Origin of the sequence: Kitasatospora sp. NPDC057940 (assembly GCF_042887425.1) — a bacterium.
Lineage (GTDB): Bacteria > Actinomycetota > Actinomycetes > Streptomycetales > Streptomycetaceae > Kitasatospora.
The window spans coordinates 1-87,324 of the sequence record NZ_JBHVPH010000002.1; the positions used below are offsets into that span (position 1 = coordinate 1).

General features: G+C 71.4%; 85 protein-coding genes and 3 pseudogenes. 35 read left to right on the forward strand and 53 right to left on the reverse strand.

Going from position 1 to position 87,324, the window contains the following annotated elements; genetic code table 11:
• Window positions 1-841: 841 nt before the first annotated feature.
• The 5 genes from ACFVTF_RS03425 to ACFVTF_RS03445 all read right to left on the reverse strand — a co-directional run bounded on the left by ACFVTF_RS03425 (window position 842) and on the right by ACFVTF_RS03445 (window position 6,004).
• On the reverse strand, window positions 842-1,462 hold the full coding sequence (locus tag ACFVTF_RS03425) for a hypothetical protein (protein ID WP_387808349.1): 621 nt from the start codon (window positions 1,460-1,462) through the stop codon (window positions 842-844).
• Window positions 1,463-3,586, reverse strand: coding sequence for a hypothetical protein (locus ACFVTF_RS03430; RefSeq protein ID WP_387808352.1), 2,124 nt, complete (start codon window positions 3,584-3,586; stop codon window positions 1,463-1,465).
• Window positions 3,587-4,722: 1,136 nt separating this feature from the next.
• Window positions 4,723-5,316 carry an RICIN domain-containing protein gene (locus ACFVTF_RS03435; RefSeq protein WP_387808355.1) on the reverse strand — a complete coding sequence of 198 codons (594 nt, stop codon included), beginning with the start codon at window positions 5,314-5,316 and terminating at the stop codon, window positions 4,723-4,725.
• Between the two features lie 32 nt (window positions 5,317-5,348).
• Window positions 5,349-5,615 carry a hypothetical protein gene (locus tag ACFVTF_RS03440; RefSeq protein ID WP_387808358.1) on the reverse strand — a complete coding sequence of 89 codons (267 nt, stop codon included), beginning with the start codon at window positions 5,613-5,615 and terminating at the stop codon, window positions 5,349-5,351.
• Complete coding sequence (locus ACFVTF_RS03445) at window positions 5,612-6,004, reverse strand: hypothetical protein (RefSeq protein WP_387808361.1); 393 nt, start codon at window positions 6,002-6,004, stop codon at window positions 5,612-5,614. The genes ACFVTF_RS03440 and ACFVTF_RS03445 overlap by 4 nt, the downstream gene beginning before the upstream one ends.
• A 391-nt stretch (window positions 6,005-6,395) precedes the next feature.
• Here ACFVTF_RS03445 and ACFVTF_RS03450 point away from each other — a divergent pair, with 391 nt between their 5' ends.
• Both ACFVTF_RS03450 and ACFVTF_RS03455 read left to right on the forward strand, forming a co-directional pair.
• A complete protein-coding gene (locus tag ACFVTF_RS03450; RefSeq protein WP_387809566.1) occupies window positions 6,396-7,841 on the forward strand; it encodes a winged helix-turn-helix domain-containing protein in 1,446 nt (481 codons plus the stop codon).
• A gap of 299 nt (window positions 7,842-8,140) precedes the next feature.
• Window positions 8,141-8,896, forward strand: a complete 756-nt coding sequence (locus ACFVTF_RS03455) for a glycine-rich domain-containing protein (RefSeq protein ID WP_387808364.1) — start codon at window positions 8,141-8,143, stop codon at window positions 8,894-8,896.
• Between the two features lie 161 nt (window positions 8,897-9,057).
• Here the strand turns inward: ACFVTF_RS03455 and ACFVTF_RS03460 are convergent, their stop codons facing one another.
• A complete protein-coding gene (locus ACFVTF_RS03460; protein WP_387808367.1) occupies window positions 9,058-9,588 on the reverse strand; it encodes a hypothetical protein in 531 nt (176 codons plus the stop codon).
• 154 nt (window positions 9,589-9,742) lie between these two features.
• Between ACFVTF_RS03460 and ACFVTF_RS03465 the strand changes: the two genes are divergently transcribed.
• Window positions 9,743-10,237 carry a hypothetical protein gene (locus ACFVTF_RS03465; RefSeq protein WP_387808370.1) on the forward strand — a complete coding sequence of 165 codons (495 nt, stop codon included), beginning with the start codon at window positions 9,743-9,745 and terminating at the stop codon, window positions 10,235-10,237.
• A gap of 550 nt (window positions 10,238-10,787) precedes the next feature.
• Here the strand turns inward: ACFVTF_RS03465 and ACFVTF_RS03470 are convergent.
• Window positions 10,788-11,726 (reverse strand): aminoglycoside phosphotransferase family protein, encoded by a 939-nt coding sequence (locus tag ACFVTF_RS03470; RefSeq protein ID WP_387808373.1) that lies wholly within the window; start codon window positions 11,724-11,726, stop codon window positions 10,788-10,790.
• 488 nt (window positions 11,727-12,214) lie between these two features.
• On the opposite strand from ACFVTF_RS03470, the gene ACFVTF_RS03475 reads away from it, so the two are divergent.
• Complete coding sequence (locus ACFVTF_RS03475) at window positions 12,215-12,643, forward strand: hypothetical protein (RefSeq protein ID WP_387808376.1); 429 nt, start codon at window positions 12,215-12,217, stop codon at window positions 12,641-12,643.
• 621 nt (window positions 12,644-13,264) lie between these two features.
• Here the strand turns inward: ACFVTF_RS03475 and ACFVTF_RS03480 are convergent.
• Window positions 13,265-13,798: a hypothetical protein gene (locus tag ACFVTF_RS03480; RefSeq protein ID WP_387809610.1), complete on the reverse strand. Its 534-nt coding sequence runs from the start codon at window positions 13,796-13,798 to the stop codon at window positions 13,265-13,267.
• Here ACFVTF_RS03480 and ACFVTF_RS03485 point away from each other — a divergent pair.
• Window positions 13,682-14,314 (forward strand): barstar family protein, encoded by a 633-nt coding sequence (locus ACFVTF_RS03485; RefSeq protein WP_387809569.1) that lies wholly within the window; start codon window positions 13,682-13,684, stop codon window positions 14,312-14,314. The genes ACFVTF_RS03480 and ACFVTF_RS03485 overlap by 117 nt on opposite strands.
• Here the strand turns inward: ACFVTF_RS03485 and ACFVTF_RS03490 are convergent.
• From ACFVTF_RS03490 to ACFVTF_RS03500, 3 genes are all read right to left on the reverse strand, one after another.
• Window positions 14,226-14,645 carry a RidA family protein gene (locus ACFVTF_RS03490; RefSeq protein ID WP_387808379.1) on the reverse strand — a complete coding sequence of 140 codons (420 nt, stop codon included), beginning with the start codon at window positions 14,643-14,645 and terminating at the stop codon, window positions 14,226-14,228. The genes ACFVTF_RS03485 and ACFVTF_RS03490 overlap by 89 nt on opposite strands.
• Before the next feature lie 47 nt (window positions 14,646-14,692).
• The gene (locus tag ACFVTF_RS03495; RefSeq protein ID WP_387808382.1) at window positions 14,693-14,896 is read right to left on the reverse strand and encodes a hypothetical protein; all 204 of its coding nucleotides are present in this window, start codon (window positions 14,894-14,896) and stop codon (window positions 14,693-14,695) included.
• Between the two features lie 83 nt (window positions 14,897-14,979).
• Window positions 14,980-15,552 carry a TetR/AcrR family transcriptional regulator gene (locus ACFVTF_RS03500; RefSeq protein ID WP_387808385.1) on the reverse strand — a complete coding sequence of 191 codons (573 nt, stop codon included), beginning with the start codon at window positions 15,550-15,552 and terminating at the stop codon, window positions 14,980-14,982.
• A gap of 65 nt (window positions 15,553-15,617) precedes the next feature.
• Here ACFVTF_RS03500 and ACFVTF_RS03505 point away from each other — a divergent pair, with 65 nt between their 5' ends.
• Together ACFVTF_RS03505 and ACFVTF_RS03510 are read left to right on the forward strand one after the other, a co-directional pair.
• Window positions 15,618-16,589 carry an SDR family NAD(P)-dependent oxidoreductase gene (locus ACFVTF_RS03505; protein WP_387808388.1) on the forward strand — a complete coding sequence of 324 codons (972 nt, stop codon included), beginning with the start codon at window positions 15,618-15,620 and terminating at the stop codon, window positions 16,587-16,589.
• 261 nt (window positions 16,590-16,850) lie between these two features.
• Window positions 16,851-17,189: a cyclic-phosphate processing receiver domain-containing protein gene (locus ACFVTF_RS03510; protein WP_387808391.1), complete on the forward strand. Its 339-nt coding sequence runs from the start codon at window positions 16,851-16,853 to the stop codon at window positions 17,187-17,189.
• Window positions 17,190-17,355: 166 nt separating this feature from the next.
• Here ACFVTF_RS03510 and ACFVTF_RS03515 read toward each other — a convergent pair whose 3' ends face one another.
• Complete coding sequence (locus tag ACFVTF_RS03515) at window positions 17,356-18,510, reverse strand: IS701 family transposase (protein WP_387808393.1); 1,155 nt, start codon at window positions 18,508-18,510, stop codon at window positions 17,356-17,358.
• A gap of 344 nt (window positions 18,511-18,854) precedes the next feature.
• On the opposite strand from ACFVTF_RS03515, the gene ACFVTF_RS03520 reads away from it, so the two are divergent.
• The 4 genes from ACFVTF_RS03520 (at window position 18,855) to ACFVTF_RS03535 (ending at window position 21,145) form a co-directional block, all read left to right on the forward strand.
• On the forward strand, window positions 18,855-19,664 hold the full coding sequence (locus ACFVTF_RS03520) for an NAD(P)/FAD-dependent oxidoreductase (RefSeq protein WP_387808396.1): 810 nt from the start codon (window positions 18,855-18,857) through the stop codon (window positions 19,662-19,664).
• Between the two features lie 77 nt (window positions 19,665-19,741).
• On the forward strand, window positions 19,742-20,083 hold the full coding sequence (locus tag ACFVTF_RS03525; protein WP_387808399.1) for a thioredoxin family protein: 342 nt from the start codon (window positions 19,742-19,744) through the stop codon (window positions 20,081-20,083).
• A 273-nt stretch (window positions 20,084-20,356) separates the two neighbouring features.
• The gene (locus ACFVTF_RS03530; RefSeq protein ID WP_387808402.1) at window positions 20,357-20,497 is read left to right on the forward strand and encodes a hypothetical protein; all 141 of its coding nucleotides are present in this window, start codon (window positions 20,357-20,359) and stop codon (window positions 20,495-20,497) included.
• A gap of 9 nt (window positions 20,498-20,506) precedes the next feature.
• Window positions 20,507-21,145, forward strand: coding sequence for a class I SAM-dependent methyltransferase (locus ACFVTF_RS03535; RefSeq protein ID WP_387809571.1), 639 nt, complete (start codon window positions 20,507-20,509; stop codon window positions 21,143-21,145).
• A gap of 104 nt (window positions 21,146-21,249) precedes the next feature.
• Here the strand turns inward: ACFVTF_RS03535 and ACFVTF_RS03540 are convergent, their stop codons facing one another.
• The 4 genes from ACFVTF_RS03540 to ACFVTF_RS03555 all read right to left on the reverse strand — a co-directional run bounded on the left by ACFVTF_RS03540 (window position 21,250) and on the right by ACFVTF_RS03555 (window position 24,724).
• Window positions 21,250-22,461, reverse strand: a complete 1,212-nt coding sequence (locus tag ACFVTF_RS03540; RefSeq protein ID WP_387808405.1) for an MFS transporter — start codon at window positions 22,459-22,461, stop codon at window positions 21,250-21,252.
• A gap of 862 nt (window positions 22,462-23,323) precedes the next feature.
• Window positions 23,324-23,494, reverse strand: coding sequence for a transposase (locus tag ACFVTF_RS03545; RefSeq protein ID WP_387808408.1), 171 nt, complete (start codon window positions 23,492-23,494; stop codon window positions 23,324-23,326).
• A 96-nt stretch (window positions 23,495-23,590) separates the two neighbouring features.
• Window positions 23,591-24,325, reverse strand: a complete 735-nt coding sequence (locus ACFVTF_RS03550) for a Type 1 glutamine amidotransferase-like domain-containing protein (protein ID WP_387808411.1) — start codon at window positions 24,323-24,325, stop codon at window positions 23,591-23,593.
• A gap of 186 nt (window positions 24,326-24,511) precedes the next feature.
• Entirely contained in the window at window positions 24,512-24,724 is a 213-nt protein-coding gene (locus ACFVTF_RS03555; protein ID WP_387808414.1) for a hypothetical protein, read from the reverse strand.
• Between ACFVTF_RS03555 and ACFVTF_RS03560 the strand changes: the two are divergent.
• Window positions 24,702-24,974: pseudogene (locus ACFVTF_RS03560) on the forward strand (phosphopyruvate hydratase); the annotation flags it as partial. The gene ACFVTF_RS03555 and the pseudogene ACFVTF_RS03560 overlap by 23 nt on opposite strands.
• 27 nt (window positions 24,975-25,001) lie before the next feature.
• Here ACFVTF_RS03560 and ACFVTF_RS03565 read toward each other — a convergent pair.
• A pseudogene (locus ACFVTF_RS03565) lies at window positions 25,002-25,178 on the reverse strand (DUF6296 family protein); the annotation flags it as partial.
• A gap of 595 nt (window positions 25,179-25,773) precedes the next feature.
• Here ACFVTF_RS03565 and ACFVTF_RS03570 point away from each other — a divergent pair.
• Window positions 25,774-26,448 (forward strand): SMI1/KNR4 family protein, encoded by a 675-nt coding sequence (locus ACFVTF_RS03570; RefSeq protein ID WP_387808417.1) that lies wholly within the window; start codon window positions 25,774-25,776, stop codon window positions 26,446-26,448.
• A gap of 988 nt (window positions 26,449-27,436) precedes the next feature.
• Here the strand turns inward: ACFVTF_RS03570 and ACFVTF_RS03575 are convergent.
• The 3 genes from ACFVTF_RS03575 to ACFVTF_RS03585 form a co-directional block, all read right to left on the reverse strand.
• On the reverse strand, window positions 27,437-27,763 hold the full coding sequence (locus tag ACFVTF_RS03575) for a putative quinol monooxygenase (RefSeq protein WP_331745315.1): 327 nt from the start codon (window positions 27,761-27,763) through the stop codon (window positions 27,437-27,439).
• 627 nt (window positions 27,764-28,390) lie between these two features.
• Window positions 28,391-29,239, reverse strand: coding sequence for an NAD(P)H-binding protein (locus ACFVTF_RS03580; RefSeq protein ID WP_387808420.1), 849 nt, complete (start codon window positions 29,237-29,239; stop codon window positions 28,391-28,393).
• A complete protein-coding gene (locus ACFVTF_RS03585; RefSeq protein WP_331745309.1) occupies window positions 29,239-29,661 on the reverse strand; it encodes a nuclear transport factor 2 family protein in 423 nt (140 codons plus the stop codon). Before ACFVTF_RS03585 ends, ACFVTF_RS03580 begins: the two co-directional genes overlap by 1 nt.
• A gap of 87 nt (window positions 29,662-29,748) precedes the next feature.
• On the opposite strand from ACFVTF_RS03585, the gene ACFVTF_RS03590 reads away from it, so the two are divergent.
• Window positions 29,749-30,339 carry a TetR/AcrR family transcriptional regulator gene (locus ACFVTF_RS03590; RefSeq protein WP_387808423.1) on the forward strand — a complete coding sequence of 197 codons (591 nt, stop codon included), beginning with the start codon at window positions 29,749-29,751 and terminating at the stop codon, window positions 30,337-30,339.
• A gap of 79 nt (window positions 30,340-30,418) precedes the next feature.
• On the opposite strand, the gene ACFVTF_RS03595 is transcribed toward ACFVTF_RS03590, so the two are convergent.
• From ACFVTF_RS03595 to ACFVTF_RS03615, 5 genes are all read right to left on the reverse strand, one after another.
• Window positions 30,419-30,550: a hypothetical protein gene (locus ACFVTF_RS03595; RefSeq protein ID WP_387808426.1), complete on the reverse strand. Its 132-nt coding sequence runs from the start codon at window positions 30,548-30,550 to the stop codon at window positions 30,419-30,421.
• Between the two features lie 268 nt (window positions 30,551-30,818).
• Window positions 30,819-31,013, reverse strand: coding sequence for a hypothetical protein (locus ACFVTF_RS03600; RefSeq protein WP_387808428.1), 195 nt, complete (start codon window positions 31,011-31,013; stop codon window positions 30,819-30,821).
• A 109-nt stretch (window positions 31,014-31,122) separates the two neighbouring features.
• Window positions 31,123-31,620 carry a hypothetical protein gene (locus ACFVTF_RS03605; protein ID WP_387808430.1) on the reverse strand — a complete coding sequence of 166 codons (498 nt, stop codon included), beginning with the start codon at window positions 31,618-31,620 and terminating at the stop codon, window positions 31,123-31,125.
• Between the two features lie 212 nt (window positions 31,621-31,832).
• Entirely contained in the window at window positions 31,833-32,051 is a 219-nt protein-coding gene (locus ACFVTF_RS03610) for a serine protease inhibitor (protein ID WP_387808433.1), read from the reverse strand.
• A gap of 635 nt (window positions 32,052-32,686) precedes the next feature.
• Window positions 32,687-32,899 (reverse strand): hypothetical protein, encoded by a 213-nt coding sequence (locus tag ACFVTF_RS03615; RefSeq protein WP_387808436.1) that lies wholly within the window; start codon window positions 32,897-32,899, stop codon window positions 32,687-32,689.
• Between the two features lie 339 nt (window positions 32,900-33,238).
• On the opposite strand from ACFVTF_RS03615, the gene ACFVTF_RS03620 reads away from it, so the two are divergent.
• The 4 genes from ACFVTF_RS03620 to ACFVTF_RS03635 all read left to right on the forward strand — a co-directional run bounded on the left by ACFVTF_RS03620 (window position 33,239) and on the right by ACFVTF_RS03635 (window position 35,729).
• Window positions 33,239-33,439, forward strand: a complete 201-nt coding sequence (locus tag ACFVTF_RS03620) for a hypothetical protein (RefSeq protein WP_387808439.1) — start codon at window positions 33,239-33,241, stop codon at window positions 33,437-33,439.
• 79 nt (window positions 33,440-33,518) lie between these two features.
• On the forward strand, window positions 33,519-34,217 hold the full coding sequence (locus ACFVTF_RS03625; protein WP_387808442.1) for a restriction endonuclease: 699 nt from the start codon (window positions 33,519-33,521) through the stop codon (window positions 34,215-34,217).
• 56 nt (window positions 34,218-34,273) lie between these two features.
• Window positions 34,274-34,705: a hypothetical protein gene (locus tag ACFVTF_RS03630; RefSeq protein WP_387808444.1), complete on the forward strand. Its 432-nt coding sequence runs from the start codon at window positions 34,274-34,276 to the stop codon at window positions 34,703-34,705.
• Window positions 34,706-35,492: 787 nt separating this feature from the next.
• Entirely contained in the window at window positions 35,493-35,729 is a 237-nt protein-coding gene (locus ACFVTF_RS03635) for a hypothetical protein (RefSeq protein ID WP_331745293.1), read from the forward strand.
• A gap of 473 nt (window positions 35,730-36,202) precedes the next feature.
• On the opposite strand, the gene ACFVTF_RS03640 is transcribed toward ACFVTF_RS03635, so the two are convergent.
• The 8 genes from ACFVTF_RS03640 to ACFVTF_RS03675 form a co-directional block, all read right to left on the reverse strand.
• Window positions 36,203-36,349 (reverse strand): hypothetical protein, encoded by a 147-nt coding sequence (locus tag ACFVTF_RS03640; protein WP_387808447.1) that lies wholly within the window; start codon window positions 36,347-36,349, stop codon window positions 36,203-36,205.
• Between the two features lie 95 nt (window positions 36,350-36,444).
• On the reverse strand, window positions 36,445-36,576 hold the full coding sequence (locus ACFVTF_RS03645) for a hypothetical protein (protein ID WP_387808449.1): 132 nt from the start codon (window positions 36,574-36,576) through the stop codon (window positions 36,445-36,447).
• 189 nt (window positions 36,577-36,765) lie between these two features.
• Entirely contained in the window at window positions 36,766-38,277 is a 1,512-nt protein-coding gene (locus ACFVTF_RS03650) for an HNH endonuclease (RefSeq protein WP_387808452.1), read from the reverse strand.
• Between the two features lie 246 nt (window positions 38,278-38,523).
• Window positions 38,524-38,973, reverse strand: a complete 450-nt coding sequence (locus tag ACFVTF_RS03655; RefSeq protein ID WP_387808455.1) for a hypothetical protein — start codon at window positions 38,971-38,973, stop codon at window positions 38,524-38,526.
• 323 nt (window positions 38,974-39,296) lie between these two features.
• Window positions 39,297-39,608: a hypothetical protein gene (locus tag ACFVTF_RS03660; RefSeq protein ID WP_387809573.1), complete on the reverse strand. Its 312-nt coding sequence runs from the start codon at window positions 39,606-39,608 to the stop codon at window positions 39,297-39,299.
• Between the two features lie 239 nt (window positions 39,609-39,847).
• Window positions 39,848-40,420, reverse strand: a complete 573-nt coding sequence (locus ACFVTF_RS03665) for an alcohol dehydrogenase catalytic domain-containing protein (protein WP_387808458.1) — start codon at window positions 40,418-40,420, stop codon at window positions 39,848-39,850.
• Between the two features lie 106 nt (window positions 40,421-40,526).
• Entirely contained in the window at window positions 40,527-41,420 is an 894-nt protein-coding gene (locus ACFVTF_RS03670) for an aldo/keto reductase (RefSeq protein ID WP_387808461.1), read from the reverse strand.
• Window positions 41,417-41,974: a TetR/AcrR family transcriptional regulator gene (locus ACFVTF_RS03675; protein WP_387808464.1), complete on the reverse strand. Its 558-nt coding sequence runs from the start codon at window positions 41,972-41,974 to the stop codon at window positions 41,417-41,419. Before ACFVTF_RS03675 ends, ACFVTF_RS03670 begins: the two co-directional genes overlap by 4 nt.
• 411 nt (window positions 41,975-42,385) lie before the next feature.
• On the opposite strand from ACFVTF_RS03675, the gene ACFVTF_RS03680 reads away from it, so the two are divergent.
• From ACFVTF_RS03680 to ACFVTF_RS03710, 7 genes and pseudogenes are all read left to right on the forward strand, one after another.
• Window positions 42,386-43,369: a hypothetical protein gene (locus ACFVTF_RS03680; protein WP_387808467.1), complete on the forward strand. Its 984-nt coding sequence runs from the start codon at window positions 42,386-42,388 to the stop codon at window positions 43,367-43,369.
• A 175-nt stretch (window positions 43,370-43,544) separates the two neighbouring features.
• Window positions 43,545-43,748: pseudogene (locus tag ACFVTF_RS03685) on the forward strand (glycoside hydrolase family 19 protein); the annotation flags it as partial.
• A 21-nt stretch (window positions 43,749-43,769) separates the two neighbouring features.
• Window positions 43,770-44,612, forward strand: coding sequence for a thaumatin family protein (locus tag ACFVTF_RS03690; RefSeq protein ID WP_387808470.1), 843 nt, complete (start codon window positions 43,770-43,772; stop codon window positions 44,610-44,612).
• Between the two features lie 80 nt (window positions 44,613-44,692).
• Window positions 44,693-45,511, forward strand: coding sequence for a glycoside hydrolase family protein (locus tag ACFVTF_RS03695; RefSeq protein ID WP_387808473.1), 819 nt, complete (start codon window positions 44,693-44,695; stop codon window positions 45,509-45,511).
• Window positions 45,512-46,695: 1,184 nt separating this feature from the next.
• Window positions 46,696-47,058, forward strand: a complete 363-nt coding sequence (locus ACFVTF_RS03700) for a DUF4190 domain-containing protein (protein WP_387808476.1) — start codon at window positions 46,696-46,698, stop codon at window positions 47,056-47,058.
• Window positions 47,059-47,183: 125 nt separating this feature from the next.
• Complete coding sequence (locus tag ACFVTF_RS03705; protein ID WP_387808479.1) at window positions 47,184-48,278, forward strand: serine hydrolase domain-containing protein; 1,095 nt, start codon at window positions 47,184-47,186, stop codon at window positions 48,276-48,278.
• Window positions 48,279-48,834: 556 nt separating this feature from the next.
• A complete protein-coding gene (locus ACFVTF_RS03710) occupies window positions 48,835-49,884 on the forward strand; it encodes a hypothetical protein (RefSeq protein WP_387808482.1) in 1,050 nt (349 codons plus the stop codon).
• Between the two features lie 239 nt (window positions 49,885-50,123).
• Here the strand turns inward: ACFVTF_RS03710 and ACFVTF_RS03715 are convergent, their stop codons facing one another.
• Window positions 50,124-50,564: a hypothetical protein gene (locus ACFVTF_RS03715; RefSeq protein ID WP_387808485.1), complete on the reverse strand. Its 441-nt coding sequence runs from the start codon at window positions 50,562-50,564 to the stop codon at window positions 50,124-50,126.
• A gap of 230 nt (window positions 50,565-50,794) precedes the next feature.
• Window positions 50,795-51,400, reverse strand: a complete 606-nt coding sequence (locus ACFVTF_RS03720; protein ID WP_387808487.1) for a hypothetical protein — start codon at window positions 51,398-51,400, stop codon at window positions 50,795-50,797.
• Between the two features lie 1,074 nt (window positions 51,401-52,474).
• Here ACFVTF_RS03720 and ACFVTF_RS03725 point away from each other — a divergent pair.
• Entirely contained in the window at window positions 52,475-52,687 is a 213-nt protein-coding gene (locus tag ACFVTF_RS03725; RefSeq protein ID WP_387808490.1) for a hypothetical protein, read from the forward strand.
• A 146-nt stretch (window positions 52,688-52,833) separates the two neighbouring features.
• Complete coding sequence (locus tag ACFVTF_RS03730; RefSeq protein ID WP_387808493.1) at window positions 52,834-52,977, forward strand: hypothetical protein; 144 nt, start codon at window positions 52,834-52,836, stop codon at window positions 52,975-52,977.
• Between the two features lie 186 nt (window positions 52,978-53,163).
• Here the strand turns inward: ACFVTF_RS03730 and ACFVTF_RS03735 are convergent, their stop codons facing one another.
• The 8 genes from ACFVTF_RS03735 to ACFVTF_RS03770 all read right to left on the reverse strand — a co-directional run bounded on the left by ACFVTF_RS03735 (window position 53,164) and on the right by ACFVTF_RS03770 (window position 59,462).
• The gene (locus ACFVTF_RS03735; RefSeq protein ID WP_387808496.1) at window positions 53,164-53,412 is read right to left on the reverse strand and encodes a DUF5302 domain-containing protein; all 249 of its coding nucleotides are present in this window, start codon (window positions 53,410-53,412) and stop codon (window positions 53,164-53,166) included.
• A 483-nt stretch (window positions 53,413-53,895) separates the two neighbouring features.
• Window positions 53,896-54,315 carry an SRPBCC family protein gene (locus ACFVTF_RS03740; RefSeq protein ID WP_387808499.1) on the reverse strand — a complete coding sequence of 140 codons (420 nt, stop codon included), beginning with the start codon at window positions 54,313-54,315 and terminating at the stop codon, window positions 53,896-53,898.
• A 30-nt stretch (window positions 54,316-54,345) separates the two neighbouring features.
• Window positions 54,346-55,356, reverse strand: a complete 1,011-nt coding sequence (locus tag ACFVTF_RS03745) for an aldo/keto reductase (protein WP_387808502.1) — start codon at window positions 55,354-55,356, stop codon at window positions 54,346-54,348.
• A gap of 111 nt (window positions 55,357-55,467) precedes the next feature.
• Window positions 55,468-56,454 (reverse strand): TIGR03571 family LLM class oxidoreductase, encoded by a 987-nt coding sequence (locus tag ACFVTF_RS03750; RefSeq protein WP_387808505.1) that lies wholly within the window; start codon window positions 56,452-56,454, stop codon window positions 55,468-55,470.
• A 100-nt stretch (window positions 56,455-56,554) separates the two neighbouring features.
• The gene (locus ACFVTF_RS03755; RefSeq protein ID WP_387808507.1) at window positions 56,555-57,385 is read right to left on the reverse strand and encodes an aldo/keto reductase; all 831 of its coding nucleotides are present in this window, start codon (window positions 57,383-57,385) and stop codon (window positions 56,555-56,557) included.
• 15 nt (window positions 57,386-57,400) lie between these two features.
• Complete coding sequence (locus ACFVTF_RS03760) at window positions 57,401-57,748, reverse strand: nuclear transport factor 2 family protein (RefSeq protein ID WP_387808510.1); 348 nt, start codon at window positions 57,746-57,748, stop codon at window positions 57,401-57,403.
• The gene (locus ACFVTF_RS03765; protein ID WP_387808513.1) at window positions 57,745-58,164 is read right to left on the reverse strand and encodes a heme-binding protein; all 420 of its coding nucleotides are present in this window, start codon (window positions 58,162-58,164) and stop codon (window positions 57,745-57,747) included. The genes ACFVTF_RS03760 and ACFVTF_RS03765 overlap by 4 nt, the downstream gene beginning before the upstream one ends.
• 104 nt (window positions 58,165-58,268) lie before the next feature.
• Window positions 58,269-59,462: an MFS transporter gene (locus ACFVTF_RS03770; RefSeq protein WP_387808516.1), complete on the reverse strand. Its 1,194-nt coding sequence runs from the start codon at window positions 59,460-59,462 to the stop codon at window positions 58,269-58,271.
• A gap of 307 nt (window positions 59,463-59,769) precedes the next feature.
• Here ACFVTF_RS03770 and ACFVTF_RS03775 point away from each other — a divergent pair, with 307 nt between their 5' ends.
• From ACFVTF_RS03775 to ACFVTF_RS03795, 5 genes are all read left to right on the forward strand, one after another.
• Window positions 59,770-60,255 (forward strand): MarR family winged helix-turn-helix transcriptional regulator, encoded by a 486-nt coding sequence (locus ACFVTF_RS03775; protein ID WP_387808519.1) that lies wholly within the window; start codon window positions 59,770-59,772, stop codon window positions 60,253-60,255.
• Between the two features lie 307 nt (window positions 60,256-60,562).
• A complete protein-coding gene (locus tag ACFVTF_RS03780) occupies window positions 60,563-61,993 on the forward strand; it encodes an alkaline phosphatase family protein (protein ID WP_331745248.1) in 1,431 nt (476 codons plus the stop codon).
• Window positions 61,994-62,197: 204 nt separating this feature from the next.
• Window positions 62,198-62,707, forward strand: a complete 510-nt coding sequence (locus ACFVTF_RS03785) for a hypothetical protein (protein WP_387808522.1) — start codon at window positions 62,198-62,200, stop codon at window positions 62,705-62,707.
• Between the two features lie 473 nt (window positions 62,708-63,180).
• Window positions 63,181-64,320: an alpha/beta hydrolase family protein gene (locus ACFVTF_RS03790; RefSeq protein WP_387808525.1), complete on the forward strand. Its 1,140-nt coding sequence runs from the start codon at window positions 63,181-63,183 to the stop codon at window positions 64,318-64,320.
• Between the two features lie 195 nt (window positions 64,321-64,515).
• Window positions 64,516-65,838 carry an ALF repeat-containing protein gene (locus tag ACFVTF_RS03795; protein ID WP_387808528.1) on the forward strand — a complete coding sequence of 441 codons (1,323 nt, stop codon included), beginning with the start codon at window positions 64,516-64,518 and terminating at the stop codon, window positions 65,836-65,838.
• 235 nt (window positions 65,839-66,073) lie between these two features.
• Here ACFVTF_RS03795 and ACFVTF_RS03800 read toward each other — a convergent pair whose 3' ends face one another.
• The 5 genes from ACFVTF_RS03800 to ACFVTF_RS03820 all read right to left on the reverse strand — a co-directional run bounded on the left by ACFVTF_RS03800 (window position 66,074) and on the right by ACFVTF_RS03820 (window position 73,650).
• Complete coding sequence (locus tag ACFVTF_RS03800; RefSeq protein WP_387808531.1) at window positions 66,074-67,774, reverse strand: ABC transporter family substrate-binding protein; 1,701 nt, start codon at window positions 67,772-67,774, stop codon at window positions 66,074-66,076.
• Between the two features lie 51 nt (window positions 67,775-67,825).
• Window positions 67,826-69,982 (reverse strand): dipeptide ABC transporter ATP-binding protein, encoded by a 2,157-nt coding sequence (locus ACFVTF_RS03805; RefSeq protein WP_387808534.1) that lies wholly within the window; start codon window positions 69,980-69,982, stop codon window positions 67,826-67,828.
• A complete protein-coding gene (locus ACFVTF_RS03810; protein ID WP_387808536.1) occupies window positions 69,979-70,929 on the reverse strand; it encodes an ABC transporter permease in 951 nt (316 codons plus the stop codon). The genes ACFVTF_RS03805 and ACFVTF_RS03810 overlap by 4 nt, the downstream gene beginning before the upstream one ends.
• Window position 70,930: 1 nt before the next feature.
• Window positions 70,931-71,914, reverse strand: a complete 984-nt coding sequence (locus tag ACFVTF_RS03815; protein WP_331745233.1) for an ABC transporter permease — start codon at window positions 71,912-71,914, stop codon at window positions 70,931-70,933.
• A gap of 269 nt (window positions 71,915-72,183) precedes the next feature.
• Window positions 72,184-73,650: an MFS transporter gene (locus ACFVTF_RS03820; protein ID WP_387808540.1), complete on the reverse strand. Its 1,467-nt coding sequence runs from the start codon at window positions 73,648-73,650 to the stop codon at window positions 72,184-72,186.
• Between the two features lie 468 nt (window positions 73,651-74,118).
• Between ACFVTF_RS03820 and ACFVTF_RS03825 the strand changes: the two genes are divergently transcribed.
• Entirely contained in the window at window positions 74,119-74,433 is a 315-nt protein-coding gene (locus tag ACFVTF_RS03825; protein WP_387808543.1) for a hypothetical protein, read from the forward strand.
• Window positions 74,434-74,518: 85 nt separating this feature from the next.
• On the opposite strand, the gene ACFVTF_RS03830 is transcribed toward ACFVTF_RS03825, so the two are convergent.
• Window positions 74,519-75,676, reverse strand: coding sequence for a DUF6528 family protein (locus ACFVTF_RS03830; RefSeq protein ID WP_387808545.1), 1,158 nt, complete (start codon window positions 75,674-75,676; stop codon window positions 74,519-74,521).
• Window positions 75,677-75,913: 237 nt separating this feature from the next.
• Between ACFVTF_RS03830 and ACFVTF_RS03835 the strand changes: the two genes are divergently transcribed.
• Window positions 75,914-76,429 carry a hypothetical protein gene (locus tag ACFVTF_RS03835; RefSeq protein WP_387808548.1) on the forward strand — a complete coding sequence of 172 codons (516 nt, stop codon included), beginning with the start codon at window positions 75,914-75,916 and terminating at the stop codon, window positions 76,427-76,429.
• 114 nt (window positions 76,430-76,543) lie between these two features.
• On the opposite strand, the gene ACFVTF_RS03840 is transcribed toward ACFVTF_RS03835, so the two are convergent.
• Window positions 76,544-79,909 (reverse strand): hypothetical protein, encoded by a 3,366-nt coding sequence (locus tag ACFVTF_RS03840; RefSeq protein ID WP_387808551.1) that lies wholly within the window; start codon window positions 79,907-79,909, stop codon window positions 76,544-76,546.
• A 242-nt stretch (window positions 79,910-80,151) separates the two neighbouring features.
• A complete protein-coding gene (locus tag ACFVTF_RS03845) occupies window positions 80,152-81,468 on the reverse strand; it encodes a hypothetical protein (RefSeq protein ID WP_387808554.1) in 1,317 nt (438 codons plus the stop codon).
• A 349-nt stretch (window positions 81,469-81,817) separates the two neighbouring features.
• Here ACFVTF_RS03845 and ACFVTF_RS03850 point away from each other — a divergent pair, with 349 nt between their 5' ends.
• Window positions 81,818-83,545, forward strand: a complete 1,728-nt coding sequence (locus tag ACFVTF_RS03850; RefSeq protein WP_387808557.1) for a phospholipase — start codon at window positions 81,818-81,820, stop codon at window positions 83,543-83,545.
• A 306-nt stretch (window positions 83,546-83,851) separates the two neighbouring features.
• On the opposite strand, the gene ACFVTF_RS03855 is transcribed toward ACFVTF_RS03850, so the two are convergent.
• Both ACFVTF_RS03855 and ACFVTF_RS03860 read right to left on the reverse strand, forming a co-directional pair.
• Window positions 83,852-84,889: an NAD-dependent epimerase/dehydratase family protein gene (locus ACFVTF_RS03855; RefSeq protein ID WP_387808560.1), complete on the reverse strand. Its 1,038-nt coding sequence runs from the start codon at window positions 84,887-84,889 to the stop codon at window positions 83,852-83,854.
• Between the two features lie 161 nt (window positions 84,890-85,050).
• Entirely contained in the window at window positions 85,051-87,135 is a 2,085-nt protein-coding gene (locus ACFVTF_RS03860; RefSeq protein WP_387808563.1) for a tetratricopeptide repeat protein, read from the reverse strand.
• Window positions 87,136-87,324 lie beyond the last annotated feature (189 nt).

Consider the following 87,324-nt stretch of genomic DNA (forward strand, 5'->3'; position numbering starts at 1 on the left):
ACACGTCTGCTCCGCAGACATGACGCGCCGTCACTAGCGTGACGGAGTGTTGCGGCGCCCCTCCGGGGCGCGGTTACGGAGGGTGTTGTTGCGGCGCATCCGCGCCGCTGGCTGGCGGAGGCTCGGCTCGGTGGCAGAGCTGTTGTGGGTTGATGGTCGGCGCTCCGCGCCGGGCCTTTCGGGTGGGTGTGTGGCTGGGCTTGGTGGGTGTTTTTATCGGTCAGTTGGGGTTTTGGCGCACTCCGTGCGCCGGGCTGGCTGGGAGGAGGGGGTCCTGTGTCGTTTTCCCTGGTCGGTCCGGTGGGTGGCCGGCCGGCTTCCTCTCCGGTCGTTGCGTTCTGTTACTGCTGTGTCTGGCAGTGGCCCCTCTTCCGCTCTGATCCACGCAATTAGTGGGTGGTCCAGACCTTTCTGAGTGGTCTAGACCTGTTCTGTTGGTGGCCGGCCATGGATTATCTGAACGATGCACCCGACACTGTCTCGAAATGGCCCCGTCAGTGAATCCAGCTGCAACCACCACGCCCCCGCGGAGCTCCGACCGAGCGGACCCTCTGCACTGTTGACGATGTGCCGCAGAATTCCACTACACCCACCACCGGACTGCCAAGGCCTGTTGACGGTGTGACAGGAATTCCCGTTACAACCGCCCTCCCCGCCCCATGGAACTCCCCCATAAAACCCGCCATGGAAAACACCCATGAACACCGCCCCACCCACGGACGGCGACCCGGTCAGTGGGGCGGGCGGCGGGCCTGGTACCCCGGGGAACCCTCCACACGCAGCAGGCCGCACTCCGCCCGGGGCGTTCGGTCAGGGCGCGGTGCTGGGTGGTGGTGAGCGGTCAGGCACCGAGGCCGATATGGGAGACGTAGGTATAGGCACCGTAGTCACTGTCGAGGTCGGCGATGATGTCGTCCCAGATGTCCGCCAGGGTGTCGGCGTCGCCGTTGGTGAGGGCGTCGACGGCGTCGTCCCAGACGTAGCGGACCTGGATGGTGCGGACGCGAAGGTTGTCGCGGCGGCGGGGTTCGTCGACCACGTCCTGGTTGATGGGGTGGATCTCCACCTTCGTGCCGCGGCCGTTGTTGTTGAGGTGGGCCTTGAGGACGGCGGGTTTGGCCAGGACGTTGGCGGCGCGCAGGTTCCAGTAGGCGGTATCGATGGCTTCGAGGTTGACGGGGCGGGGTCGTTGAGTGCCCTTGGTCCAGGCACGGATGGTGGCAGGGGTGACGGTGACGCCGGCATCGGCAAGGGCGGCGGGCCCGCCCTTGTGGGTCATCAGGTAGCGCATACGGGCGGTCAGGCCACGGCGGGTGCTGGGCGGGGACTTGATGCCGCCTTCGATGATCATGCGCTCCAGGACGTCCTCCAGGGCACGGCCGAGCGCGATGTTCCCGTGGATGTTCCCGGGGTCGCGGTCCGCGCCGTAGCGGCCGAAGTTCTTCCATCCGTCGGTCGACACTTAGGCGCTCCGGGTGCGGGTGCGGGGCAGGGTGTACTGGTCCTTGAGTTTCAGCTGCGTGGTGAGGCGGCCCTCTTCGAAGACACCGCCCTTGTTCTTTCGCCATTCGCCGCCGGTGATGTGGAGTTCGTCCGTTCCGCGCAGCGCGACGACCGTCAGGCCGGCTTTGTGGGCGCGCTGCGACTTGTACCAGAGGTTGGCGAACGCCTGTGAGCGGATGATGTGCATCCAGTCGGGACGGCGGAGTTCGCGGTTGAAGGAGGATTCCCCGATGGTGGACGCGAATTTCGCGTAGATGGCCTTGACGTACTTTTCGGTGACGGTGTCGCCGTCACGGATCGCGTTCTCACGGGCCATGGTGAGGACGCGCCGGAACTTCTCCAGCAGGCCCTCGGAGGCGCCGGAGGTCCAGGCCTCGGTGATGTGCGGGGCGCCGGCCAGGCCGAGTTTGTGGCAGCGGATCAGCAGCCGCACGGTGGCCTCGTCCAGCAGCACCGGGCCGCTCTCGTGCCGGTTGCCGATCGGATCCGGCAGATGCGGGTGCTCCCAGGCAGGGCGGGCGGGGAGCAGGTAGATACCGGAGCGCTTCGGGTCCCACCCGCCGTCCGGACGGTGCTGCAAAGCGCCGATCGGCAGGTGCGTCTTCAGTGCCGAGCAGTACGCCGCGTTGGTGTCCAAGACATCCACCGTCACCGGGTCCGCGGAGCCGGCCTTCAGGGCCGACATCAGCGGGGCGTTCTCCCACTTGTGGCGACCCTCCCAGATATCATCGGACCCGTTCCGGGACTTCTTGGAAAGGAATTCCAGACGCTCCGGAAAAACCGTGTGCTCGTACACCGCGCCGACCCGGGTCTTGTCGAAGAGGTCCATTCCGTTCGGAATCGCCTTCTTCTCCAACGCCGCGCCCGCCGCCTCGGTATCGCCCCCGTGCTCTTCCAGGGCCTCCTCGACCGCCGAGGTGATCATGTCGAGGTAGAAACCCAACTCCCGACCGGTACCCGCATACTCCGAACGCGACGCGGCCGAAGGTCCCGCCTGGACGGTCCGACGGACGGGCGAACCAGGCGCAGCGGAGCCGGAGTTGGCGTGGGGCGGGGCGGGCGCCTCCAGGACCGCCGGGGAGGAATCGGAGGCGTCGGCGGCGGCTGGGACGGCGGTGGGCACCGGTGCCGAGCGGGTGGCTGGTGGCGGGGTGGCCGGGACGGCGGGGGCCTGGTCGATGTCCGCGGCTGGGACGGCGGTGGGCGGTTGCTGCTCGGCGGCCGGGCCCGGGATGGGCGCAGGAGTTGCCGGTGTTGCGGATGCCGCAGCCCGGACGGGCGTGGCGGCCGAAGGGGCGCTGGTGGTGGCCGGGGCGGCCGGGGCCGGGGCGGGGGTGCACCAGCCGCCGAGGTGGAGCGGGCGGCCGCCGATCCGATGGGTCACCGGACGTCCGCACTGCTCACACAACGCGGCGGGGTGGGCGGCGATCTCGCCGTCCGGGCCCCGGTCGTAGTCCACGACGGGAACGGTGGCCGGCGTTGGAGTGGGCGCAGCGGCGTGGGCCGGGGGCTGTCCGGCCTCGGCGGTGGCCTTGGACGCAGCGGTGGCTGGGGCGGTGGCGGGTTGCTGCTCGGTGGCCTGAGCGGTTGACATCGGCGCTGCGGGTGCGGCGGTGCCGGGGGGCTGGGCAGTGGCGGGGGGCTGGGCAGTGGCGGGGGCGGGTGCCGGGGTGGTGTCGGTGGCCGCCGAGGTGGTCGACACCGGGACGGCGGCCGTCGAGGCCGGCGGGGCCGGCGTCGGGGCCGGCGTCGAGGCCGGCGTCGGGGTGGGCACGGTCGGGCCGGTAGAGGTGGCTGGTACCGGCAGCGGCAGCGCTGCGGGTACGGGTGGGGTGGTGGGGGGCCAGGTCAGGCGTTGGGCGGCGTGGGTGGGACCGGCGAGCAGGTCGAGCGGTCCCATCCCCCAGTGGCGGGCCAGGGCGTCCACCTCGTCCAGAGACCAGGGCTGCGCCCCGGACTGGCGGCGGGAGACCTTGTCCTGGGTCAGATCGAGCGCGGTCGCGAGTTCCCGCTGACTCTCCCCCGTGCGCTGCCTGATCGCGGCGATGGTCAGCCGCAACGTTTCCAACGTACTGAGCGTCATACAGGCACCCTATCCATCGATGATGGGAAATTCACATCAAGCATGAGTGGAATCCCTCAACCGGGTGGCAGGCTGTGCCGGGCTCACGCGGCCCGGATGCAGGCAGGGCCATCGGGCGACTACCGGCCACGGCCGCGTGCAAGCGAGCCACAGACGGCCCGCAGGGCCCCCTGTGGCGGGTTTCAGCGGGGCCGTCGGGAGCGAACCCCTGACCCCGTCGGTGAGCTTGTCGTTTAACGACTTCGTCGGGCGAGGTGGTCTCCTGCTTCGGCAGGTATCCGCAGTCGGCGCAGGCGAGGGTGCCATCAGCTCGCGGTGGTCCTGGCGGGCCTTCTTCTCCCTCTCCTTCTGGCGCTGGTCGTAGGCGCCGCGGTTGCTGGGGTTGTCGAGCGCGTCGAGCAGGGCGTGTCGTCCGGGGCGCGGTCGGGGTGGTTGGGGTGCTGGGCGAGGGCGGCGTGCAGCGTCGCGCCGGCTTCCCATGCCTCGGTGTGGACGACGGGCTCCGGCGGGCCAGCGCCGGGGCGGGCGCCGAGGACGATCCGGCCGTCGACCAGGGCCACCCATCGGTCCAGGCCGTCGACGCCCTTCCCGTCCAGCCGCGGGCCAGGTCGGCGCCCTGGTGGAGGGTGTGGATGCCGTCGTGGCCGGGGACCTCCGCGAGGCGCAGCGTGCCCTGGTGGCGGTGCGTGTCGAGCGGGCCGCTCCGTTCGGGGTGCTCGACACGATCCCTTGTATCGCGCCGGTCGTCCACGCCACCGGGCCTGTCTCCGAAGGCATCACCGGACTGCTCCACGCTCTGCCTGGCCCGGTCGAAGCCGGTCTGTTCATCGGCATGGGGGCGTCGCGCCCTGGCATCCGGAGACCGTCGCCGCGACCGGCCTGCCCTGCTGGAGCCGGCCGTTTCCGCCGGCGCCGTCGCCGCCGCGGGTCCCGCGGACGCCGACGGCTGGGTCACCGTGACCCTGTCGGCCGAGAGCTGGGGCATCGGCCTGGAGGCCGAGGTCCTCCACCCGCCCGTACTGCGCGCCCGACTGGCAGAGGCGGCCCGCCGCGCCGCCGTCCTCCACACCTGGGCCCGGGGCCGGATGCCCCCGGTGACCGCCCGCCGGCCGCTGTCCGGGCCGGCGGGCGGGGGCTCACGGGTTCAGTTGCTGCAGGGTGAAGGCCGTCGCCCGGTAGGAGTACTGGGCCACGATGGAGTTGGCGTTGGCAGCCTCCGCGACCGCGAGCCAGTTGCCGGAGTGCTGCAGCTTGAGGACGAAGGCGCCGGAGGCCGGGTCCACGATCTTCCAGAACTTCTGGTTGGGGCCGATGTAACCCGAGCAGTCGAACACGCTGATCCAGGAGGCGTCCACGCTCCCGCTGTCATAGCTGCCGATGCAGTCGCCGTTCTGCCGGTTGCGCAGCACGTAGGTGCCGGTGTCCTCGGGGTCGCCCTTCCACCGGCACAGGCCCCATTGCTGGTTCCGCTGGTTGTTCCAGGGGTACTGGATGAGCGCTCCGTCGAAGAAGGTGCCGCCCTGGCTCATGTCGAGGACCTGTCCGGCCGGGGTGTTGATCCGGTAGTACCCCGAGCAGCTCCAGCCGTTCCAGTCGGACGAGTCGAACTTCGGCGGGGTGTCGGCGGACGCGGGAGCGGCGAGCAGTGTGGCACCGGCCAGCGCGGCCAGGATGCCGGCGCCGAGCGTGCGCAGGGCGCCCGCCGTCCGGCGCCGCAGCGAATTCCTCATGGGTTCCTCCGTCGTGGTGTGGGGTGGGCGGGTCAGCAGGAGAGCCGGATCTGGGCGGTGCGGCGCAGGGTGTCGGCCGGTTCGGTCTGTGCGCAGTTGACGCTGCCGATCTCCGGCAGCTCGTAGGTGGTGAAGCTCCCCCCGCCGCCGCCCGGGAAGGCGTTGATCCACACGCCGGTGGTCGGGGCGGTCTGGGCGCAGACGAACTTGGCGTACTCGCCCTGGACCCGGCGGGTGCCGCGGTAGAAGACCACCTCGACCACCACCAGCACCACCATCTCGACCACCTGGAACCTCAACCAGCCCGGCTACTACGGCCTCTAGGACGGAGAAGCCGACCTTGGCCTCGATCTTGAGGAAGAGCACACTCGCCGAGGCGCTGATCTCGGCGCTGCGGTTGACGACCGGTGGTCACCGAGTCCACCCGGCTCAGGGTCTCGGTGCGCTGTCCGGTGGTTCCCGGGGCGACGTAGACCGCGAGGAAGTCGGTGACGACGGGGTCGACCTGGAGGGACGTCACTTCCAGCCAGGTCTGGTCCACGGCGGGGTTGCAGTTCGTCGTCGGCGGGCGGGTGCCGGCATGGGCGGTGCCGGCCCCGATGCCCCCGATCTCCAGCAGGGTCATGATGATCGTGGCGGCGGCCGCGGCCGCCGCCGTCCGTCGGCGGGGCCGGTGGACGAGGGTCATCTGTTCTCCTCCGTGCTCTGGTGGATGGGCCGCACCCCCGCGGCCGGAACCGTGCGGGTGCGGGCGGGGAACGGTGGAGCGGTGGGGCGGCCCGTCGTGGGGGATGCCGTCCGGCCCGGTGACGATCCTGCGCGAGGCCGTCATGAATTCCTCACGACCCGATCACGCCGCGGGAGGGCGTCCCGAAGCGGAGCGCCGTGGACACGGCGCTGCGCCTGGGTGAGGATGACCCTGCCGCGCCCGTCACGGAGCTCGGGGCGTAGGACGACGCACAGCACCGTTCGATCGCCGGAGGCCCTGGGGGTGGAGTTCAGAATCCTGGGAGCACTGGAGGTGCGGGCCCAGGACCCCGGCCCGCTCCGCCGTCGGCGGCCGGCTCCAACAGGCGCTCCTGGCCGTGCTGGTGGCCCACGCCGGCCGGACGGTGTCCGTGCCCCGGATCGTCGACGCGGTGTGGGACGAGTCCCCGCCCGCCACCGCCGACCACCAGGTCCGGAACATGGTCGGGCGGCTGCGCCGCGCGCTCTCGCCCGGCCCGCAGCGGCCTTCACCGATCCGCGCCGACGGGCCGGGCTGCCTCCTCGCCACGGACGGAGTCCGCGTCGACGCGCAGGAGTTGACCGCCCGGGTCGACGCCGCCGCCCGTGCGGGCACCGACGGGGTGCCCCTGCTGCGCGAGGCCCCCTGGACCTGTGGCGCGGCCCGGCCCTGGACGGCCTGCCGGGCCGCGCGCCCGCCACCCGTCGCCGCAGGCCTGGAGGAGCAGCGGATGGCCGCCCTGGAGCGGCTCTTCGAACTGGAACTGGCGGCCGGCCGGCACGACCGGACCGTCCCGGAGCTCATCGGCCTGGTTGAGGCCACCCTGCGCGGCGGCCTGGTGCGGCACCTGCTGACCGCCCTGCTCCGCGCCGGGCGCAGCACCGGGCCGCGTACCGGCGGTACGCGGCCCGCCTCGCGCGGGAGCCGGGCCTTGACCCGTCGCCCGAACTCCGCTTCCTCCAGCAGGAGTTGCTGGGATCCAGCGCGCCGGGGACGGTCCCGGCCCGTGAGCCCGAGGTGCCGCGGCGGGCATGGCGGCCGGAGCACAGCAGCCTTGCCGCGTCCCGCCCAACTCCCCTGGGAGTCACCCGCCTTCGTCGGCCGCGAGGCGCAGCTTCGCGCCCGACGAACGCGACCTGGTCGGCCGCGGGGGCCGGGCGGCCGCCCCGCGGCCGTCGCGCTCATCACCGGTGCCGCCGGGGCCGGCAAGTCGACCCTGGCACTGCGCTGGGCCCACCGGACTCGGGACCGCTTCCCCGACGGCCGGCTCTTCACCGACCTGCACGGCTGGTCGTCCACCGGCCCTCAGCACCCGCAGGCCGTCCTGGGCTCCTTCCTGCGCGCCCTGGGCGTGCCGGTCGAGGGCATCCCCGCCCAAATCGGCGAGACGGCGGCGCTCTACCGGTCCACTCTGGCCGGCCGTCGGGTCCTGATCGTCTTGGACAACGCCCTGGACGCCGCGCAGGTCCGTCCGCTGCTGCCCGGTGCCGGGGACGCGGCGGGCAGCGCCGGCCCATCCCATCGGCACCCGAGTAACAAGATCAGAAACGCAGAGGGGATACGGCGAACGCGACACCGGAGGGTACGGCTTCGCGCCGCTGGTGACACCGCGGCCGAACTTCACAGGTGGGTGCGGGCGCAGCGGGCCGGGTGGGCCGCAGGACGGGACACGAGTGCGAGCCGGGCATGCGCCCCCTCTGAGCCTCGGTGCCCCGGGCCCGGGGCTCAGGCCGGCTGGAGTTCGAACAGGAACGCGTCGACGATCGTGCGCGCCATGAGGAGTCCTTCTTCCAGGTGACCGGACGATCACCGTAGATTCCGCCTGCGATTTGGCGGAAGGCCTTTCGTGCAGTCGCCGGCCCGGGGTCGTGCACTCGGCGACCGGCTACGTGTTCCCGAGGCTCTGGTCGAGCGCCAGGCGCGGCAGGGTGAGGGCGTCGTGTCTCTCCCGGGTCCCGGTCGGTGGCGGTGCAGAGGGGCTGGGCGGTCGCTGGGGCCACAAGCGGGTCATGCCGTTGGAATGACACTCGCCCACCGATCTACGCCCACCGGGTGCTGTCAGGGCAGGAGTGGGGCGGCGGCGGGAATGTTGTACGCATGAACGAGATCCCGCGCGAAGACGCGCGTTGCCTGGTCGGCGGCCGCGGCTGCCGACGGACAGCCTGGCGGGCCGCCCTGGTGGCGGTCATGGCGACGACGGCGGTGCTGTCCGCATCACCGCCGGCCTCGGCCGACACTGCGGGGATGCGGGAATTCCCCTCGGCCGGGACATTCACCTTCACCGTGCCACCGGACGTCGAGGGTCTCCACGTCGACGCGTGGGGCGCGGGCGGCGGCGGATCCGGCGCCCTCGTCGACGGTCCTCCTCCCCCTTACGGCCACTCCCGTTCCGGGTACGGCGGTGGCGGTGGCGGATACGTGCACGGGGCGTTCACCGTCGTGCCGGGCCAGCAGATCGTTGTCACCGTCGGGACGGCCGGCACGGGCGGGGCGACCAGCTCCACTCCTGACGCTACGGACGGCACCACCGGTGGCGCGACCTCGATCACCGCCGGCGGGACCCAGGTGATGCGGGCTGACGGCGGACCGGGAGCGGGCGTCTACCCGGGCACCCCGGCCGCAGGCGTCGCCCCCGCAGCCACGGACCTGGGCGGTGGAGGCGTCGTGCGGCCTGGCGGCGGACCCGGCGGCACCGGCAACGGCCAGAGCGGGCCCGGCCAGGCCCCCTTCGATGTCCTGAAGACACCCGGCTGCGGCGACGGCGGCGACGGCGGACTCTACAACCAGTTCGCGGGGCAGGGCTTGCCCGGCTGGCCCGGCGGACCGGGCTGCCTGGTCATCAGCTGGTCCTGAACTTGCGCTTAATAGGTCTGACCTCGAACGATGCCTTGAGAGTGATCCCGTTCGGGGTCGGACCAGAAAGCACACGCCGACAGGTGTTCTCCGGACCCACGGCGCAGCGACCGGTCCCAGCCGGACGGCACGGCACAGCGACCGGAACCGCGTCCAAGCAGTCAGGAACGGCCGCTGACCCACGCCCGCCGTCGTTCACCGGGACCCGGCCAGCGGGCGGCCGGCAGCGCCGGGGTCGCGGCGGTGCTGCGGTGGGGCCAAAGGGTCAGGCGCGCACTGCGGCCGCCGCCCATGCGGTGGTGATCCGGCGGTAGGCGTTGACGACGGCCTCGCCCCGCGCCTGGGCCGGGATGGCGGCGGTGGCCACCATCTGGGTGTCCGGCAGGTCGGGCATCAGCGCCGCCACCACTGTCTTCCAGGTCCGCGGTGAGCCGCTCCACCGTGCGCGGCGGGGTGAACAGCCCGTTGCCCAAGGCCTCCAGGAGCTCGCGCACCGCGCCCGTCTCCGGGTCGTCGGCCGCCGTGCGGCGCAGCACCAGCAGGACGTCCCAGAGGGCTTCCAGCTTCCATGCGGGCAGTGTGTACAGCACGACCTGGCCGGCGCGGCCGTCTTCGCTCTCCTGCGCCACCAGCAGCGGCGTGATCGCCTCGGACAGTGACTCGGAGACCGTCTCTCCCAGCCGGTGGCGCACCGGAGCAGGGTGGACGGGCGCCTGGGCCGGGACGGCGGGCGGGCGGGCCCGGGGCCCGGCGGCGCGGGCGGCGGCAGGGCCGCGGCGGCGCGGGGCGGCGCCGACCTGGTGGCCGCCGTCGACGCACTGGCGCGCGGCCTGCTTGGATACAGGTGTGAGCAGCGGCAGCCATCAGGAATCGGGCCTCTCGAAGAGCGTCTGGAGCGATACCGACTTCGAGGAGATGGGCTGGCACGACGCCACCGTCCACGGCCTGTACGTGCAGCAGACACAAGATGGCCTGCCCCGGCTTCTGCTCGACCTCGACTACATCGTCCGCTGGGTCCACCCGGTCCGGCCGGCAAAGAACTTCTCCTTCTGGATCGCCCCCGCGACGCTCGTCTTCGAAGAGGTCTGGGACCTTGAGGGCGACCTCGGTTTCAAGGGCATGCATCCGGAGCTGGAGATCGACTCGGTGCACCGGCTGGCGCCGGACGACGGCAGGCAGGACTGGCCGCAATGGCACGTCGAAGGCCACTCGTTCGACCTGAGGTTCCGCGCGTCGGGCTTTTGCCAGTACTTCCGCGACACCCCGCGCCTCACGTCGGTCCAGGCCCTGTCCGCAGCCGAGCGCGGAGGCTGCTGCTTCACCGAGGTCGGTTTCGGCTGAGGAGGTTCAGGGGTGACACCACTGGGCAGTACGTCACAGGCCCCGTCCCGAACCCGGTCTAATCTGAATTCAGCTCCCGGCCGGTGGCGCCCGAAGTGGACCGCCGATGACGGTCGCCACCGTTGGACCGGCTTCGGAGCGTCGGCGAGCGGCTGAGCGCCCTGCCCCGCCCGCCTGCCGGCCAGGGCGGAGGTGCCGTCGCCGGCCCACGCGTCCCCACGGCGCCGTGCTCGGACTCGGACTCGGACTCGGACTCGACTGACGCTGGGCGGCCGGCGGCCCTGACACCGGCCATGGAGCGCCCGGCCACCGGTGTGTGACCGCTACGGTGGCCGGGCTCTGAACCCCGGTGGCACGGGTCCGGACGGTGAAGAGGGGGATGTCCACCGCCCGGACCGCGTTCCCGACCACCGGTCCTCTTCTCACCCCGATCCGTCTGCGCAAACCCACTGCGCCCGGACTCCTGCGGGCCCGTCCGGCAGGCCTGCGGGATCGACGGTGACCGGTCGGGCCGGCGCCGGTTGTTCCGCACGGCGGGGCGGGGCGGGGGTCAGGTGAGTGCTTCCACGATGCGGGCGCAGCGTGCCGGGTCCTCGGTGAAGCCGGCGCGTAGACCCCATATCCAGTACTCGACGGCTCGCAGTAGTGCCCATTTGCGGGCGCGGTCGGGGTCGAGGTCCGCGGCGTCGGTCAGGGCGTCGATGGCCCATTGGACGCGGGAGGGGCCGAGTTCGTCGAAGCGGCTCCACAGCAGGGGTGCGACCTGGTATTCGAGGACGCCGCGGACGATCAGCGGGTCGACGACGGACCAGTGTCCGTCGGGGGTGCGCAGGACCTGGTCGTAGTGGAGGTCGTTGTTGACCAGGACGGTGTAGTCGTCGTGGGAGAGTTCCTCGGCCAGGTCCAGTGCGCGGTCGAGGGTGTGTCGGGGTACCGGGCGGCCGAGTTCCTCCCACTGGGCGGGGAGTTCCCGTCGGTGGCCCGCGGCGATGTCTGCGGTCGTGCGCAGGCCGTGGGGTGGCTCGATGGCCAGGTGCCGTAGCAGTGTCCCGATCACGGGGACGGCCTGTGTCAGCGGCACGTCCCGGAGCGGACGGGTGTAGTCGAGGCGTTGCAGGAGCATGACGCCCGCCGTGGTGTCGGAGTCGAGCAGGCGGACCGCGCCGTGGCCGTTCCACAGGCGCAGGGCGAGTACCTGTTCCTGCATCTGCTGGTCGGGCCATGTGACTTTCAGTGCCAGTGGCTCGGTGCCCCGGAGGACCGGCACGACGAGGCTGTTGTAGCCGTGCATGGGTGGTCCGTCGGGTTTCAGGTTCCAGTGGTCGCACCATCGGGTGACGGTGTCCGGCAGGGCCGTCAGCCAGCGGTGGCCCGCTTCGCCCTTGTGTTGCCAGCGGCCGAAGGCCCGAAGGGACTCGGGTACCTGTGTGAGGCGGTGTTGTTGCGGGCTTGCGGAAGTCACGGTGTCTCCATCCGGCGTCTCCGTCACGGTCTGGTCCAGGCCTTGTCGTCGGCCCGTTCCGCGCCGATCGGTGCGGCGCGGCTATCGGCGAGGCGAGGTGCAGCGCGGTGCGTCCGCAGGGGCGGTCGGGGCGCGTCCGCAGGGGCGGGCGGGTCGACAGGAGATCTTATGCACCGGATGCCCTTGCCCGTCAGGCCAGTTCACGCCGAGGGCCGGAGAACTCCCGTACGGATCCAGGACCGGTGTACCCGTGCGGGGGGTGCTTGTGCCGCCCGCCGGCCGTATCCGTGACCTCGCGGGAGAGACCACCTCGCCCTGATCCGTTGTGCGGCCCGGACGGGGCGGCTGCCGGGAAGCACTCGCCGGCCGTCCCCCGCCCCCTGCACCCGGGAAGCAGTCCCCGGCCGTCCCACGGCCTCGGTGGGCGGCCGCCGGGTCGGGGTTGTGCAACAGGTCGTCAACAGGTTCCGGTGAAACGGCCACGCGACCGTGGCCCGTGGGCAGATCATGTTCGGGTGCCGATCATTGCGAACCCGCCCCCGCCCCCGCCCGCCAGGCCGCCGTCCTGGGAAGACCGGCTGGAGGCCTGGGTCGGGATATGCGCGGCCCGACTGGCCTGGTGGGGCCACGACTTCACCGACGGCGCGTGGCCCGACACCGAGGACCTCGCCGTCCTGCTCGCCCGAACCGTGGACGAAGTCGCCGAGATCCCCTCGATGCGGCCCGCCCACCAGTCCCTGACCGCCGCCCTCGCCCGCGTACAGGCCGCCGAACGATGGCTCCGCCCCTACAACGCGCTCTCTCCCTCCATGGCCTGCCACCACCTGGGCCAGGCCGCTGAACACCTCCACGCCGCCCACCGCCACCTCACCGACACCGCGCCCCAAGGCCGTCCCAGCACCCCACCCCGGCGGGGCCAGGAACACACTCCCCCGAACCCCTGACCACACCAGCAACACGACAACCCGACAACCCCCGCGACAGGCCATCAACCCGACCAGCCACCGACGGACCGTCAACCCGGCCCGCGAGGAGACGAGGAGACGAGGACGCGAGGCGGCGAGGACGCGAGGCGAGGCGGCAGGGCCGCGGCGGGGGCGCAGGGCGGGCAGGCAGGGCAGGCAGGGCAGGCAGGCAGGCAGGGCGGGCAGGGCGGGCAGGGCGGGCAGGGCAGCGGGACAGCGAAAGCAGCCGACGACAGGACCCGGACACCAGACGACAAACGACACCGACGCCGGAGAGGGCAGCGACCGAAACAACATCACCCCCGAGGCGCAGCAGAACAGGGCAAGGGGCACGGCCGGGGACGGCGGGAGGGCTGCGGGAACAAGAGTCGGGCGGGGCGCAGCCGGGCAGGCCACGCGGCACCGGGCGGTCCCGATGGCGCGGCATGCGAAACGGGAGATCTTCCTGTCGTGGATGGCTTCAAGGGGTTACCCGGGCGGGAGCGCGCCGAAGAATTTCCGGTCCAGCGGTGCCGGCGGTGTCGGCGGGGCTGATGGCCGCTGGTGCCGGCGACCCGGGGACGGGTGGTCAGGAGGCGATCCACCCGCACACAACCCGTCCTACGACCGCACCGGACCGGCCCACGCGTCAGAACAGCCAGGGCGGTCACCGATGGCAGACCAGAGCAGCGAACACCCCCCGGTCCCAGGGGAGAAAGCATGCCGGGACAGGGCGAGCGTCGCGGCCGCCGCGGAACAGCCAGGACGGGGTTGGTTCAGGGGCTCGGGCGGGTTGCGTCCGGTGGCCGTGTGGAGGAAACGCAAGGAGATGGCGAGGCCGGCGGTCACGGCGTCGAGGTCCTGGCGCAGGAAGCGGGCGAACGAGCGGACCGGTGCGGGGGTGTCCTGCTCGGCCTGGCGGATCCGCTGCGGCAGCATGCCGCCGCGCCGGTTGACCAGCAGGTCGCGGAAGCATCCGGGATCCTCGTCGACCCGGTCTGCGGCGGCCGGGGAGTCGTCGTGCAGCAGTCGGCGTGCATCTGTGGACGACGGCGTCCACCCCCACCGGGTGCGCAGCGAACTCCGCCGGACCAGAGACGAGTTGTTCCACGAGCGGGCCAGAGCCCTGTCTCGTTCCCGGCCTGCTTCGGTCACCACTGGGACGCCTTCGAGGAACGCCTCACCGACACCCGCCACCCGCCCCGGCGGCCGGACCCGGCCGGGCTGCCGATCCTGGTGAGCGGGGCCGAGGCCGTCCTCGTCGACGAGCCGGTCCGCGAGCTGACGGCCCTGCTCCGGATCCTCGACACGGCCGCCACCGGCGAGGGCCCGTTCCTGCGGGTGCCGTCCCTCGGCGACGACCCCGGCGCCGTGGAACGACGGCCCTGCTCCGGATCCTCGACACGGCCGCCACCGGCGAGGGCCCGTTCCTGCGGGTGCCGTTCCTCGGCGACGACCCCGGCGCCGTGGAACGACGGCCGTGCGCGGCGGCCCGGGCCGCGTGGGCGGTCCGCGCCGGATCGAACGGCGGTAGTACGGCGAGGGGTCCCACCGGCCGGTGGGACCCCTGCGCGCGGGTGGGTCAGCCCGCCGCCCCCGCCGCCGGCCGGACGGCGACCGCGTCGATCTCGAAGAGCATCCCCGGCAGGGCGAGCGAGGCGACCCCGCTGAGCGTCTGCGCGGGCAGCCGGTCGCCCCACGCCCCGGCCAGGGCCTTGCCCAGGACGGCCAGCTTCTCCTGGTCGTGGTCGACGACGTACGAGCCGAGCCGGACCACGTGCTCGAAGCCGAGGCCGACCCCGGCGAGCGCGGTACGCAGGTTGGCCAGGGCGAGCTCCACCTGGGCTGCAAAGTCGCCGGGCACGACCTGACCGCCGGCGTCGGAAGCGTACTGGCCGCCGATGAACACCGGCTCGCCGAGCGCGGAAGCGGCGTGGCTGTAGCCGAACGGCGTCGGATCGTGCAGGCCGGGCGGGTTGGTGATGCTGCGAGTGTCGGTCACGAGGTTCCCTGAGAATGGTTGGCAGGCCGGGCTCGGCGCCGGGCGGTCTACAGCTCGGACCGGGCGGCTTCCTCCCGGGCGTCACGCCAACTCGACGACTCCAGGAAATGATTGTCGAAGAGATCCTGCTTGGCGAGCAGCTCCTCGACCGTCGCCTCACCCGCACGGATCCGCTCCAACAAACGGAAGTAATCGAACCGCTCCACCCCGGGAGTGATCACGATCAGCAGGTCCGCCCCGGAGTCCGACACCGCCGCGAAAGCATGCGACAGACGGGGCCATCCGAGACCACGGCCCGAGGCGACCGGATTCCCGCGCGGCTTGACGCGTGTCTTCAGTGCACCAGGAGTTCGATGGCGACCTTCATGCGTTCGAGGTAGAACTCCCGCGATGTGGCCTGAAGCTTGAGGCCGATCGACGTGCTGATCATCGTCTGTGCGACGAGAGCGGCTGTCTCCTGTCCTGACTCGACGGCGATCGCGTCAGTGATCAGCTCCTCGAAACGCCGCGGCGTGCTCTCCGCGATCTCGCCGAGGAGGTCGGGGTTGTCCTCGACGACCACCGCGACATCGCGCGTCAGCGGGCCGACATAGCGGCCCGCCCACCGGTCGAAGGCTTCGACGAGGCGCTGCGGAAGAGGGCGGTCGACGTCGGCCAGGACATGTTCGACCGCTGCGATGTCGCGCTCCAAGGCCTGGGTGACGGCGGCACGGAACAGGGACTCCTTCGAGGAGAAGAGGAAGTAGAGCCCGGGGCGGGAGATGTGGGCCGCCCGCGCCACTTCCTCCATCGAGGTCTTCCGGTAACCGAATCGCGCGAACGTGGCCAGAGCGGAGTCCAGAACCATGGTCCGACGGTTGGCATCGGTGATCGGCGACGGCAGGGGGCCGGTCTCGGAGCTGCTCATGCGGCGAGCATAGGAGCGCAAATCGAACTATACAAGTCTGGTTCAGTCTGTATAGTCTCGCCGTTGTGACGGCTCGCGAACCCCTCTCCACGTCCTTCACCGCCTCCAGCACGGCTGACGAGGTGGTGCGGGGCGTCGACCTGACCGGAATCCGCGCGATCGTGACGGGAGGTTCCTCCGGAATCGGGGTCGAGACGGCCCGCGCGTTGACCGCAGCCGGCGCACAGGTGACGCTCGCCGTGCGGAACACGGCTGCGGGCGAGGCCGCTGCCGAATCGATCGAGAGATCGCCCGGAGCGATCCGCCCCCGAGTCGTCCGGCTGGACCTCACCGACAGGACCACCGTCATGCCGTTCGTCGACGCGTGGAGCGGCCCGCTCCACCTGTTGATCAACAACGCGGGCGTGGTCACCGGCGGCCTCGAACGAACCCGCGAGGGATGGGAGTTGCAGTTCGCGACGAACCATCTGGGTCACCTCGCACTCGCCGTCGGCCTGCACGACGCCCTGGCCCTCGGGGCGTCCGACCGCGACGGAGCACGGATCGTCTCGGTCAGTTCGACGGCGCACATGCGTTCCGGCATCGACTTCGACGACCTCCACTTCGAGCGGCGCAGCTACGACCCCCAGACTGCCTACGCCCAGTCGAAGACGGCGAACTCCCTGTTCGCCGTCGAGGCGACCCGCCTGTGGGCTTCCGACGGCATCGTCGCCAATGCAGTGAACCCCGGCGGTGTCGCGACGGGCCTGCAGCGGAACTTCACCGTGCAACAGAAGCAGTCACTCGATGCGGCCGAGGCCGCCGGCGTCTTCACGTACAAGACGGTCCAGCAGGGAGCCGCCACCACCATGGTCGCGGCCGTCGCCCCACAGTTCGCCCACTCCGGAGGCCACTACCTCGATGACTCGCAGGAGGCCTACACCGTGCCGAACGACGCCGATCTCGCGCAACACCCGCACGGTGTCAAGCAATGGGCGATCGATCCCGCCATCGCCGAGCGTCTCTGGGCAGTCTCGACCGACCTGCTCCGGGCCTGACCTCTCGACACCACCACACGCGCACGTCCGATCTTCCCCGGCATCGAGGAGTCGGCCGCCCCCGGATTCCGCAGAAGCCAGATGCACCGAGAATCCCGAACCGAGTGTTCTCACTCGACCTGGCAACACCGCAGCTCGACACGAGATCCACAGACAAGCTCAACGCGACAGGACAGCAGGTAGTCCGGATAACCATCCAACAGGCAGCCCCCACGGTTCTCGCGGGCTTCACTGTGTGACATTCACTGTGATGATGATCAGGTGAAAGAAGACCTAGCCGCACCGACGCCCGTCATCCTTGGCATAGACGACCTTCGTCCACTCCCCAGAGTTACGCGGATTGCCCGCACCAGCCGAGAAGGCATCCAGCTCCTGCAAGAGCACCGCGACAGCTTCATTGACGAACTCTGGCTCGACCACGATCTCGGCGGCGACGACACCATCATGCCCGTGGTGACCCTCATGGAAGAAGCCGCCTTCAACGGACGGCCCTTCCAGATCGGAACGGTCTTCGTTCACAGCGCCAACCCCATCGGTGCCGAAACCGTCGTCCGGTCACTCACACGCTGGAACTACCAAGTCCGGCGGACAACGGCTTAGTACTGCAACCGCATCTGGGGGGTGTGTCCTCGGCGTTTGTAGTGGGAGTTGCGGGCGCGGGCTTGGCTTCGTCGTCGGAAGTGTGACCAGTGGAGATGGTGGTCGTTGGCATGGTGGTGGGGCACGACGATGATGTGTCCCATCAGTCGGCGGATCTCCGGCACGCTCAGCGGTATGAGTTCTTCTCCGCCGTCCGTGCTTCCCCCTTTTCTGCTTCCCGGGCGCGGACGGCGGTCAGGTAGGCGAGGGCGGCCATGGCCAGGGTGATGTGGCGGTACCAGGCCCGATACAGTCGCACCTGGTAGTGGTCCAGGCCGCAGTCGCCCTTCGTGCTCTGGAAGCACTCTTCCACCGCCCACCTGGCCGCAGCCACCTTGACCAGGTCTTTCAGCCGGGTGGCGACCGGTCCGTAGCAGATGTAGTAGGCCAGTTTGCCGGGGTCGCCGAGGCTGCGTCGGGCCAGGACCCAGTGCCCGAAGCCGTTCGTCCACCGCGGGCGGATCGCGACGCGGGCCCAGTCGTAGATCCGCTCCCCGCGCGCGCCCCGGCCCCCGGACAGGCGCTTCCACGCCTGCCGGGGCAGCGCGTCGATCAGCCGGTCCACCTGCACGTCCGCGCCCTGGCCGGTGACGACGATGTCGTTGACCTTCGTGGCCAGCACGTGCGCGACCGCCCGCTCCTCCAGCCACGACCGCAGGTGCCTCACCTGCCCGAACGCCTCGTCCGCGGTCACCCACGCGAAGGGGACGCCGGCATCGATGGCACGCTGCAGCATCCACTTGAGGTGCTCGTTCTTCGTCGCGAAGGGGACCTCGTCCCCGATCCCCGCCGCCCGGCAGCGTTCGCGGTCATCGGTCCAGGAGAGCGGCAGGTAGAGCTCGCGGTCGATCAACGCCCGCCCCCTGCTTGAGGCGTAGGCCAGGAACGTCCCGATCTGGCTGTTCTCCGTACGGCCGGCTGTTCCGGTGTACTGCCTCTGGACACCCGCGGACTTCGTTCCCTTCTTCAGGAACCCGGTGTCGTCACCGATCAGTACGCCGTCCCGGGTGCCGATGCTCTCCATGACGAAGTCCCGCACATCGTCACGCACCGCATCCGCGTCCCAGTCGGAGTGGTTGAGCAGCCGCTGGACGCCGTCGGGACGCAACTGCCCGACCCGCTCGGCCACCGTCCAGCCGTTTTTGCGCTCCAACGGCGCGAGCAGCCCGATCAGGTAGTCCAGCGCCCGCTCCCGGGGCTCCGACCTCCCGAAATGCCGAGCGAACCGGGCATGAAACCCGGCTATCCCCTCGGACCACGACTCAACCTGCTCAACCGTCAACCCATAAGCACACAGTCAAGACAACGAACACCCGCACCCACAGTTACGCCCAGATGCGGTTGCAGTATTAGGGAATCCGACACCGGGTTGAGGCCTCGGCGTTCGACACGTCGTGAGACTGCGATAGAAACCGCAGACCAGAGAAGCAGCGTCCGACACGAGCCTCGAGACCCGACATCTGACAGTGCCGCGCGGCCCGGCAGGCGCGCGCTGCACGAGGCCCGAGCGCTTGGAGGAGGCTGGCCCGGACCCGGACCCGTCTCCGGAGGTTCCGATCACCCGCCGGCGCCGACGATCGGACCTGAGCCGCCTGCCCACGCTGCGGCTTCCTGTCCCGGGACGGGATGGCTGCGGCCGACCTGCCGGCGGTGGGGCGGGCCGAGGTCACCGGCTACGGGGTGGACCTGTTCGAGAGCCGCGTGGATGAGATCGACCACAGCTACTTCGTGCGGCTGGACGGCGGTGCGGTACTCAGGGCCCGCCGAGTGGCGCTGGCCACCGGGCTACGGGACGAGCTCCCTGCGATCCCGGGCGCACACGAGCGGTGGGGCAAGGATCTGCTGTCCTGCCCCTACTGCCACGCGTATGAAGTACGCGACCAGCCCATCGGAGTACTGGGCACCCACCCGGGCGCAGTGCAGCACGCGCTGCTGTTGCGACAGTGGTCGCACGACATTCTTTTCTTCACGCACACCCTGGACCTCCGCACGGAGGAACGCGAACAGCTGCCCGCCCGCGGCATCACCGTCGTTGAGGGCGCCGTCAAACGCCTGGTGCCGGAAGACGACCGACTGCGCGGCGTCGAGCTGACCGAAGGTCACGTCCACCCCCGCCGTGCGGTCTTCGTCTTCCCGCACATGGTGCCCCGCGACGCCCTGCTCACTGGCCTGGGGTGCGAGCGGGACCAGAGCGGCTGGGTGACCACCGACTCCGTGGGCCGGACAAGCGTGTTCGGGGTGTGGGCGGTCGGCAATGTATCGGACGCGAAGGCACTTGTGATTACCGCGGCGGGGCAGGGCGCCGCGGCCGCGTTCGCGCTCAACCACGACCTCGCCGCAGAGGACATCGAGCGTGCCGTGGAGAACACCGGATCCTCACCCCGGATGCCCCAACACGTCCCACAGCCGACCCCGCAGGCCGCCTTGTCCAGCTGACCCCGGCCATTACCTGCCGTCCGGGCCCGTCGGGGGAACCGCGTGCAAACACGAACACACCAAAGGAGAATCCCACCATGTCAGCAAAGTCCACCCGCTTCGTGGACAGTGTCACCGAGCAGACCTTTCCCGCCCGCGTACTGAAGGCGGAGCGCCCCGTCCTGGTCCAGTTCTGGGCCGCGTGGTGCGGGCCGTGCATCAGAGTCACTCCCATCGTCGAGGCGTTGGCCGCCGAGCACGCGGGCGTCCTGGACGTCGTCAAGATCAACGTCGATGAGGAGCCCGGACTGGCGGAGCGGCATCGAATCACCTCGATCCCCGCCTTCGTGGTCTACGCCGACGGCGCCCTCACGACGGCATGGACGGGTGCCGCACCGAAGCCCGTCCTGGAACACCAACTCGCCCCCCTCCTCCGCTGAGTGCCGGCGGGCACCACGCACCCGACGCGGCGGAGCCAGGCCGCGTCGGGGCGCCCGCCGCTCGTGCTTCTGGAACCGGTGGATCCACATGAGGGCCATGCCCAGCACTCCAGGGTGCCCCGATCTCACGAACGACCCGGATCAACCCACGAAGAAAGGCATGGACCCATGAACTCGCATCACGATCAGGACATCCGGCCGGACGCCTCAGGCGCGCTCCGGGAACGCGAAGCCGGCGTGCATGCCCCTGCTCTCATGCGGACCATGGAGTGGTTGCGGGGTCTGTTGCGGATCGGCGGCGGCGGACACGCTCCCGTCCACCGGGTACTGGACGTCGGCAGCGGGCCGGGCGTGGTGACGTGCCTGTTGGCGCGCACCTTCCCGGACGCCGAGGTCGTTGCCGTCGACCGGTAGCCCGGCATCCTGGAACAGGTCCGTTCGCGCGCGGCAGCTCAGGGGATGGCGGACCGTATCGTCACTCAACTGAAGTATTTTCACGGCGAGTTCGCCGCACTTGGTTCCGCTGATCTGATCTGGAGCCGTAACGGCGTCCACCGCGTGGGGGATCAGCAGGCGGCACTGCGCTCCCTGGTCGCCTGTTTGCGGCCGGGCGGACTCCTCGCCGTCGCCGAGAGCGGGCTGCCCCCGCGTTTCCTGCCCCGCGACATCGGCGTGGGGCGTCCGGGCTTGCAGGCCCGCCTGGACGCGGCCGCCGAGGACGCCTTCGGCGAGATGCGCGACCAACTGCCGGGATCGGCCGCGACGGTGGAGGACTGGCCGGCCATGCTCGCCCGTGCCGGGCTCATCCCCAGCGGGACGCGCAGCTTCTTCACCGATCTCCCGTCTCCCCTCGGGATGTCGGCGCGAGAGTACCTGCACATGCGTCTGACCCGGCTGCGCGATCGGATCGGTGACCGGCTGGATCCGGAGGACCGCGCAACGCTGGAGCGGCTCCTGGACAGCGACACGTCCGCAGGGATCCTCGGACGTCCTGACGCCTTCTACCTCACCGCCGACACTGTCCACACAGCCCGGTTGTGCCGCGGCGGCGTTCAGTACTGAAACGGTCCTCACCGTGACGAGGCCGCAGCTCCGGGGCTGCGGCCTCGTCGTCGGTCGTGGCCGATCCGGGCCCGGTGTTGGCGTCGGCGATGCCGTCGGGCTCGTCAGCTGGGCTCGAGACGGTCGGAAGCGGGGGCGGCGGGCGGCTCGATCTCGCGCAGTCGTGCGAACGGCGCGGCCGTGGCAAGAGCGAGAGCGATCGCTCCCATGAGCAGGAGGGCGAACCAGCCACCGGAATTGTCGATGACGACTCCGGCTGCGGCGGACGCCAGCGATGCGCCGAGATTCACGGAGGTGTTGATCCATGTCGACGCTTCCGTCCGGCTGGATTCCGGAACGATGGTGTCGGCGATGAGGTAGCCGGTGATGAGAGAGGGCGCGAGGAAGAGGCCGACGAGTGCGAGGCCCGTAGCGAACAGACCGAGTGTGTGCAGCTGGGACACGAGCACCGCGGCAAGCCCCATGCCGGTGCACAGGGTGAACAGCCTCGTGCCGATTCCCGCCTTGAGGTTCAGCTGCCCGTAGAGGAACCCACCGAGGGCGCTTCCGCCGGCGAAGGCCGCCAGGATCCATCCCGAAGCCGCGACGGCGTCACGCTGCTCGGCGACCGCCGGCGCTGCGATCTCCGCGACGCCGAGCACACCGCCGACGCCCACGAGGACGATCAGCACCCTTGCGAATCCTGGCTGGCGGAGCGGGCGATCGCCTCGCGCGACACCCCCTCCCGTTCCGCGCAGCGCCCCCGACGACGCGCTGGACGTCATCGCCGCGGTGCCGAGGGAAACCGTGGCAGCAGTCACCCAGAGTCCGGTGGCAGGAGAAGTCGCCACGATGACCGCAGTGATGACGACGGGACCACCGACGAAAAGGAGCTCTTCGCACACCGCGTCGATGCTGAACGCTTTCGTTCGCTGGTCACCGACCGTCGTGAGCGACGCCCAGATCATGCGCATCGCGGCCCCCAGGGGCGGCGCCGTCAGGCCGACCACCGCACTGAGAACGAGGAACCAGACGTCCGCAACTCCCTCGGCTTCCGCGATGAGCGCGAGGGCGATGAACCCTGACGCCTGACCTGATGCCATGGCGGTGAGTGCGACTCGTTGACCGAGTCGATCGACGGCTCGGGCGCGCCAAGGGGCGGCGATGACGTTGGCGATCCCGAACGTCGCTGTCGCGAAGCCGGCTTGCGTGAACGAACCCGTACTGTCCTGGACGGTGAGCAGGAGGGCCAGACCGCCCATCGCGAGGGCGGACCGGGCGATCAGGGCGGGGAGGAACGCGCGAAGCGCGCCAGGAAGGAGAAGCACTGCGAGCATGAGGAGGCTCCGATGATGCGCGACCGGGATCTTGTCCGCGGCCGCCGTCTGACGGTGATCGAAGTCCGGAGGGCATGAACGATCGCACCCTCAACGGATCAGAACCTGGGCGGGAGAGACCCAGGACCGTCAGATGAACATCACAATGAGCACCCGCAGATCCTAGCAGGCTGGGATGCGGTGGCCGGCTGGCATGGTCGCCCCGTCGGTGCCGCCCTGGCGTCGGCCGGTGGGCTCGGCGCGGTCACCAGGGCGGTGGAGAGATCGGCGGCTTCCTCGGGCAGAGGGAGCGGGTGGGGGTGCCTATTCGGGTGTGTCCGGTGAGACGGTGTCCCAGGTTCCGAATCGGATCACTGACGTCTGGGACGGACGCTTTACGCAGGGGCTTCGCGAGAACCGGACTCATCCAGCGGTCGACGGAGAGAGCAGGCCCATCAACCACGGGTAACGGCATCACTGAGTGATGACGAGCCCGAGAGAAGACCTCGCCGCCACCCTCGCCCTGGAGGGCAACGTCCCCATGGCCGTCATCTCCAAGACCCTGCGGCGCTCCACGCTCTCGACCACCGCGAACATCTACAGCCACCTGACCTGGGGCACCGCCATGGCCGCAGTGCACACCATCGAAACAAGGCTCCGCCTCGTCGAGGCCCGCGCCCGCTACGACGCCGCTACCCAGCCAGGACAACTGACGCCGCGGGTTGGCCCCCGCCGCGTGCTGGTGGGCGCGGCAGATCGTGGAGTCGACGTTCACCTCCCAGGCGATCCTTCCTGCCGCGTCGGCCCGCGCCTGCAGGGCAGTGAGTATCTGCTGCCAGACACCCTGACGCTGCCAACGGCGAAACAGCCCGTAGACCGTCTGTCAGGCTCCAAACTCTGGCGGAACGTCCCTCCATGGGGCGCCCGTCCGCACCCGCCACCGAATCCCGTCGACCAGCCTGCGGCGCGACCTCGCCGGACGTCCCACGCAGGCCACCGGCACCAACGGTTCCAGCACAACCCACTGGTCATCCGACAGATCCCCACGCCCCATCCGATGAGGCTGACATCAAGCCGGATGACCTTCCAAAACACGCCATAGGCACTGGGCGACCCGACCGGCGTTCCCTTCAGGAACTGCCCGGTGCTGTTAAGGCTGGAACAGTTTCCACTGCCCCTCGGAGACGACCTGGGCGGCACCGTCAACCACCTTGATGGCGGTCTCGTCGTCGATCGCATACGTCGGCGCTGGAATCCGTGCCGCCCACCTCTCCGCGTTGGCCAAGGAGGCGTCGGGGTGGTCCGGGTGCTCCAGGTGCGGGATCACCGCGAAGTCGACGAGTCCTGCTCCCTGTCCCGTGACCAGGATTCTGTCGACGTCACCCTGAGGCGTGGCGAAGACGATGTCCTCCGACCTCAACGGTCCATCGTTCCCGCGGGGCGGTTCGCGGTAGGTCTCGACGAAGGTGGAGGCAACAGCCATGCTCCCGGCACTCACCCCCACGTAGACCGCCTCGGAGCGCAGCGTCGGAAGGAGGCCGGTCAAACCGGAACGCCGCATCCAGTTGGCGAGAAACAGGGGGTCACCGCCCCATACCAGCAGCGCGTCGGCGGCCTGGACCGTTGGCACCCAAACAGCCTCCTCGATGCTCGACAGCGCCGTCAGCTCCAGGATCCCCAACGATCTCCAACCCAATCCACACAACGGCGATGGCCCCTCACCGGAGATCGCACGCCACGCCATGCCGGACCCGCCGGGGAAGGGGTAGATGGCGGTGGGGATGAACAGGGCGTCGGACTCGGCGATCGATTTGCCCAGCAGATCGACCAGCGCGTCGTGGATGCTGTTGTTCTTGATCCCGGACGACGTGAGGAGTGCTCTCATGTGCCTACCTCCCTGCGTTGCCTACTGCGGAGCACTCGCTGCGCCCCGAGCCTCGCTGGACCTGCGCTTGGGTCAGACGCGGACCGATCCGGGCGGTGCGATGCACTACTCGAACATCGGTCCGATCACGACAACGAGACACCCCGACACCATAAAAATACGACACAACCCGGCCAACGTAACCGGTCAGAGCACCGGGACGCGGTACGGCTCCGGGGCCGGCTCGGCCCGGTGGTGGCGGGCCGGGCGGAGCGGCCACCAGAGGGCGCGGCCGAGCAGGGCGGCGACGACGGGCACCAGGACCAGGACGACGGCGGAGAGCAGGATCCCGATCGTCAGCGCGAAGGCCACCTGTTCGCTGCCCGGGGTGGCGGTGATCGCCGACGCTGTGCTGATCAAGCCAAACCAGATCGGCACCGTCAGCGAGACCCTGACGGCGATGCGGGTGTGCCGCCAGGCCGGGTACGCGCAGATGGTCTCCCACCGCTCCGGGGAGACCGACGACACCTTCATCGCCGACCTCGCCGTCGGCTCCGGCTGCGGGCAGATCAAGTCCGGTGCCTCCGCCCGCGGCGAGCGCACCGCCAAGTACAACCGCCTCCTTCAGGTCGCCGACACCCACCCCACCCTCGCCTACCGCCGTCCCTGACCCGTCCGCGCCGCCCGGCGCGGTGGGTTAACGGCAGCGGGGTGGCCAGCAGCGGCTGGTCGCCCCGCGGTCCGAGGCCCAGGCACCGGGCGGGCCGGCGCGGATCGCCACGCGCAGCGTGCCGACCTCGTCTGCGAACAGCGGCGAGCCGTCGGCGGCGGCCTCGCCGGTGGCGAAGACGATGACGTGCGCCGCCGGTCGGTGATCAGCTGCTCGGTCACCGGTTCCACCGGCCGGGCCTCGCCCGAGGCGAGGCGCTCGACGAGTTCGTCGCCTCGCTGGGCGAGGACGGCACGTCCCCGGGCGATCCGCTGGTCGGCGTCGGCCCGGATCAGTGTCCGAAGGTGCAGGCGCTCCCGCGCGAGTTCGTGCGAGAAGGGAGAGCCACTCTGCGGTGCAGGCGAGTTGTCGTCAGGCCGGTTGGTGTCCGTGCCCTCTCGGGACTCGGTGAGCGCCCGTGGCATCCGGTGGTCCTCACCGGTGGTGGAGCGATCGTCGTTGTCCCCACCTGTATACAGGCTGCGCGCGGATCCAGGGGCCGTTTCGTGCAGTGCCGCAAGGCCGTAGGCGGGTGGGTGCCGGTCGGGCGCCGAGGCCGGCGGGGACGGCCCGTCAGCTTCGGGGCGGGAACAGGCGGTTACCTCGCCCCGCGACTGCTTGTACTCGACCCGGCGGTCGTTCTCGTGAAGATCGAGCGGGGCTCGCCAGCCGGCGGTCTTCCGGTCGGGTCAGTGGCTTGTCGGAGCCGTGGCCTAAAGTGCAGCCTCTGACAGACTGACGGCCGGAGAGGGGTCGGGCGATGACCGAGGCATGGGACCGACTGCGGGCGATCATGGGCGAGCCGGTGTACACCCCGGCGCGGGTGCCGTGGGAGCTGGCACCGGCCGAGCTCGGGGTCCAGCTGCCGTCGGACTACCGGGCGTTCGTCGACCTGTACGGTGCGGTGAACCTGAACGGCGAGTGGGGTGTGCGGTCGCCGACGGAGCACTCCCACGGAGCCGGTTCGCCGGGCGGCCTGGCGGGGTGGCGTTTCGAGACCGACACCGAGTTCCGGGGGCAGGTCGAGGGCGAGGACGAGTTCTGGGACCAGGAGCGCACCCCCGTGTTCCCGGACCCGGGCGGGCTGCTGCCCTGGGGCATCAACAGCAACCACAACTACTGCTGCTGGCTGACCGACGGCCCTGATCCGGAGCAGTGGCCGGTGGCCGTCTTCTGCGACTTCGATGGCGTCGACGACGGTGAGCTCGACCGGTTCGACGGCGGCTTCGCGGAGTTCGTGACGACCGTGCTCACCGGCGGCTACGCCCATGAGGACGAGCTGCTGGTGCGCCCGGACCCGAAAGAGTGGGGACCTCAACCGGCCCGACCGCTCTGGACACCCGCCTACGACTGGACCGGCAAGGACTGGGGCGCGGAGTGGGGCATCACCGGGTACCGGCCCACCGGGTCGACGGAAATGCCCTGGACCAGGTAACGACGATCCGGGTACACCACCGTGACTGTGCCGAGGCTGCCTCAACTCGTGCGCGGCAGAAGCAACGGCCCCTCCCGTGAGCTGGAGTGTCAAGCGGCGAGGGCGTCGGCTTGGTGGGACCAGGCGGTCGCCTCGTCGTACGGTGTGCCAGCTTTCAGGCAGCCGTGCAGGATGCCGACGAGCCGGTTGGCGAGTTGGCGCAGGGCGGCGTTGAATTCGATGCCGCGGGCGCGTTGCTTCTCGTAGTAGGCCCTGGCACCGGCGGAGAGTCGGCCCAGATCTCGGAGCCCGGGGGCAGATCCGCCGCACCGGTCCTGCCCGAGGTGTCGGGGTTGTTGTAGATACCGACCCGGTTGCTGGTGGTTGTTCGGACCCAAGCGGAGGCAGCGGCGCTGTCTGCCCCCGAAATCACCACACCAGCGCTGATTGCCAAGGCCACCGCGACTGTTCCGGTGGATTGCCCGTCGTGGCCCGGCCGTTGGCCGGACCTGTCTCGTCATCGGAGACCGGAACCTGCAAGACGCCTGCTTCCGACGGGCCGTACCCGATGAGGCACCCAGCGGAAGCGGTTGCCCAGAGGCTGTGGGCAGGCGTCTTCGAGCTGTCCTGGTACCGTGCCCGTCCCCGTGCCCCAGGTTGGCCGGCCAACACCCGGATGAGGAAGGAGGAACCGCATGCGAAGCGGTAGAACGTCGCCCGCGACGGGATTGTCAGCCACGCGCACCGCGAATCGGCGGACCTGCACCTGAGACGGGTGAGATACCACCAGGTCCAGTGGGACCGGCCACGAACCCGCAGGACAACCGGTGGTCCCCGCGACGGAACGCCCCCGTTCTGCCAGAAGGGTCGAGACGAAGTGGAAGATCGGGAGCAGACGGGAACGGGCTGGTCGTCGGCGACGCCAGGCGCTCACGCCACGCGCAGCCGCTCCGGCGGGGAGCCGGAACGACTGACTCCTACGTTCCTTGGACGTGGCGGTCCGTGGATGTCACCGGGGGGAGACTTCGCTCATCTCCGCCCAGCCGTCCATGCCGTGGATCTCGGTCGAGACGATCTGCGGCTTGGTTGCCACCGCGTACGACATGTCCTCCATGGCCTTGGTGAAGTGCGCCGACTCCACGTGTTCCCTGCCTGCGTCGCCGTCACGGAAGGCCTCGACCAGGACGAACTCGTTGGGGTTGTCGACGTTGCGGGACCACTCGAAGAAGAGGTTGCCGGCCTCGCGGCGGGTGGCCTGGGTGAAGTCGTCGACAAGGCTGAGCCAGTCGTCGGCGCGCTCGGGGCGGACCGCGAACTTGACCGTTATGAAGATCATGAGACTTCCTTTCGTTCCACGTTTACACGTAGCAGTACGGGTAGGGACAGGCTGCTCAGCGAGCATGGTTGTAATCGTCGCAGGTCAGGCGGGTGGTCTGCGACACAGAAAACGACACACGCCGCTGGCTCGCGATCACAGGAGGGCCGTCAGAGGCCAGCCCCGGTGATGCTGATCTCGGCGCCAAGTGGCAGCCCGGGCGGTGAGACCCTGTCCAATGATCGGCCCCGCCCGAGCGGGGATGTACTCGGCCGCCGGCCTGAACAACGTCAGCGCCACTGGTGCGGCCGGTGAGCAGCCAGCGACATGGACTGAGGTGAGCGGCCGGGCCGACTGCTGGCGCCGACGCGGTCTCGGGCTCTGTGCGTGACGGTGAGCCAAGGCGTCAGTGGGCCGAGTGCCTCATCTGTGCCTGGCGCAGAGCCGTCTCCCCGCTGGTGTGGACCTACGCGAGCCCTACCGCCACCTCGACTCACCTCCCACAGCCAGGCGTCGTGCCAGTCGTCGTAGTCGCCGGAGGTGACCGGAAGGCGGTTTCTACGACTTCTCCGATGTCCGAGCCACCGTAGACGACCAGGCCGAGATTACGCAGGGTGTCGAACCCGAGCTGCTGATCGCCCTGGAACATCAGCTGCTGTATCGCATCTCCCCCTCAAGGAGGGCCCGGAAGGTGCGCGGGGGCCGACCGGTAAGACGGTGGACGGCGTCGGTAGTGCGGTCCTCCGCCCCTCCGGCGATAGCACGGTCCATGTCGGCCAGCATTGCGGCGAACTCCACCGGTACCTGCGTCGTGAGGCGATCGCGCAGCTGCTTGTAGGACAGACGGCGGTGGACGACGGGCCGACCGGTGACCTCGGAGATGCTTGCGGCAATGTCGTCGTGGCCGAGTGCCTCAGGTCCGGTGAGGACGAGATCGGTGTTGGGGGCTTGCTCGTCGGTCAGAGCGCGCACGGCGACGGCCGCGATGTCCTCGGCGTCGACGAAGCCGACCCGGCCGGTTTCGGTGGCGGTCCAGATGATGCCCTCGTCGCGGATGCTGCGAGCATGCGCGTGCGTGCCGGTGAAGTTCTGCATGAACCACGAGGGCCGCAGTACCGCCCACTGTTCGAACAGATCGGGCAGGGCCTGGTGCACCGTTCCCACCGCCGGGCCGCCCTCGGGGATGGCCGAGGAGCTCAGCAGCACCGCGCGGCGCACACCGACGGTGCGGGCCCGATGGAGGAACGGCAGCATGACTGCCGCAGGGCCGGAGTCACCCGGGGGCGGTACGAGGTAGACGCGGTCGACGCCGTCGAGAGCGGCCGCGTGGGTGGTGGGGTCGTGCCAGTCGAAGGGGACCGGCTCAGCTCCGGCGACCGGGGTGGCCTGACGGCTGGCGGCTTTGACGCGGTGGCCCGCGGCCGTCAACTGCGCGGCGGTGCGGCTTCCGGTGGTGCCGGTGGCACCGATGACCAGAGTGGTGCGAGCGGTGGTCATCAGCTGCTCCTGGTGAAGTCGGCGCCGGGTTCCTGTACGGCGAGGGGGTTCCAGTAGTCGCGGTAGGAGGCGATGTGTCCGTCTCGAACGGTCACGACGGCGATGTAGGTCATGTCGAAGGGAGCGTCGCTCTCCACCAGGCGGCCGACGCCGCGCATCTCGACCACGATGGTCTGTGGATCGGTGGTCTGGTGGATCCGCAGGTCGGGGAAGTCGTGCAGGTCAACGTGATCGGGGTAGTGGCGCATGTAGGCGGCGACGGCCTCCTTGCCCTCCAGGCGCCGGGGCCAGCCGTCGGGGGCGAAGGGGAACTCCATGAGGCCGTCCTCGGCCCACAGGGCGACCCACGCGGGTATGTCCTTGTCGAGCAGCAGTCGCAGGCTGTGGCGGTACAGATCCGCCGGGGAGGTCGGTGCGGACATGGGTATCCTCCAGAACATAGAATCCGGACCTTGGGTCCGCTTCAACGATATGGACCACGGGTCCGTTTTACAAATGGAAGGAGCGGCATGCCCGAACGCCAGTCGTCTCGCAAGGACGCCATCCGCAACCGGGAGGCCGTGCTCGCGGCCGCCGACGCCCTCTTCACTCGCCGCGAGAGTCCCGAGGACGTCACCATGGCCGACGTCGCGGCAGCGGCCGGCGTCGGCAAGGGCACGCTCTTCCGGGCCTTCGGTGATCGCGCCGGTCTGCTCCGCGCGCTGTACGAGGCACGGCTCGAACCGATCAGGCAGGCCGTCGAGAACGGCCCACCACCCCTGGGGCCCGCGACCCCACCGCGGGATCGCGTACCCGCCCTGCTCGATGCCGTCCTGTGCTTCAAACTCGACAACCGGCGCCTCGCGCTGGCCCTGGAGGAGAGCGGGAGCAGCAGCCCGTACCGGGCGGAGCACTACGAGCGGTGGCACGGCCTGCTCCAAGCCGTACTGGAGCAGATCCCCAGCGTGGCCGCCAGCGGCTTCACCGCCCACGCCCTGCTCGCCGCCACACGAGCCGACCTCGTCGAGCACCTGGCCGCAGAAGAGCGCATTTCGCGGGAGGAATTGCGGGCACAGTTCGCGAACTTCGTCACGAAAGTCCTGGCCTCCGGCTCACCGTAAGGCCAGCCCCGGCCCGTCTGCCGAGGCGACGGCTGGGCTCCTCATCCGAGGAACCCGGTCGTCACGGTTCCACACGGGACTACCGGCGCAGTCTCGCTGGGTCGAGGTCTCGGGGGAACGTGTCGGTGAGCTGGGCGGTCTCGCCGGCCTGGACGAGGCGGTCGGCGTAGAGGCCGCGCTCGAGGTGGCCGAGGTCCTGGTCACGCGGCACCGCTGAGGGTCATCGGCGGGCGGGCCAGGCGCAGCGGTGCGGTGTTTGGCGGTGGCCTGGCTGCCGGTGTCGGCCGCGGTGCGGGCGGTGGCGGGGGCGAGGTCGGCAATGACGCAGTTGGCCGCGTAGAAGTCGAGGACGGGAACCGACTCGCCGCTGGGTGCGTCGATCCAGCGCGGCCCGCCAGGGGAGTGCTTGCGCATATGGGCAGCCCACGAAGTGGTCACGCGGGTGATGATCGGGCTGTCGCATGATGGCGCGTCGCCGCTCAGCGCGGTCCTCCGCTCTCCACCTGGGCCCATTCGAGAAGGTCCTCGATGGCGTCGAGGAGCTCGTCCGGGGCGCGGAGATCGCGATGTTCTTGCCGGATCTGGCCACTGGCCCAGTCGCCGCACTCCAGCTCGGCTTCGCCGCTGTCCCAGACGATGAGCATGGCGGCATAGCCGTCGGTCTCCACCGTCATCCATGCGCTGGTCTTGGGTCGACCGTCATCAGGTGATCGTTGGATGTCACCCGTGACCCCGCGTGATCGCAGTTGCTCCTCGTTCTCGGTGAACCATCGGACCCGACTGTCAGGACAGCGGACCGGCCAGCAACTGGGCTGCCAGGTCGTGCAGTTCGGCCACCAGCTCCTTCGTCAGCCCACCGCAGTGCTCCTGTTGGTCCTCCGCGAGATACAGCCATCGGCGGAGCGGCCACAGCGGCGAGTCGGGGTCGTCGGCGGGGCACAGCTCGAAGCCGATCCGCTCGGCCGCCACCAACGGATCGACGCGGCCGTCCAGCAGGTCCCGCAGGCAGTACCGGGCCAGTGCCCGGTCACGGGCTTCGAGGGTGGCAGGCAGCCGCAGCGCCGGCCAGAGTTCCTGCTCCAGTTCGGCCAGCAGCCGGCGCGCCTCCAGAACCTCCCCGTCGGACAGCACGCCGAGCTCCCACAGGCTCGGGGTGTCCGCCCCGCCGGCCAGTGCCGTCCGGGCAGCCTCCACCGCCGCGGTGACCGTCTCCGGATAGCCGGCGGTCCCGCGCTCCAGCAGCACCCGACGCAGCGGTTCGAGTGCCTGGTCCAATTTCATGGCGCGAGCGTAGCCGCCCACTCCGGTATGGAGCGACGGGATTTGAGCCGGGGCAGCCGGATGGTGCGCCGGCCGGTCTCGAGGTTGTCCATTCCGCCTGCGCGGAGGCGACCCCGGTGCTTGACCTACCTGCCCACCGACTTCGCGCTCGTCCTCACCGCCTCTGCGGACGAGCACAGGTGACGACGTGTGGCCACGCCGGCGGGGGTTGGTCAGCCGATCACGGGCACCGACTGGACGATGCCGTTGTCGTCGACATGAAGCCAGACGCGGTCTGCCTGGTAGTCCATGGGGATGTCATGGCCCGGTGGAACGGCTCTGACGTGGGTGACCTCAGGGTAGCTCTGCCGGATGTGCGCCTCGGCTTCGGCGGCGGTGGTGCCGACAAGTCCAGGCCACCGAACGAGCTCCTCGCTCCATTCATCTGCCACGGGTCGCTCCCTTGGGTCGGTGACACTCGTAGTGGGTCACCGCCAGGTCCTTCCCATGATCGCGTCATCCCATTCCTGGCCGCAGTCTCCGGGCACTGTCCGCCCGGCCCACCGCCACTCCCGCTGCGAGGGAGGCGAACATGGCTCGGCCGCTCCACCCTCTACCGAGCCCTCGCCGCGTACGACGAAGCCCGCCGCCACCGGCCGGGACCCGACGCCATGCCAGCACGCTCTGATTGCGTGAACGATCGTACGAAGCAGAAGACATGACAGCTCTGCGCGCCTGCGGGGACCTGCGGTGGTCGGACCGCTCCGCCGGACCGGAGATCGTTCCCGGAACCGCGGCCAGAGCCTGTTCCAGGAGCGCACCCGGTGAGGAGGGAGAGCTGCCTCTCGGCGGCCGCCCTACCGCCGTGGTGCCGTCGGGTAGACCTCGATCCGCGGGCCGCCCCTGGCTGGGGCGAGGACGGCGTGGCTGCTTTGGACGGTGACCTGGTGCAAGGCCGACTCCCCGAGGGGACCGGGAGGGCTACCGGGACGTCGCCGAGGCGGATGCGGACGGTGCCGTTGTCCTCGTCGATGTGGCTGGCTGTCTGTCGGGGGCAGGATAGTCGCGTTACCCGTGGTGGTAGCGATCAGATCTGCCGGTCCGGATCGGAGAAGGTCAAGTCACCAGGCGAGAGGCGGTGACGGGCCGGGGCAGGCGCGTTCACGGTCTCGCCGGGCGGCTGGCGGAAGTCGGCGCCCTGCTCGACCGGCAGCCGGCGCACGCCGGGCTGGGCGGGCAGGGGTGCGTCCGTTGCGGTCGCAGAGAAGGCGGGCATCGCGAGAGGGCGGCGGTCAGTCATGATCACCAGTCTCGCAGCCCGGACGGGGCCGGGTAGGCCAGGCCCCTGTCACCGGTGGTAGTGCTCTGGCCCTGGCTACAGGGCCAGACCGACCCGTTGTTCCAGATCCCCAGAACGAAGCGGTTGAGCCCCTGCTACCACTCTCTCCCCCGCTCGAGGCAGGCCGGCCGTAATGGTCGGCGCGCCTCGGCACGGCTGCGGGCCCGCGCTCGTTCGCGCCCGGCCGTTTTCGGGAAACCGGCCCCGGCGGAGTGGTCGCTCTGGCATGCTCACCCGAATGCGGCAGGCCCCGGGTGACCGGAGCCTCACACAAAGTCAACTACCGGGCCGGAGTGGGCAGTGCAGTACACGATCAGCGCGACGGCGTTCCTCGCGATCGTCATCGTCATCCGGCTCCGCCGCCGCACCGAGGCCCGCCGCCGCACCGACGAGGCGTTCACCGTCTTCACCGCCGTCGTGTTCGGCGTCCTGATCGCCACCACCGCCTGGGGCCACGCCATCCTCCAACTCGTCGGCATCGCCGTCGAAGCCACCCGCTGACCGCGCACCACGGATCCGCTCCCCGCCCGGCACTGCGGCCCACAGGAAGGACACGACGTGAACACACCCGGAGCAGCGCATGGCTGAGCGCAGGCCTACGGCGCGACGCCCGCGCCCACGTCGGCCCGTACGACGCGACGACGCCACCTGGATCGCCTACGCCCTGGTCGCGCTCCTCGCGCTCAGCGCCGCGGCCGCCGCCCTGCGGTGGCTCGCGGCGAACTGGTGGATCCCCGCCGCCGCCGCGCTCGCGGCCGGCACCGCCACCACGGTCGTGCTGCGGAGCCGGGCACTGGCCGCCCGCGAACACCGGCTGCGCGCCGCCCAGTTACGCCTGGCCCTGAGCGGCCCGGGCGGGATCGACCACATGACGCCGGACGCGTTCGAATACGCGGTGCGCGACCTGCTGCAACGCGACGGATGCCGCGCGCGCAAGGTCGGGCGGGCGAACGACCAGAGCGTGGACGTCCTCGCCGAGGACCCGACAGGCCGGCGCTGGGCCGTGCAGTGCAAGCACAAGCAGGACCCCGTCGGCGGCAAGCCGGTGGGCGTCGGCGTGCTGTACGCGCTCGCCGGCACCTACCAGCGCGCCCACGACGCCCACCTCGCCGTCGTCGTCACCAACGGCCGCTTCTCCCGCGACGCCCACCGCTGGGGCACCGAGCAGGGCATCCACCTCGTCGACCGGGCCGTCCTCGCCCGCTGGGCCGCTGACGGCCACCCGCTGTGGAGCGTCCTGCCCCGCATTCCCGCACCCCGCAACGGCCGCCTCAACTGACCCCCCTCGCCGGCTCGGAGGCCTACCCTGATCTACGGCAAGGGGAGGGCAGGGGCATGGAACTGACAGCACGGGACAAGCGCTGGATGGGCGTGGCGGGGCTGATCGGGCTCGGGGTGGCGGTGTGCTACGCGGTGTGGGGCGGTGAATCCGACCATCCGCTCCCCTACAAGCGGCAGGACGCCTCCGTCCTGCGTCGAATCCAGCTCGCCGACCCGTCCACGAAGAACACCACCGTGGCGGCGGACGACCACACGGTCTCGATGGAGGTCGCCTGGAGCGGCTGCGACTACAAGCCCGACCTGGTGGCACGGGAGACGGCCAAGCAGGTCGCGCTGCTGCTCAGGCGCCGGGACGCCTCGGGCCCGGACATCGGATGTGAGGACGGCGGCATCGCCGAGCTCACGGTCGTCCTGCATCAACCCCTCGGCAACCGGGCCCTGACCGACGCCCTCACCGGCGAACCCGTCCCCCACGCCCACGCCTGACACCGGGCTGCAGATCCCGGTGGTCCCGACGACGGATGACGCCACCTGCACCCGGACAGCGGCTCCGCCGGCGATACGGGGCGGAGCGCGCCGCCGAAGGCTCTGTACAGGTGGTCTCGCGCGCGACGCGAGCCCGGCCGGTCTTCGCCGAGCCCGGCGGACCGGGCCCCACAGCCCGCTCGAACGACCCCGACGAAGCAGGGGGTGGCATCACCGGTGACGCCGCCCCTGGCGTCGCGGGTGACGCCCAATGTCCAGAACCCGAACTCCAGAACCCGCAGCTGCGCTCGTCCTTCCGGACGGCCGTAGGCCCCTGACGGGTGGCTGCGCGCGAGCACACGCGAGGCCACCCGCCGGCCGGGACCGACCGCTTTCGAACGACTCTCTTGGGCGAGGCTCCAGATCGTCTCCTGACAGCCGATCTTGCCCCCGGAAGGAGCGCCGCACCCGGCCGGTAGCCAGCCGACCGGTAGCCAGCCGACCGGGCCGGATGTCCCCACACTGTCCCGGCCCGGGAGTGAAAGCACTCCTACCAGGGGAACGGCCTGGGACCATCCTGGTGGATCAGTCAAAACGGACTGTCAGGTCCCAGACAGTGCAAGAACTGTCCGGAAGATGATCGCAAGCCCGTCAGACGAGCCCGTGACCTGCGCCGTCACAGAAACACCACACTGCTTCCGGTCGGAATTGGTCTCGACCATTGCCCCGCCTTCACATTCGGAGGAGGCTCCTCGGCGAAGCGCAGGGGCACGGACCCCGGCGCTCACCATTGGGAGGAAGACCACTCATGTCGCTTCGCAAGGCATTCTCCGCCGCGGCCGTGGCCGGGCTCGTGGCCGGCGGCGCCCTCATCGCCGCCCCGGCCGCCCAGGCGTCCACCTACACCTACATCGGCATATACCCGACCGCCGCCGCCTGCCACGCGGCCGGCCAGGCGTATGTGAACAACCACCAGGCCATCGTCTACTTCTGCGACACCACCACCGAGACCGGCCCGGCACGGCTCTCCGTAGTCCTCTACTGAGCCGCTGGAACGCACTGATGGTGGGCCGCACGACCGGCGGCCCACCATCATCACCATCACTGAACGCCTCGCCGACGCTCGGCAGGAAACCGGCACCGTACTGGAGGCCGCGGCGGTCGGTGAGATCGCCACCCAGGCCGTCGCCGACATCCGCGCCCGCCCTGACATCCCGGCCGCCGAGCTGGAGACCGGCCCCGCCCTGGACGGCGTCATCACCGGCGGCGGCCAAGGCGGGCCGGCCACGACCCGCACGTGCCGCAGCCGGAGGAACAGGTGCGGAGACACGCCTGCTTGATCCGGCATGTCGCGCGGATCCCCTCGCTGTTGCGGTAGCGCCGTCGACAGGTAGCCCACGCACCCCTTGCCCCTCGGCGCGGTGACCGGCTACGAATCCCGGCAGGCCCGCTCTCCCCACGAACTCCACGGCCTTCCAGCACAGATGATCGGGCGGAAGCCGTCCCCCTCCCCCTGGATCAGCGGCCTTCGGCAGCGGTGTCCACCAGGACTTTGCCGACCGCGCCGTTTTCCACCGCCCGGTGTGCGTCGGCGGTGCGGTGGAGCTGGAAACAGAGCAGTGGCAGGCCGTGTTCGTCGCCGACGGGCAGGGCGCCGTCGAGCACTACGGCGGTGACGTCCCCGACGGCCGCCGTGCGCGCTGTCGGGCCGGCCGTGTAAAGGACCCGGACCAGTTGTTCGCCTCCGCTGCCGGATCCCGCTACTGGTCGTGCGGCGGCGAGACCGGCAGCGACTCGTGGCCGCCCTCGAACGGACGGCTCCACCCGGCGCTGTCCGAGAAGACCAGGCTCTGCGCGACCTGTTGGGCTTCCCGGGCTGACAGTGAGGACAAGCCGTGGCCCCTCCGGCGGGTCCAACTCTCGGGCTGACCAACGCCGACGCCCCGGCTGCCGCGTGGGCGGGCGGCCCGGTGCCGGCCGTGCAGCCGGCCGCATCAAACGAACCCAGCCGGTCGCTGGCAGCGGACAGCTGCGCGGGCACAGCCCGCGAACTCCGCCTCTCCGCAATGGCATAGCCTCCGTCAGAGCCTCCCGCGCGTCTGGCTGACGGGCTGGATGTACCGTGCCCATCGCGCACGGTGCCAGCGAACGTACTCCAGGCCGACGTCATGGCCAGGCTCCGTTTCCAGACGCTGCCGCACTGTGCCGGTCACCGTTTCCACGACGCGCAGGTCGTCGGTCAGGTAGAGGCCGCCCTGGTCGAACTGCGTGTGGCAGTTCGGGCACAGGCACAGGACGTTGCCGGTATAGTCCGGTCCGCCTTGGCTCAGCGGGCGGATATGAGCACCTTCGCTGATCGCCTGGCGTGGTCCCGGGATTCCCAGGACGCTGCCGCACATCTGGCACTGGTTGCCGTACCAGTCCTTGACGTCCTGAACGACCGCCCCGTCACGCCTGACCCGGCCCTTCCTGTCCCTTACCCCACTGGCGGGCACCGCGGCAGGCGCGCTGACGGCATGGAGACCACCCCGCAGGAACAGTTCTCCCAGCGGCAGGGCCTGCGGCGAGCCGGTCGCGGTCCGGACCTGCCCGCCGATCTCGTCGAAAATGCCGCCGACGAGGTCCAGGGCATCAGGGCAGAGCAACCTGGCCCGATCCCGGCCAGAACGAGCAACCAGGGACCATGCCGCTTCGATGTGGCCGCCGGTGATCACGTCCGTGTTGTCGGCGAGGGCGAGCGCTGCCGCGATCCGGTGGGTGTGGGCGTCCAGTCGGACGAACTGGTCCTCCGGCAGGGACTCCTGGTCGTCGAAGCGAGCAGCGCTGAGCTGGACCGGCCAGAACTTTGCGGCGGCCTCACCCGTCATCGTGAACTGCACCTGCTGGCGCGACAGGCTCTCGTAGATCCGGGCGAGGCCCTCGACGGCCCGGGAGGCCGCCGGCACTATCCGGCGGCCGGGGAGCGTGGCGCCGGGGATTACCGCTTTCCGGCGGAAGACCAGGAATCTGCTGGAGGAGGCCGCTTCCGTCTGTGCTCTGTACCTCCAGTCGCCCACTGGCATCTCCCACAGCACCCCGATCTTGGGGGCCTCCCCCGCCGGGCCGCCTTCGCGCGAACGACGCTGGTGTTCGAGGCTGCGGTACTCCTTGCCGTCCCAGGCCGTACGCAACGCGTAGGCGAGGGAGTCATCGGAGAACGTCCTCGATGGACGGCGCTTGACGGGGCTGCCGGTGAGCAGCAGAGAGAAGCCGGTGCCGGGCCGGGTACTCCGGGCGGACCGGCGCCAAGCGGCCCCCAGCCTGTCCGTTGTGGTGATGTCGTGGTGGCAGGTGAGCCGGCGAAAGCGGCTGGGGTCCATACCGGCTGTGGTCAGGGCCGCGACCAGTGGAGGCCGGGCGTCGTCGGCCAGGAAGGCTCCCCACACCAGGCAAGGCCATTCCATGTGGCCGACAGGAAGAACCGCCGAGGGGGCCACAGCAGTGGCCCACCAGCACAGGGCCGCCGCATAGACGTCCTCGGTGTGGATGCCATCCTGCAGTCCTGCCTGCCGCGCGATATCTCCCAACGGACCCCACATCACCACATCCGACACTGCGCCCTCCCCTGTCTGCCATGCCACCCGGCCCTGGTGATCATCTATCACCCGGCACCGACAGAAGCCGTCCGACGGCGGCCTCTCGTCCGGAGGCCTCCGTGGTCCCGGACGGCGGCCGCAGCCGGGGCGCAGCGGGCCCGGGACAAGGCCGGCGTCGAGCGATCGCCGGAGACCCCCCAGACGGCAGCGAGGAGCACCACCAGGCCGACGGCCGGTGCCGGAGCGCCGAGGAAGGCTCTTGTGTCAGGCCCGGCAGCAGGACTCGCTCAGGTGGCTGTCGATCGCGGCCAGCAGGTCCTGAGCCGCTCCTCGCACCGCAGGGTCGCTGTCGTGGGTGAGCCGGTCCGCTGTCAGCCGGCGGCTCAACACGGCCTGGTGGGCTTCCAGTTGCACCTTCGGCTGCCGCGGATTGCCGTGTTCGAGGATCGTCTGCAGCAACCCGATCGCCCCGGCCCGCGACGTCACGGTCTCGGTGACCGCGAGGTCCCACAGAAAGGGAGCAACGGCGGCAGTCGCGTCGAAGACCGCCAACTCACCGATCCACAGAGCGAGATCGCTCAGGGCTGCCGCACTCGCGAGGGCGTCGCCCCATGCGATCCGCGACAGCACACCGGGAACATCTGCCGCAGATCCATAGGCATGGTTCAACTCGTCCCAGCGCACACGGCTTACGCCCTTGAGAATCGTCCCCACCCAAGCACTCCAGTCCACTCGTCAGACCCATGGCCCGATCGGACTCATTCCACCTCACCGACCGCATGACCGCGATTCCGGGCCGACACGGCGCATGCGCGCTCTCCGCGGGCGAGGCCGGCGCCGTGGTGGAGAGTGTGAATGCCGTCATGGCCGCTCCAGCGCATCCAGATGGCGCCGTCCGCCAGGGAGTCAAGCACACCATCCGGGCGCTCCCCCGTCACGTGGTGCTCCGGGAAGGACAGCCTTGCCGAAGACCTCGCCCGCGAAACTCCAGGGTCGGAACCTGCCAGCACGCGATCAGTCGCCGCTCGGAGCCGCCTTCACGAGTCCGGGCCCTGAGCTGGGCACTGCCAGTCGGCCGCGTCGATCGCGTTGCCCAGCATGTCATTGAGGTGGAAGCAGTGGCCGTTGGCCCACACCGTGACCGAATCCCGCCGATGGTCGACCTGGAAGGGCTCGTCCCCGCGCAACGTCCCGGACCAGGAACCGTCGTCTGCTGGTGAGTGAGTGACAATGGCGCGGGTCTGCCCCGGAGGAATCCGGTAGGTATCCGCCCAGGGCTCCACGGCCAGCTTCAGCGGCGCTTCACCATCGTTTCCGACCAGCAGCCGCGCAGTTCCCCCAGCGAACATCTCCACCTCTTCTTGCCCTTGAGGGCGGTTTCGCACGCAATCACCGTCCACAGGCGTACGCGGCCTGATCCTCACACATGTGATCAGGTGTTCCAAGCCGCTACCGAACTTGACCAAGTAGCTTCGGTGCTGTTCGCCTGACAGCTGTCGGGTGGTTCCGGTAGCCCTGGGGGCATGAGATACGCGCACGGTGGGGGGTTGACTGACGCGGGGAGGGCCGCCAGGAAGCGGGTCCGGCTTCAGGCCGTGGAACGGTTTCGCAGGAGGGCAGAAGAACCGGGAGATCGCTGCCTCGGTGGCTGGATCACGGCGTGCCCAACCGCCCCGGCGCCGCCGGCGGCGAGTACGACCCGGCCGTCGAGTGCCCCGGGGCGGAGCCGGCCGGGCCCGTGCTCGGCGACAGTGAGCGCGCGGTGCGCGGTGAGGGCGGGGACGCCGAGTGCGGCGCCGACGTCGAAGCCGACGCTGTCGGGCAGCGGCACGGCGCGCTCGGCGGGTACGACGGTGTACTGGGCGGCGGTGCCGGTGGGTCGCCCGGCGGCGGCCATGTACAGCCAGACCCGTTGGCCGACCCGGCTGCCGTCGACGCCCTCGCCCACGGCGTCGATCACGCCGGCGCCGTCCAGGTGCGGGGTGACCTCGGCGAACAGCTTGGCGTGGGCGATGCCCGAACGGGCCTGCCAGTCGGTCGGGTTGACCCCGGACACGGCGACCCGGACCCGGACCTCGCCGGGGCCGGGCACGGGGAGGTCGCGGTCGACCAGTTGGAGGACGTCGGGGCCGCCGTTGTCGCGGTAGATGATGGCTTTCATGGTCCGTCCTCGGGTTCTCGGATCCTCGGGTCCTTGGTGGAGACGGACTGTGCGTCGCGGCCGGGTGCCCGCACCGCGAGCCGGCCGGCCGGCCGGCCAGTGCAGGTCAGCCGATGGGGACGTCGTTGGAGCGGGACTCGACCGCGTCCAGGGCGGCGAGGTCGGCGGCGTCGAGGGTGATCTCGCCGGCCGCGATGTTGGCTTCGAGGTGGGCGGCGTCGGCGGTGCCGGGGATGAGCAGCACGTTGGGGGCGTGGTGCAGCAGCCAGGCGAGGCCGACCTGGGAGGGTGTGACGCCCAGGGATGCGGCCACGGCGTGCACCGCCGGCTCGTCGGTCACCTTGGGCAGGCTCGGGAAGGCCCCGCCGAGCGGGAAGAACGGGACCCAGGCGATGCCCTCGGCCGTGCACAGCCGCAGCATGTCCTCGTCGTCGCGGGAGACGAGGCTGTACGCGTTCTGCACGCAGGCGATGCCCGCCGGCAGGGCGCGGCGCAGGCCGTCGAGGGTGACGCCGCTCAGGCCGATCGCACCGATCTTCCCCTCGTCGCGCAGGGCGGTCATGAGCGCGAGCTGGTCGTCGAGGCCGACGACCTGATCGTCGTCGGGGCGCAGGCCGGGGCCGGAGTCGAGGCGGCGCAGGTTGACCACCGGGAGCTGGTCGGTGCCGAGGCTGCGCAGGTTGTCCTCGACACTGGCGCGCAGCTGTTCGGGCCGCTGTGCCAGGCGCAGCGGCAGCGGGCCGCCCGGGTCGGGGTCGGCGCCGACCTTCGTGACGACCAGGACGTCGTCCCGGGCGTGCAGCGCCTCGCGGATCACGTCGTTGGCGAAACCGAAGCCGTAGAACTGGGCCGTGTCCAGGTGGTCGACGCCCGACTCGACCGCGCGGCGCAGCAGTGCGAGGGCCTCGCTGCGGCGGTGGTGGAGGCGTTCGAGTTGGAGGGCGCCGTAGCCGACCCGCAGGACGGTGCGGTCGGCGAAGGGTGCGGTCGGGGAGGTCATGTGGCCGTCTCCTCGGTGGGTGACTGCAGGGCGGTGTGCAGCAGTTCGGCCAGGTAGAGCGCCATCACGCGGTCGGCGATCGGGCCGGCGTGCTCCCGGGCGCGGGCCGGGGCGAGGTCTTCGGCCTTGGCCAGGTGGGCTGTGACGCAGTCGAGCACCATGGCGCGCATCCGGTCGACCGTGTCGTCGACGATGGCGCGGATGGCCGGGTTGGTGGTCGCCTCGCCCCAGGTCTGCACGCCGACCCGGGCTCGGGCGGGGTCGATCGTGGCGATCAGGCGGGCGAGCAGTTCGTCGGGGTCGGGCGGGTTGTCGCTCGCGGCGTACTGGCCGAGGGTTTCGGCGCGTTTGGCGAGCAGCGTGTGGGCGGAGGCCTGGACCAGGTCGGCCTTGCTGCGGTAGTGGGCGTAGATCGAGCCGGTCGAGAGGCCGGACTCGGCCGTGATGTCGGCGATCGAGGTGCGCTCCAGGCCGTTGCGGCTGAAGCAGCGTACGGCGGCCTCGGTGATCTGGGTGCGCCGGAGTTCCTTGCGTGCGTCGGTGAGCCGTGGCAATGCGCCCTCCGTCAAGAAGAATTGACGTTCTGTTTGTAGAGGGGACTATACAGAATCACTGCTCTGTTTGGTGTGGGGGCGGGCCGCGGGTGGACAAGCCCGGCCCGGGAAGCCGGGGGGCCGGGAGGCTGCACTGCCCGTTCCCGTGAACAGGGCCGGGCGCCTGGGCCTCGCGGCGCGGGGACACCGCGATGCGCGGCCGGATGCTCGTGGGGCACTGGCGATCTGACGGTCTGTCGGTCTTTGGGAGCGGCGACTAACGTACGGGTGCAGGCTTGGTGACGCTTCGTCACCAAGCACCGCCATGGGTCCGCCATGGCCTGCGCAGTACGGACGGGGCGCCGCACCCGGACGCACGCCCGAACGCACGCACGCTCGCCGAAGACGTCCATCGCACACCTGGAGACCCCCGTGAATCCCAGCTCCGTTTCCCGCCGGCAGCGCCTGCGCGTTTCCGGCGCCGCTTGCGTCGCGCTGCTGTGTTCCGTCGCCCTCGGCGCCGCGACACCGGCGCAGGCCTTCAGCGGGGGGAACCACGAGAAGATCACCCGGGCCGCCCTGGGGGCCGGAGGCTGGCACCCGAGCTCGCTGACGGCGATGGCGGACGGGAACTCGGGGGCGATCGTCGCCAACGACCACGGCGAGTACTTCGGCATCGGCAAGCTCCACTGCGACAACGCCGACTACCTCGACCCCCGGTACGACAACCGCTACCCCCGCACCCGCGAGCAGGCCAACGCCGAGATCATCGACTGCGTCGAGGGCTCCATCGACCACGTCAAGCGGGCCGTCGCCGCCGCGGACCGGCTGGTCGACGCGAACGGGCGCGTCATCGCCGCCCAGACCTCCATCTCCCCGGCCTGCTCGTGGAACGACCAACCGGGACGGGCGAAGTGCGAGGTGCTGGAGGACCTGGGCCGCGGCTGGCACCAGATCGAGGACTTCTACGCCCACAGCAACTGGGTCGACCAGGCCGGCCCGGGAGCCACCGGCGTCAGGAATCCCCCCGGCCTGGGGCGCACCGACCTGCCCGCGTTCTTCTCCATCAGTCGTTACAGCTCCATGAGCCGGGCGGACTGGGTCAAGGACGCCACCGGCCACATCCCGCACGACCTGGCGACGGGCTGCTACCCGGACCGCGACCACAGTGGGACGGTTTCCAACTGCACGGGTCGCGTCACCCACGACGGGGTCCTGAACAAGGACACGAAGGACAGTCCGCGCTCGGTCGTCGGCCACAACTTCGACCACGCCTACGACCTCGCCGTCAAGGACATCGAACGCCAGTGGAAGGAGTTCAAGGACGAGCTTCAGCGCAGGTACCCGAACAACGGCCGGGCGAAGGCGATGATCTGCGCCATCACCCACGACCACCCGGACAAGACCTGCTCCTGACACACCACCGCGGCGCCGGCCAGGCCGGTCCGAACGCCCCGAACGGCCCGAACAGTCCCAACGGCCCGACCACACCCGCCGGTGGGACGAGGAGACCGGTGGACTCGATGTCCCGCATCCCGCAACGGGAGGAAGGCCCCGCGTGTCCCTTCGACGCACAGCCTTGAGGATCGACTGGAACACCCAGTCCGGGCCCGACTCCATGACGGCCCACCACGCGACCGTCACCGGGGCCGGATTCGGCCAGACGATCCGCAGCATCAACGGCGCCGTGGAGTGCAACGGCAGGAACACCGCCGAGATGCAGGACAGGGTCAACCCCTACCAGCGGTTCACACGCATCCTCGGCACCTCCCCCGGCACCAACCTGACCTGCTGAACGGAACGGAACGGAGAAGTCATGCGCGGATTCCTGACCAAGCTGTTCGTCGCGGCGGCCGCCGCCGCACTGACCGTGGTACTGCCGAGCACGGGCGCGGGCGCGGCGACGGGTGCGACCGTGACGGGCACGACCGTGACGGCTGCGACCGTGACGGGCGCGGCGGCGCCGACCCGCACCGCGCCGGCTGCGGCCGCCGCGGTCAACCACACGGTGACGTTCGTGAACCACTCGTCGCAGAAGCTGTGGATCGGAAGCGGCGTCAACGCCGACGGGTCGAAGCAGTTCACCCGGCTGCCGGTCCTGGCCCCCGGCCAGTCGGCGACGGTGACGATCCCCGAGACGACCGCCCCGTTCCACTGGCGTGGGAAGTTCTTCGCACGCCAGGGATGCGGCGGCGCCCCCGGCAGCACCTTCCACTGCCGGGTGGCCGACTGCGGCCCGGCCGCCGACCACTGCACGACGGGCGAACAAGCCGCCAGCCTCGCGGAGTTCAACTTCGACGCCAAGGACGGCGCCGCCCCCTGGTACGACGTCAGCTACGTGAACGCGTTCTCGCTGCCGATCACGATCACCCCGGTGAACGCCACGATCCCCGCCGGCGGGGGCTGCGACACACGGGGCTGCGCGGCGAACCTGCTGCCCTACTGCCCGCCCGCCGACCTGACGCGCGGGCCGGACGGCAAGCCGATGCTCTGCACCAACCCCAGCCGGGACACCCCCAGCAGCTACAGCCGCGCGCTCAGCGCGAAGTGCCCCAAGGCCTACACGTGGTCCAAGCAGGACCAGGTGCCGGGCAACAAGGTGATGCAGCAGTGCAGCCGTTGCAGCGGCTTCACCGTCACGTTCGGCCCCACCGCGTGAGCCGCCCGCCCCGGACCCCGGCCCCCGGTCCGAGCCGCTGCTGGCCCCGTCACGGCCGCGCGACCCACGAGAGGAACGCCTTGCCCCGTCGAATGCGCCTGTTCACCGCCCTGCTCGCGGTACTCACCTGCCTCACGGTCGGCAGTGCGGCCGACGCGACCGCCGCCCCGGCGAAGAAGAAGGGCGTGAGCGCCTGGAACTTCACCGACGTCACCAAGGCGCTGGCCGACTCCAGGGCCGGCTGGTTCTACACCTGGGCCTCGGACCGCCAGCAGATCAAGCCGCCGGGCGGCGTCGAGTTCGTCCCCATGATCTGGGGCGCCGGCTCGGTGACCGACGCACAACTGCGAACGGCCCGGCAGGAGGGCACGACCCTGCTCGGCTTCAACGAACCCGACCTGCCGGCACAGGCCAACATGAGCGTCACCAGGGCCCTCGACCTGTGGCCCCGGCTCCAGTCGACCGGGATGCGCCTGGGGGCACCCGCGGTGGCGGGCGGCGGCGACGTCGCGGGCGGCTGGCTCGACCAGTTCATGAAGGGCGCCGCCGCCCGCCACGACAAGGTCGACTTCATCCCCCTGCACTGGTACGGCTCGGACTTCCGCGCCGACGCCGCGACCGGCCAACTGCGCAGCTACCTCCAGGCCGTCTACAACCGCTACAAGAAGCCGATCTGGCTCACCGAGTACGCCCTGATCGACTTCTCCAGCGGCACCCCGAGGTATCCGACACCGGAACAACAGGCCGCGTTCGTGACGAAGTCGACCGCCATGCTCCAGGGACTCCCCTTCGTCGAGCGCTACGCGTGGTTCACCCTCTCCGCGGACCGTGGCGGCACCGGCCTCTACAACCGGGCCACCCCCAACCGGGTGGGCACGGCCTACCGCGCGGCCGGCTGAACGCGCTGGCCCGCGCCCGCAGACGGACGCGGATGACCATGACGCCCGGATCGGCGCAGAACCGGGGCCGGAGAGCCCGGCGGATGGACACACGTGCCCACCCGCCGGGCGACGGCCCGTAGCCGACCACCGCGGCTCATCGGCCGGCCCTGCACCGGCCCACGGGATTCCCCAGGTGGCCGTCGCCCGCGAACACGTTGCTCGCCACGGGCTGTACAGGGCCGCCGCCGACACCGGACGGCAGCGCCTGGCGCCAGCGGTCAGGACGGATCCGGCGCCCAGGCCAGCCGCCGGCAAACGCACCGGTACGCTCCTCCAGCACGCCGAACACCCCGCCTCAGGCCTGCCCAACCCGACAGGTCCGCGTAGTCGTGGACCACACCGAGGCCACGCAGCCGAGCGCACTCCCCGGTGCCCTTCCAGCAGCGCCCCGACAGACCGGAGACGGTGACCAGGCGACCGGACGGCGGCAACGGCGAAGGCGTACGGCCCCCGGGCCCCGGCCCCATCACGCGGGACCCGCCGGCGGCCAACCCCCCGGCGCAACCGCCGTTACGGCGGTCGCCCCAGGCGCCGCCCGGGACCTGCCCGGAGATCTCGGCGAACCACGAGGGGCCGTTCCACCTATGCGCGGCCACCGTCGGCCGACTGCGTGGCGGAGGAGGAGCTGGCCACCGCCGCCGACAGCGGACCGGTGCCCAGATTGGTCCAGGAGCCCCAGCAGGCCAGACGGAACAACGGTGCCCTCGCTGTCGGGAACGCCCTCTACGTCAGCGAGCGCGATGCCTACCGCCGGCTACGCCAAGCTCGGGAGCTGGAACTGACGGCAGCGTATTCGCCGACGTCGGAGGAAACCAACGGCCAGGAGTCGGAGCCTCTGGCGAATCCGCCGGCCCCTCCACTGACGCTGTGGCAGTGACTGCGGCTCCCGGCCAAAGCCGACAGCAGCACCGTGCTCGGCGCCGAGCCCGGGAACGCGAACAGCACGCCCGTGCATGTGGAGCCGCGTAGCAACGGCCGGATTCCCCAGGTCATGGACGCCAAGTATGACGTCCCGTATCCCCCGTCTCCTCCCCCGATCGGGGGAGCGCGGTTTCCCTCCCGACCGGGAGGCGCGCACGGGGCGCTGTGTTCCAGGATCGGTCAGGCCCGGAGCGACCGGGCCGATCACGGAAGGACAGCGGATGCACACCCCTGGAACGGCGGCCGCCCGGCCCGCAGCAGCAGCAGCAGCACGCAACGCCCCGGCGACGGCGGCCGTGGTGCTGGGCGCGCTCGGCCTGTTCACCTCGTTCGCGGTCGTCGGCGGCCTGTTCGGCGCCGTCGGCCTGGTCACGGGCGCCGTCGGCCTGCGAGCGTCCGGGCGCACCGGCACCGGCCGGGGCCGCGCGCTCGTCGGCCTGCTGCTCTCGCTCGCCGCGATCGCGGCGTCCGTCCTGGCCGCCGTCTTCATCGCCTGGTATGCGAACCACACCCAGGAGTGCTACCGCCCCGACGACCTCCACCAGTACGTCGAGTGCGTCCGCCGCAACCTCTCCGGGCACTGACCGCGCCGGAAACCCCGGCGAACACCCAAACCGCACACACCATCAGAGGTGACATTTCCATGAACACACGTATGCCGCTTCGGTTCCACGTCCCGCGTCGCAGGACGACTCACACTGCCGTCGCCGTGGCCATCGGGGCCCTCGCCCTCGGCGCGCTCGCCCCGTCCGCCGGCGCCGCCTCGGGGGCAGCCAGGCCAGACGCCGTCCAGCAGCGTCTGAACGCCATGGTGGGCCCCGATCACGCGCCCGGCGCTCTGGCTGCCGTCCGTGACCGGGCCGGCCACACCCGTACCTATGCCGCGGGCGTCGGGGACCTGGCCACCGGTGCGAAGGTGCCCGGGGACGGCGAGGTGCGGATCGGCAGCGTCACCAAGACGTTCACCGCGGTAGTCGTGCTGCAGCTGGTCGGCGAGGGCAGGATCCGCCTCGACGTCCCGGTCGAGACCTACCTGCCCGGCCTCCTGCGCGGGCAGGGGATCGACGGGCGCAAGATGACGATGCGTCAACTACTGCAGCACACCAGCGGACTTCCCGACTACGAGGACGACGTCACCGACGACATCCTCCAGCGCCGCTACCTCTCCCCCCGCGACACCCTGGGCATCGCGCTGCGACACGAAGCCGTCTTCGCCCCGGGAACGAGTTGGGGGTACAGCAACACGAACTACCTGGTGGCCGGGATGATCGTGGAAAAGGTCACCGGACGGCCTCTTGCCGAGGAGGTCGACAAGCGCATCGTCAAGAAGATCGGGCTGCGCCACACCTACCTCCCCGCCCCCGCCGAGACCACCCTTCGAGGGCCCCACCCCCAGGGCTACCACAAGGACCGCCCGAACGGACCGCTGCGCGATGTCGCCGAGATCGACCCCTCCGCGGCCTGGGCGGCGGGCGCGATGGTCTCCACCAGCTCCGACCTCACCCGGTTCTTCTCCGAGCTCGTGAAGGAAGGCCACCTCCTCAGCGGCCCCGCGCTCAAGCAGATGCGCACCACCGTCCCCACGGGCGTGCCCGGCTACGACTACGGACTGGGAATCATGAGGACACAGCTGTCGTGCCACAAGACCGTCTGGTGGCACAACGGCAGCATCCCCGGCTACGGAACCTGGAGCGCCGCCACCGACGACGGACGCGCCGCCAGCGTCACGATGACCGTCGACCCGACCAGCCAAGCGGACCTGCAGCCAACCGAGGATGCCGTCGACGCGGCCCTGTGCGGCTGAACCACGCCTCTTTGAGAACCACCGTCGCGATTCCAGGCTGCGTTGCTGTCGAACAGTTCGGGTTGATTCATCCCAGCTTGTGTTGTCGGTGGGACGCGATGTGATGCAGGGTCGTCGAGCTTCCGGTCCTGTGAGCCCGGCCGTGGGGGGCCAGTGGAGCAGTCATATCGACTGCTCCACTGGTCCCCAGGACCGGGGTGGGAGTAGGGACGCGGACGGCCCCGCACGAAACCGGGAGGCCTGGGGTTCACGTGCGGGGCCGCTCACGGGGTGTGGGCCGTCGGACTCCGGTCAGGGTGTACGCACCCGTACCGTCCTGCCTTTGCCAGGTACGGCGAACCTTGTAGGCGCCGGCCTCGCAGGTGAGAGCGGCCTGTGTGCTACGCCCGGTGGCCTCGGGCTGTTCGGCAAACGTGTGCTGACTTCCGCTCAGACGGGGCCTGTCGCACTGCGCGGGCGTCGGCCTCGGAAAACCCGTTCATGGCTCAGTGTCCGAACGATACGATCTCCACCAAACGCACACCTGTGCGACAAAGTTCCATAGAGAAGCAGGTCCATGCCTCACCCGTTCGTCATCGTCACCCTCCTCGTCCTCCTCATCAGGCTGGGCCTCTGGCTGAACAAGCACCGCAAGGCCACCGCGGGCCACGATGCGCCCGCAACGGGCCTGGTGCCGCGCGCCGAACTGGTCGAAGTGGGCAGCGAACCCGCCGACCCGGCGGCGCGGGCGGCCCTGGATGCGGCCAAGGCGGGGGACTGGCGACCCGCCGCGGCCTACCTCTCCGACGGCGACGGCGACTGGAGCATCCGCTACGCCCGGATGAACCCGTTCGGCGACCTCGCGGCCACCGACGACACCTGGCTCCGGCAGTGGCGCAAGGAGCAGCCGGACAGCCCCGAGGCCGCCCAGGTGCATACCGACGCCCTGGTCAAGCGGGCGTGGGAGATCCGCACCGCGAAGTACGCCTCTCAGGTGACCCGCGAACAGGCCATGGGCTTTCACCAGGTGCTTCAGGAGGCAGCGGAGGTGTCGCACGAGGCGATCCGACTCGCCCCGGCCGGGGACCCGAACGCCTGGGTGGTGCAGCAGTCGATCGCGATGGGCCAGGGCTGGTCGCACGAGCGCTACCGCGCGCTGTGGTCGGAGATCGTGGCCCGCGAGCCCCACCACCACGGCGCGCACACCGCCGCGCTGCAGTACTGGTGCGAGAAGTGGCTCGGCAGTAACGAGTTGATGCACGAGTTCGTGGACAAGGCGATCGCCGGAGCGCCGGCGGGCAGCCTGCTGACCGCGCTGAGGCTGCGGGCGTACTGGGAGCAGATCCTGCGCGACAAGTCCGCGGCCTCGCTCTACCGTTCCGCCGAGTACACGGCCGCCCTCGACGCGGCCCTGGCCGACCTGGCGGCCGCCGACCCTGCCCACCCCGGCATCGTCCCGGCGCGTGGCTGGATCGCCCACGGCCTGATCGAGAACGGCCGCCCGGCGCAGGCCCTGGAGCTCTTCCGCGGGATGGGCCGGGAGATCGCCGGCCCGTGGATCTACTACGGGAACCCGGCCGCGGTCTTCGACGCCGCCCGTAGCAAGGCCGCCCGCGCGGCGGCCTGACGCGGTCGCACCAGCTGCTCGCGGGGGCGGGTCCGGCAGTGCGATCGGCGGGTGGGGGGACTGCCCTGGTCACGCGATGGTCGTGACGGTGGCAGGCCCGGCGCGCTGGAGGAGCAGGCTCATCGGGGCGAAGCCGGGGAGTCGCAGCCCGTCGCGCGCCCGTGGGTCAGCCTTCGTCAGGGCGGGTCGATCTGGGCCGGCGGTTCAGCTCGACGCGGGTGTGCGCCGGTGGTCCCCGGTCAGCGGCGGCCGGTGGCCAGGATGACGAGGAACTGGCCGCCGCCCGCCTCGATGTCGGCGGTCACCGGAAGCCCCGGTACCAGTCGGGAGAACCGGTCCACCAGCCACTCCGCCGCTTCCTGGGCGTCCTGCCTGGTCGGACAACGGCCCACCATCTCGCGGCCCCCCTTGCGCTCCAGCCTCGCGGCAACGGTGATCAGCGGCGCGGGTTCGGCCACGTACAGGCGGTCCGGCCAGGCGATGACCACCTTGACCGCGCCCTTGCGGCTGTTGCACCCGCGGTGCGCGAGCCGCTCCGCGACCTTGGCCTTCCGGTCGGCGGTCCGGCTGTCAACGCTGGGCCCCCTGGGATCGTTCACCGACTCGTCGGGGTCGACCGGTTCGTCGCACACCCAGCAGCGCCAGCCGTCGCGCTCAGCCACATCATCGAGGAGACTCACCCGACCAAACTAGCCTGCCCGGCCGCCACCCCGCGCACCAGGGCCTCTGCAATCAGGGAGACGGCCGGCTTCATCTACCACGTCCTCGATGACCAGCGCCGACAACACAAGCTCGTTGACATCTCGCACGCCATGCCAACGATGCCGGCGCCCCTTCGCTACCGCCGATTTCGGGACAAAGCCGAATTCATGACACTCCCGTTCCGGGACGGCGGTGTGCAGGGCGGCGGTCAGGCGGGTTGGGCGGGGCAGAGGATGGTGGTCTGCAGTGCGGGCAGGCCTTGTTGCCAGTTCTGGTCCTTCGCCTGGGTCGCGTTGTTGAACTCGTAGTAGATGTAGGGCACCCAGTTGAGGTTCAGCTGCTGGTAGCAGGAGAGGTTCGCGGGAATCTGGACGCCGACCTTCACGGTGCGGGTGGCTCCCGGAGGTATCGGCGTGTTGAGGTGGAGCGCCGCGTTCTTGTCGGTGTGGGTGCAGTCGGTGATGTCGCCGGTGCAGGAGACGACGGCGTAGGCGTTCTGGTTCTGGTTCTCGGGCCAGGTCGCCTGGAGGTACTCGTAGACGAAGTTGATGTCGGTCGACTCGGTGTTGGTCAGGGACAGGGTGACGGTCAGCAGCGTGCCCGCCGTTGCGGTGTGCTGGTCCACGTACACGGCTGCCCCGGGGACGACGGCGGCATCCGGGGGGAGCGGCGGAAGGTTCGGGGTGGCCCGGAGGTGCGGGGCCGGCGGGGCGGGGACGGCCGTCGCGGCGGGTGCCTGGGCGAGCAGCGCGGTGACGGCCATCGCGGCGGCGGCCAGGGCTACTGCCGGGCGAAGGGTACGTGAACCAGCCATCCGGGGACTCCTGTCTCGTCAATGATTAGGTGAATAAAAGGAATTGATGTTCAGTCGGTTTTTGGTCCGGCTGGATTTCCGATCCCGGGGGCAGGCTGCCACCGGTCCGCCGGCAGGCCGGCCCCCGGGACGGCCGGATCCGCTCACTTGCGAAAACGCGTGTGTTGCTTATGGCCGAACTGCCCGTCGCCGCAGTAGATGCGCGACTTACCGTGACGGGTGGTCGGGCCGCTCATGCCGAGCCGCCCGTGCCTGCGGCGGCCACCGCCGTGCCTGCCGCGAGGGCTGTCCCGATCGCGCCTTCCACAAAGCCTCCTTCTTTCGTGCTTCCTGCCGAGTGATCCGGTTCCGATTCCTTGGCAGCGCGCCCCGGTGTGCTCGTCCTCCTGCCGACGCGTTCTCGGAGGGGACTTCTCCAGCGTGCTCGGTGACGTCGGCGCCTCCCCCACGTGGCGCCTCCCCCGGTGGCGCCGCGCTGTTCGCGGCGTGGCCGGAGCGGCTTCCCAGCGCGCCAGCCGGTCGTGCTCGTACGCGCAGACGGCCTTTTGGGACCCTGCAAGTTGTCCGAAGAACCGGTGGAGACTCCACAGTGCGGCCTGCTCGATTGTCCATCTACAGGAATCCGGTCGAGGGCCAGGTGGGCGGCGGACAATCCGGTTTGGCCGCGGACAAGGGCAGGGGCAAGTGGGAGACCCCAGGAGGCGGATGCCCTGGCCCGGTTCGTGCGGGAGGTGCCGTCGGGGTCACTGTCCACGAGCCTGCCCGGCGCTACCCCGTCGGCAGGACCAGTTGGAGCGAGTACCGCTGCGCGGAGAAGGGCATTCCGTGGCACCTGCTCCAACAGCTGGCCCACGAACGGGTGGCGGACCCGCAGGCCCGGCCGGTGCTGCTGGCACGTGCTGCTCGCCCGCACTCGTATCGATGCCACCCGCGCCTGACCGCGCACCGCCCGATCACGGACGGCCCCGGGGACACCGGGGCAGGAGCGGAGGCGGTCTTGCCGGGACTCTGCAGGGAGCCGGCCGGGATCTTGCCGGGTCCTGTCGGGGCGAGGCGCGGGGCGGCCTGAAGGGCATGGACCAGGCCGATGCGCTGTCCATGTACTCCCTGGTGATGCTGTCGATGGCGCTGGGGACGGCCGGGCACCTGGGGAAGCTGTCGCGCCGGTACCTCGCGGCGCGGCAGGCGGGCGAGACGGGCGAGGTACCGATCCCCGCGGGTCTGCTGGTGCAGTTGTTCCTGTGTCTGACCGCGGGCCTGGTCATGTACTTCGTGATCAAGCCGTAGGCACCGGCGAGAGACGGAGCGGTGCACGGCCGGTGGCAGTTCGATCAGCGACCCCGGGCCTGGAGCCGACGGGGCCGGCAACTGCGCAGGCTGCCGCGGTGATCGTCCGATGCATCGAAACCATCAGGCCTGGGACCTCGACGGTGGTGAACGAGCGTCCGGGCGTGCGGATCGGCGAGGAGTACCCGGTCCTCGGGGTGCTCGCCGCCCGGCACCGGATCCTGCTCCGCCTTCCGGACGCGGTTGCCGAGCAGGATCGGCTCGAAGCTCAGGTCATCGCGGAGGCGTGACGAAACCCCCACAGGGCGACTCCGAAGGGCCGAACACCCGGCGCCGCCTTCTCCACGTGCCCGGCCGACCCCCGGCAGGCAAGGCCCCGCACCCGGCGCACTCGAACGAAGACCTTGCCTGTCGCGTACAGCTACGGCCGCCCGGTCAGGACCGGGCCTGGCGGCCACCGGCGTGAACCGGACTGATCAACCACCGCTCTTGCGGCGGAAGTTGCGCTTGCCGCCCACCGCGCCGTGAGCGCCGTGGATCTTCGAGTCGCCACTGGGGCCGCCGGCCGCGCTACCGGACTTGGCGCCGTGCTTGCGCTCCAGGGCGGCGAGGAAACGGGCCTTGACGTCGTCCTGGGCGGCGGGCGCGGGGGCCTCGGCAGCCTCCGTGGCCTCCGGGCTCTTGGCGTTCTCCGGGTTCTCGGATGACTCCACGTCGCTGCTCATGCAGAACCTCTTCCTTGAGGGATGGTGGCGGTTGCCGACTTCACGCACACCATGTCATGCCCGAGCACCCCATCTGCGGGTGGGTGCCGATCCTGTACGAACAGAACCCGCACGCCCGCCCGGCCCTCAGGACCCGGCCGGATCTCTCCGGCAGGGCCCCGACGGGGCCCTGCCGGGTTACCCGCGAGTAGGAATGGCGGGGAGCTCGCCGGCCAGCAGGCGTCGAGATCGCGAGGGCGAGCCGGCGGAGCGCCCGCGACACATCGTCGACCGAGTCGACGGGGTTCCCCCCGGTCGAGGTCCTGTCCGACCTCCGCTTCGCCGAGAAGCGCATCGCGGACCTCGAAGTGCAACTTATCGACCGCCGGTGGCCCGTTCGACGCCACCCTCCCCCGCGTCTGGCGCGGGCCCCCCGGGGCCCCGAACGAGCCGGCAGCCCGGGTACGCGGGGGGGCGTACCCGGGCTTGCGGGAGGACGGGGTCTCAGGCGGCGAGGGTGGCGTGGAGGGCGTCGAGGCCGTCGCGGTAGATGGCGGTGAAGAGGGCCACGGCCTCGTCCTCGGTGGCGCCGTCGGGGTTGAAGCGGCCGGACCACTGGACCTCGGAGACGTTCTCCTGGCCGGGGACGGCGTGGACGCGGATCGTGGAGACGTAGCCGTTGACGGGGAACGGGGCTTCCAGGATGGCGTAGCTGTAGTGGCGCTCGGTCTCGTTGAAGGCGACGAGGCGCTCGATGATGACCCCGCCCTCGGGGTTGCGCAGGCGGCGGACGCGGCCGCCTTCGAGGGCGGTGCTCTCGGGAATGTACGGGAGCCAGTCGGGGAGGGAGTCGAAGCCGCCGATGAGGTTCCACACCTGGTCGGGGGAGGCGGGGACGATGCGGCTGACGGAGGTGGAGGCCATGATCGGATTTCCTGACGGGTCGGGGGTGGTTCAGGCGCCGTACGGCAGCGGGGCGGCCGGGCTGACGAGGTCGGCGGAGCGCAGCTCCTGCCAGAACGCGGCGGGGACGGCCTCGTTGAGCGCCGCCTGGTCCTCGGCGATGCGGCTGGGCTTGGTGGCGCCGGCGACGACCGCGGCGGTGACCGGGTGGGCGAGGGAGAACTGCAGGGCGGCGGCCTTGATGCTCACGCCGTGCTTCGCGGCCAGGTCCTTGAGCCGGGTGACGCGCTCGACGATGTGCGCGGGGGCTTCCTGGTACTCGAAGTGGGTGCCGCCGGCGAGGATGCCGGAGCTGTAGGGGCCGCCGACGACCATGCCGACGCCCTGCTCCTGCGCCATCGGCAGCAGGCGCTGGAGGGCGTGCTCGTGGTCGAGGAGGGTGTAGCGGCCGGCGAGGAGGAAGCCGTCCGGGCGGGGCTCGTCGAGGGCGAGGGTGAGCTCGATCGGCTCGGTCTTGTTGACGCCGAGGCCCCAGGCCCCGATGACGCCCTCGTCGCGCAGGCGGGACAGGACGCGGAAGGCGCCGGTGCGGGCCTCCTCGAACTTGGCCAGCCACTGGTCGCCGTGGAAGTCCTGGGCGATGTCGTGGACCCAGACGATGTCCAGGCGGTCGGTGCGCAGGCGCTTGAGGCTGTCCTCGATGGAGCGCTCGGTGGCCTCGGCGGTCCAGACGTGCAGCATCTTGTTGGGGTTGCCGTGCTCGAACAGGCCGCCCTTCTCGCCGAGTTCGCGGGCGCCGTCCTCCAGCTCGTCGAGGATGACGCGGCCGACCTTGGTGGAGAGCACATACTCGTCGCGGGGCTTGGCGGAGAGGACCTCGCCGAGGCGCTCCTCGGCGAGGCCGGCGCCGTAGAAGGGGGCGGTGTCGTAGTAGCGGACGCCCTGCTGCCAGGCGGCCTCGACGGTGGCGGCGGCCTCCTGGTCGGGGATCGCGCGGAACATGTTGCCGAGCGGGGCGGTGCCGTAGCCGAGCTTGCCGGGGAGGAGTTCCTTGAGGGTCATGGTGGTGCCTTTTCACGACGGAGAGTGTGGGGGCGCAAGGGTCACTCATTAGATGCGAGCGCGTCTTGCATGCTTTAACAATAGTTGCAGACGCGCGGTAATGCAAGGGCTCTACGCGACGGATGCGGGGAAACGCGGCAGGACGTACTCCGCGAGCTCCTGCAGCAGCTCCTCCACCGGCCGGTCGTTGGGCCGCAGGTTGAAGGAGACGTGCGAGACCCCGAACAGCGCCATGGTCTCCAGGTGCTCGATCAGGGCATGGCGGCCGGTGCTGAGGCCGAGCCGGATCGGACGGGCCGGGGCGTCCGGGTCCTCCTGGAGGGTGAGCACCATCGGGGTCACGTACGGCTTGTCCCCGGCGAGTTCGCGCCACTGGCGGGTCCGCAGGCGCAGCGCGCCCAGGTCGCGGGGGTAGTTGAGCGAGACGTCGGCGTGCTCGGCGATCCACTCGGGCGTCTGCTGGGCACCGCCGGCGACGGCGATCGGGATGCCCGCCGCCTCCACCGGTTTCGGCAGGACCTCCAGCTGGAAGTCCGAGCCGAGCCCGACCCCGGGCAGTTCCATCGGGCCCGGGCGCCAGGCGGCGCGCAGGGTGTGCACTCCCTCGCGGAAGGCGGCGCCGCGGGCCTCGAAGTCCCGCCCGAAGAGCGGGTACTCGACGGGACGGTCGCCGCTGGCGAGGCCGAGCAGCATCCGGCCGCCGGAGAGCGCGTCGACGGTGGCGGCGGCCTTGGCGACGAGCAGCGGTTCGCGCAGCGGCAGGACGACGGCCGCGGTGCCGAGGACGGCGTGCTCGGTGACGGCGGCGAGGTGGCCGAGGTGGGTGAAGGTCTCGAAGACCGTCCCGGCGTCCCCGAAGCGGACGGGGTCGAAGAGCGGGACGTCGCGCACCCAGAGGCCGGCGAAGCCGAGCCGGTCGGCGAGCCGGGCGAGGCGCGCGTGGTCGGCGAGGTCCGGGACGCCGTGGGGGCGGCCGGCCGTACGGTCGGTGGCCTGCCGGGACGGGCCCCAGTCGTTGTCGAGGGGGAGTTCCAGGCCGAGGGTGAGCCGGCCCTCGCCGGGGGCGAGGCGGGCGAGGGCGGGGTGACGGGGTGCCATGGGTGAATCGCTCCTCGGAGCAGGGGGGAACGGGCGAAGCCCGCTGCGGGTCGGCCGGGAAGGGCCGGCCCGCAGCGGGCTTCCGGGGGTGCGGGGTCGGTCAGTTGAACTGGTCCGGGTGCGGGCCGGTCCGCAGGTCGCGGTCGGTGGCGGCGATGGCGGCCATGTCCTCGTCGGTCAGCCGGAAGTCGAAGACGTCCAGGTTCTGGCGGATGCGCGCCGGGGTGACGGACTTCGGGATGACGATGTTGCCGAGCTGGAGGTGCCAGCGCAGGACCACCTGGGCGGCGGACTTGCCGGTGCGGGCGGCGATCGCGGTGATCGCCGGGTCGTCCAGGACGGCGCCCTGGGCGAGCGGGCTCCACGCCTCGGTGGCGATGCCGTGCTCGGCGTGGAAGGCGCGCAGCTCGGCCTGCTGGAGGCCGGGGTGCAGCTCGACCTGGTTCACGGCGGGCACCAGCCGGCTGTCGTCCAGCAGGCGCTGGAGGTGGGCGGGCTGGAAGTTGGAGACGCCTGCGGCGCGGATGCGGCCCTCGGAGGCGAGGCGCTCGACGGCGCGCCAGGAGTCCGAGTAGAGGTCGCGGGCCGGGGTGGGCCAGTGGATCAGGTAGAGGTCGAGGTACGCGAGGCCGAGCTTGGCGAGGCTGGCGTCGAAGGCGCGCAGGGTGGCGTCGTAGCCCTGGTCGGCGTTCCACAGCTTGGTGGTGACGAACAGGTCCTCGCGCGGCAGGCCGGAGGCGGCCAGGGCGCGGCCGACACCGGTCTCGTTGCCGTAGATCGCGGCGGTGTCGATGCTGCGGTAGCCGGCCTCCAGGGCGGAGGTGACGGCGGCGGTGGTCTCGTCGTCGGGGACCTGGAAGACACCGAAGCCGAGCTGGGGCATCTCGACGCCGTTGTTGAGCTTCACGGTGGGGACGGTGGGGTTGTTCATGGTGCGTGCTTCCTTTCAGCGGGGAAGGTCGGTGAGGGTGTAGCGGACGGTCTGGGCGCTGATGAGCCCGTCGCGGAAGACGAAGGTGTCGGTGCCGTCGGTGACCTGGTGAGTGGCCGTGGCCGCGGTCCACTGGAGGAACAGCACCCCGCCCGCGAACTGCGGGTCCAGCTGCCAGTCGGCGTCCGGGAGATCGGCCAGGAGGCGGCCGATGACCCGCCGGACCCCGTCACGGCCCTGGTACGCGCCCTCGGGAGTGATGAGGACGGTGTCCTCGGTGTAGTTCCCGGCGATGTGGTCGAGGTCCCCGGTGCCCAGGCGCTGCCCGTGGTCGGTGAAGACCTCCTGCGGCGTGCGGGTCACCGGGCGAGTTCCGCCAGCGCGGCGGTGGCGAAGGAGTGGTCCTGCTCCGGGGCGCCGCCGCCGAGGCCGATGGCGCCGACGAGCTTGCCGTCGCGGTGGATCGGGACGCCACCGGCGATGAAGAGGAGCGGCCGGTCGAGCGCGGTGGCCAGGGTGTGGAACGGTCCGTCCGGCTTGACCAGGTCGACCAGGTCGGCGGTGGGGGCGCCCAGCTGGAGGGCGGTGTACGCCTTGCGGGTGCTGGTCTCCCCGGAGATCAGCACGGCGCTGTCGTCGCGGAGGAAGGCGAGCAGGTGGCCGCCCACGTCCAGGACGGTGACGCTGACCGCGACCCCGGCAGCCTGGGCGGCGCGGCGGGCGGCGGCGACGAGGGTCTCGGCGTCGGCGGTGGTCAGCGGGGTGAGGGTGGTGCTCATGGTGGCGCTTCTCCTGGAAGGAACGGGGAGGGGGGAACGGGGAGGGGGCGGTCAGTGGTGGACCGGGAGGGGGGAACGGGGAGGGGGAACGGGGAGGGGGGCCGTCAGTGGTGGACGGGGACGGGAGCGGCGGTGACGGCGCCCTCCCGTACGGGGGTGCGGCGCTCCAGGACGGCGGACCAGACTGCCAGCAGCAGCGCGGCTCCGGCGAGCAACGCGCCGACCCAGTTCGGGGCGGTGTAGCCGAGGCCGGCCGCGATCACCTGGCCGCCGAGCCAGGCGGCGAGGGCGTTGCCGAGGTTGAAGGCGCCGATGTTGACGGCGGAGGCCAGGGTGGGCGCGCCGTGCGCCTGGTCGAGGACCCGCTTCTGCAGCGGCGGGACGGTGGCGAAGCCGAGCGCCCCGACGAGCAGGATGGAGACCGCGGCGAGGATCTTGTTGTGCGCGGTGAAGGTGAACAGGGCCAGCACGACGGCGAGTCCGCCGAGGGAGGCGTAGAGCATCGGCATCAGCTTGCGGTCGGCGAACTTGCCGCCGAGCAGGTTGCCGAGGAACATCCCGACGCCGAACAGGACCAGCAGCCAGGTGACGGCACCGTCCGAGTAACCGGCCACGTTGGTCATCATCGGCGCGATGTAGGTGATCGCCGCGAAGACACCGCCGAAGCCGAGGACGGTCATCGCCATGGCGAGCAGGACCTGCGGGTTGCGGAACGCCGTGAGCTCGCGGCGCAGGTGGGCGCCCTCGGGGCGGGGCAGGGCGGGGACGAGCTTGGCGATGCCGAGCAGGCCGACCACGCCGAGCGCGGCGACGACGGCGAAGGTGACGCGCCAGCCGACGGCCTGGCCGATGAAGGTGCCCAGCGGCACGCCGACGATGTTGGCGACGGTGAGGCCGGTGAACATCATGGCGATGGCCCCGGCCTTCCTGTCGGGGGCCACCAGGTCGGCGGCGACCACCGAGCCGATGCCGAAGAACGCGCCGTGGGCGAGGGAGGCCACGATGCGGCCGGCGAGCATCACTCCCATGGTCGGTGCCACGGCGGAGAGCAGGTTCCCCGCCACGAACAGGCCCATGAGGATCATGAGCATCGTCTTGCGGCCGATCCGGGTGCCGAGCACCGTCATCAGCGGGGCGCCGATGACGACGCCGATCGCGTAACCGGTGACCAGGAGCCCGGCGGAGGGGATGGACACCCCGTAGTCGCCGGCGATCTCGGGCAGCAGGCCCATGACCACGAACTCGGTCGTACCGATCCCGAAGGCCCCGATGGCCAGGGCTAGGAGCGCGAGAGGCATGGTGTGCAGCCCTCCATACGATTGCTGTTGCGCCTTACGTGCTCCAACAATAGTTGCATGCGCGGGCTAAGTGCAAATGCGGGCATTCGCCTGCCGCCGATGGTCGGCGATGGCCGTGGGCATGCGGACGCGGGCGGGGGTCCGGATCGCGTCGGCCCGCCGGGCGGGCCGTGGAGCCGGACGGCGGCGGGTGGCGCGGCCCGGCACCACGGAAGGCAATATTTGCATGGGCTGGATATGTGCGCTAGCCGGTATTCTGTGCAAGGGCTTATCCTTGAGGGCGTCGCACCCGGAAGGAGCCACGCCCATGACCGCCACGGACCCCGCGCTGACCGCCCTCGCCAACGGCTGGGCCGCCCTCTACCTCCTGGCCGGCCGGATCGAGGCGCACATCGAGCGCACCCTCCAGGCCGAGCACGACCTGAGCGTGCGCGAGTACTCGCTGCTCGACGTGCTCAGCCGCCAGCACGACGGCGAGGGCGGACACCTGCAGATGAAGCAGGTCGCCGACGCGGTGGTGCTCAGCCAGAGCGCCACCACCCGCCTCGTCACCCGGCTGGAGGACCGCGGCCTGCTCTCGCGCTACCTCTGCGCGACCGACCGCCGCGGCATCTACACCGACGTGACCGGGCCCGGCCTGGAGCTCCTGGAAGCGGCCAGGCCGACCAACGAGGCCGCCCTCCGGGAGGCACTGGACGAGGCCGCCAAGAACCCCGAGCTGGCCCCGCTGGTCGCCACCGTCGAGGAGATGAACACGTCGCGACGGCTCCCGGAGCCCGCTGCCACGCGCTGAGCACGACGAAGCCCCGGAACCTCTCCCAGACGGTTCCGGGGCTTCGTGCTGACCGCCGCCACTCTGACCTCTCATCAGCACTGCCTGGCCATCAGCGCGCTGACCGCGCCCGTCCGGTGTTCGGGCATCCCTTCGAAGCTTTCGGCAGTGTGCTGCGGGGGCGACCGCGGCTGCCTGGCGGGTACCTGACATTCCTTGACTGTTCATCCGTCATCTCCACTGTCCCGAAGCACCTGGGGGAAGACCACAGGTGGTCCGGTGCGGTGACATCCCGCACGCGCACCGGCGCGACGGAGAGGTAGAGCTGATGTCCGGAATGACCCGACGGAGGCTGCTGGGATCGGCGGCCGGCGCGATGGGAGCGGCAGCGGCGATGAGCCTGCTGCCACCGAGTGTCCAGCGAGCGGTGGCGGCGGGGGTGCCGAAGTCCGGTTCGCTGCGGGACGTCGAACACGTGGTCCTGCTGATGCAGGAGAACCGGTCCTTCGACCACTACTTCGGCACGCTGGCCGGTGTCCGCGGCTTCGCGGACCCGAACGCCCTGCGGCTGGACAACGGGCGCTCGGTGTTCTACCAGCCCGACAGCGTCAACCCGGACGGCTACCTGCTGCCGTTCCACCTGGACACCCTCACCACGAGCGCGCAGGCGATCCCGTCCACCAGCCACTCCTGGGCGGTGCAGCACCGGGCCTGGAACGGCGGGAAGATGGACCGGTGGCTGCCCGCGCACCGGTCCGCCGACGGCGTCAACGGCCCGTACGTGATGGGGTACTACACCCGGGAGGACATCCCCTTCCAGTTCGCCCTGGCCGAGTCGTTCACCATCTGCGACAACTACTTCTGCTCGGTCCAGGGACCGACCTGGCCCAACCGGCTGTACTGGATGACGGGTTCGATCGGCGCCGACGGCGGCCAGGGCGGCCCGATCATCAAGAACTCGGCGCCCAAGCCGCTGACCTGGAAGACCTACCCCGAGCAGCTGGAGGCGGCCGGCGTCAGCTGGCAGGTCTACCAGGAGGCCGACAACTACGGCACCAACATGCTCTCGCTCTTCAAGAGCTTCCAGCAGGCCGCGCCCGGCAGCGCACTGCACCACAAGGGCATGACGGCCCGGCCCGCCGGCACCTTCGAGGACGACGCGCGCAACAACCGGCTGCCCGCCGTCTCCTGGATCCTGCCGACCAGCTACCAGTCCGAACACCCGGACTACCTGCCCGCCGCCGGTGCGGACTACGTCGCCTCCAAGATCGAGGCGGTCGCCTCGAACCCCGAGGTCTGGGCGAAGACGGTCTTCATCCTCAACTACGACGAGAACGACGGCCTGTTCGACCACGTGCCGCCGCCGGTGCCCCCGGCCGGCACGCCGGGCGAATTCGTCGGCGGCCTGCCGATCGGCGGCGGCTTCCGGGTGCCGTGCATCATCATCTCGCCTTGGACGACGGGTGGTTGGGTCGCCGGCGAGGCCTTCGACCACACCTCGGTGCTGCAGTTCCTGGAGCGGTTCACCGGAGTCCGGTCGGCCACCGTCACCGACTGGCGTCGCAGCGCCTTCGGGGACCTGACCTCGGCCTTCCAGTTCAACGGCGGCGTGTGCAAGGCCCCGGCACTGCCCCCGACCGCCGAGCAGCTCGAACTGGCCAAGTACGAGGTGGCGAACAATCCGGCGCCCGCCCTTCCCGGCGCGGGCCAGAAGTTCCCCACCCAGGAGCCCGGCGACCGGCCGCACCTGCCCCGATAGCGCCCAGTAGGACTCGGCGGCCTTCGGCCAGGGCCCGGACCGAAGGCCGCTGCACGAGCAGCGGCCGCACAGCAGATCACGACAGCCACCGGATGACGACCGCTGCTTGACGGAGCCGATTCCACGGAATGATGCGGTTGGCGGCCCTTCGACCGCGCCGGAGCGGTAAGTTGGCGGCTGCCGACTATGGAAAGAAGCACCGACGTGACCATCGACCAGGCTGCCCTCGGCAGCGCCGTGAAGGCAGTCGCCGCCGCCGCACACGCCGATGACCTGGCTGCGCTGTACCGCGCCGTGATGCCGCCGGCGGGTACGGACACGCCTCCGGCCGAGGCCGCCAGATGGTTCGGGACGCTCCTCATCCACCTGGCGCTCACCGCGGCGAGCGCTTCGCGGTTGGAGCAGGGCTGCCCCCGGGAGACCGTCTCGGAATGGATCGGGGAGACGCTGGGCCCGATGCCCACCCCCGCCCTGCTGCGCGCCGCGGACCCCGACCGCATCGACCACGTCGAGGCGGTGCGCGCCGCAGCGGACTACTCCCAGTGCCGCGAGTACGCCGTCGACCTGGTCAGGGTGGGCCTGACCGATCCGGATGAAGACCCGGACGAGCGAGGCGTCTCCGCCCACTGCGCGGTGACGAACGACAAGGACGCGCGGATCACCGTGATGGCGATGCTCGGCCGCCTCGCCGCCGATCCTGGCGAGCGGGGTTGACGGCGCCTCTCCTTCCCGGTTAGCGCCGGTTGAGCCGGGGCGAGGCCTGGTGGCTTCGGGTGATCAGGCTGGGGTTGTTCTCCCTGGCGGCGGTCACCAGCTTTCCCGCTCGTCGAAGGCGCCGGAAGATGTTCCGGCTGTCGCCAACCGGACTGTCCGGGGCCGGACATGGAGACATGCCCACGACAGGGCTGTCAGTGCAGTTCGGTCCGAGAAGTTCGTCGACGGAGCGGTCGAGACGGGTGTGGGCCATCCGGTCGAGCTCTTCGGTGTCGCGGTAGGGCTAGCCCCAGGACGGATACGCCCGCTGGCCGGACTGTGGCACGAGGGTGACCATGCGTAGCGTCGGTGGCATGAAATCCACCTACTTAGCAGGCACGCCACGGCCCGTGCTCGGCCGGCGGAACGTCGGGACAGTCCTGGCCGTCCTGGTTACCGCGGCCGTGTCGACGGGAGCCGCCTCGGCGGACACGGTGCATCGGAGCGATCGCGGACGGCTGGTTTCCGTTCAGCAGACGACCACCCTGGCCGCGAAGGAGGACGTCGCCGGGGCGCTGGCCGCCGCCGGGTATGACGCGGGTGCAGTCCGGTTCGGGGTGGACGCCTACCGGTTGGTGTACCGCACCGTGGATCCCGGCGGCCGGCCGATCACCGCCAGCGGACTGCTGGTGCTGCCCCGCGGCGGCGAACACGAGTTGCGGACGGTGTCGTTCACCCACGGCACGGCCAGTTACCGGGCCGACGCCCCGTCCGCCACGGCCAAGGCCGGGTTCGTGTCCTCACCTGCCATCACGTACGCGTCCGCCGGGTTCGCCGCCGTCGCCCCGGACTACCTCGGCCTGGGCGCCGGCCCGGGACTCCACCCCTGGATGGACGTGCCGTCGGAGACCACCGCCTCCCTGGACATGCTCCGGGCCGCCCGCGCCTTCGTCCCGCGTACGGGCCGGGCACTGGGGCACGACGTGTTGGTCACCGGGTTCTCCCAGGGCGCCTCGGCGGCGATGGGACTCGCACGGGCACTCCAGGCCGGCGACGACCGGTGGTTCCGGCTCCGGGCCGTCGCGCCGGTCAGCGGCGCCTACGACTTCCGGCACGCCGAGCTGCCGGCGCTGCTCGACGGCTCCCTCGACACGAAGTCAAGTGTGCTGTACTCGGCCTACCTCCTCGTCGCCTGGAACCGGCTGCACCATCTCTACGACTCCCCCGACGAGGTGTTCCAGGCCCCGTACGACCGCACGGTCGAGGCGCTGTTCGACGGTTCACACACCGGCCCGCAACTCTTCGCCGGCACACCCGACACCATCGACGCACTGCTCACCCCGCACGGCTTCGAGCTGCTGCGCCACCCAACCGGCCGACTGGCCAAGGCACTTCGGGTGGCCGACAGCACCTGCGACTGGGCACCACGCGCCCCGCTCCGCCTGTACACGGCCGACGCGGACGAGCAGGCGGCCAACGCCAACACCGACCACTGCGAGGCCACACTGCGATCGCACGGCGTGAACGCGGCGGTCGTCGACCTCGGCACCCCCGACTTCGCGGGTTCCAGACACCTCGGCTCCAACGTCGCCGGTACCGCCGCCGTCGTGCGCTGGTTCAGTCAGCTGCGCTGAGGACCCGCCGGGCAGCTTTCCCGGCCGGTGTGAGCCGGTGTGAGCCGGTGTGACCAGGTGGTTCGCGACGAAGCCGAGGCGTGTGACGTGACGGAAATGTGTTCGCCAGCGGGGGGTACCGTTGCTATACGATCACCCGGCCGACCGTCACCAAGCCGCGTCGGGCTCATCCGTGTTTCAGATCCCGGGGGACCGTTGAAGATCCGCAATTCGCTCGCTGCCGTCCTCCTCGCCGCGGCCGCCGCACCCGTCGCCCTGGGCGCCGCCCCGGCGTTCGCCGACACCGTCCCGACGGGGCAGGCGCAGACCGACCCGGCCGAGACCAAGGCGGACGAGGAGAACCGGGCGGCGATCGAGAGGCTGCTCGTCTACCCGAACGACTACCTGCTCACGGCTCCGAGCGACTACCTGCGCGAGCACGCGGGCCAGGCCCTCGCCGGCACCCCCGCGGACCGGGCGCGCTTCCTCGCCGTGGAGGCGGACAGGATCCGCCGGGACGACGCGCGGATCGCGATCGCGCGGACCATGAACGCCGCCGGCCCGGTCGTCAAGAAGGCCGCCAACGCCGCGATCGACTCGAACGACCTCGACGTGTTCCGCGCCTACCTGAACGTCGGCCAGTACACGGCCCGGGCCGAGGACGAGAACCGCGCCAAGCTGCAGCAGCTCCTCGACGACCCGAAGAGCGGGCCGGGTGTGCGCGAGGGCGCCCAGCAGGCGCTGGCGGGAACCGCCGCGGATGTCGAGCGCTTCCTCAACACGGGGCTGAAGACGGCCGCCGAGCACGACGACCGGGTCCTGCTCAGCCAGATCATGTCCAACGGCGGCCCGGCGGTGAAGAAGGCCGCCAACGCCGCGATGTCCGGCACCATCGAGGACGTCCGCGCCTTCCTGAAGACCGGCCAGTACGTCGCCCGGGCGGAGGACGAGAACCGCGCCAAGGTCCAGGACGTCCTCGCCGACGCGGGCACCGGCCGCCACATCCGGGAGGCGGCCGAGAAGGCGCTCGCCGGCAGCGCGGCGGACGTCGAGAACTTCCTGAAGACGCAGTTGGAGCCGCTGCGGGCGAGCGACGACCGGATCCGTGTCTCGCAGCTCGTCGAGGCCGGGGGGCCCGAGGTCCGCAAGGCCGGCCTCGCCGCGCTCGACGGCGGCGTCGCGGACGTCCGGGCCTTCCTGAAGGAGGGCCAGTTCACCGCCCGGGCCAAGGACGAGGCCGCCGCGAAGACCACGGCCGAAACCGCCAAGGACAGCTCGCGGGGCGGCTCCGGCACCACCCAGGCGGTCACCGCCGTGGCCCCCGACGCCACGGTCGCCCCCGTCCCGGCCGCCGGCGGCACGACGACCACCACGACGACGGCCACCGCTGCCACCACGGACGGCCGGGGTGCCGCCGGTGGCTCGCTGGCCGCCACCGGTTCGACCGCCCCGCTCGGGCAGCTCGGCGCCGCCGCCGGCGCGGCCGTCGTGCTGGGCGCCGGCGCGGTCGTCGCCTCGCGCCGCCGCTCGCAGGCCTGATCACCCTCCTCCGCCGGTCGGCACACCTCATGCCGGCCGGCGGAGCGCCACACACACCCGCGCCCACACCCCCAGACGGGGCAGCGGGTGTCCGCCGATGCGCAGATGGCCGGGTCCCCACGTCGACGGACGTGGGGACCCGGCCGTTGTTGTCCGGTCCTGAACCATCCGACACGAACTCATGGCTGTTCACCGGCAGGTGGCGGCGATCCGCCGCGTCGCCGGAACAGCGGTGCTACTTCTGCCAGCCGATGGTCTCGGGCAGCGGGCTGTAGAAGATGGTGGCACCGACGTTGGCGAGGCCCTTCCTGATGCCGTAGGTGGAGGGGCCACTGTAGAGCGGCAGGAAGGCGTACTGCTGGAGGGCCTTCTGCTCGACCTTGTTGACGGCCGCGACCTGCTGGCCGAGGTCGGCGATCTCACCGGTGGCGCGGATCTCCTTGTCCAGCTCGGGAGTTCCGGCTCCGGTGATGTTGGAGTCACGGTCCGAGCAGTAGAAGTCGCACAGGTACCGCGCGCCGAAGGGGTCCGTCGAGCGGTTGCCGGAGATGAACAGGTCGAAGCGGCGGTCGCTGAGCACCTTGGAGAAGTCGTTCTCGGAGACCTTGTTGACGTTCACCTTCACGCCGACGGCCTTGAGCATCGCGGTGAGCGCTCCGGCGGTGGCCTTCTCGATGGGGTCGTCGCCGAGCACGGTGTAGCCGAGCTCGAGTTGCTTGCCGTCCTTGGCGCGGATGCCGTCGGCTCCGGGCTTCCAGCCGGCCGCGTCCAGGGTCTTCCGCGCCTCCTGCGGGTCGTACTTCAGAACAGCGGCGACGTTGTCCTGGTAGCCCTGCTGGAAGCTGTAGAGCACCGCCGAGCCGGGCAGCGGCTCCGTGTAGTCGAGGCCCTGGAACCGGATCTTCGTGATCTGCGGACGGTCGATGCTCTCCTGCACCGCCTTGCGGACCTGGACGTCACCGAGGAACGGGGACTTGGCGTTGAGGTACAGCGCGTACTCGAAGGGGCTGCCGCCGCTGCGGATCTCGGCGTCCTTGACCGTCTTCACCTGCTTGAGGTTCTCCGCGGTCCCGACGGGGGCGTAGTCGAGTTCGCCGTTCTTGAAGGCGTTGATCGAGGCGGCGCTCTCCAGGTTGACGTAGACGCGCTTGTCGAGCTTGCCCGGCCGGCCCCACCAGTTGGGGTTGCGCACGAAGGTGATGTTGCCGGAGTGGTCGTCCCAGGTGCCCACGGTGTACGGTCCGGTGCCCCATTCGGGGTGGGCCGTCTTGACGTACGCCTTGTTGAAGTTGTCGACGGTGGCGGCCTGGGGGTGCAGGAAGGTGGTGAACAGCGCGGACCAGGAGGCGTTGACGCCCTTGAAGGCGATGACCGCCTGCTTGTCGTCGGCGCCCCGGGTGACGGAGGTGATGCGGTCGTAGCCGTCGGTGGAGGAGGCCGCGTAGTCCTTGTCCGAGCCGTTGTTGGCCTTCCAGGTGGCCTCGATGGCCCGCCAGTCGATGGGGGTGCCGTCGTTGAAGACGGCCTTGGGGTTGAGGGTGATGACGACCTTCTGGTCGCCGCCCTCGACCGAGACCTTCACGTCGCTGTAGTAGTCCGGGTTGTACTGGACCTCGCCGGTGGGCGAGTAGGTGATGGCGTGGGCGTTGTACCAGGCCCAGATCCGCGAGGCGTTCAGGGTGCCGTTGACGTTGAAGGGGTTGCCCTGCTCGTCGAAGGTGCCCGCGGTGGTGTAGGTGCCGCCGTCCTTGATGTTCTCGTACGGCTGGGGGTTGTAGTCGGTGACCGAGGACGCGACCTTGGCGGCGTTCTCGGCCTTCGGGCCGGAGGATCCGCCGGAGGAGGACGAGGAGGACGAGGACGGGGATGAGCACGCGGTGGCGGCGACCGCGACGGCCGCGGCGAGCGCGAGGGGCAGGGCGAGCTTCCGGCGCATGGGATGTCCTTGGTGGGAATCGGTGAGAAGGGGGGTGGGACGGGGCGGGTGTCAGACCGCGTGGCAGGCGTACCGGTGGTCGGAGCCGTCCGGGGCGCCGACGGTCGCCGGCCGCTCGGTGCGGCAACGGGTCCGTACGCTCTCGTCGGCCTCCCGGTACAGCGGGCAGCGGTCGACGAACACACAGCCCTCCGGCAGCCGGGTGGCACTGGGCTGCTCGCCCGCGAGGACGACGCGCTCGCGGTGGCGCTCGCGCTCCGGGTCGGGCACCGGGATCGCCGAGAGCAGGGCCTGGGTGTACGGGTGCCGGGGCCGGGCGAAGATCTCCTCGGTGGCACCGGACTCGACGATGTGCCCGAGGTACATCACCGCGATGCGGTCGGAGACGTAGCGCACCACGGCCAGGTCGTGGGCCACCACCAGGTACGCCAGGCCCAGTTCGCGCTTCAGCCGGGCGAGCAGGTTGATGATCTCGGCCTGCACGGAGACGTCCAGCGCGGACAGCGGTTCGTCCAGGACCAGCAGCTTCGGCTCACGGGCCAGGGCGCGGGCGATGCCGACGCGCTGGCGCTGGCCGCCGGACAGGGCGGCGGGAAAGCGGTCGCCCATGGTGCGGTCCAGGCCCACCAGGTCCAGCAGACGGGTGACCCGGGACCGGATGGCCGTCCGGTCGGCACCGGCGGCCTGGAGCGGTTCGGCCAGCAGGTCGAAGACGGTCAGGCGGGGGTCCAGGGCGTCCGTCGGGTCCTGGAGGACGATCTGGACGTCGCGGCGCAGCTCGCGCACCTGGGCCGCCGACCGCAGCGTGGCGACGTCGGTGCCGGCCACCTCGATGCGGCCGCCCTCGGGGGCGCGCAGCCGCAGCACCTCGCGCAGCGTGGTGGTCTTGCCGCTGCCGGACTCCCCCACCAGGCCCAGGGTCTCGCCCGCGCGCAGTTCGAAGCTGACGTGGTTGACCGCGTGCAGGGTTCCCACCCGGCGCTTGAGGAGGGCCCCCTTGGTGACGGGGAAGGTCTTGACCAGGTCCTCCACGCGCAGGACCACCTCGCCCGCGGTCCGTTCTCCGGCGCGGGCCGGCGGCACGGCAGCGGCGTGCCCGGCCGGGTCGAGGGTGCCGTCGGCGATCTCCCGCGCGCGGTGGCAGGCGACGCGGCCGCCGTGTTCGTGCTGCCCGCCCGGTGCGGTCGGGTCCGGTGCGGTCAAATCAAGTGCGTTCGGGTCCAGTGCCGTCAGGTCCGGTTCGGTGGTCCGGCACACGTCCTGGGCCACCGCGCAGCGGGGCGCGAAGGGGCAGCCGCCGGGCAGGCCGACCAGGGAGGGCGGCTCGCCGCCGACCGGGATCAGGGGCCGTTCGACGCCGCTGTCCACGGTGGGGACGCTGGCCAGCAGCCGGGCGGTGTAGGGCATCGTGGGGCGGCGGAAGAGCTCGTCGACGCTCGCGTGCTCGACGATCCGTCCGGCGTACATGACGGCGACGTCGTCGGCGTGGCCGGCCACCACGCCCAGGTCGTGGGTGATCAGGACGAGGCCGGCGCCGGTCTCGCGCTGGGCCAGGCGCAGCACGTCGAGGATCTGCGCCTGGACGGTGACGTCGAGCGCCGTGGTGGGCTCGTCGGCGACGAGGACCGAGGGCTTGTTGGCGATGGCCAGGGCGATGACGACGCGTTGGCGCATGCCGCCGGAGAACTCGTGCGGGAACGACTTGGCGCGTTCGCGCGGGTCGGGGATGCCGACCAGGTCGAGCAGTTCCACCGCCTGCTCCCACGCGTCCTTCTTCGACAGTTCGCGGTGCACGCGCAGGGCCTGGGAGAGCAGTCGGCCGACGCTGAAGATGGGTGTGAGCGCGGACATCGGGTCCTGGAAGACCATGCCGATGTCCTTGCCGCGCACCTGGGAGAGGGCCTTGTCGTCCATCGCCGCCAGGTCGCGGCCGCCCAGCAGGATCCGGCCGCCGAGGCGTGCGGTGGGCGGCAGCAGGCCCATGACGGCGAGGGCGGTGGCGGACTTGCCGGAGCCGGACTCGCCGACGATGCCCAGGGTGCGCCCGGGCAGCAGGTCGAAGCCGATGCCGCGCACGGCCTCCACCGGTCCGGCCTCGGAGGGGAAGGAGACGCTCAGGTCGCGTACGGACAGGACGGGTGCGGGCTCGGTGGGCCCGGCCGGGGGGCCGGCCGCGGGCCCGGTGCGGTGGGCGGGTGCGAGGGTCATCGTCGGCCTCCTGCCGCGCCGGTGGTGGACGTCGGGTCGAGGGCGTCGCGCAGGCCGTCGCCGACGAAGGTCATCGAGACGGTGAGCAGGACGGTCAGCCCGGCGGGGAAGGCGAAGAGCCAGGGGGCGCTGGTGATGGTGCCCGCGCCGTCGGCGAGCATCGTGCCCAGCGACACGTCCGGGGTCTGCACGCCGAAGCCCAGGAAGGACAGGGCGGTCTCGCTGAGCACGGTGGAGACCACGCCCAGGGTGAGGTTGACGATGAGCAGGGAGCCCAGGTTCGGGATGATGTGGCGCACCACGATGCGCAGGGGGCGCACGCCCATGTACTCCGCGGCGCGCACGTAGTCGCGTTCGCGCAGGGACGTGGACACCGACCAGACCACGCGCGCGGTGGACATCCAGCCGAACACCGTCAGCACGAGGATGAGGACCCGCCAGTCGCCCGCCAGCCGGTGCGAGACCAGGGCGAGGATGAGGAAGGAGGGCACGATCAGCAGGAAGTGGATGACGGCGAGGGTGGTCTTCTCCACCCGGCCCCCGAAGTAGGCCGCGCCCGCGCCCACGACCGCGGCGATGGCGACGGTCAGCACGGACACGCTCACCGCGATCGCCAGCGAACGCTGGAGGCCGTGCACGGCGGCGGCGTAGACGTCGTTGCCGCCCTGGTTGGTGCCGAACCAGTGCTCGGCGCTGGGGGCCTGGGTCAGTGCCGAGAAGTCGGCGTCCGCGTAGCCGTACGGGGTGAACAGGTCGCCGAGCGCGCTGAACAGCACGAGCAGCAGGAAGATCACCACGCCGGCGACGGCGATCCGGTTGCGCAGGAAGCGCCGCAGGTAGAGCCGGTGCCGGCCCAGGTACTGCCCGTCGTGCACGTCGTGCGCGTCGTGCACGTCGTGCACGTCGTGCACATCGGGGCTCACATCGGGGCTCACAGGGGTGCCCATCTCAGCTCACCCGCACTCTCGGGTCGAGGAGGACGGTGGCGATGTCCGCGAGGATCGCACCGATCGCGGTCAGGGCGGCGGCGAAGGCGGCGGTCGCCACGGTGCCGTGCACGTCGTTCTTGCTGATGGTCTGGATGAAGTACTGGCCCATGCCGTTCCAGCCGAAGATGGTCTCCGTGAGGACCGCGCCGGTGAAGACGGCCGGGATGCTGAAGGCCACGGACTGTGCGGTGGGGATCAGGGCGGTGCGCAGGGCGTGCCGGCGGATCGCCTGGGCACGGGTGAGCCCGGTGGCCCGGGCGGTGCGCACGAAGTCGGAGCCGATGACGTCCAGCAGCAGGGAGCGCTGGGTGAGGTGGTAGCCCACGTACCCCGTCAGGGTGAGCGTCAGCGTCGGCAGGATCAGGTGCAGCAGCCGGTCACCGACCGTCGCCCAGAACCCTTCCACGCCGGGCGAGTTCTCCCCCGCGACGTACAGGAAGTGCCAACCGGCCTGCTCGTTCAACCAGATGGCCACCAGCACCAGGGCGAGGGCGGCGATGGACACCGGGACGTTGAACAGCGCCATGGAGAGAGCCTGGGCGGCCCGGTCCTTCCAGCCGTACTGGCGCGAGGCGGTGTGGACCGCGAGGGCGACACCGACGACGACCGACAGGACCGTCGCGCCGATCACCAGTTCGGCGCTGACGAGGGAGCGGTAGCCGATCTCCCCGTTCACCTGGACCCCGACCGGGGAGCGGCCCCAGTCGAAGTGCAGGACCACGCCGGTCAGCCAGTCCCACCAGCGGTGGAGCAGCGGCTCGTGCGGGTCGAGGTTGTAGGGGGCCAGGGCCCGGGATATCTGCTCCTCGGTACGGACCGGGCGCAGTTCCTTGAAGTTCGAGCGCGGGTCGAGGAACCAACTGGCCAGGAAGTACGTGGCGTTGGTGGCCATGGCAATCACCAGGAACCAGCCCGCCGCCCTGCGTGTCACATACCGGAGCACGGACGGCACCTCCCCACCAGGTGCGGCGGGTGCGCCTGGGGAACGTCGGGTCTGGAGGAGGTACGCATGCAGGTGGAAACCTTCTGGGGCGAGAGCCGAGTGCACGATCGTGCAGATGCGAGTCTGTGTACGACTGGTGCACAACGCCAGTGATCTGGGCATATGTACACGGGAACGAAACACCCCCGCAGCAAAGAGGCGTCGAACCCACTCCCCCATTCACATTCGCAGGTCACCGGGCCGACGGCGTCCTCCCCACAGACACCTGCTCAGGGGGCCGGCCGGGTACGCAGGATGCGGTCGGCGAGGGTCGTCAGGACCAGGACCACGCCGACGCCGACCATGATCCAGGCGATGAGGTGCATGCCGCGGTCGGAGACGTGGGTGCGGAAGACGATGCCGGTGATCGCGGAAGCGGCGATCGAGCCGAGGTAGCCGAAGGTGCGCAGCAGGCCCGAGGCGGTGCCGAGTTGTTCGGCGGGGGCGTGTTCGTAGAGGGCGGTCTGGTTGCCCGCGCCGGACGTGCCCATGGCGACGCCGAAGACGAGCGTGACCACCACGATCCATCCGATCCAGCCCGAGGTGCTGAGCAGCAGGACGCCGGCGGAACCGACGAGGCAGGCCAGGGCCGCTGCCATGACCGGTCCGCGCACCGTGTTGCGCCGGGAGACGAGCGAGATCACCAGGCCGGACATGAGCGTCATGGGCAACAGGAGCATTCCGGCTTCGGTCTCGGACAGGCCCCGGACACTCTGGGCCCACTGGGTGACGCCGTAGAGCACCACGTACGCGCAGACCAGGACCAGGCCGTAGCGAAGGTAGGTACTGGTCAGGGCCCGGTTGCCGGCGAGCAGGCGCAGGTCGAGGAACGGGGTGCCGGCTCGCAGCTCCCACAGCACCAGGGCGATCCACAGCACGGCGGAGATCGCCAGCAGGTACCAGTGGGCGTCGGGCAGGGCGAACAGGAACAGCAGCAGCGTGACCATCGCGGCGACGAACCCGGCGATGCCGACGGCATCCAGGGCGGCCGCGATGTCCCGGGCGCGTCGGCGGCGGTCCGGTGGGGTGTGCGGTGGGGTGCCGGGCGGGCTGTGCGGTGGGCTTTGCGGTGGGGTGTCGGGCGGGACCCAGGCCACTGTCGTGACCAGCGCGACGAGTGCGACCGGAACGTTGATGAGGAACACGGATCGCCAGCCCAGCGCGGCCACCAGGACACCGCCCAGGGGCAGCCCGAGCGAGGCGGTGGCGATGCCGGCGATCTGCAGGCCGCCCAGCACTCCGCCCGGCGGCTTGTCCAGACCGGCGTCCTCGGCGCGGCGACGGATCAGCAGCATGGCCGTCGGATAGGCGCACGAGGTGCCCAACCCGATCAGCACCCGGCTGATCAGGAGGACCGGAAGACTGTCGGCGGCGCCGCCGATGAGTCCTCCGACGATGACGAGTCCGGTTCCGGCCAGGAACACCCGCCGTGGGCCGAACACCTCGGCGGCCTTGCCCGCGGTGGGCTGGGCGATCGCGCTGGCCAGGTACAGGGCCGTCACCAGCGCGGCGGTCCGCCCGATCGACACGCCGAGTCCGTGGGCGATCGGTACGAGGGCCGTGGCGATCAGCGAGCTGTTGATCGGGTTGAGCGCCGAACCGACGAACAACGGGGTGGTGAATCGCCACGAGAACGGACGCCCGGGCGGTATCCCGTTCACCGGTGGGGCGTTGGTCGTCGGTCCGGGGGCGGGCATCGGGATCTCCAGTACATGGTGGTCGCAGAGGCTCGGCGAGGCGGTCTGGCGGCAGCAACGCCGGCACCCGGGGTCGCGGGCTGATCGCCGGCGGAGGACTCGCCCAGGACGTCGGCGACGTGGTCGACGAAGGTGACGGCGGCGGTATGCGCAGGTGGGAGGCGGTCATGACGGTCCGTTGGCCTCCCCTCAAACGCGAGGATAGGGGACGTGCGGACTGATGGGACATCAGTTCGGCCGGGCCGGCTTCGCGGTGGTGCGGATGGTCCGGCCGTTTCCGTGGCGAGGGAGTCTGCCACTGGCGCGGCAGCGGGAGGTTCGCATGGTGGTTTAGGTTGGAATCCACGGGGAGCCGGCGACAGGTCCACACGAGAACCCACCGAGCAGTCGCGCGCTTCCTGTGCTGTTTCCTGTGCTGTTTCCTGCTCTACTTCGTGCTCTGCTTCGTGCTCTGATCGGAGAACTCACGTGTTCACCAACGACACACACCCCATCGTCGTCCTGCACGACCTGGACGACGTCCGTGCCGAGCTCCTGGCGGAAATACGGACGGCGGGCGCGGCGGAGCGGCCCGGGTTGGAGGCAGCCCTGCGCGTGGTGGATCGCCAGGTGATCGTGGCGGACGAGGAGCGTGTCCGCCGGTGGGCGAGCCGGATCCTGGCCGCGGCGGACGTCGACCCCGCGCTGGACATGGTCCGGGCCGTGAAGGTGCTGCGGGACGCCGTCCCGGGGCTGGGGCTCATTTCGGCGAACGACCTGGTGAAGTCCGTTCTCCCCCGCTGACACGGGCGAGGCGCGGCACGCCGGCGCGGGACCGGTGTGCCGGACCGGCGCGTCGGGCGCGGCCCGCGGCTGTCGGAGGAACGCGCTACCGGGGTCGGTTCGTCGGGCCCGGACCTGGCAGCGGTGTGGTCCACCAGCGGGCCTTGTACAACTCGGTTCCGGCCAGCGCGAGCGTCCCGTCGGGGTGGTGGAAGGTGACGGCGGAGGTGCACCAGGAGCAGGACCCGGCGTGATCGGGCGTGATGGTGAGCAGGCGACCGGTGACGGGTTCACTGCCCACGCTCTTGATCCCGCGGGCCGAGTCCTCCGCGCCCAGCCCGACGGCTTCGAAGCGGTCGAGGTGTGAGTCGTAGCGCCACAGGCGGTCGCCGGTGCTGACCCAGAACGTCCCCGGCGCGGAGCTCACAGGTGCGAGGTCGTGCCCCCCGACTTCCGGAAGGGGGACACTGCGTTCGGGGGTGAGGGACGGGATGTCGGGCGTGCCACCGACCCGAAGGGCCAGCAGGGTGTCGTCCCCGAGCACCCAGAGCAGCTCCGCGCCCTCGTCCCACTGCACGGCGTGGGCCCCGTCGAGTTCCTGCTCGGTGTAGGTGGTGCTGCGGGGCCCCTCCGAGGCCGCGTACAGCCGCACCCAGCCGGCGGTGCTGGCGACCACGGCGACGTTGCCGTCCGGTAGGAGCTCCGCGCTGTGGGGGTTGACGGAGCTGCCGAGGTCCGTGGCCCAGATCGGTGTGCCGGTCGCCGTGTCGACCAGGGCTGCCAGGCCGCCCGAGGCGGTGACCAGGAGGGAGCCTTCACCGTCGAGCACCACGTCCCTGGCCTCGGTGGGCCTGGCCCAGCTGCGGGCCGGCTCCAGGTCGGCCAGCCGATCGTCGCCGTCAGCGGTCCACGACCACACCACCGGTAACTGGTCGGCCTCGGGTCCGACCTCCGATCCTGCCTCGGGTCCGGACTCCCGCGCCGCCTGGCCGTCCAGGACGAGAACCTGCCGGGACGCCTGATCGACCGCGACGATCAGCGCACTGCCCCGAACGCCGGCCTGCCCGGCCCCCTGGTCGGCCTGCCCGGGCCCCGGGTCGGCCGCAGCGGGCGGCGGACCAGCCGGCACGGGGGCCCGCCCGGCCTCCTGATCAGCCGCGATGACCACCGCACCGCCGCGGGGCTCTGCGCCGCTGCCGTCCACGGCATGCGGGGCGGAGGTCGAACACGCCGTCAACATCAGCCCGCCCAGGACGGATCCCACCCTGAGGCCCGCTCCGGCTCTTGCGCACACTGCCACGCCCCTTTCGCGCCATGATTATCGGACTATCTACTCTGCGTCCCGGCGCTCCGGCCCGGTGCCATCCTCGTCGCAGCATCCGGGTGAACCCGTCCCAGCGGACCCTTGACGTCATCCGTATGGACCGCGTGCGCTTCCGGTGGAAGCATTGGTGCCAATGGGTGACCCACAGTCACCTCGAAGCTCTTCCCAAGGAGAGTCATGCGGATCAGCACGCGTCTGCGCGCCGCCTCGGCTGTGCTCACCGTCATCGCGGGCAGCCTCGCGTTCGCCACGGTCGGAGCGGGAACCGCCGCCGCGGGAACCGCCGGCACGGCCGACTGCGGCCAGGTGCTCGGACCTGCCCGCACCATCGTGGCCGGCGGCCAGTCGATCGGTCGGGCCTACCTCGCGTGGAACTCCTGCAGCAAGCAGGCCTACACCGAGATCAACCTGTGGAACACCAACTACGTCAACGGCAACTGGCACGGCGGCCTGATCGACGTGAAGTCCAGCTCGAACTACAACTCGAACACGGGCTCGCCCCAGCCGAACGTCGGCTCGTGGTGGTGGGACTCCGGATCCATCCCGGTGACCGGCGTGTCGAACACCCGTCTCTACCACGGCAACTGGAACTTCACCGCCGGTGGCCACAACTGCAACGGTCAGACCGTCACGTGGAACTTCTCCAACGGAAGCTACGACAGCAGCCAGGAGTCCCTGCCGTACTGCGACTGACGCTGACCGGCTCACCCGGGCGGCCCCGTTCCCGAGGAACGGGGCCGCCCGCCTTGTCGAGGCGCCGCGCGCCGGACGGCGCGGCCTCAGGTCACTCCCGGTGCGTGCAGCAGGTCACTCCCGGTGTGTGACGACGGCGAGGGCGCGCTCGCGGACGTCCGCCGAGGGGTGGCCACGCAGCCCGCGCAACAGGGCCCGCCACTCCTGGGGCCAGCCGAGGCGGTCCCCGAAGGCCTCCGTCAGCGCCGTGGCGAACAGTCCGGCAGCGGCGCCGGTGTCCCCCTCCCGCCGCGCGGTCCGGGCCAGCACATCGATCGTCCCGGGCGGCGGCAGCGGGCCCGAGGCGTGTTCCCGCGACAGCGCCAGCGCGGTGAGCGCGGCCGCCGCCGGCCGGTCCCGGTGGGCGTCGGCGAGCGTGCCGAGCGCGGCCGCCAGCGCCTGCGGCCCGGCCGTGGGGTCCACCAGCCGGCGCAGCGCGGCCGCCCTGATGCCCGCCAGGTCGGGTTCGTCCGCGAGCAGGTCGGCGGCGCCGGCCAGCAACGGCCGGTGGCGGTCGTCGGCCGGGAGGTCGGTGAGGTGGGCCAGCCTCCGGCGGGCCGGCAGGTCCCGGTCGTCCCCGGCGTCGAGGTCGTCCGTCCGTGCGGCGGCGGCGAGTTCGGCGAGGGTGCGGTGCAGCAGGCTGCCAGGGGCCGCGCCGCCGAGCGGGTGCGGCAGCCCGGAGGCGGCGAGCGCGCGGACGGCGCCCGCCGCCTGCTGCCAGCCGCCCCGGTTGGCCGGGTCGGTGACGGCCCGCCGGGCCGTGTCCGCGGTCTCCGGGGCCCAGACCGCCCACCGCGGCAGCGCGGCGAGGGCGGGTGCGGCGACCTCCGGGTCCGGCGCGGCGGCGACGGAGGCCACCAGCCGGGCGTAGCGGGCCCGGTGGGTCTCGGGCAGGTGCCCCGGGTCGGCCCGCAGTACGGCGCGGCGCACGGACGGCGGAGCCTGCCCGGCGGCGTCGGCGAGCAGTCCCCAGACGGGTTCGGCGTCCAGCAGGCCGGTCGCGAAGGCGACCGCCGCGGCGCGCACGTCGTGGTGTTGGCCTTCGGCACGGTACGCGGCGACGAGCAGGTCGGCGGCGGCCGACGGCGGCAGGTGCTCGGCGGCCAGCCGCACGGCCTCCTTGCGGCTGGTCACCTTGCTGCCCCGCACCTGGGACAGCAGCTCGCCGAGCCGCTCGGCGAGCTCGCCCGGCGGGACGAACCGGGCGGCCCGGGTGGCCGCGTACACCGCGACCCGGGCGCGATCGCCGCCCGCGTGGGCCAGCAGATCGCGCAGCGCGTCGGCGGGCCGGTCCGTCCAGGCCAGCGCGGCGAGCGCCGCCTCGGCGAGCACCACCTCGGCGGAGTCCAGCTGGGCGCGGACGACCGCCTCGCCGTACTGCGGGATCGCGGCGGCGGCGTGGACGGCCGCGGCACGCCCGTGCAGCGGCAGAGTGGGATCGCTCGCCGCCGTGGCGGCGAGGCGGGCGGCGGCCCGCCACTGGCGCGGTGTCCAGCGGCTCGCCGACCGGGTCGGCGGCAGGGTCGCCCGCTGCGACCTCCTGAGGAACCGCCCGTACGGCGGCAGGGGGGCGAGCAGCGGGTCGAGCAGGTCGGTGCGCCGCTCGACCAGCACCTCCTCCACCGGTGACAGGACGGCGGCGGAGGGCTCGAGTTCGAGGATCTCGGCGACCCGGGCGCCGCGGGTGCGCGGGTCGTCCAGCCACAGGGCGGCGGCCGTGCCGAACGCGCCGTCCGACCCGAACCGGAGGGCGTGCAGCAGGAGTTCCTGCAGCGCCGGGACGCCGCGGGCCCGTCGGCCGAGCGAACGGGCCAGGGTGAACAGCAGCCAGTACTCCGCGGTGTCGGCCATGGTGTCCAGCCACGGCCGCAAGGTCGCGAACACGGCGTGCTCCTGGCCCCGCCGCAGCCGGTGCTCCAGTCGGCCGAGTTCGACCGTGCCGGTCTGCCCGGCGATCCTGCGCAGGCTCCGCAGCGCCCACTCGACCAGTTCGGTCCCGTCGGCGACGGCGTGCTCGCGCAGCACCTCGGCGACCAGCTTCTGCAGGGCGGCGCGGGTGGCGTACGAGCAGTCACGGGCGTCGACCGCGTCCTGGACGCAGACGTCGAGGAGCGGCACCGCCGCCCGGGTCAGCAGCCGGGCGGGCACCTGGACGAGCGCGGTCAGCGCCGCGCAGCGCACCGGGTCCTGCTCGTTGCGCAGCCGCGGCAGCAGAGCGAGCGTGTCCTGGACGACAGCCCCGTCGTCCGAAGCCGCCGCGTTGGCGAACAGGGCCGTCCAGGCGGCGGACCGGTCGTCGGCGTCCGGGCGGGAGAGAGCGGCCCGCAGCTCCGGCTGGGCCTCCTCGGTGGGCAGGTACGCCAGGGCGGGGGCGATCCGGGCCCAGGGGCGGCCCTCCGCGCGGCGCGCGGCGACCTGCCGGCGCGCCTCGGCGTGGCGGCGGGCGTGCGGGAACAGCGGTAGCAGGAAGGAGAGTTCGGCCTCCCGGGGGAGGGCTCCGGCGTACACGAGGTCGAGGAACGCGTCGCGCCGGCCCGGGGGGAGAGCACGCAACAGGGCGGCGAAGCAGCGGGGTGCGGCCAGCCAGTGGCGGCCCAGGGCGGGGAGCGAGGGCGGGTCGGCGCGCACCAGCCGGCGCAGCGTGCCGCTCGTCGGGGGCGTGGTGTACGGCCCGACCGCGCCGCGCCGCGGGTCGGCGAGGAGGCGGACGGTGCGTTCGGCGTCCGTGGCGACCAGCGGTGGCAGATGGTCACGGCGCAGCGGGACATCGGGGCCGAACCACTCCAGCAGATCGAGGACCCGTTCGGGGCGGGCCCGCACGGTGGCGCCGAGGACGTCGGCGAGGGCAGGCCACTGCCCGAGCCTCAGCGTCTCGGGGTGCTCGGCGAGGAGCCGCTCCAGGTGGTCCAGGACCTCGTCCGGGAAACGCGCGGCGAGGGGTGCGAGCGGTAGGGCGTGCGCGAGGTCGGGCAGGGTCCGCCCGACGAAGGCGGGGCTGCAGGCGGAGAGCAGCCGGGCGGCCTCGGCATCGCCCCACTCGGCGCGCAGGCGGCCCACCAGTCGCTCGGCGAGCCGGTGCCGGCGGCCGTGCCGGACGACCCGGGCCAGCTGCCGGCGCAGGGTGCAGGAGGCGCCGGTGAAGGCCGCCTCGATCGCCTCGTCCGGGATGCCCTGGGTGCGGGCGGCGCGCAGGGCGTACCCGCGGACCACCGGGTCGGGGTCGGTCAGCCGCTCGGAGAGGAAGTCGGTGGCGCGGCCGGCGGACGCGGCGAGCGCGGCCAGCCGTCGGCCGTACGGACCGGAGCGTTCCAGGTCGGACAGCAGCCCCGGGAGTTCGCCGTCGACGGCGAGCTCCCAGGCCCTGCGGGCGACGAGCCGTTGACGCTCCGGGTGAGGGAGGAGGTCAAGGTCGGCGAGCAACTGTTCGACTTCGTGCGGCATGCGACCATTCTGGCCTGCCGCGACAGGCGCCTCCCACCGGATTTCCGGGGATGCGGGTCGCGGGGTGCGGGGCGGACGAGGACGCGGGGCGGGCGGGGACGCGGGGCGGGCGGGGACGCGGGGCGGGCGGGGACCGTGCCTGGCCGGCGATGACACTGTGCGCCCGACGTGCCGCTGGTGGCTGGAGCCCGCCGCCCGGGGAGGGTGGCGGGCTCCTTGGCGTTCGGCTTCGCCGTGCGCACTCAGGCCCGGCGCAGCACCCGGCGCAGCCAGAGGGCGCAGGCCCCGGCGGCCGTCAGGGCGAGGCCGCCGAAGGCGAGGCCCGCGGTGTGGTCGGCCCCGGTGGAGGCGAGCTGGACGGGCGACGGCGCGGCAGGCTGTGCGGCCTCGGCGGCGCGGACCTGCTGGGTGGACGGCGCGGTGGAGGTGGTGGACGGGTCCGCCGGAGCCGGGGTGCTCGGGGCGGCGCTCAGGGTGCTCGGGGCGCTCGGGGAGGACGCGGAGACCGGCACGGCGGCGCCGGCCGGGACCGACGGGGCCGACGGGGCCGAGGAGGACGGGCGCGGCGCGGGCGTCTTCGTGGCGGCGGGCAGGACCTGAATCGTCGAGCGGGTACCGCAGTTCGTGGTTCCCCGGAACGGCTGGCCCTCGTTGACGAACACGCACGGGCCGAGCGTGGTGGTGCCCGCCGGAGTCTTCGCGTCGTACGACACCCGCACCCGGGCGACGGCCTTGGCACCCGACCGGAGGCTGGAGTCACGGCCCTGGAGGTACACGCCGAAGGGGTCGTCCGGCGCGATTCCGGCCACCTTGTCCAGCGTCCGCCAGGCCCCGTCCGCCGTACGCACCTGCACGGTCGCGTGCCGGTCCACGAACAGGACGTTGCCGAGGTTGGTGTAGTCGGACGGCGTGGGGTTGTCGAGGGTGGCGTCGAACTCGACCGGCGTGCCGCCCGCGACGGCGGTGGCGGGCACGTGGTCGAGCGAGCTCGTGATCGAGGTGACCTTGATCGTGCTGGTCACCTCGGCCTGCGCCGGCTCGTGGGGGTCGGCGACGACGGCGGAATGCAGGGCGATGGACTGGAAGCCGCCGTTGGTGGCGCCGTCGTGGGGCAGGCCCATCGGCGCGCCGATCCGCAGGTCGACCCTGAGGGTCCGCCCGGCCGGGACGGTGAGCCCGGACACCGTCCCGTCGTGCACGACGCCTCCGGAGGTGCCGGTCATCACCAGCGGCACCGACTTCCACGTGCCGTCGGCCGGGTCCCTGTAGTCGATGACGATCGCGTCCGGCGGCGTTCCGACGGCGGTGACGGTCTGCAGCTCCAGGTGGTAACCGGTGCTCTCCTGACCCGAGTTGGTGATGTCCTCGGTGAACTCGACCGGCCCGCCGGCGAATCCGACCGAGGCCGGGGCCTGGACGGAGAGCGAGGTGTGCGACGGCTCTCCCGCGAAGGCCACCGGAGCGGCGGCCACGACCGATCCGCAGACGGCGGCTACGCCGAGGGCGGCGGCGACGGCGATGGCACGACGGGTACGACGAACATGAACGACGGTGGACACAGTTCTCCCCTGAAACCGTTCTGCGGGCATGCCGCAGCAGCGCGCTGATGACTGAATGGCTGAATGGCTGATGTCGAGCGGGCCGCAGCAGGTGTGTGTGCGGCCGGGGGGCGATCACGGCCCCGCTTCTCACTGTCATAGACGTGGAGCCCGGCCGAAGGTTGCAGGCGATCGGAAAGAAATTCTTCCCCGCCTCCGGACACCTGCCGACGACGAGCGATCTCGTCACAGCCGGGCCGTCAGCCCCAGCGGGCGGATCTCGACAGGCCCCTGACACATCTTCAAGTTACTATCAGGTATTTTTAAGGGGCCTTTCAGGTGAACATTGCCACTTCTTGAAGGATTGCCCGTGCTCCGTCGCCCGCCCCTCCGCCCGTCCCCCCGCCTCGGCCGCTCCGCCCGCACCACGCTCACCGCCGCCCTCACCCTCGGCACGGCGCTGGCAGCACTGCCCGCCGCCCCCGCCTTCGCCGCCACCTCCACCTCCACCTCCACCTCCACCTCCACCTCCGCCTCCGCCGACCCGCGGATACCCGCCCCGGCGGCGCCCGCCGCCACCGGCACCCCGCACCTGGACGCCGTCGAGCAGACGCTGCGTCAGGTCTCGCCCGGCCTGGAGGGAACGGTCTGGCAGCGCACCGGCGGCAACAACCTGGACGCCCCCGCCGGCGACCCGGCCGGCTGGCTGCTCCAGACCCCGAACTGCTGGGGCGACCCGAACTGCACCGACCGGGCCGGCAGCGACAAGCTGCTGGCCAAGATGACGGCGAACATCGCCGGCGCGACCCGCACCGTCGACATCTCCACCCTCGCGCCGTTCCCCAACGGCGCGTTCCAGGACGCGATCGTCGCGGGCCTGAAGGCCTCGGTGGCGGCGGGCAACAAGCTGACCGTACGGGTCCTGGTGGGGGCCGCCCCGCTCTACAACATCACCGCGCTGCCGACCAGTTACCGGGACGACCTGCTGGCCCGGCTCGGCCCGGCCGCCGCCGCCGGCGTCACGCTGAACGTCGCCTCGATGACCACGTCGAGGACCGCCCTGTCCTGGAACCACTCCAAGCTGCTGGTGGTGGACGGCCGCAGCGTGATCACCGGCGGCATCAACAACTGGAAGGACGACTACCTCGACACCACCCACCCGGTGTCCGACGTCGACCTCGCGCTGACCGGCCCCGCCGCCGCCTCGGCCGGCTCCTACCTCGACACCCTGTGGGGCTGGACCTGCAAGAACACCGGAGTGCTGTCGAGCGCCTGGTTCGCCTCCAGCAACGGCGCGCCCTGCCTGCCGAACCTGGAGAAGGACGCCAACCCCGGACCGGTGCCGGCCACCGGCAACCTGCCGGTGATCGCCATCGGCGGCCTGGGCGTCGGCATCCGGAGCTCGGACCCGGCCTCCACCTACCAGCCGGACCTGCCGGCCGCCGCCGACGCCAAGTGCGGCCCGGTCGCCCTGCACGACAACACCAACGGCGACCGCGACTACGAGACGGTCAACCCCGAGGAGAGCGCGCTCCGGGCCCTGGTGGCCGGCGCCACCAGCCACATCGAGATCTCCCAGCAGGACCTGAACGGCACCTGCCCGCCGCTCCCGCGCTACGACCTTCGCCTCTACGACCTGCTCGCCGCCAAGCTCGCCGCCGACGTCAAGGTGCGCATCGTGGTGAGCGACCCGGCCAACCGCGGCACGGTCGGCAGCGGCGGCTACTCGCAGATCAAGTCCCTCTCGGAGGTCAGCGACGCGCTCCAGGCCCGGCTGGCGGCCCGGACCGGCGACGCGGCGGGTGCGAAGGCCACCATGTGCCGCAACCTCCAGCTCGCCTCCTTCCGCGCGGCGCCGACCGCGACCTGGGCCGACGGCCACCCGTACGCGCTGCACCACAAGGTCGTCGCGGTCGACGGCTCGGCGTTCTTCGTCGGCTCGAAGAACCTCTACCCCGCCTGGCTGCAGGACTTCGGCTACCTGGTGGAGAGCCCGGACGCGGCCGCCCAGCTCGACACGAACCTGCTGGCACCCGAGTGGCGCTACTCGCAGGCCGCCGCCACGGTCGACTACGCCCGCGGCATCTGCCCGAACTGAGCGCGTTCTCCGTCCGCTCGTTCCCCATCCGCCAGGACCGTCCGGGCCCGCCGATGCCCTCGCGGGCCTCGGGGCGCCGGACGGTCCTGCCGGCGCCGTAGCGGGGTGCCCGGTGTCCGTGTTCGGCACCGGGTGTCCGTGCTCGGCGCCGGGCGTCCGTGCTCGGCGCCGGGCGCGGCCTTCGAGCGGCAGCTCCGGCAGGCCCCCCGTCCCCCGGCTACCAGGCGGCGGTCCGGAGGACGTGCGCGGCGATGTCCTGAACCGATCGGCCGTCGGTCGGAATGGCGAGACGCCCGCGCACGGTCGTCAGAGTTCACCCGCCAGGATCCGGCGCTCCTTCTGCGGATCGATGCCGAGCGCGTCGCCCTGTAGACCCTGGGTGTAGGGCTCCTCGCGCGGGCCGCGTTCCTGTAGCCAGGCCCAGGTGTCACGCACCGTCTCGGCGAGCGGGCGACAGCGCAGCCCAGCCGCCGCGGCTGCCCGGGAGTCCGCCTGCCAGATCGCGCTCGCGCTCCCGTTGTCATCGAACTCCGGGTACCAGAGAGGGAGTTCGCTCCACGGCCGGACGCCGGCCGCGCGCAGCCGTTGGTCCTCCACCCAGACCAGTTCGGCGTTCGAACCGCTGGCCGCCGCACAGGACGTGAGCAGTTCGCCGTAGGTGCTCGACCCCGGCAGCGAGGTGGTCACGAACCGTCCGCCGACGCCGCGTTCCCCCAGGTCCAGCCCGAAGGCGGCGAAGTCCCGGGCATCGACCAGCTGGATCGGCAGGTCCGGCCTGCCGGGTGCCAGCACGCGCCCACCGCGCGCCGTCCGCTCCAACCACCAGGGCAGCCGCCCGATGCTCTCGTACGGGCCTATCAGCAGACCGCAGTTGAGGACGGTCGATCGCTCGGCGCCGAACTGTTCGAGCACCGCCCGCTCGCAGCCCGCCTTGAGCGCGGTGCTGAACGGCAGACCGGGCGGCGAGTCGGCCGGGCAGTCGTGCAGCGGCGAGTTCTCGTCGACCGGCCGGTCGGGCCATCGGGCGAAGGCGTGGACCGAGGAGACGAAGACGTAGTGGCTCGCGTGCTCGCGCAGCAACCGGGCCGAGGTGGCGACGGCGTGCGGCTGCTGGCCGCTGGTGTCGATCACCGCCTCCCAGGCCCGGTCGGGGCCCGGCGCCCGCTCGACCAGCGCGGCCAGGTCACCGGCGTTGTGGCGGTCGCCGCGCACCGTCTCGGTGCCCGGCAGGTCGGGTCCGGAACGGCCGCGGTTGAACACGGTGACCTCGTGGCCCCGGGCCAGGGCCTCCGTGACGAAGGCGCGGCCGAGGAACACCGACCCGCCGAGAACGAGGATTCGCATGTGACGATCGTGCCCCGGAGGCCGTGCCGCAGAACCGTGCGGCGTCCGGCGGGTTCTCCCGGTCCCGCTGCCACGGTCCGGCCGTGGCAGCGGCAGCGGCAGGGACAGCGACGCGTGCCGTGTCCGTGGGTGAACTCGTGGCCGTACTGCGGGGGCGGCGGTCAGTGGCAGGGGGGATCGCCCTGGGCCGGTCCGGGGGCCGGGAGGGGAGAGCCCGGCGCGGGCGAGGTGCAGGAGGCCAGGTCCCGGAGCAGCTCGGCGCGCAGTTCGAGGTCCGGGCCGGGGTCGGCGGCGAGTGCGCGGGTGAAGTCCTCGACGGCGGCGGCCCGGTTGCCGAGCTCGCGGTGGGCCAGCCCCCGGTTGTAGAGGGCGACGGGATCGGGGCCCAGGGTGATGGCGCGGTCCAGATCGGCGATGGCGCCGGCGGTGTCGCCGCGTTCGAAGCGGATCGTCGCGCGGTTGGCCCAGGCGGTCGGCAGGTCGGGGGCGAGTTCGACGGCCCGGGTGAGCAGGGCCTCGGCCTCGGGGAGCCGGCCGCGTTCGGACTCGACCAGGCCGAGCACGCAGAGCAGGTGCGGCTGGCCCGGCGACAGGCCCAGGCCCGCGCGTGCGTCGCGTTCGGCGAGGTCGAGTTCACCGTCGTCCAGGTACAGGCCGGCCCGGTTGACCAGTGCGTCGAGGTGGTCGGGGGCGATGCGCAGGGTCCGGTCCAGGTCGGCCAGGGCCGCATCCGGCCGGCCCAGGTCGGTGTGGGTCTCGGCGCGGTTGTAGTACGCCTCGGGGAGATGCGGGCCGAGGCGGATCGCGGTGTCGTAGTCGGCGATCGCGTCGTCCGGCCGTCCGGTGGCCCGGTGGAGGGCGGCCCGGTCGACGTAGTACTCCGCGTTCTGCGGGTCCTGCGCGATCACCGTGTCGAGGTCGGCGAGCGCCCGGGCCGGATCGCCCAGCGCGAGGTGCAGCTGGGCCCGGTTGTGCACCAGCCGGGCGCGGTCCTGGGGGCGCTCGCCGGGCGCCAGGGCCTCGGCGAGCTTCGCGATACCGTCCTCGACCGTCCGCAGTGCCGCCCTGTGGTCGCCGGCACGGCTGTCCAGCAGGGCCAGGCCCTGGCGGTGGAACACGGTGGTGACGGTGCGTTCGCGCGGGTCGTCGAGCTGTCCGGCGAGGGTGAGGGCGCGGTCCAGCCAGGTGCGGGCGGCGGTGAGGTCCCGGGCGGGCGCCGGGAGGTGGCGGGCGTGGAGCATGGCGGTGGAGTAGGCCGCGGACAGGTGGATCCTCGGCTCGTCGGTGACCTGCCGGGCGTGGTCGTAGAGCGCGAGCGCCTCGGCCGGGCGGTCCAGGGCGGTCAGGGCGGTGGCCAGCATGGTGGTGAAGGCCCACCAGTTCCGGGTGTCCCCCGCCGGGGTGACCAGCGGCAGGCCGCGCCCGGCGAGCCGGACGGCGTGCTCGTAGAAGCCGCTGTGCAGGGCCAGTCCGAGCGCGGTGCGCAGCGCTTCGACGCCGTCGGCGGCCGGGCGGGTGCCGCGCTCGCGGTGGTAGGGGATCGCGCCCAGCTGCCAGGACCACTCGCCGGTCGCGGCCAGTTCGTCGGCGCGCTCGTCGTGCCAGGCGGGGTCGTGGTGCGCGGTGGCGTCGTGGACCGTGGCGGGGTCGTGGAGCGGGCTGGGGTCATGGAGCGCGGTGGCGTGCTCGGTGGCCGGTCGGGACGGGGCGACGGTGAGGGGCCGGGCGTACTCGGCGACGGCCTCCTCCAGCGCGGCGGGCAGCGAGGCGCCGCCGACGTACAGCCTCAGCCGGGACGGGTCGACACGTCGTAGCAGGGTGTCGACGAGTTCGACGGTGGTGGCGTCCGCCTGGTCCACCCGGTCGAGCACGACGGCGGCCGGCGACCGGCGCCCCTCCGACCAGGCTGCGACGAACTCGGCTATCCCGTAGGCAAGATGGCGGGTGCGCCGGGCCGAGTGGAACCTGATCTGGACGTCCGCGACGTCGAGGGCCGCGACCGCCTCGGTGGCCCACGGCATCGCCGGCCTCAAGTCCCTCACCGCGCAGATGAGTTCGACCTGGTGCCGGACCACCAGCGGGGATTGCCCCTGGTCGAGGACGAGACGGCGGACGAACTCGCCGACCCCGCCGTAGGGTCCGCGCTGCCAGACCCGGCAGTCGAAGGAGCCCAGGAGCCCGTCGGCTCCGGCGGCCGCCGCGCACCGGTCCCGGGGCAGCGGTGCTTCCAGCCAGACGTGCCGCATGCTCGACTCATCCCCTTCTCGTGTCGACGGGTCCTTCCCGTGTCGACGGCCCGTGCGGACCGTCGTTCCGGGACCTCGGCTGACCGGTGGCGGGGGGGGGGGCCCCGCCCCGCCCCCGGCCGCCCCCCCCCCGCCCGCCCGCCTCCGGGCGAGAATCATCCCCATGAACCCGACCAGTGCCCTGAGCGA

What these genes read in the sequence shown, in the direction of transcription:
- ACFVTF_RS03615 (WP_387808436.1), bottom strand. Translation starts at nt 32,899, where the DNA reads ATGACTGACCGCCGCCCTCTCGCGATGCCCGCCTTCTCTGCGACCGCA.
- ACFVTF_RS03855 (WP_387808560.1), bottom strand. Translation starts at nt 84,889, where the DNA reads ATGCGAATCCTCGTTCTCGGCGGGTCGGTGTTCCTCGGCCGCGCCTTC.
- ACFVTF_RS03835 (WP_387808548.1), top strand. Translation starts at nt 75,914, where the DNA reads ATGCGGATCAGCACGCGTCTGCGCGCCGCCTCGGCTGTGCTCACCGTC.
- ACFVTF_RS03590 (WP_387808423.1), top strand. Translation starts at nt 29,749, where the DNA reads ATGCCCGAACGCCAGTCGTCTCGCAAGGACGCCATCCGCAACCGGGAG.
- ACFVTF_RS03435 (WP_387808355.1), bottom strand. Translation starts at nt 5,316, where the DNA reads ATGAGGAATTCGCTGCGGCGCCGGACGGCGGGCGCCCTGCGCACGCTC.
- ACFVTF_RS03550 (WP_387808411.1), bottom strand. Translation starts at nt 24,325, where the DNA reads ATGAGAGCACTCCTCACGTCGTCCGGGATCAAGAACAACAGCATCCAC.
- ACFVTF_RS03840 (WP_387808551.1), bottom strand. Translation starts at nt 79,909, where the DNA reads ATGCCGCACGAAGTCGAACAGTTGCTCGCCGACCTTGACCTCCTCCCT.
- ACFVTF_RS03545 (WP_387808408.1), bottom strand. Translation starts at nt 23,494, where the DNA reads ATGGGGCGTGGGGATCTGTCGGATGACCAGTGGGTTGTGCTGGAACCG.
- ACFVTF_RS03690 (WP_387808470.1), top strand. Translation starts at nt 43,770, where the DNA reads ATGCGCGGATTCCTGACCAAGCTGTTCGTCGCGGCGGCCGCCGCCGCA.
- ACFVTF_RS03665 (WP_387808458.1), bottom strand. Translation starts at nt 40,420, where the DNA reads ATGAAAGCCATCATCTACCGCGACAACGGCGGCCCCGACGTCCTCCAA.
- ACFVTF_RS03660 (WP_387809573.1), bottom strand. Translation starts at nt 39,608, where the DNA reads ATGTTCGCTGGGGGAACTGCGCGGCTGCTGGTCGGAAACGATGGTGAA.
- ACFVTF_RS03805 (WP_387808534.1), bottom strand. Translation starts at nt 69,982, where the DNA reads ATGACCCTCGCACCCGCCCACCGCACCGGGCCCGCGGCCGGCCCCCCG.
- ACFVTF_RS03575 (WP_331745315.1), bottom strand. Translation starts at nt 27,763, where the DNA reads ATGATCTTCATAACGGTCAAGTTCGCGGTCCGCCCCGAGCGCGCCGAC.
- ACFVTF_RS03745 (WP_387808502.1), bottom strand. Translation starts at nt 55,356, where the DNA reads ATGACCCTCAAGGAACTCCTCCCCGGCAAGCTCGGCTACGGCACCGCC.
- ACFVTF_RS03740 (WP_387808499.1), bottom strand. Translation starts at nt 54,315, where the DNA reads ATGGCCTCCACCTCCGTCAGCCGCATCGTCCCCGCCTCCCCCGACCAG.
- ACFVTF_RS03455 (WP_387808364.1), top strand. Translation starts at nt 8,141, where the DNA reads ATGAACGAGATCCCGCGCGAAGACGCGCGTTGCCTGGTCGGCGGCCGC.
- ACFVTF_RS03445 (WP_387808361.1), bottom strand. Translation starts at nt 6,004, where the DNA reads ATGACCCTCGTCCACCGGCCCCGCCGACGGACGGCGGCGGCCGCGGCC.
- ACFVTF_RS03570 (WP_387808417.1), top strand. Translation starts at nt 25,774, where the DNA reads ATGACCGAGGCATGGGACCGACTGCGGGCGATCATGGGCGAGCCGGTG.
- ACFVTF_RS03710 (WP_387808482.1), top strand. Translation starts at nt 48,835, where the DNA reads ATGCCTCACCCGTTCGTCATCGTCACCCTCCTCGTCCTCCTCATCAGG.
- ACFVTF_RS03720 (WP_387808487.1), bottom strand. Translation starts at nt 51,400, where the DNA reads ATGGCTGGTTCACGTACCCTTCGCCCGGCAGTAGCCCTGGCCGCCGCC.
- ACFVTF_RS03765 (WP_387808513.1), bottom strand. Translation starts at nt 58,164, where the DNA reads ATGAGCACCACCCTCACCCCGCTGACCACCGCCGACGCCGAGACCCTC.
- ACFVTF_RS03500 (WP_387808385.1), bottom strand. Translation starts at nt 15,552, where the DNA reads ATGAGCAGCTCCGAGACCGGCCCCCTGCCGTCGCCGATCACCGATGCC.
- ACFVTF_RS03635 (WP_331745293.1), top strand. Translation starts at nt 35,493, where the DNA reads ATGTCGCTTCGCAAGGCATTCTCCGCCGCGGCCGTGGCCGGGCTCGTG.
- ACFVTF_RS03800 (WP_387808531.1), bottom strand. Translation starts at nt 67,774, where the DNA reads ATGCGCCGGAAGCTCGCCCTGCCCCTCGCGCTCGCCGCGGCCGTCGCG.
- ACFVTF_RS03430 (WP_387808352.1), bottom strand. Translation starts at nt 3,586, where the DNA reads ATGACGCTCAGTACGTTGGAAACGTTGCGGCTGACCATCGCCGCGATC.
- ACFVTF_RS03540 (WP_387808405.1), bottom strand. Translation starts at nt 22,461, where the DNA reads ATGCTCGCAGTGCTTCTCCTTCCTGGCGCGCTTCGCGCGTTCCTCCCC.
- ACFVTF_RS03520 (WP_387808396.1), top strand. Translation starts at nt 18,855, where the DNA reads ATGGCTGCGGCCGACCTGCCGGCGGTGGGGCGGGCCGAGGTCACCGGC.
- ACFVTF_RS03780 (WP_331745248.1), top strand. Translation starts at nt 60,563, where the DNA reads ATGTCCGGAATGACCCGACGGAGGCTGCTGGGATCGGCGGCCGGCGCG.
- ACFVTF_RS03670 (WP_387808461.1), bottom strand. Translation starts at nt 41,420, where the DNA reads ATGACCTCCCCGACCGCACCCTTCGCCGACCGCACCGTCCTGCGGGTC.
- ACFVTF_RS03630 (WP_387808444.1), top strand. Translation starts at nt 34,274, where the DNA reads ATGGAACTGACAGCACGGGACAAGCGCTGGATGGGCGTGGCGGGGCTG.
- ACFVTF_RS03580 (WP_387808420.1), bottom strand. Translation starts at nt 29,239, where the DNA reads ATGACCACCGCTCGCACCACTCTGGTCATCGGTGCCACCGGCACCACC.
- ACFVTF_RS03525 (WP_387808399.1), top strand. Translation starts at nt 19,742, where the DNA reads ATGTCAGCAAAGTCCACCCGCTTCGTGGACAGTGTCACCGAGCAGACC.
- ACFVTF_RS03700 (WP_387808476.1), top strand. Translation starts at nt 46,696, where the DNA reads ATGCACACCCCTGGAACGGCGGCCGCCCGGCCCGCAGCAGCAGCAGCA.
- ACFVTF_RS03775 (WP_387808519.1), top strand. Translation starts at nt 59,770, where the DNA reads ATGACCGCCACGGACCCCGCGCTGACCGCCCTCGCCAACGGCTGGGCC.
- ACFVTF_RS03860 (WP_387808563.1), bottom strand. Translation starts at nt 87,135, where the DNA reads ATGCGGCACGTCTGGCTGGAAGCACCGCTGCCCCGGGACCGGTGCGCG.
- ACFVTF_RS03600 (WP_387808428.1), bottom strand. Translation starts at nt 31,013, where the DNA reads ATGACGGTGGAGACCGACGGCTATGCCGCCATGCTCATCGTCTGGGAC.
- ACFVTF_RS03735 (WP_387808496.1), bottom strand. Translation starts at nt 53,412, where the DNA reads ATGAGCAGCGACGTGGAGTCATCCGAGAACCCGGAGAACGCCAAGAGC.
- ACFVTF_RS03625 (WP_387808442.1), top strand. Translation starts at nt 33,519, where the DNA reads ATGGCTGAGCGCAGGCCTACGGCGCGACGCCCGCGCCCACGTCGGCCC.
- ACFVTF_RS03755 (WP_387808507.1), bottom strand. Translation starts at nt 57,385, where the DNA reads ATGAACAACCCCACCGTCCCCACCGTGAAGCTCAACAACGGCGTCGAG.
- ACFVTF_RS03725 (WP_387808490.1), top strand. Translation starts at nt 52,475, where the DNA reads ATGGACCAGGCCGATGCGCTGTCCATGTACTCCCTGGTGATGCTGTCG.
- ACFVTF_RS03810 (WP_387808536.1), bottom strand. Translation starts at nt 70,929, where the DNA reads ATGGGCACCCCTGTGAGCCCCGATGTGAGCCCCGATGTGCACGACGTG.
- ACFVTF_RS03820 (WP_387808540.1), bottom strand. Translation starts at nt 73,650, where the DNA reads ATGCCCGCCCCCGGACCGACGACCAACGCCCCACCGGTGAACGGGATA.
- ACFVTF_RS03770 (WP_387808516.1), bottom strand. Translation starts at nt 59,462, where the DNA reads ATGCCTCTCGCGCTCCTAGCCCTGGCCATCGGGGCCTTCGGGATCGGT.
- ACFVTF_RS03750 (WP_387808505.1), bottom strand. Translation starts at nt 56,454, where the DNA reads ATGGCACCCCGTCACCCCGCCCTCGCCCGCCTCGCCCCCGGCGAGGGC.
- ACFVTF_RS03605 (WP_387808430.1), bottom strand. Translation starts at nt 31,620, where the DNA reads ATGAAATTGGACCAGGCACTCGAACCGCTGCGTCGGGTGCTGCTGGAG.
- ACFVTF_RS03585 (WP_331745309.1), bottom strand. Translation starts at nt 29,661, where the DNA reads ATGTCCGCACCGACCTCCCCGGCGGATCTGTACCGCCACAGCCTGCGA.